The organism is Plantibacter elymi (nom. nud.), assembly GCF_900177795.1.
Lineage (GTDB): Bacteria > Actinomycetota > Actinomycetes > Actinomycetales > Microbacteriaceae > Plantibacter > Plantibacter elymi.
Map to the genome: position 1 here is coordinate 167,092 of NZ_FXWJ01000006.1, position 97,804 is coordinate 264,895.

96 protein-coding genes and 3 tRNA genes (1 of these 99 cut by a window edge) are annotated in these 97,804 nt (G+C 70.1%); 49 read left to right on the forward strand and 50 right to left on the reverse strand.

Annotated elements, in window-relative coordinates; genetic code table 11:
* The 3 genes from CCK91_RS18410 to CCK91_RS18420 form a co-directional block, all read right to left on the reverse strand.
* A protein-coding gene (locus CCK91_RS18410; RefSeq protein ID WP_086475267.1) for a GH1 family beta-glucosidase crosses the window boundary here: on the reverse strand, positions 1 to 311 show its beginning. It extends 1,138 nt beyond the left edge of the window; 311 of the gene's 1,449 nt are visible here — the first part of the coding sequence; its start codon is at positions 309 to 311; its stop codon lies off the left edge, out of view.
* A 304-nt stretch (positions 312 to 615) separates the two neighbouring features.
* Positions 616 to 2,409: an MDR family MFS transporter gene (locus tag CCK91_RS18415; RefSeq protein ID WP_086475268.1), complete on the reverse strand. Its 1,794-nt coding sequence runs from the start codon at positions 2,407 to 2,409 to the stop codon at positions 616 to 618.
* 109 nt (positions 2,410 to 2,518) lie between these two features.
* Positions 2,519 to 3,613 carry an alpha/beta hydrolase gene (locus CCK91_RS18420; RefSeq protein ID WP_086475269.1) on the reverse strand — a complete coding sequence of 365 codons (1,095 nt, stop codon included), beginning with the start codon at positions 3,611 to 3,613 and terminating at the stop codon, positions 2,519 to 2,521.
* A gap of 81 nt (positions 3,614 to 3,694) precedes the next feature.
* Between CCK91_RS18420 and CCK91_RS18425 the strand changes: the two genes are divergently transcribed.
* Positions 3,695 to 4,546 (forward strand): M15 family metallopeptidase, encoded by an 852-nt coding sequence (locus CCK91_RS18425; protein ID WP_242664615.1) that lies wholly within the window; start codon positions 3,695 to 3,697, stop codon positions 4,544 to 4,546.
* A gap of 203 nt (positions 4,547 to 4,749) precedes the next feature.
* On the opposite strand, the gene CCK91_RS18430 is transcribed toward CCK91_RS18425, so the two are convergent.
* The 6 genes from CCK91_RS18430 to CCK91_RS18455 all read right to left on the reverse strand — a co-directional run bounded on the left by CCK91_RS18430 (position 4,750) and on the right by CCK91_RS18455 (position 10,611).
* The gene (locus CCK91_RS18430) at positions 4,750 to 5,580 is read right to left on the reverse strand and encodes a hypothetical protein (RefSeq protein WP_133060045.1); all 831 of its coding nucleotides are present in this window, start codon (positions 5,578 to 5,580) and stop codon (positions 4,750 to 4,752) included.
* Positions 5,555 to 6,517 carry a HipA domain-containing protein gene (locus tag CCK91_RS19760; protein WP_165767093.1) on the reverse strand — a complete coding sequence of 321 codons (963 nt, stop codon included), beginning with the start codon at positions 6,515 to 6,517 and terminating at the stop codon, positions 5,555 to 5,557. The genes CCK91_RS18430 and CCK91_RS19760 overlap by 26 nt, the downstream gene beginning before the upstream one ends.
* A gap of 63 nt (positions 6,518 to 6,580) precedes the next feature.
* Complete coding sequence (gene pgm, locus CCK91_RS18440; RefSeq protein WP_086475272.1) at positions 6,581 to 8,200, reverse strand: phosphoglucomutase (alpha-D-glucose-1,6-bisphosphate-dependent); 1,620 nt, start codon at positions 8,198 to 8,200, stop codon at positions 6,581 to 6,583.
* Between the two features lie 28 nt (positions 8,201 to 8,228).
* Positions 8,229 to 8,675 carry a TA system VapC family ribonuclease toxin gene (locus CCK91_RS18445; protein WP_086475273.1) on the reverse strand — a complete coding sequence of 149 codons (447 nt, stop codon included), beginning with the start codon at positions 8,673 to 8,675 and terminating at the stop codon, positions 8,229 to 8,231.
* On the reverse strand, positions 8,672 to 8,917 hold the full coding sequence (locus CCK91_RS18450) for a ribbon-helix-helix protein, CopG family (protein WP_086475274.1): 246 nt from the start codon (positions 8,915 to 8,917) through the stop codon (positions 8,672 to 8,674). Before CCK91_RS18450 ends, CCK91_RS18445 begins: the two co-directional genes overlap by 4 nt.
* Before the next feature lie 125 nt (positions 8,918 to 9,042).
* The gene (locus CCK91_RS18455; protein ID WP_086475275.1) at positions 9,043 to 10,611 is read right to left on the reverse strand and encodes an alpha/beta hydrolase; all 1,569 of its coding nucleotides are present in this window, start codon (positions 10,609 to 10,611) and stop codon (positions 9,043 to 9,045) included.
* 289 nt (positions 10,612 to 10,900) lie between these two features.
* Here CCK91_RS18455 and pheA point away from each other — a divergent pair, with 289 nt between their 5' ends.
* Positions 10,901 to 11,863, forward strand: a complete 963-nt coding sequence (pheA, locus tag CCK91_RS18460; protein WP_086475276.1) for a prephenate dehydratase — start codon at positions 10,901 to 10,903, stop codon at positions 11,861 to 11,863.
* A 119-nt stretch (positions 11,864 to 11,982) separates the two neighbouring features.
* Here the strand turns inward: pheA and CCK91_RS18465 are convergent, their stop codons facing one another.
* Positions 11,983 to 12,651, reverse strand: coding sequence for a GntR family transcriptional regulator (locus tag CCK91_RS18465; protein WP_086475277.1), 669 nt, complete (start codon positions 12,649 to 12,651; stop codon positions 11,983 to 11,985).
* A 93-nt stretch (positions 12,652 to 12,744) separates the two neighbouring features.
* Here CCK91_RS18465 and CCK91_RS18470 point away from each other — a divergent pair, with 93 nt between their 5' ends.
* From CCK91_RS18470 to CCK91_RS18490, 5 genes are all read left to right on the forward strand, one after another.
* Positions 12,745 to 14,034, forward strand: a complete 1,290-nt coding sequence (locus CCK91_RS18470; protein ID WP_369821918.1) for an MFS transporter — start codon at positions 12,745 to 12,747, stop codon at positions 14,032 to 14,034.
* Positions 14,035 to 14,237: 203 nt separating this feature from the next.
* Positions 14,238 to 15,578 (forward strand): NADP-specific glutamate dehydrogenase, encoded by a 1,341-nt coding sequence (gdhA, locus tag CCK91_RS18475; protein WP_086475359.1) that lies wholly within the window; start codon positions 14,238 to 14,240, stop codon positions 15,576 to 15,578.
* A gap of 172 nt (positions 15,579 to 15,750) precedes the next feature.
* Entirely contained in the window at positions 15,751 to 17,043 is a 1,293-nt protein-coding gene (locus CCK91_RS18480; RefSeq protein WP_086475278.1) for an NAD(P)/FAD-dependent oxidoreductase, read from the forward strand.
* Positions 17,040 to 18,266, forward strand: coding sequence for an FAD-dependent oxidoreductase (locus CCK91_RS18485; RefSeq protein WP_086475279.1), 1,227 nt, complete (start codon positions 17,040 to 17,042; stop codon positions 18,264 to 18,266). The genes CCK91_RS18480 and CCK91_RS18485 overlap by 4 nt, the downstream gene beginning before the upstream one ends.
* Positions 18,263 to 19,837, forward strand: a complete 1,575-nt coding sequence (locus CCK91_RS18490) for an ABC transporter substrate-binding protein (RefSeq protein ID WP_086475280.1) — start codon at positions 18,263 to 18,265, stop codon at positions 19,835 to 19,837. The genes CCK91_RS18485 and CCK91_RS18490 overlap by 4 nt, the downstream gene beginning before the upstream one ends.
* 301 nt (positions 19,838 to 20,138) lie before the next feature.
* Here the strand turns inward: CCK91_RS18490 and CCK91_RS18495 are convergent, their stop codons facing one another.
* The 10 genes from CCK91_RS18495 to CCK91_RS18540 all read right to left on the reverse strand — a co-directional run bounded on the left by CCK91_RS18495 (position 20,139) and on the right by CCK91_RS18540 (position 30,593).
* Positions 20,139 to 20,765, reverse strand: a complete 627-nt coding sequence (locus CCK91_RS18495; protein ID WP_086475281.1) for a HutD/Ves family protein — start codon at positions 20,763 to 20,765, stop codon at positions 20,139 to 20,141.
* On the reverse strand, positions 20,762 to 21,958 hold the full coding sequence (hutI, locus tag CCK91_RS18500) for an imidazolonepropionase (protein ID WP_086475282.1): 1,197 nt from the start codon (positions 21,956 to 21,958) through the stop codon (positions 20,762 to 20,764). The genes CCK91_RS18495 and hutI overlap by 4 nt, the downstream gene beginning before the upstream one ends.
* Positions 21,955 to 23,424 carry a formimidoylglutamate deiminase gene (locus CCK91_RS18505; protein ID WP_242664616.1) on the reverse strand — a complete coding sequence of 490 codons (1,470 nt, stop codon included), beginning with the start codon at positions 23,422 to 23,424 and terminating at the stop codon, positions 21,955 to 21,957. Before CCK91_RS18505 ends, hutI begins: the two co-directional genes overlap by 4 nt.
* The gene (locus CCK91_RS18510) at positions 23,421 to 24,638 is read right to left on the reverse strand and encodes an allantoate amidohydrolase (RefSeq protein ID WP_086475283.1); all 1,218 of its coding nucleotides are present in this window, start codon (positions 24,636 to 24,638) and stop codon (positions 23,421 to 23,423) included. The genes CCK91_RS18505 and CCK91_RS18510 overlap by 4 nt, the downstream gene beginning before the upstream one ends.
* Positions 24,635 to 26,296, reverse strand: coding sequence for a urocanate hydratase (gene hutU / locus CCK91_RS18515; protein ID WP_086475284.1), 1,662 nt, complete (start codon positions 26,294 to 26,296; stop codon positions 24,635 to 24,637). Before hutU ends, CCK91_RS18510 begins: the two co-directional genes overlap by 4 nt.
* Positions 26,297 to 26,429: 133 nt before the next feature.
* Complete coding sequence (locus tag CCK91_RS18520) at positions 26,430 to 27,356, reverse strand: ABC transporter substrate-binding protein (protein WP_086475285.1); 927 nt, start codon at positions 27,354 to 27,356, stop codon at positions 26,430 to 26,432.
* 75 nt (positions 27,357 to 27,431) lie between these two features.
* Positions 27,432 to 28,166 (reverse strand): ABC transporter permease, encoded by a 735-nt coding sequence (locus tag CCK91_RS18525; RefSeq protein ID WP_242664617.1) that lies wholly within the window; start codon positions 28,164 to 28,166, stop codon positions 27,432 to 27,434.
* A complete protein-coding gene (locus tag CCK91_RS18530; protein WP_162852302.1) occupies positions 28,163 to 28,813 on the reverse strand; it encodes an ABC transporter permease in 651 nt (216 codons plus the stop codon). The genes CCK91_RS18525 and CCK91_RS18530 overlap by 4 nt, the downstream gene beginning before the upstream one ends.
* On the reverse strand, positions 28,810 to 29,901 hold the full coding sequence (locus CCK91_RS18535) for an ABC transporter ATP-binding protein (protein WP_086475286.1): 1,092 nt from the start codon (positions 29,899 to 29,901) through the stop codon (positions 28,810 to 28,812). Before CCK91_RS18535 ends, CCK91_RS18530 begins: the two co-directional genes overlap by 4 nt.
* A complete protein-coding gene (locus CCK91_RS18540) occupies positions 29,898 to 30,593 on the reverse strand; it encodes an IclR family transcriptional regulator (RefSeq protein ID WP_242664618.1) in 696 nt (231 codons plus the stop codon). The genes CCK91_RS18535 and CCK91_RS18540 overlap by 4 nt, the downstream gene beginning before the upstream one ends.
* Before the next feature lie 184 nt (positions 30,594 to 30,777).
* Here CCK91_RS18540 and CCK91_RS18545 point away from each other — a divergent pair, with 184 nt between their 5' ends.
* Complete coding sequence (locus CCK91_RS18545; protein WP_086475288.1) at positions 30,778 to 32,226, forward strand: aromatic amino acid lyase; 1,449 nt, start codon at positions 30,778 to 30,780, stop codon at positions 32,224 to 32,226.
* Between the two features lie 22 nt (positions 32,227 to 32,248).
* Here CCK91_RS18545 and CCK91_RS18550 read toward each other — a convergent pair whose 3' ends face one another.
* A complete protein-coding gene (locus tag CCK91_RS18550; RefSeq protein WP_086475289.1) occupies positions 32,249 to 33,217 on the reverse strand; it encodes a diacylglycerol/lipid kinase family protein in 969 nt (322 codons plus the stop codon).
* Between the two features lie 57 nt (positions 33,218 to 33,274).
* Between CCK91_RS18550 and serS the strand changes: the two genes are divergently transcribed.
* The 7 genes from serS (at position 33,275) to CCK91_RS18585 (ending at position 39,886) form a co-directional block, all read left to right on the forward strand.
* A complete protein-coding gene (gene serS / locus CCK91_RS18555; protein ID WP_086475290.1) occupies positions 33,275 to 34,540 on the forward strand; it encodes a serine--tRNA ligase in 1,266 nt (421 codons plus the stop codon).
* Complete coding sequence (locus CCK91_RS18560; RefSeq protein ID WP_086475291.1) at positions 34,537 to 35,361, forward strand: HAD family hydrolase; 825 nt, start codon at positions 34,537 to 34,539, stop codon at positions 35,359 to 35,361. Before serS ends, CCK91_RS18560 begins: the two co-directional genes overlap by 4 nt.
* A gap of 146 nt (positions 35,362 to 35,507) precedes the next feature.
* Positions 35,508 to 36,755, forward strand: coding sequence for an LCP family protein (locus CCK91_RS18565; RefSeq protein WP_086475292.1), 1,248 nt, complete (start codon positions 35,508 to 35,510; stop codon positions 36,753 to 36,755).
* Positions 36,756 to 36,851: 96 nt separating this feature from the next.
* Positions 36,852 to 36,936, forward strand: a tRNA-Ser gene (locus CCK91_RS18570).
* Between the two features lie 184 nt (positions 36,937 to 37,120).
* On the forward strand, positions 37,121 to 38,248 hold the full coding sequence (locus CCK91_RS18575) for a hypothetical protein (protein WP_086475293.1): 1,128 nt from the start codon (positions 37,121 to 37,123) through the stop codon (positions 38,246 to 38,248).
* A 60-nt stretch (positions 38,249 to 38,308) separates the two neighbouring features.
* Positions 38,309 to 39,661, forward strand: a complete 1,353-nt coding sequence (locus CCK91_RS18580) for an LCP family protein (RefSeq protein WP_086475294.1) — start codon at positions 38,309 to 38,311, stop codon at positions 39,659 to 39,661.
* Between the two features lie 136 nt (positions 39,662 to 39,797).
* A tRNA-Ser gene (locus tag CCK91_RS18585) sits at positions 39,798 to 39,886 on the forward strand.
* Positions 39,887 to 40,089: 203 nt separating this feature from the next.
* On the opposite strand, the gene CCK91_RS19510 is transcribed toward CCK91_RS18585, so the two are convergent.
* Positions 40,090 to 40,338: a DUF2795 domain-containing protein gene (locus CCK91_RS19510; protein ID WP_133060046.1), complete on the reverse strand. Its 249-nt coding sequence runs from the start codon at positions 40,336 to 40,338 to the stop codon at positions 40,090 to 40,092.
* Positions 40,339 to 40,440: 102 nt separating this feature from the next.
* Here CCK91_RS19510 and CCK91_RS18590 point away from each other — a divergent pair, with 102 nt between their 5' ends.
* The 3 genes from CCK91_RS18590 (at position 40,441) to CCK91_RS18600 (ending at position 43,253) form a co-directional block, all read left to right on the forward strand.
* The gene (locus CCK91_RS18590; protein WP_207568261.1) at positions 40,441 to 41,343 is read left to right on the forward strand and encodes a hypothetical protein; all 903 of its coding nucleotides are present in this window, start codon (positions 40,441 to 40,443) and stop codon (positions 41,341 to 41,343) included.
* 106 nt (positions 41,344 to 41,449) lie between these two features.
* Entirely contained in the window at positions 41,450 to 42,418 is a 969-nt protein-coding gene (locus CCK91_RS18595) for a putative RNA methyltransferase (RefSeq protein ID WP_133060047.1), read from the forward strand.
* A 91-nt stretch (positions 42,419 to 42,509) separates the two neighbouring features.
* Positions 42,510 to 43,253: an RNase H family protein gene (locus tag CCK91_RS18600; RefSeq protein WP_086475297.1), complete on the forward strand. Its 744-nt coding sequence runs from the start codon at positions 42,510 to 42,512 to the stop codon at positions 43,251 to 43,253.
* 207 nt (positions 43,254 to 43,460) lie between these two features.
* On the opposite strand, the gene CCK91_RS18605 is transcribed toward CCK91_RS18600, so the two are convergent.
* A complete protein-coding gene (locus CCK91_RS18605; protein WP_086475298.1) occupies positions 43,461 to 44,171 on the reverse strand; it encodes an endonuclease/exonuclease/phosphatase family protein in 711 nt (236 codons plus the stop codon).
* A gap of 102 nt (positions 44,172 to 44,273) precedes the next feature.
* The gene (locus tag CCK91_RS18610) at positions 44,274 to 46,511 is read right to left on the reverse strand and encodes a HelD family protein (RefSeq protein ID WP_086475299.1); all 2,238 of its coding nucleotides are present in this window, start codon (positions 46,509 to 46,511) and stop codon (positions 44,274 to 44,276) included.
* Between the two features lie 180 nt (positions 46,512 to 46,691).
* Between CCK91_RS18610 and CCK91_RS18615 the strand changes: the two genes are divergently transcribed.
* Positions 46,692 to 47,201: a DUF4190 domain-containing protein gene (locus tag CCK91_RS18615; protein ID WP_086475300.1), complete on the forward strand. Its 510-nt coding sequence runs from the start codon at positions 46,692 to 46,694 to the stop codon at positions 47,199 to 47,201.
* Between the two features lie 45 nt (positions 47,202 to 47,246).
* Here the strand turns inward: CCK91_RS18615 and CCK91_RS18620 are convergent, their stop codons facing one another.
* Entirely contained in the window at positions 47,247 to 48,137 is an 891-nt protein-coding gene (locus CCK91_RS18620) for a metal-dependent hydrolase (protein ID WP_086475301.1), read from the reverse strand.
* Between the two features lie 126 nt (positions 48,138 to 48,263).
* Between CCK91_RS18620 and CCK91_RS18625 the strand changes: the two genes are divergently transcribed.
* On the forward strand, positions 48,264 to 48,638 hold the full coding sequence (locus tag CCK91_RS18625) for a hypothetical protein (RefSeq protein WP_133060048.1): 375 nt from the start codon (positions 48,264 to 48,266) through the stop codon (positions 48,636 to 48,638).
* A 94-nt stretch (positions 48,639 to 48,732) separates the two neighbouring features.
* On the opposite strand, the gene CCK91_RS18630 is transcribed toward CCK91_RS18625, so the two are convergent.
* From CCK91_RS18630 to CCK91_RS18655, 7 genes are all read right to left on the reverse strand, one after another.
* Entirely contained in the window at positions 48,733 to 49,761 is a 1,029-nt protein-coding gene (locus CCK91_RS18630) for a YdcF family protein (RefSeq protein ID WP_086475303.1), read from the reverse strand.
* A 73-nt stretch (positions 49,762 to 49,834) separates the two neighbouring features.
* A complete protein-coding gene (locus CCK91_RS18635; RefSeq protein WP_064296856.1) occupies positions 49,835 to 51,415 on the reverse strand; it encodes a cation:proton antiporter in 1,581 nt (526 codons plus the stop codon).
* 145 nt (positions 51,416 to 51,560) lie between these two features.
* Positions 51,561 to 51,731, reverse strand: coding sequence for a hypothetical protein (locus CCK91_RS19765; protein ID WP_153303529.1), 171 nt, complete (start codon positions 51,729 to 51,731; stop codon positions 51,561 to 51,563).
* A 571-nt stretch (positions 51,732 to 52,302) separates the two neighbouring features.
* Positions 52,303 to 53,142 (reverse strand): class II fructose-bisphosphate aldolase, encoded by an 840-nt coding sequence (locus CCK91_RS18640; RefSeq protein ID WP_086475304.1) that lies wholly within the window; start codon positions 53,140 to 53,142, stop codon positions 52,303 to 52,305.
* Complete coding sequence (locus CCK91_RS18645; RefSeq protein WP_086475305.1) at positions 53,139 to 54,086, reverse strand: 1-phosphofructokinase family hexose kinase; 948 nt, start codon at positions 54,084 to 54,086, stop codon at positions 53,139 to 53,141. Before CCK91_RS18645 ends, CCK91_RS18640 begins: the two co-directional genes overlap by 4 nt.
* Positions 54,083 to 54,961 (reverse strand): ROK family protein, encoded by an 879-nt coding sequence (locus CCK91_RS18650; protein ID WP_086475306.1) that lies wholly within the window; start codon positions 54,959 to 54,961, stop codon positions 54,083 to 54,085. Before CCK91_RS18650 ends, CCK91_RS18645 begins: the two co-directional genes overlap by 4 nt.
* Positions 54,958 to 55,842 (reverse strand): SIS domain-containing protein, encoded by an 885-nt coding sequence (locus tag CCK91_RS18655; protein ID WP_086475307.1) that lies wholly within the window; start codon positions 55,840 to 55,842, stop codon positions 54,958 to 54,960. Before CCK91_RS18655 ends, CCK91_RS18650 begins: the two co-directional genes overlap by 4 nt.
* Before the next feature lie 175 nt (positions 55,843 to 56,017).
* On the opposite strand from CCK91_RS18655, the gene CCK91_RS18660 reads away from it, so the two are divergent.
* The 5 genes from CCK91_RS18660 to CCK91_RS18680 all read left to right on the forward strand — a co-directional run bounded on the left by CCK91_RS18660 (position 56,018) and on the right by CCK91_RS18680 (position 61,618).
* A complete protein-coding gene (locus tag CCK91_RS18660) occupies positions 56,018 to 56,806 on the forward strand; it encodes a DeoR/GlpR family DNA-binding transcription regulator (RefSeq protein ID WP_079706484.1) in 789 nt (262 codons plus the stop codon).
* A 358-nt stretch (positions 56,807 to 57,164) separates the two neighbouring features.
* On the forward strand, positions 57,165 to 58,397 hold the full coding sequence (locus CCK91_RS18665; protein WP_086475308.1) for a Gfo/Idh/MocA family protein: 1,233 nt from the start codon (positions 57,165 to 57,167) through the stop codon (positions 58,395 to 58,397).
* A gap of 23 nt (positions 58,398 to 58,420) precedes the next feature.
* Positions 58,421 to 59,755 carry an ABC transporter substrate-binding protein gene (locus tag CCK91_RS18670; RefSeq protein WP_242664619.1) on the forward strand — a complete coding sequence of 445 codons (1,335 nt, stop codon included), beginning with the start codon at positions 58,421 to 58,423 and terminating at the stop codon, positions 59,753 to 59,755.
* An 11-nt stretch (positions 59,756 to 59,766) separates the two neighbouring features.
* Positions 59,767 to 60,696, forward strand: a complete 930-nt coding sequence (locus tag CCK91_RS18675) for a carbohydrate ABC transporter permease (protein WP_242664620.1) — start codon at positions 59,767 to 59,769, stop codon at positions 60,694 to 60,696.
* Entirely contained in the window at positions 60,689 to 61,618 is a 930-nt protein-coding gene (locus CCK91_RS18680) for a carbohydrate ABC transporter permease (protein ID WP_079706486.1), read from the forward strand. The genes CCK91_RS18675 and CCK91_RS18680 overlap by 8 nt, the downstream gene beginning before the upstream one ends.
* 103 nt (positions 61,619 to 61,721) lie before the next feature.
* Here CCK91_RS18680 and CCK91_RS18685 read toward each other — a convergent pair whose 3' ends face one another.
* From CCK91_RS18685 to CCK91_RS18715, 7 genes are all read right to left on the reverse strand, one after another.
* Positions 61,722 to 62,921 (reverse strand): acyl-CoA dehydrogenase family protein, encoded by a 1,200-nt coding sequence (locus CCK91_RS18685; protein ID WP_086475310.1) that lies wholly within the window; start codon positions 62,919 to 62,921, stop codon positions 61,722 to 61,724.
* Positions 62,918 to 64,099, reverse strand: coding sequence for an acyl-CoA dehydrogenase family protein (locus CCK91_RS18690; RefSeq protein WP_086475311.1), 1,182 nt, complete (start codon positions 64,097 to 64,099; stop codon positions 62,918 to 62,920). The genes CCK91_RS18685 and CCK91_RS18690 overlap by 4 nt, the downstream gene beginning before the upstream one ends.
* Positions 64,096 to 64,761: a methionine ABC transporter permease gene (locus CCK91_RS18695; RefSeq protein WP_071260563.1), complete on the reverse strand. Its 666-nt coding sequence runs from the start codon at positions 64,759 to 64,761 to the stop codon at positions 64,096 to 64,098. The genes CCK91_RS18690 and CCK91_RS18695 overlap by 4 nt, the downstream gene beginning before the upstream one ends.
* Positions 64,754 to 65,974: a methionine ABC transporter ATP-binding protein gene (locus CCK91_RS18700; RefSeq protein WP_242664621.1), complete on the reverse strand. Its 1,221-nt coding sequence runs from the start codon at positions 65,972 to 65,974 to the stop codon at positions 64,754 to 64,756. The genes CCK91_RS18695 and CCK91_RS18700 overlap by 8 nt, the downstream gene beginning before the upstream one ends.
* Before the next feature lie 100 nt (positions 65,975 to 66,074).
* Positions 66,075 to 67,055, reverse strand: coding sequence for a MetQ/NlpA family ABC transporter substrate-binding protein (locus CCK91_RS18705; protein ID WP_086475312.1), 981 nt, complete (start codon positions 67,053 to 67,055; stop codon positions 66,075 to 66,077).
* A 340-nt stretch (positions 67,056 to 67,395) separates the two neighbouring features.
* On the reverse strand, positions 67,396 to 67,620 hold the full coding sequence (locus tag CCK91_RS18710; RefSeq protein WP_133060049.1) for a hypothetical protein: 225 nt from the start codon (positions 67,618 to 67,620) through the stop codon (positions 67,396 to 67,398).
* A 123-nt stretch (positions 67,621 to 67,743) separates the two neighbouring features.
* Complete coding sequence (locus CCK91_RS18715; RefSeq protein ID WP_086475314.1) at positions 67,744 to 69,015, reverse strand: hypothetical protein; 1,272 nt, start codon at positions 69,013 to 69,015, stop codon at positions 67,744 to 67,746.
* A 142-nt stretch (positions 69,016 to 69,157) separates the two neighbouring features.
* Between CCK91_RS18715 and CCK91_RS18720 the strand changes: the two genes are divergently transcribed.
* Positions 69,158 to 70,540 carry an MFS transporter gene (locus tag CCK91_RS18720; protein WP_086475315.1) on the forward strand — a complete coding sequence of 461 codons (1,383 nt, stop codon included), beginning with the start codon at positions 69,158 to 69,160 and terminating at the stop codon, positions 70,538 to 70,540.
* Positions 70,541 to 70,567: 27 nt separating this feature from the next.
* Here CCK91_RS18720 and CCK91_RS18725 read toward each other — a convergent pair whose 3' ends face one another.
* On the reverse strand, positions 70,568 to 71,059 hold the full coding sequence (locus CCK91_RS18725; RefSeq protein WP_086475316.1) for a MarR family winged helix-turn-helix transcriptional regulator: 492 nt from the start codon (positions 71,057 to 71,059) through the stop codon (positions 70,568 to 70,570).
* Between the two features lie 38 nt (positions 71,060 to 71,097).
* Here CCK91_RS18725 and CCK91_RS18730 point away from each other — a divergent pair, with 38 nt between their 5' ends.
* Positions 71,098 to 71,340, forward strand: a complete 243-nt coding sequence (locus tag CCK91_RS18730; RefSeq protein ID WP_086475317.1) for a hypothetical protein — start codon at positions 71,098 to 71,100, stop codon at positions 71,338 to 71,340.
* Between the two features lie 79 nt (positions 71,341 to 71,419).
* A complete protein-coding gene (locus CCK91_RS18735; RefSeq protein WP_086475318.1) occupies positions 71,420 to 72,457 on the forward strand; it encodes a DUF418 domain-containing protein in 1,038 nt (345 codons plus the stop codon).
* 58 nt (positions 72,458 to 72,515) lie between these two features.
* Here the strand turns inward: CCK91_RS18735 and CCK91_RS18740 are convergent, their stop codons facing one another.
* Positions 72,516 to 73,313 (reverse strand): NAD(P)H-binding protein, encoded by a 798-nt coding sequence (locus CCK91_RS18740; protein WP_086475319.1) that lies wholly within the window; start codon positions 73,311 to 73,313, stop codon positions 72,516 to 72,518.
* A gap of 79 nt (positions 73,314 to 73,392) precedes the next feature.
* Here CCK91_RS18740 and CCK91_RS18745 point away from each other — a divergent pair, with 79 nt between their 5' ends.
* From CCK91_RS18745 to CCK91_RS18765, 5 genes are all read left to right on the forward strand, one after another.
* A complete protein-coding gene (locus CCK91_RS18745) occupies positions 73,393 to 73,806 on the forward strand; it encodes a winged helix-turn-helix transcriptional regulator (RefSeq protein ID WP_086475320.1) in 414 nt (137 codons plus the stop codon).
* 117 nt (positions 73,807 to 73,923) lie between these two features.
* Entirely contained in the window at positions 73,924 to 74,325 is a 402-nt protein-coding gene (locus CCK91_RS18750) for an MmcQ/YjbR family DNA-binding protein (protein WP_086475321.1), read from the forward strand.
* Between the two features lie 95 nt (positions 74,326 to 74,420).
* The gene (locus CCK91_RS18755) at positions 74,421 to 75,947 is read left to right on the forward strand and encodes a hypothetical protein (protein ID WP_086475322.1); all 1,527 of its coding nucleotides are present in this window, start codon (positions 74,421 to 74,423) and stop codon (positions 75,945 to 75,947) included.
* A 23-nt stretch (positions 75,948 to 75,970) separates the two neighbouring features.
* Positions 75,971 to 77,353 carry an LLM class flavin-dependent oxidoreductase gene (locus CCK91_RS18760; RefSeq protein WP_086475323.1) on the forward strand — a complete coding sequence of 461 codons (1,383 nt, stop codon included), beginning with the start codon at positions 75,971 to 75,973 and terminating at the stop codon, positions 77,351 to 77,353.
* A 425-nt stretch (positions 77,354 to 77,778) separates the two neighbouring features.
* Complete coding sequence (locus tag CCK91_RS18765; protein ID WP_086475324.1) at positions 77,779 to 78,186, forward strand: hypothetical protein; 408 nt, start codon at positions 77,779 to 77,781, stop codon at positions 78,184 to 78,186.
* A gap of 16 nt (positions 78,187 to 78,202) precedes the next feature.
* On the opposite strand, the gene CCK91_RS18770 is transcribed toward CCK91_RS18765, so the two are convergent.
* From CCK91_RS18770 to CCK91_RS18780, 3 genes are all read right to left on the reverse strand, one after another.
* On the reverse strand, positions 78,203 to 79,444 hold the full coding sequence (locus CCK91_RS18770; protein WP_086475325.1) for an acyl-CoA dehydrogenase family protein: 1,242 nt from the start codon (positions 79,442 to 79,444) through the stop codon (positions 78,203 to 78,205).
* Positions 79,445 to 79,641: 197 nt separating this feature from the next.
* Positions 79,642 to 80,904 (reverse strand): acyl-CoA dehydrogenase family protein, encoded by a 1,263-nt coding sequence (locus CCK91_RS18775; RefSeq protein WP_086475326.1) that lies wholly within the window; start codon positions 80,902 to 80,904, stop codon positions 79,642 to 79,644.
* Entirely contained in the window at positions 80,901 to 82,361 is a 1,461-nt protein-coding gene (locus tag CCK91_RS18780; protein ID WP_086475327.1) for an LLM class flavin-dependent oxidoreductase, read from the reverse strand. Before CCK91_RS18780 ends, CCK91_RS18775 begins: the two co-directional genes overlap by 4 nt.
* A 191-nt stretch (positions 82,362 to 82,552) precedes the next feature.
* On the opposite strand from CCK91_RS18780, the gene CCK91_RS18785 reads away from it, so the two are divergent.
* The 6 genes from CCK91_RS18785 (at position 82,553) to CCK91_RS18810 (ending at position 85,755) form a co-directional block, all read left to right on the forward strand.
* Positions 82,553 to 83,089 (forward strand): TetR/AcrR family transcriptional regulator, encoded by a 537-nt coding sequence (locus CCK91_RS18785; RefSeq protein WP_086475328.1) that lies wholly within the window; start codon positions 82,553 to 82,555, stop codon positions 83,087 to 83,089.
* Positions 83,086 to 83,448 (forward strand): DMT family transporter, encoded by a 363-nt coding sequence (locus CCK91_RS18790; protein ID WP_086475329.1) that lies wholly within the window; start codon positions 83,086 to 83,088, stop codon positions 83,446 to 83,448. Before CCK91_RS18785 ends, CCK91_RS18790 begins: the two co-directional genes overlap by 4 nt.
* Positions 83,445 to 83,771: a DMT family transporter gene (locus tag CCK91_RS18795; RefSeq protein WP_086475330.1), complete on the forward strand. Its 327-nt coding sequence runs from the start codon at positions 83,445 to 83,447 to the stop codon at positions 83,769 to 83,771. The genes CCK91_RS18790 and CCK91_RS18795 overlap by 4 nt, the downstream gene beginning before the upstream one ends.
* A 49-nt stretch (positions 83,772 to 83,820) precedes the next feature.
* Positions 83,821 to 84,507 carry a GNAT family N-acetyltransferase gene (locus tag CCK91_RS18800; protein WP_086475331.1) on the forward strand — a complete coding sequence of 229 codons (687 nt, stop codon included), beginning with the start codon at positions 83,821 to 83,823 and terminating at the stop codon, positions 84,505 to 84,507.
* A gap of 108 nt (positions 84,508 to 84,615) precedes the next feature.
* Positions 84,616 to 85,119, forward strand: a complete 504-nt coding sequence (locus CCK91_RS18805; RefSeq protein ID WP_133060050.1) for a hypothetical protein — start codon at positions 84,616 to 84,618, stop codon at positions 85,117 to 85,119.
* Between the two features lie 96 nt (positions 85,120 to 85,215).
* Positions 85,216 to 85,755 carry an AAA family ATPase gene (locus tag CCK91_RS18810; protein WP_086475333.1) on the forward strand — a complete coding sequence of 180 codons (540 nt, stop codon included), beginning with the start codon at positions 85,216 to 85,218 and terminating at the stop codon, positions 85,753 to 85,755.
* A 109-nt stretch (positions 85,756 to 85,864) separates the two neighbouring features.
* Here the strand turns inward: CCK91_RS18810 and CCK91_RS18815 are convergent, their stop codons facing one another.
* Positions 85,865 to 87,544 carry a hypothetical protein gene (locus tag CCK91_RS18815; RefSeq protein ID WP_086475334.1) on the reverse strand — a complete coding sequence of 560 codons (1,680 nt, stop codon included), beginning with the start codon at positions 87,542 to 87,544 and terminating at the stop codon, positions 85,865 to 85,867.
* A gap of 314 nt (positions 87,545 to 87,858) precedes the next feature.
* On the opposite strand from CCK91_RS18815, the gene CCK91_RS18820 reads away from it, so the two are divergent.
* Positions 87,859 to 87,931 (forward strand) — tRNA-Arg (locus tag CCK91_RS18820).
* Between the two features lie 143 nt (positions 87,932 to 88,074).
* Here the strand turns inward: CCK91_RS18820 and CCK91_RS18825 are convergent.
* The 3 genes from CCK91_RS18825 to CCK91_RS18835 form a co-directional block, all read right to left on the reverse strand.
* Positions 88,075 to 88,851: an HNH endonuclease family protein gene (locus CCK91_RS18825; protein WP_086475335.1), complete on the reverse strand. Its 777-nt coding sequence runs from the start codon at positions 88,849 to 88,851 to the stop codon at positions 88,075 to 88,077.
* 68 nt (positions 88,852 to 88,919) lie between these two features.
* Positions 88,920 to 89,180, reverse strand: coding sequence for a type II toxin-antitoxin system RelE family toxin (locus CCK91_RS18830; protein WP_085513761.1), 261 nt, complete (start codon positions 89,178 to 89,180; stop codon positions 88,920 to 88,922).
* Positions 89,177 to 89,425 carry a type II toxin-antitoxin system Phd/YefM family antitoxin gene (locus CCK91_RS18835; RefSeq protein ID WP_064296825.1) on the reverse strand — a complete coding sequence of 83 codons (249 nt, stop codon included), beginning with the start codon at positions 89,423 to 89,425 and terminating at the stop codon, positions 89,177 to 89,179. The genes CCK91_RS18830 and CCK91_RS18835 overlap by 4 nt, the downstream gene beginning before the upstream one ends.
* Positions 89,426 to 89,736: 311 nt before the next feature.
* Here CCK91_RS18835 and fdhA point away from each other — a divergent pair, with 311 nt between their 5' ends.
* The 9 genes from fdhA to CCK91_RS18880 all read left to right on the forward strand — a co-directional run bounded on the left by fdhA (position 89,737) and on the right by CCK91_RS18880 (position 96,479).
* Positions 89,737 to 90,957: a formaldehyde dehydrogenase, glutathione-independent gene (fdhA, locus tag CCK91_RS18840; RefSeq protein WP_079706515.1), complete on the forward strand. Its 1,221-nt coding sequence runs from the start codon at positions 89,737 to 89,739 to the stop codon at positions 90,955 to 90,957.
* Between the two features lie 344 nt (positions 90,958 to 91,301).
* Complete coding sequence (locus tag CCK91_RS18845; protein ID WP_086475336.1) at positions 91,302 to 92,336, forward strand: AraC family transcriptional regulator; 1,035 nt, start codon at positions 91,302 to 91,304, stop codon at positions 92,334 to 92,336.
* A gap of 168 nt (positions 92,337 to 92,504) precedes the next feature.
* Complete coding sequence (locus tag CCK91_RS18850; RefSeq protein ID WP_079706516.1) at positions 92,505 to 92,924, forward strand: Asp23/Gls24 family envelope stress response protein; 420 nt, start codon at positions 92,505 to 92,507, stop codon at positions 92,922 to 92,924.
* Positions 92,921 to 93,109, forward strand: coding sequence for a DUF2273 domain-containing protein (locus CCK91_RS18855; protein WP_064296821.1), 189 nt, complete (start codon positions 92,921 to 92,923; stop codon positions 93,107 to 93,109). Before CCK91_RS18850 ends, CCK91_RS18855 begins: the two co-directional genes overlap by 4 nt.
* Positions 93,106 to 93,459 (forward strand): hypothetical protein, encoded by a 354-nt coding sequence (locus CCK91_RS18860; protein WP_064296820.1) that lies wholly within the window; start codon positions 93,106 to 93,108, stop codon positions 93,457 to 93,459. Before CCK91_RS18855 ends, CCK91_RS18860 begins: the two co-directional genes overlap by 4 nt.
* Complete coding sequence (locus tag CCK91_RS18865; protein WP_086475337.1) at positions 93,456 to 94,031, forward strand: DUF6286 domain-containing protein; 576 nt, start codon at positions 93,456 to 93,458, stop codon at positions 94,029 to 94,031. The genes CCK91_RS18860 and CCK91_RS18865 overlap by 4 nt, the downstream gene beginning before the upstream one ends.
* Positions 94,031 to 94,633: a hypothetical protein gene (locus tag CCK91_RS18870; protein ID WP_086475338.1), complete on the forward strand. Its 603-nt coding sequence runs from the start codon at positions 94,031 to 94,033 to the stop codon at positions 94,631 to 94,633. The genes CCK91_RS18865 and CCK91_RS18870 overlap by 1 nt, the downstream gene beginning before the upstream one ends.
* 84 nt (positions 94,634 to 94,717) lie before the next feature.
* Positions 94,718 to 96,064 carry an Asp23/Gls24 family envelope stress response protein gene (locus CCK91_RS18875; RefSeq protein WP_086475339.1) on the forward strand — a complete coding sequence of 449 codons (1,347 nt, stop codon included), beginning with the start codon at positions 94,718 to 94,720 and terminating at the stop codon, positions 96,062 to 96,064.
* Between the two features lies 1 nt (position 96,065).
* A complete protein-coding gene (locus CCK91_RS18880) occupies positions 96,066 to 96,479 on the forward strand; it encodes a hypothetical protein (protein ID WP_086475340.1) in 414 nt (137 codons plus the stop codon).
* Between the two features lie 71 nt (positions 96,480 to 96,550).
* On the opposite strand, the gene CCK91_RS18885 is transcribed toward CCK91_RS18880, so the two are convergent.
* Both CCK91_RS18885 and CCK91_RS18890 read right to left on the reverse strand, forming a co-directional pair.
* Positions 96,551 to 96,841 carry a DUF1905 domain-containing protein gene (locus CCK91_RS18885; protein ID WP_086475341.1) on the reverse strand — a complete coding sequence of 97 codons (291 nt, stop codon included), beginning with the start codon at positions 96,839 to 96,841 and terminating at the stop codon, positions 96,551 to 96,553.
* Positions 96,842 to 97,003: 162 nt separating this feature from the next.
* The coding region (locus tag CCK91_RS18890) for an aldehyde dehydrogenase family protein (protein WP_119863577.1) at positions 97,004 to 97,804 on the reverse strand (801 nt) is incomplete at its 5' end.

Here is a 97,804-nt window from a genome sequence, read left to right on the forward strand (position 1 = left end):
CCGGCGGGGTTGACGTCGCGGTCGTCCGGCTTGATGCGTGCCCAGCTCGTGGAGAAGCGGTAGGCGTCGAGGCCCAGCTCGGACATGATCGCGATGTCGCCGGCGGTGCGGTGGTAGTGGTCGACGGCGACCTCGAGGTCGTCACCGTTGGCGATCGCGCCGGGCACCCGGGCGAAGGCGTCCCAGATGGAGTCCTCTTTGCCGTCCTCGTGCGCTGCTCCCTCGACCTGGGCGGCCGCGGTGGCGGAACCCCAGAGGAACGGCGGCAGGATCAGGGCCGGACGGGTGGTGGGCTGGGGGGCGTGCGTCATCGAAGCTCCTCGTGGCTGGGTGCACGCCCATGCTATCGCCTGCTGAGAGCGCTCTCATGCTGCTCTGGTGTGTGGGTGGGGTGTGGCGCCAGCGCGGTGCGCTGACGCGAGCGCGGGTCAGCGGCGTGGGCGCGCCCCTCCGGAGGGGCGCGCCCACGCGCTGGGGCCGCGGTGACGCCGATTCGACAGCGCTCACGTCAGCGCACCGCGCTGGCACCCGGATGACCCCCTCAGCGCGGTGCGCCGGCGGCGGTCACCCCGCGCTCACGTCAGCGCGGTGCGCTGGCAAACCGACGGACGACGATCAGCGACGGGCGGACGGATCGACGACGCGGTTGCTCGCGGTGTCGGGTGACAGCTGCGACCCCGCCAGCTCCGCGGCACGCTGGGCGGCGAGCGACAACTCGTCCTCGGCGTCCTCCGCAGCCTGGGCGTCGGTGCGCTCCTGCAGCGCGGACTTCGCCCGCAGTGGCGGCGCCTTGAGGAACCAGCTCAGCACGAATGCGACGGCGACCACCGCGAAGCTCACCCAGAACACGGTCACGGTCGCATCCGCGAACCCCGTGAGGAACGGCGCGGCCAGGTCGTGGTTCGCACCGACGAGGAACGAGGTGTCGCCGTCGAGTGCGGAACCGGCCGAGCCGCCGGACTGCACCTTGGAGAGCACGTCCAGGATCCCCGTGTTGGCGGGATCGGAGAGCACGGCAGGGTCCTGCGCTGCAGCCTGGGCGTTCGCGAGCAGTGTCGGATCCTTGAACGCCGCACCGATCGTGTCGGGGAGTCGCGTGTAGAGCACGGAGAAGATGACGGCCGTGCCCAGCGTTCCACCGATCTGACGGAAGAAGGTCGACGAGCTCGTCGCCACCCCGATGTCGCGCGCCTCGACGGCGTTCTGGCTCGCGATCGTCAGGGTCTGCATCAGCTGGCCGAGTCCGAGGCCGACGAGCAGCATGCCGCCCATCATCCACCAGACGGGCTTGTCGGCCGTCGCGAAGCTGAAGTAGAAGAAGCCGCTCAGGAGCAGGAAGGTACCGACGATCGGGAACGCCTTGTACTTGCCCGTGCGCGCGATGATCTGGCCGCTCGCGATCGAGGAGATCATGAGGCCGAGGATCATCGGCAGCATCAGCAGGCCGGACTCGGTCGGCGTCGCGCCCTCGACGAGCTGCAGGAACAGCGGCACCGTCATCATGGCGCCGAACATGCCGAACCCGACGAGCACGCCGAGGATCGTGGCGACCCGGAAGGTCGAGTTCTTGAAGAGCTTCAACGGGATGAGCGCGTCGTCGCCCATGGCCCGCTCGACGAGGATGAACCCGATGATGCCGGCGACCCCGATGGCGTAGCAGGCGATGGACCCGGCCGAGGCCCAGCCCCAGATGCGGCCCTGCTCGGCGACGAGCAGCAGGGGCACGACGGCGAGGACGACCGTGGCGGCACCCCACCAGTCGATGCGGACGCTGTGGCGCGTGTGCGGGATGTGCAGGAAACGGAGGACGATCGCGAGCGCGATGACACCGATCGGCAGGTTGATGAGGAACACCCAGCGCCAGCCGGTGATGAACAGCAGCTCGGGGGCACCGGCGAACAGGCCGCCGATGAGCGGGCCGATGACGCTCGAGACGCCGAAGACCGCGAGGAAGTACCCCTGGTACTTGGCGCGCTCGCGCGGGGCGAGCATGTCACCCATGATCGTCAGCGGCAGGGCCATGAGGCCACCGGCACCGAGGCCCTGGATGGCACGGAAGATCGCCAGCTCGTACATCGAACCGGACATGCCGGCGAGCAGCGAGCCGATGAGGAAGATCGAGATCGCGATGATGAACAGCGGGCGGCGGCCGAAGATGTCGGACAGTTTGCCGTAGATCGGCGTCGAGACGGTCGAGGTGATCAGGTACGCGGTGGTGACCCACGCCTGGAGGGCCATGCCGTCGAGGTCGTCGGCGATCGTGCGCATCGAGGTGCCGACGATGGTCTGGTCGAGCGCGGAGAGGAACATCCCGGCCATGAGGCCGAAGATGATGAAGAGGATCTGCCGGTGACTGAGGACGGGGGCGGATCCCGACGGCTCGGTCGAGGCGGGGGAACTGGATGACATGCGGTCTCGTTCGACTCTGGGCGCGCCGGTTTGCAGGCGCACCGACGTTGGGGATTTTGCGTAGTGTGCAAACTTACACCCGGCGCAAGTTCCGCGGCAACCGCTTCGGTCAGGGCGTGGAGGTCGGCGCTGCGTCGAGGTTCGCGTCGAGCGCCGCGAGGTAGTCCAGGGTGGCCGTGAGCGCCACGTGGGCGTCGTCGAGGTCGAGGTGGAACTGGTACTCGTGAGGGAGTGCCGGCTCGTGGTCCGCGGCCCAGAACAGCTTCGTCACGTCGACGCCGGCATCCTCGAGGGCCCTGCTCATCGGGACCGACTGCAACCAGGTGAGCGCGTCGCCGTTCCCGCCGGTGATGAAGGTCGGCGGGAAGTCGGCGGTGACGAAGTCGATCGTCGACATGAGCGCCCCGGTCGACGTCTCCGACCAGTCCTTCGTGCCCGCGTAGGCCCAGAGGGCGGTCTGGAGGCCCCAGGCGCCGATGCCGTCGAGCTCGGCCATCGCCGGCAGGTCGTAGACCCCGCAGTTGAGGATCGTCCCGACGAGCTGATCCGCGGCGATACCCGGAGTCATGCCCGACAGCGTCGCGTAGTCGGGGTTGGTCGTGAGGACGGCGAGCTGGCTGGCGAGCTGCGACCCCGCTGAGTCACCCGCGAGCACCAGGCGGTCAGGATTCCCGTTCCACTCGGCGGCGTGCTCCGAGATGTACGCGAGGGCGTCGTTGAGTTGGTTCACGGCCGTCGGATAGACGGCCTCGGGAGCGATCGTGTAGTTGACCGCGATCGTCGTGTACCCCGCTGCTGCGAGGATGCGGAGGTAGGGCTCGACGTTGCCCTTCTCGCCGGAGATCCAGGCGCCGCCGTGGATCCAGACGATCGTGGTCAGCGGTTCGGTGCCGTCCGCTGGGGTGAAGACGTCGAGGGTGGTGTCCACCTGCGGTCGGCCGCCGCTCGGTGCCGCGTAGGCGATGTCGCGGAACTCCGTGAGCTCCGTGTCGGGGACGTACGGCTCCATCTCGGCGACCGTCGCAGCACCGCCGCGTTCGAACACCGAGCGGATGAGGAGGGCGGACGGCCACGGGGTGATGGCCGCGATGACCGCGACGACGAGGCCGAGACCGATCACGACGGCGGCCGCGGTCAGGAGCCGACGGAACCGTGGGCGCTTCCGGTGCGTCGGAGCGTGGTGTGCTGGCGTCCCTGCGGTCATGGTCGGGCCCCTCGTCCGGTGTGCAAGCCTGTCGACAGTGTGGCAGAGGCGCATGCGCCGTGTCGCGGTTAGGCTCGACGTGTGACCGCAGCCCACCAGCCCTCCCACCGACGCCCGGTTTCGCGGCGCGTCCGACGCAACCGCGTGATCGCGTTGAGCGTCCTGGCCGCCGCGCTCGCGATCCTGCTCGTGGTGCTCGTCGTGAACATCGCCGGCGGCGCCACACCCACCCCGGCCGCAGCCACGAAGACGCCGAGCGCGACCCCGTCCGTCACCCCGACGCCGACCCCCACGCCCACGCCGACGGAGACGGTTCCGGTCGCGCCCCCCGCCCCGCCCGCATTCGACAAGGCCGCCTACTCGATCGACGACCCGCTGAGCCCATGGGTGGTCGTCAACAAGACCCGGCCACTGAACCCGGTCGACTACACGCCACCGGACCTCGTGTCCGTCCCCGTCGCCCACACCTGGGATCCGCTGTTGCGTGCCGAGGCCGCCGCCTCGATCGTGCAGCTGTTCGACACCGCCTCAGCCGAAGCCGGCCTGTCGCTCGCGTCGAACAGTGCGTACCGCAGCTACTCGAGTCAGGTGTCGGTGTACGACAGTGAACCCGACGACTCGACGACCGCACGCCCCGGCTACAGCGAGCACCAGACCGGCTGGACGATGGACATCGGTGCCGAGAGCGGCAACTGCTCGCTCAACACCTGCTTCGGCGACACGGCGGAGGGTCAGTGGCTCGCCGCGAACGCCTACCGCTTCGGATTCCTCCTGCGGTACCCGGCCGACAAGGTCGACGTCACCGGCTTCTCGTTCGAACCGTGGCACTACCGCTACATCGGCGTGCCGCTCGCGACCGAGATGCACAACACGGGCGTCACGACGCTCGAGGAGTTCTTCGGGCTCCCGACGGCTCCCGGGTACCTGAACTAGCCCTTCGACAGGCTCAGGGAACGGGTGTCGGCGCAGGGACCGGCACCGCTCAGGGTCCGGGAAGTCGGTCACTGAGCCTGTCGAAGTGCGTCCTTCGACAGGCTCAGGCGGAGGCGACGGGCTCGACGAGTGGGGTTCGCTCCCCGAGCCGGTCGATTTGCCGTCGCGCCACCCGCGTGCGGTAGTTTCGAGGTACTCCAGCGCTATCGCTGTGACGCAAGTGTCCAATTGGATCCGTCGAAGAAACGGTAGCCAGCCGGCAAGGCGGCATCCATTTCCACAACTAGACGCATGTGCCAGCCTGCTTCGATCGGGTTGATCTTGCTAATGGAAAAGTCCAAGACGTCCTGGTTGGAGAACTCGAAGATCTCGGATGCGAGCCAGTCTGGAGCGTATCCCAGGGGTAGCTCCCCAGCGGTAAGCACGAGGAGTGCATGATCGGAGGAGGCATTAGCCTCCTCGTGATGCAGAGAGACCTCGTCTCCTGTCTTCAGTTTGGCCAAACGGTCCTCATAATCCTGCTCCGAGCAAACAGGAATGGGCTGCCCGTGCACGACAACCTCTTTGGACATCATGTACCGCATGCCGCTCACGAGGAAATGGCATCGCCATTGGCCGTCGATGAAGCGCGGTACCGGGAAGAGCTGCAGGGTGTCGCTCTCCTTGGTCCCGCCTGACCGAGCTATCTGTTCCCACGGCGTCGCGTCGTCGCCCAACCCTAGGTCGTCTACGTAGCGAGAGTAATCGGGTCGCCGCGGATCCATGGCTCGTTGCGCAAATAGTGGGAACAGCTCGATAGATGTGTAAACGCGCTCGAAGTCGGGGAAGCCCAATAAGGATCGGAAGCCGGGAACGGCGCTGGCGCGAGACAGGTACTCAAATCGGTAGCCAGACGGATCCTGAGTCAGGATTGCTACCGGCGAGACATCACGGGTATGAGGGTGCTGCCAGGTGACGACGAGCTTCTGTGTCGAGTCTCGTTCCGAGTTCGCCGTCGTGTCGTCACGTTCACGCGACAATGGTGCGGTACTCATTGCGGATCCTCTCCTGGTTGGTCATCACAACTTCTACTGCGAACCTACGGCTAACGTCCGACATCCCATCGAACCTTGAGAACAGGTCCGTCACCGTGTCCCGGTTCAGTGACTCTACGCGGTCCATCCAGAACTCCAGGACCGCTGGGGTCCGATCCATGCCCGCGAGCAGCGCTGCTGTGACAAGACTAACCTCGGGCGTACCCGGTGGGGTGCTGTAGCGCCAAGCTGTACCCTTCCCGACCCAGCCGATGACCCCTCCCGAACGTGCCCCCGAGAGCACCGCGGACCGGTAGGAGTCGTCAAGCTGGTAGCCGAGACTGCCTTCCTGGTCGTATGCCGGGCTGAGCCGCGCTGTGCCGTCACCCACCGACGGCACCAAGACAGCCCAGTTCTCTTCGTGCCGGTCGCGGTTGGCAATGAGAGCATCGAGCAGCATCATCCCTACGAAGACGTCCATGGCGTCCATGGAGGGCACGGTGAAAGCAGGGGGAGCGGCAACTTCCTCGAGGGCCCGGCGGATCGATTCAAGGGTATGTCCCTCGCTGGCGCCACCTCGCCGCTGAGACAGCCGGGCTCTTGAGTCTGCGTAGTTCACTTCGGGATTAGCATCGAGCCACAGACGGCCCGTATGCATGTCCCAGTCAGCCGTTCTGACATTCCTCGACATGCAACCCTCATTGCCGCCCCGTGAGGCCAATTCGACATCGGCAGCTGGAACACCGATGAGCTCGGCGATGGCGCTGGCTGCCTTTTCGGCCCAGTCTCCTCCTTGCCGCACCCCAGCTCCGTGAAAGGTAACCGGCTTAAACAACCAATGATTCGACGGCGTGTTATCGGCGTCTGGAGCCCTGATCCACAGCTTCTCACTTTGGCCAACTGTTTCCGCACGTACGACCGTCCAATTACTTACGTCGATGCGCGAAAAATAGGTCACGAGACCAATTTAGTCTTCTAGATCCAAACTAGTCGCTTTTTGAGCCCCGGACCGCCGGCGGAGCTAGGTGCCGAGGGCGGCGTCGACGATCTGCTTCGCCTCCGCCTGGACGAGCTTCAGGTGCTCCGCGCCCTTGAACGACTCGGCGTAGATCTTGTAGACGTCCTCGGTGCCGGACGGACGCGCGGCGAACCACGCGTGCTCGGTCACGACCTTGACGCCGCCGATGGCCGCGTCGTTGCCCGGCGCGTGACTGAGCTTCGCGACGATCGGGTCGCCGGCGAGCTCGGTCGCCGTGATGGCGTCGCCGTCGAGCTTGCCGAGCCGCGCCTTCTGTTCCTTCGAGGCCGCGGCGTCGACGCGCTCGTACACGGGGTCGCCGAAGCGCTCGGTCAGTTCGCGGTAGAGCACCGAGGGGGTCTTGCCCGTCACGGCGAGGATCTCGGCGGCGAGCAGGCAGAGGAGGATGCCGTCCTTGTCGGTGGTCCACACCGAGCCGTCGAAGCGGAGGAAGCTCGCGCCGGCGCTCTCCTCGCCGCCGAACCCGACCGAGCCGTCGACGAGACCCGGGACGAACCACTTGAAGCCGACCGGGACCTCCCAGAGGCGGCGTCCGAGGGACTCGGCCACGCGGTCGACGACCGACGACGACACGAGGGTCTTGCCCACGGCGGCGTCGTCGCGCCAACCCGGCCGGTTCGCGTACAGGTAGTCGATCGCGACGGCGAGGTAGTGGTTGGGGTTCATGAGCCCGGCGTCGGGCGTGACGATGCCGTGGCGGTCCGCGTCGGCGTCGTTGCCGGTGAGGAGGTCGAACTCGTCGCGTCGTGCGACGAGTGCCGCCATGGCGGAGGGCGACGACGGGTCCATGCGGATCTTGCCGTCCCAGTCGAGCGTCATGAACGCCCAGGCCGGGTCGACGTGCGGGTTCACGACGGTGAGGTCGATCTCGTAGCGGTCGGCGATCGCCTGCCAGTAGTGGACGCTCGCACCGCCGAGGGGATCGGCACCGATGCGGATCCCGCTGCGCTTGATGGCGTCGAGGTTGATGATGTGCTTCAGGTCGTCGACGTAGTTGCCACGGAAGTCGTACGTCTCGACCGCAGACGGTTCCGCCATCTTCACGTCGTGCAGCCCACCGGCGATGAGCTCGTTGGCGCGGTTCGCGATCCAGGAGGTCGCGTCGGAGTCGGCAGGTCCGCCGTGCGGGGGGTTGTACTTGAAGCCGCCGTCGGCCGGCGGGTTGTGGCTGGGCGTGACGACGATGCCGTCCGCCTGGTCGCCGTTGCCCTCGGCGTTGTACTTGAGGATCGCGTGGCTGAGCGCGGGGGTCGGAACGAAGTCGTCGAACTCGTCGACCAGGACGCGCACACCGTTGGCGACCAGGACCTCGAGGGCGGTCGTCTGCGCCGGCCCGCTGAGCGCGTGGGTGTCGGAGCCGATGAAGAGCGGCCCGGTGATCCCCTGGCTCGTGCGGTACTCGACGATCGCCTGCGTGGTGGCGGCGATGTGGTCCTGGTTGAACGCGGTGTTCAGCGAGGAGCCGCGGTGGCCGGAGGTGCCGAACACCACCCGCTGCTCGGGGATCGAGACGTCCGGCTTCAGCGTGTAGTACGCGTCGATGAGCGACGGGACGTCGATCAGATCTGCTTCGGTGGCGGGGGTACCTGCGCGATCGTTCATCGCACCAGTCTGGCAGGAACGACCGATGTCAGGAAGGCGCTTGACCCGTGGCGAGTGGCGATTCCCAGCGGAGGTCGGGGAAGCGTGCGAAGTCGCGATCGAGCGTGACGAAGGTCGCCCGGTGTTCGATCGCGAGTGCGGCGTGGGCCGCGTCGGCGACCTGAGGTCCGGCGACGCCGGACTCCTGGCACAACCGGACGAAGAGCCTCCAGAACGATGGGCCCGGATGGACCGGTCGTACGCCGTCTGCACGCCGGAGGTCGTCCGCGGATTCGAGCGCTTGCGGGAGCGGCGTCGGCGGATCGAAGATCCGACGATTCGTGACGATCCTGACGAATGCGGCCAGCACGCTGTCGCTGACGCCGAGCGGTTCGTCGGCGGCCACCGCGGATTCGAGCCAGCGGACGAGAGCGAGGTGGTTCGGATCGTCGTCCCGGAAGGCGCCCACGAGGACGTTGACGTCCGGAACCTTCACTCGAGTCCGTCCATGATGTCCTGCAGCTGCGCGTTGTTCGTCAGATCGATGCCCGGCCGTGGCCCGCGCCCGCCGCGGAACGGCACGACCTTGTAGGGCTCCCGCTCGGGCGGTGCGGCCGCTGCGGCCAGCTTCGCGCGCAGAGCTTCTTCGATGTAGGCGGTCACGGTCTTCCCCTCGTGCGAGGCGTGCTCGCGGACGGCCTCGTAGAACTCGTCGGCGAGTCGGATGGTCGTTCGCATGACCCGAGCCTACGAAGGCGTATGTCGGTATGTCAACGACGCTAGCTGGTCCCGTCGGCGCAGGGGTGAGCCGACGCGGATCTGTGGAGAGGTCGAAGCTCCGGGAGCCTGTGGAGGGCCGTCGACTAGCGAGTGGCGAGGAGCGCCGCGGCCGATGCGGAAGCGGAGGCGGTCGTGGAGGTGCTCGTCGTGGATGCGCCCGCCCCGGCGCCCGCGGCATCCGGTACGGAGGTGCGCTGGTGGGACGACCCGGGCGTCGTCAGGTCGGCGACCGCGTCGGCCTGACCCGTGACGATGCGCTGGATGGCGTAGAGGCTCTCGGTGGCCGGCCCGAGGTACTTGCCCCGGTCGTCGGCGTTGCTCGACCCGACCGCGTTGTGTCCGTCGACGGCACCGAGGTGGTCGCCGTCGCCGAGCGTCAGCCCGTCCGAGCCGAAGGTGGTCGCGCCCCAGGAGCTCGTCGCGGGGTCGGCTCGACCGGACAGGAGCTGCCCGAGACCGGCGAGGGTGTCGGCGCTCGCCTGGGAGGCGTACACGCGGCCGGCCGGGACGTGCAGATCGCCGATCCCGATCTCCGTCGGGATGCCGGCCGAACCGAGCATGACGAAGTCGTCGACGTGGTAGTTGCCGGACGCCAACGCGAGCGAGGCCGTCGCCGTGCCGTACGAATGCGCCACGACGCTCAACCGGGAGACGACGCCGTGCGCGGAACGGACGGCGTCGTATCCGGCGAGCACCCCGGCGAGCAGCGGCGCCCCCTCGACGGCCCGGTCGTTCGACGGCACCTCGAGCGCACTCGGGCTGTGTCCGCCGATCCAGAGGATCACCGCGCTGTCGGCTGCGGCGGTCTGGATGCGCTTCGCCCCGCGCAGGTAGTCGTCGAGCTCGAGGGCGCTGCTGTTCATTCCGGGAACGAACACCGTGACGTAGGCGGCGGTGTCCACGTCTCCGACGGCGACCGCGACCCGCGGGGGTCCGGAGCCACCCGCCTGCAAGGTGATGAGGTACTCCGGCTGCAGGCGAGCGGCGATCGCGTCCGGCGTGTACCGGTCGGCGAGCAGCTTGATCGCGTCCAGGCGCGACAGCGTCGTGGCGAGGACCGAGGAGTCCGCCTGCCCGTCGACCTGGTCGCTGCTCGCCGTCAGGGAGCGGTAGCTCGCCTCGGTGTCGGCGAGGAGGCCGGCGAGGCGGGAGACGTTGGCCGTGGCCCGGTCCGTGTAGGCGACGCCCTCGAGGTTGCCGATGACCGCCGGGTAACCGGTGATGAGCAGTGCGCGGTACCCGGGAGCGAGCTCGGTCCACAGCTGCGCGACCTGCGATGAGGACATCGTCGTGAGGGCCGTCGCCGCCGCGGCGAGGTCCCCGGCGTAGGCGGTGGTGAAGGCGGCGGCCGTCATCGTCGGGACGGAGGAGGCCGGCGGTGCGAAGTCGGCGGCGGAGATCGCGGTCGCACCGGCGGTCGAGGTCTGCGTCACCGTGACGACGCCGGCCAGGATCGCGGCGATCGCGACGGTCATGACGAGCGACTTGACGAGCGTCGCGCGAGCCGCCGAGATCGGCCGGTGCACCCACGTCGGCAGCGACAATGACGGGAGGCTCCAGGAGGAGCCGAGGCTGAACGCGGCCTCGCTGCCGCTCGCCAGATTCAGTCGGGGAGTGGACCGCGGGGCGGCGTCGGTGAAGACACTCGTCACGTCACTCCTGTTCCTGTCTCAGCCCGTCGGGTGGAGCCTCGCGCGACATGGATCACGCATCGAGATCGGGGAGACGAACGGCCGTGAACTCGTTTCCCGAGACGAGCGGCAGCGCTCAATACACCCTTGTATCCATTGTGGCGGGTAGTGGCGTGATTTGAATAGCTCAAAACGGGGGGTATCGGGGTCGAAATGACCCGATCTTCCTGGAAATCACCCGAATGTGACCTGGATGGGAGTCAACGGTCGTCCAAGGGCGTGTCGCGAACCACACGGTACGCTCGGAGGCATGCCAGCCGCACCCGCCGACGACGCCCTCCGGAGCTACAGTTTCCTCGGTCCGAGCGGGACCTTCACCGAGGTGGCGCTCGGCCAGGTCGAGGAGGCCAGGGGCCAGATCTGGAAGCCCGTGTCGAACGTCGGCGAGGCGCTCGGCGACGTCCTCGAGGGCCGCAGCACGGCCGCGGTCATCGCCATCGAGAACTCGGTCGACGGAGGTGTGTCCGTGGCGCAGGATGCACTCGCCACGATGCCCGGTCTCCGCATCGTCGGCGAGGTGCTCGTGCCGGTGAACTTCGTGCTCGTCGCCCGCCCCGGAACCCGCCTCGAGGACGTCTCGGTCGTGAACGCGCACCCCGTCGCCTACGGGCAGTGCCACCTCTGGCTCGACGCCAAGCTGCCCTCGCACGGACACATCCCCGCGTCGAGCAACGTCGCCGCCGCAGCTTCCTTGCTCGACGGCACCTCGACCGCCGACGCCGCGGTCGCCCCGCCCGGCATCGTGAACCACTACGACCTCGACGTCCTCGCGGAGAACATCGGCGACAACCCGAACGCCGTGACCCGCTTCGTCGTCGTCAGCCGCTCACGGGAGATCCCGGCCAGGACGGGTGCCGACAAGACGAGCCTCATCGTCGAGCTGCCGAACGACGAGTCCGGCTCGCTGCTCGGCATGCTCGAGCAGTTCTCCACGCGAGGCGTGAACCTGAGTCTCATCGAGTCCCGGCCCATCGGCGACGCGCTCGGCCGGTACCGCTTCGTGATCGACGCCCTCGGACACATCGAGGACGAGCGGATGGCCGACGCCCTGCTGGGGCTCCGACGCTTCAGCCCGAACGTGATCTTCCTGGGCTCCTACCCGAGCGCCGATCGCACCGCCGTCGACTACCACTCCCGCTACAACGACGAGGTGTTCATCGAGGCCCGCGACTGGTTGCGTGGGCTGCTGTCGGCGGAGCCGCTCGACGACTGAGTCGCCGCACTCGCGCGCAACTCCTGCTGTCGGTCCGCATCCCTGGTCGGGGACGGCGTGTCAGCAGGATTCTCGGCAGGGTGCAGGAGTCGTGAGCGCCGACGCGGTGTCGCCGCGGTTCAGCTGACGACGTCGACCCCGTGACCGCGGAGGCGACGCTGGTCGGCGGTGAGCGAGGCGATGAGCCGCTCGTTCGTCCCGCGGATGTGACGCGCGACGAGGTCCGCCGCGCGCTCGGGGTCGCGCGCCGCGACCGCGTCGAGGATGGCGCGGTGCTCCGTGGCGGCCTGCTCTCGGGCCTCGGGCGTCCGCACCTCGAGCCAGCGGGTGCGGGCGAGCCGGACCATCGCGCCGTGCACCCCCTCGGCGAGCAGGTGGTTCGCGGACAGTGCCGCGAGCTCCTCGTGGAAGTCGCCGCCGACGCGGAGCACCGTGTGCTCGTCGTCGGGGCGGGGTTCCTCGAGGAGGGTGCGGATCGCGGCGAGCTGCGCTTCGGTCGCGCGTTCGGCGGCGAGCCGGACGCCGGCGGTCTCGAGCGCCTCACGGACCTCGGCGATGAGGCCGATCTCCTCGAGGTCGATGGGTGCGACGATCCAGCCGCGGCCGTCGCGACGCGCCAGTCCCTCGGCCTCGAGCCGGGTGAGCGCGGCGCGCACGGGCGTCCGTGACGCCGCGAAGCGTTGCTCGAGCCCCCGCTCGGTGAGCGGCTGCCCGGGCGCGAGGTCGAGGGTCAGGATCGCCCCGCGGAGGCGCTCGTAGAGCTGCGTGGTCTGCGTCGGAGTGCTCATGCGTGGTCCCGATCCGGCCGGCGGTGATTGGTATACCAAAATGGTGTACCGTCATGCTAGCAGTGGGAGACGCCCAATGCAGGAAGCGGCACGATGACCGGATCGACACCAGCCCCCGTGGCCCCGGCGACCGCGCGCGGGACGCGTCCACCCATGCCGAACGCCGGTCGGGCCTGGACCGTCCTCGGGCTCGGCGTCGCCGCGCAGACCGCCGGGACGCTCTTCGTCAGCACCCCGGCGTTCCTCATCCCGCTCCTGCACGCCGAGCGGGGCATGTCGCTCGCCGAGGCCGGCGTCCTGGCCGCTGCCCCCACGCTCGGCATGGTGCTGACGCTCATCGCCTGGGGCTGGTTGGCCGACCGCGTCGGCGAGCGCATCGTCATCGCGGGCGGCCTCGCCCTCACCGCGCTGGCCGCTGCCGGGGCGATCGCCGCGGACGGCCTCATCCCCTCGCTCGGCTACGGTCCGCTCGGCATCCTGCTCCTCCTCGGTGGCGCCGCCTCCGCGAGCACGAACTCGGCGAGCGGCCGGATCGTCGTCGGCTGGTTCCCGAAGGACCGCCGCGGCCTCGCGATGGGGATCCGCCAGATGTCGCAGCCGCTCGGCGTCACGGCGGCCGCGGTGACGGTGCCGTCCGTGGCGGCGGCGTCGGGCATCTCCGCCGCGCTCCTGATCTCGCTCGTCGCGACGGGTGTCCTCGCCGTGGCCTGCACCATCGGACTGCGGAATCCGCCACGGACCGTCGCGCCGACGCCGGTCCCGACGGAGACGACGCCGAACCCCGTGGCCGCGCGACCACGCAACCCCTACCGAGGCGACGGCTTCCTCTGGCGCATCCACGCGGTGTCGATCCTGCTCGTCGTGCCGCAGTTCACGCTCACGACCTTCGCGCTCGTCTGGCTCGTCACCGATCAGGGCTGGAACGCGCTCGCCGCGGGGGTGCTCGTCGGTGTGGCGCAGTTCGTCGGAGCGATCGGTCGGATCGGCGTCGGGGTGTTGAGCGACCGGGTCGGCAGCCGGGTGCGACCGCTGCGCTGGGTGGCGGTGTCGGCGGTCGTCGTCATGCTGCTCCTCGCCGGTGTCGGGCTGCTGCAGTGGCCGGTGGCGGTCGCCGTCGCGCTCGTCGTCGCCAGTGCCGTGACGGTCGCCGACAACGGGCTCGCCTTCACCTCGGTCGCGGAGATGGCCGGTCCCGCCTGGGCCGGGCGGGCGCTGGGGGCGCAGAACACCGGCCAGTTCATCGCCGCGTCGGTCGTCGGCCCGGCGGTCGGTGCGCTCATCGGGCTGGTCGGCTATCCGCTCGCCTTCCTCGCGGTCGCCGTGCTCCCGGCCCTCGCGATCCCGATCATCCCGAGCGAGGTCGCGGAGCACGACCACCTCTAGGTCGTCGTCCCACCGGTCCGGTCGGCTCGCCTAGTCGACGTTTGACGGATATCTATCGTGGCTGCCAGGCTTGCCGAGGCCCCACGACGGCCCGTGTACCTCCCCGCCGGCGAGTCGCGCTCCACTGCCTCCGACCACCGTCGAGCGACAGCCGGAGACGCCTGGTCGGCCGATCAGAAAGCACCACAGTGACCGGCACCACCATGTCCACCGACCCCGTCCACGCCGTCGCGGAGGCCGCCCTGCGGCGCAACGCGGGCGAACCCGAGTTCCACCAGGCGCTTCTCGAAGTCCTCGAGTCGATCCGCCCGGCGCTCGACGAACACCCGGAGTACCTCGAGGCGGGCATCCTCGAACGTCTCGTCGAACCCGAGCGGCAGGTCGTCTTCCGCGTGCCGTGGACCGACGACCGCAACCGGGTGCAGGTGAACCGCGGCTTCCGCGTCCAGTTCAACTCGGCGCTCGGCCCGTACAAGGGCGGGCTGCGCTTCCACCCGAGCGTGAACCTGTCGATCGTGAAGTTCCTCGGGTTCGAGCAGATCTTCAAGAACGCCCTCACCGCGCAGGGCATCGGCGGTGCGAAGGGCGGCAGCGACTTCGACCCGCACGGGCGATCCGACGCCGAGATCATGCGCTTCTGCCAGAGCTTCATGAACGAGCTCTACCGCCACCTCGGCGAGCACACCGACGTCCCGGCCGGCGACATCGGCGTCGGCGCGCGCGAGATCGGCTTCCTCTTCGGCCAGTACCGGAAGATCACCAACCGTCACGAGTCGGGCATGTTCACCGGCAAAGGCGTCGGCTGGGGCGGCGCCGAGGTGCGCACCGAGGCGACCGGCTACGGGACGGTGTTCTTCGTGGATGAGATGCTCGCTGTCGACGGCCGCGGGGTCGAGGGCAAGCGCGTCATCGTGTCGGGCTCGGGGAACGTCGCGACGTACGCGATCGAGAAGGTCCACCAGCTCGGCGGGACCGCCGTCACCGCATCGGACTCCTCCGGGTACGTGGTCGACGACGCCGGCATCGACCTCGAGCTCCTCAAGCAGATCAAGGAGGTCGAGCGCGGCCGGATCTCCGAGTACGCCGCCCGCCGTCAGGGCGCCCACTTCGTCGCCGGCGGCAGCGTCTGGGACGTCCCGGGGGAGATCGCGCTGCCGAGCGCGACGCAGAACGAGCTGCACGAACGCGACGCGATCGCCCTCGTGAAGCACGGCGTCATCGCGGTCGCGGAGGGCGCGAACATGCCGTCGACGCCCGAGGCCGTGCGGGTGTTCCAGCAGGCCGGCGTCCTCTTCGGCCCGGGGAAGGCGGCGAACGCCGGTGGCGTGGCGACCTCGGCGCTCGAGATGAGCCAGAACGCGGCCCGGCAGCGGTGGTCCTTCGACGACAGCGAGGTGAAACTGCGCGGCATCATGCACGGTGTGCACCGCGCCGCCTTCGAGGCCGCCGAACGCTACGGCCGGCCGGGCGACTACGTGGTCGGGGCGAACACCGCCGCGTTCGTGAAGGTCGCGGACGCGATGCTCGCCCAGGGCGTCATCTAGTTCCGCCCCCGTCCCCGACTCAGGAGTGCTCCGGCGCGTCGACCGCTGACGGGCCCGGCGCGCCGCGCACCTCCTGAGTCGGGGACGCGGAATCCGCCGGCGAGGGATGCGGCGGGTGTCGGATTGCGACGGGGTGGTCGGCTCCTGGACGGTGAGTGACTAGCCTCGAAGGGTGACCGACCCACGCCCCGCAACCACCGTCATCGTCGGTGCCGGCCTGTTCGGCCTGGCGACCGCCGTCCACCTCGCCCGCGCCGGGCGCCGGGTGACGGTGCTCGAGTCGGGCACCGCCGCCGGAGCGACGACCGCCGCGGGAGCGGGCTTCGTCGGCCTCTGGGCGGCGGGCTACGCCTGGTACTGGGACGAGTCGGAACTCGCCCTCGAGCAGGCGGGCCTCGAGTTCTACCGCGGGCTCGACTCGTCCGGATACGACATCGGGCTGCGGAACACGGGCAACGTGTGGCTCGCCCTCACCGAACAGGCCGTGCTCGACCACCTGCTGCCGTTCGCCGAGCACCCGCTCCGTCCCGAGGACGCCCGGCTGCTGACCGCCGTCGAGACCGCCGAGCTCGTTCCGGGTCTCGACCCCGAGGTCATCGTCGGGGCGTTCATCCATCCCGACGGCATCCAGATCAGCGCGCCCGACGCCGGACTCGCGCTCGCGGCGCTCGCCCGGGCCGAGGGCGTCGAGATCCTCGAGCACACGCCCGTCGTCGACTTCCTCGCCGAGGGTGGCCGAGCCGTCGGCGTGCTGACCGCGGCCGGCGAGCGCGTCCTCGGCGACGAGGTCGTCCTCGCCGCCGGGTCCTGGACGAACGAACTCCTCGCCGCCACGGACCGCGTGCTGCCGTTCGCACGCGTGATCGCGAGCCGCCTGACCACCGCCCCGTTCGGCCTCGGCGAGGTGCCGACCCTCATGATCCCGGAACTCGACGGACTGTGGATCCGGGAACACCTCGGTGGTCTCACGTACGGCAACGGCGTCGGTTACGAGGCGCTCGCGGTGCACGACAGCCCGGCGGACCGTCGCCCGGACCGCCCCGACCTCATCGAGGCGATGCGGGAGCACCTGTCGCCGATCATCTCCGAGCTCATCCCGGCCGCCGCGCCCGTCGTCGACGACGCCGAAGCCGTGCAGGGGATCGTGTCGTACACCGCGGACCGCCGCTTCATCGCGGGGCCCGTCCCGGAGCTCGACGGGCTGCACGTCGTGGCCGGCGACAACGAGTCCGGCGTCACGCACGGCCCCGGACTCGGCCGGATGCTCGCCGAACTGATGGTCACGGGTGAGAGCCCCTTCGTCGACGCGTCGCGGTACGCGCCCGGTCGATTCCCGTCCCGGCCGTTCGCCGACGAGGCCGCCGTGGCCGCCGCGATGCCGGCTCGTCGGGCGGTCGACGCGCGCGCCACCGCAGCGACGCGCGTGACGACGGAGTCGGGCCTGCCTGCGGAGTCGGGCCGATGACCGCGCCGGGTCCGGCAGCGGACGCGACGCCGACCGTGCTGCCGGCGCGCGCCGAGGTCGTGGTCATCGGTGCCGGGATCGTCGGTGCGGCGGCTGCGCGCTCGCTGGCCGAGCAGGGCCGGGACGTGCTGCTCCTCGAGCGGTACCCGCGCGGTCACGAGCACGGCTCCTCACACGGCGCGACCCGCATCTTCCGTCAGGGGTACGACGCCGACGACTACGTCGCCCTGACCTCGGAGGCGCTCGCGGCCTGGCGGGCGCTCGAATCGGCGAGCGGGCGGACGCTGCTCGACCTCACCGGTGCGCTCGACCACGGCCGGCCCGAGATACTCGCGGCGATCGAGGCGGCGATGACCCGGGGTGGGATCGCGTCGGAGCGCCTCACCCCGGAGCAGGCGAGCGACCGCTGGCCCGGGCTGCGGTTCGACCGCGAGGTCCTCCACCACGCGACCGGCGGGCGACTGTTCTCCGCCGAGGCGATCGAGGCCATGCTCGACCTCGCCGAGGTGGCCGGAGCGACCCTGCGCTTCGGCCTGCGGGTGACGGGCGTCGAACCGGCCGAGTCGACCGATCCGACCGCGGGTGCCGCCGGCGCCGTCGTCCGCACCGAGCTGGGCGACGTCGTCGCCGACCACGTGGTCGTCGCGGCCGGGTCCTGGACACCCGACCTCGTCGGCGACCTCGCTCGCAGCGTCGGTCGCCCGCTGCCCGAGATCGTCGTGACGCAGGTCCAGCCCGCGCACTTCCCGAGCGAGCTGGCCGCCGGCGCCTGGCCGAGTTTCGTCCACTATCCCGCCGAGGGGTCGAGCGTGTACGGCCTGCTGACCCCGGGCGAGGGGGTCAAGGTCGGGCTGCACGGCGGTGCCGTCCACGTCCACCCCGACGAACGCGACGGCCTCGCCGAACCCGAGGAACTCGCGCGGCTCACCGCCTACGTCGCCGAATGGGTGCCCGGCGTCGACGCGTCCGCACCCCATACCATCAGCTGCCTCTACGATCTGAGCCCCAGCGAGGATTTCGTGATCGATCGGATCGACAGCATCATCGTCACGACGGGATTCTCCGGTCACGGGTTCAAGTTCGGCCCGGTACTGGGACGCCTCATCGCCGATCTCGTCGACGGAGCCGAACCGCACCCGAGGTTCGCGCTCGCCGCCCACGCGGTCCCCGTCGCGCCATCAGCATCAGCACCCCCGCAGTCACCCGAAGGAACCGCTCCATGAATCGATCCGCCAGATTCGCCACGGTCGTCATCGGCCTCGGTGTCGTCGCCGCCCTCACCGGTTGCACGGCCCAGGGCGGCACCACCACGACCACCGCGCTCGTCATCGGCACCACCGATCAGATCGTCTCGCTCGACCCGGCCGGTGCCTGGGATCGCGGCTCCTTCACGCCGCAGAACCAGATCTACCAGCACCTCCTCAGCTACGACGAGGGCGACGTCGTCCCCGCCCCCGACGCGGCGGAATCGTGCGACTTCACCGACGCGACCACCTACGTCTGCACGGTCAAGGAGGGGCTGACCTTCTCCAACGGCCACGCGCTCACGGCCGAGGACGTCGTCTACTCCTTCACCCGTGTCCGTGAGATCGCCGCCGACAACGGCCCGTCGCCGCTACTCGCGAACCTCGACAGCGTCGAGGAGGGAGAGGACAACCAGGTCGTCTTCCACCTCACGGTGCCGAACGACCAGACCTGGCCCTACGTGCTCACGAGCATGGCCGGGCCGATCGTCGACGAAGAGGTCTTCCCTGCGGACGAGCTGCTGAGCGACGACGACGTAATCGGCTCCGGTCCCTACGCGGTCGACAGCTACCAGGCGGGCGGGCTGCTCTCCCTCGAGGCGAACTCGCGCTACTCCGGGACCCGCGCGAAGACCCAGCACGTCGTGCTCAAGCCGTACACGACGGCGTCGAACCTGCGGCTCGACCTGGAGAAGGGCGACGTCGACATCGCCTACCGCTCGCTGACCGCGACGGACGTCGCCGACCTCCGGAGCGACTCCGACCTGCAGGTCGTCGAGGGGCCGGGCGGTTCGGTGCGGTTCCTCACGTTCAACCTGAACACCCAGCCGGGCGCGAACGACGCGCAGAAGCTCGCGATCCGGCAGGCGGTCGCGTCGCTCGTCGATCGTGAGGAGATCGCCGACCAGGTCTACAAGGGCACCTACGCGCCGGCGTACTCGGTCGTGCTCGACGGCCAGACGGGTGCGACGCCCGCATTCCAGACCGCGTACGGTGATGCGCCGGACCCGGCGAAGGCCGCGGCGATCCTCGCGGCCGCGGGCGTCAGCACCCCGGTCGCCCTGCCGATCCAGTACACGAGCGACCACTACGGCCCCGACTCCGACCAGGAGTACGCGCTCATCAAGTCGCAGCTGGAGGAGTCCGGCCTGTTCACCGTCGACCTGCAGTCGACGGAGTGGACGAGCTACGTGAAGGAGCTGAATCCGGAGTCGGGTTACCCGGCGTACCAGCTCGGGTTCTTCCCGGACTACCCGGATCCCGACAACTTCCTGCGTTCGGCGTACTCGACGACCGGGGCGTCCGTCGCCAACGGGTACTCGGACCCGGCCGTCGACGCGCTCATCGACACCGAGGCGACGGCGACCGACCCGGCGGCGCGCATCGCGGCGATCGAGCAGATCCAAGCGCTGACCGCGACCGCCGCCCCGATCATCCCTCTGCTCCAGGGCACCGAGACGGTCCTCGCCCAGAAGAACGTGACGGGCCTCGAGGACACGCTCGACGCCACGTACACCTTCCGCTTCGCGGTGCTCGACCGCACGAAGTAGCCGTCGCCGCTGGGGTGTGCGCCAGCGCGGTGCGCTGACGTGAGCGCGGGTCTGTGACGTGAGCGCGCCCCTCCGGAGACCCGCGCTCGCGTGCGCGGGGAGCGCTCACGCCGGGTGTGCGTCATTCACGCGGGCGCACCGCGCCGGCACCCGGTGGGGAGGCCTCAGGTCAGCGCGGTGCGCTGGCGCGAGACCTGCCGAATCGGCGTGGGCGCGGGTCTAGGAGGTGAGCGCACCCCTCCGGAGACCCGCGCTCGCGGCTGCGGGGCGCGCTCGCGTCAGCGCACCGCGCTGGCACCCATCACAAGTGGGGGAGGACCTGGGCGAGCGCGATCGTGGCGTCGCCGGTCAGGGACAGGGTGCCGGCCTCGAGTCGGAGGGCGTCGTGCCGCTGGAGCGCACCAGGGCTGAGACCTGGCCCCTCCGCCGACAGCAGCCCGTCGAGGAGCACGACGAACGTGGTGGCTCTCGGCGGCGTGGTGACCAGCATCGAGCCGTCGACGACGCCGACCTCGAGCGATCCACGGAACCGATCCCGCGACACCGTCAGGTTGAGATCGAGCGTCGGCCCGACCACGCCCCGCGACGACACCGCTGAGGCCCCGTCGAAGGCGGCGACCCGCCACCGGTCCAACTCGACCCGCTCACCGTCGATCACGAGTCCGAGTCCGCCCGCCGACAATGCCATCAGCTGACGGTCGACGCCGGGGAACGACGAGAAGGCGACGTCCGACTCGACCGTCGCGATGCTCAGCGTCCACCCCGGGGCGGCCGGCGCGTCGCCGTCGCCGCGCCCACCATCGGTCCGAAGCCCGACGGGTTCGACGGCGATCTCCGTCGCGGTCCCCAGCCCGTTCCGCCAGCGGTAGCTCCGGTGCCCGGCGGCCGGCAGCAGCACGAGTGCAGGACCCTCCGTCGCATCGCTCACCGCTGCGTCGTCCCAGCCGTGACGCGCTCGCCGCGCTGCCGGACGCCGACCGTCAACGGCACACCGGGCCGGTAGGCGAGGTGCGAGACCGAGGGCGCGTCGAGCACCTGCAGGTCCGCGAGACCACCCACGCGGAGCGATCCGACGGCGTCGGCCCCGTGCTCGCGACCGACCGCCACCGCGGCCCCCCGCGTCGCCGCCCACACCGCTTCGGCGATCGTCAGCCGCATCTGCAGCACGGCGGTCGCGACGCAGTACGCCATCGACGTCGTGTACGAGGTGCCCGGGTTGCAGTTGGTGGCGAGGGCGATCGAAGCACCGGCGTCGATGAGCGCACGCGCCGGCGGGAACGGCTCGCGCGTCGACAGGTCGCAGGCCGGGAGCAGGGTCGCGACCGTGGACGAACCCGCCAGGAGGTCGACGTCGGCGTCCGAGAGGTGGTTGCAGTGGTCGACGCTCGCGGCCTCCAACTCGACCGCGAGGCGCACCCCGCCGCTCTCGCCGAGCTGGTTGCCGTGCACCCGGACGCCCAAGCCCGCGGCGCGACCGGCGAGCAGCACCTCGCGCGACTCCTCGACGTCGAAGGCGCCGACCTCGCAGAACGCGTCGATGTACGACGCGAACGGAGCCACCGCCGCGAGCATCGGCCCGGTGACGAGGTCGAGGTAGTCGCGGCGGTCGACACCGGCCGGCACGAGATGGGCCCCGAGGAAGGTGACGACGTCGGCGACCTCGGCCGCCGCCCGAGCGGATCGCGCCTCGCCCCCCACGTCGAGCGCGTACCCCGTCTTCGCCTCGAGGAAGGTCGTCCCCTGCGCGAGCGCCTCCGCCCGCAACCGCCGCGCACCCGCGACGAGCTGCTCCTCGGAGGCCGCGCGGGTGGCAGCCACGGTCGTCGCGATCCCGCCCGCCGCGTACCGGCCGCCGGCCATGCGCGCCTCGAACTCCGCCGAGCGGTCGCCCGCGAACACGAGATGGGTGTGTGTGTCGACCCAGCCGGGGAGCACGGCGCGCCCGCCCACGTCGGTCCGGGTGTCGGCGTCGGGCGCGTCGACCGCTGCGCCGAGCCACGCGATCCGGCCGTCTTCGATGACGAGCGCCGCATCGGCGATCCGGTTGCCGTCGACGTCGCCCGGCCCGGAGCCCGCGTTGGTCGTGAGCTCGGCGATGCCGGTGATGAGTTCGCTGGTCATGGCTGCGTCTCCTGCGAGAGGTGATCAGGTGTCGGGGACGAGGTGGCCGCCCGGGGCGTCTCCGTCGATGCTGCCAGTTCGGCGAGCGCCACCGCGAGAAGCTGTTCCGGCGTCGACTCCTGCGATGTCGCGATCAGCCGACCTCGCTCGGCCACGAGCCGCCCGCCGACGACGACTCGCTCGACGTCGGACGCGGTCGCGACGAGGGCGAGTTGTGCCGGGTCCATGCCGGTCGTGCGGAGGCTCGACATCGACACCTCGACGAGGTCGAGCGGGTCGCCGACATCCAGCGTGTGACGCCCGAGTCCGAGCGAACGGTATCCGTTGTCGGTGCCCGCCTCGAGGAGCTCGGCGGGCGAGAACCGGCCGCGTCTGCCGGAGGCGAGCCGTTCCCCGGCTTCGAGGCCACGCAGTTCGAGCAGCGGATCGACCACCGCGTTCTGGTCGGAGCCGACGGCGATCCGGGCACCCGCGTCCGCGAGGCGGCGGGCCGGTCCGATGCCGTCGCCGAGGTCCGCCTCGGTCGTCGGGCACATCACGACGGTCGCACCGGACCGCCCGATCGCCGTGATGTCCGCGTCGGTCAGGTGCGTCGCGTGGACGAGGCTGATGCGCGGGGCGAGCGCACCGAGCGCAGCGAGCACGCCCGTCGGCGTCCTGCCCGTCTTCGCGAGTGTGTCGACGTTCTCCTGCGGCTGCTCCGACAGGTGGACGTGCAGCGGGACGTCGTCGGGCAGTCCGGCGAGGATCGTGCGCATGGCGTCGACGGGCACGGCGCGCACCGAGTGCAGCGCGGCACCGAGCGTGACGAGCCCGGTGGCGCCGACGGAGCCGGACAGTGCGGCACGCAGCCGATGCCAGCGGGCGAGCCAGCCGGACGCGTCGCCGTCGCCGAACGCGAGCTGTTCGGTTAGCAGCGGAGCGGCGGGACCCCCGGCGGACCCGAGGCCACTCGCGAGGTAGGCCGTGTCGAGGAGGGTGAGCCGGATGCCGACGTCGGCGGCGGCTTCGGCGACCGCCAGTTCCATCGCGTGGGCGGTCGGGTACGGGGTGCCGTCGGCCTGGTGGTGCACGTAGTGGAACTCGCCGACCGCCGTCCAGCCGCAGACGAGCATCTCGCCGAACACGGCACGGGCGACCCGGCCGTAGTGGTCCGGGTCGAGGCTGGCGGCAGCCGCGTACATCGCCTCGCGCCACTGCCAGAAGTCGCCGCCGTCGGCGTGGGTGCGTCCGCGGAGCAGACGGTGGAACGCGTGGGAGTGGGCGTTCCCCATGCCGGGGATGACCGTTCCGAGGCGTCGGTCGCCCGTCTGCGGCTCGACGCCGCGCTCGACGGCGGTGATCCGTCCGGAGTCGTCGGCCGTGAAGCGCACGCGGCCGGTCGGGCGACCGTCGATGATCGCCGTCGCGGCCCAGATGGGAGCCCGCACGTTCGCCGCGCCGGGGTCGACGCTCGTGATCGTCACAGCACGCTCCGCAGCAGGGCCTCGAGCGCTTCGACGCCGGCGACGCAGTCGGCTGTCTCGGCGAACTCCTCCGGCGAGTGCGAGACACCGGTCGGGTTCCGGACGAAGACCATCGCGGTCGGCACCGCGCCGCTGAGGACCCCGGCGTCGTGGCCTGCGCCCGTCGGTAGCAGCGGGACCCCGCCGAGCGTGCCGGCGAGCCGCGCGGCGAGCTCGGGGTCGAACTCGACGACGCCCGACCACGACTCCTCGATCAGCTCCACCGCGCACCCGGAATCGGCGACGGCCTCCTGCACCCGGCTCTCGATGTCCGAGACGAGCGCGCGCGTGCCGGCGTCGGTGGCCGCGCGGGCGTCCACCCAGGCGTCGACCTCGGAGGCGATGACGTTGGTGCCGCCTGGCACGATGCGCAGGCGGCCGACGGTGGCGCGGGCGTCGTCCGTCGCGAGGGCGGCCTGTTCGACCGCGAGGACGGCGCGTGCTGCGGCGACCACGGGATCACGGCGCTCGCGCATGCCGGTCGCGCCGGCGTGGTTCCCCTGACCGCTCACCCGGAGGCGCCAGCGGCCGTGGGCGAGGATCGACGAGGCGACGGCGGTGGGCGAGCCGAGGTCGATGAGGCCGCGACCCTGTTCCACATGCAACTCGATGAAGATGCCGATGCGGCCCAGCGCCTCGTCGTCGCGGCCGAGGTGCTCGGGAGCGAGCCCGGCGGCCGCCGCGGCCTCCGCCACAGTGACCCCGTCCGCGTCCGTCAGCGCTCGGGCGGCGTCCGCGGTGATCGCACCGGACAGGAGCCGGGATCCGAGGCAGGCGACCCCGAACCGGGACCCCTCCTCCTCGGCGAACACCACGACGGCGACGGGACGCGACGGCTGGAACCCGGTGGCCTGCAGACGCGCGACGGCGTCCAGCGCTGAGACGACGCCGAGCGGCCCGTCGAAGGCGCCGCCGCCCGGGACGGAGTCGAGGTGGCTCCCGGTGACGACCGCGTCAGGCCCAGGTGTGCCCCACCACGCCCACAGGTTGCCGTTCCGGTCCGTCTCGACGTCGAGCCCGAGTCGGCTGGCGCGAGCGGTGAACCACTCGCGCAGTTCGAACTCGGCCGGCGTCCAGACGTGCCGGGAGTACCCGCCGCGCGCCGGATCGACCCCGACGCCGGTGATCTCGTCGAGCCCGGCGAGCCGACCGTGGGCGATCAGGCCGTCGGTCACTCGCCCTCCCACATCGGCACCCGCAGGCCGCGTTCGCGGGCGACCTCGGCCGCCCGCTCGTATCCGGCGTCGACGTGACGCATGACGCCGGTCCCCGGGTCGTTGACGAGCACGCGCGCGATCTTCTCGGCGGCGAGCGGCGTCCCGTCGGCGACGATCACCTGACCGGCGTGGATGGAGCGGCCGATGCCGACCCCACCGCCGTGGTGGATCGACACCCAGGTCGCGCCGGACGCCGTGTTGAGCAGGGCGTTGAGCAGCGGCCAGTCGGCGATCGCGTCGGAGCCGTCGGCCATCGCCTCGGTCTCGCGGTACGGGGAGGCGACGGAACCGGAGTCGAGGTGGTCGCGGCCGATGACGACGGGTGCGCTCAGTTCACCCGAGGCGACCATCTCGTTGAACTTCAGGCCGGCGAGGTGGCGCTCCTGGTAGCCGAGCCAGCAGATGCGCGCTGGCAGCCCCTCGAAGGCGATCTTCTCGCCGGCCGAGGTGATCCAACGGCGCAGCTTCTCATCCTCGGGGAAGAGTTCGAGGATGGCGCGGTCGGTCGCGGCGATGTCCGCCGGATCGCCGGAGAGGGCCGCCCAGCGGAACGGACCCTTGCCCTCGGCGAAGAGCGGCCGGATGTAGGCGGGCACGAAGCCGGGGAAGTCGAAGGCTCGCTCGCAACCGCCGAGTTTCGCCTCGGCGCGGATGGAGTTGCCGTAGTCGAAGACCTCGGCGCCGGCGTCCTGGAAGTCGACCATCGCCTGCACCTGCTTCGCCATGGCGAGTCGCGAGCGGCGCGTGAAGTCGACCGGGTCGGCCGCCGCCTCGGTCTGCCAGTCGGCGAGCGCCGTGTCCTCGGGCAGGTAGGCGAGCGGGTCGTGCGCGCTCGTCTGGTCGGTGACGATGTCGATGGCGACCCCGCGCCGCAGCAGTTCGGGGAAGACGGTCGCGGCGTTGCCGACGAGACCGACCGACAGCGGGCGTCGTTCGGACTTGGCGGCGAGCACGCGTTCGACGGCGTCGTCGAGGTCGTCCGTCATCTCGTCGAGGTAGCGGTGCTCGACGCGTCGCTCCAGGCGGCTCGGGTCGACGTCGACGATGAGCACGACGCCCTCGTTGAGGGTCACGGCGAGCGGCTGTGCCCCGCCCATGCCGCCGGCGCCGCCGGTGAGGGTCAGCGTCCCGGCGAGGGTTCCACCGAACCGCTTGTCGGCGATGGCGGCGAAGGTCTCGTAGGTGCCTTGGAGGATGCCCTGCGTGCCGATGTAGATCCACGAGCCGGCGGTCATCTGCCCGTACATGGTGAGACCCTCGGCCTCGAGCTTGCGGAACTCGGGCCACGTCGCCCAGTCGCCGACGAGGTTGGAGTTCGCGATGAGCACGCGCGGTGCCCACTCGTGCGTGCGGAAGACGCCGACGGGCTTGCCGGACTGTACGAGCAGGGTCTCGTCGGCCTCCAGCCCTTCGAGCGTGCGGACGATCGCGTCGTACGCCTCCCAGTTGCGCGCCGCCTTCCCGGTGCCGCCGTAGACGACGAGGTCCTCGGGGTGCTCGGCGACCTCGGGGTCGAGGTTGTTCATGAGCATCCGGAGCGGGCCCTCGGTCTGCCAGCTCTTGGCGGTGAGGGTGGTGCCGCGAGCGGCACGGATGGTCCGGGTGGTGGTCGGCATGCGCTGGTCCTTTACGTCTGCGGTGCGGTGGTGGTGGTGCTGTTCCGACGGGCTCAGGGGCGGGTCGCCGGCCGTGAGCCGGTTCTCGGTCCCTGGATTGCTTCTCGACCCCTGAGCCCGTCGAAGGGTGCTGCTAGCCGAGGTCGGCGTCCTGCAGCCACGCCTCGGCGATGCTCTTCAGGCTCGTGCCGTCGGACGCCTTGCCGTTCATCTCGATGAGGTCCTCGGTGGTGAGGGCCGCGGAGACCTTGTCGAGCGTCTTCGAGATCGTGTCGTCGAGCTTGCTCGTGCTGATGACGGGGACGATGTTCTCGGCCGCGAAGAGCGACTTGTCGTCTTCGAGCGCGACGAGCTTGTTCGCGGTGAGCCCGGGGTCGGTGCTGAAGATGTCGCCGACCTGCACCTGGCCGCTCGTGAGCGCGGTCATCGTGAGCGGCCCGCCGGCGTCGAGGCTGACGAACTCCTTGAAGGTGAGACCGTAGACCTGCTCGAGGCCGACGACGCCGTTGACGCGCGTCTTCCACTCCGGCGGGCCGCCGAGGCTGAGCTCGGACATGTACGGCACGAGGTCGGAGATCGTCTTGAGGTCGTACTTGTCGGCCGTCTCCTGGGTGACGGCGAGCACGTCCTTGTCCTCCGCGGGCGAGATGTCGAGCATGCTGACGCCCTTCGGGAGCTTGTCGCCGAGTTCCGCGACGACGTCCTCGCTCGTGCTGGCCTTCGATTCGGAGTCGAGGTACTTGAGCAGCGCGCCCGAGTATTCGGGGAGGAGGTCGATGGAGCCGTCCTGCAGCGCGGCCATGTAGACCTCGCGGCTGCCGATGTTGAACTGCTCCTTCACCTTCACGCCCTCGGCTTGCAGCGCCTGGGAGTAGATGGTGGCGATGAGCTGGCTCTCGGTGAAGTCGGCTGAGCCGATGATGACGGCGTCGCCGGAGGAGCCGGACGCGCCGTCGCTGCTGAGGGCGTCCTGGCCGCCGCAGCCGGTGAGGACGAGAGCGGCGGCCGCGGTGGTCGCAGCGATGGCCGCGAGACGACGGGGGAAGGTGGGGAAGGGCATGAGGACCTCGATTCGGTGAGATGGACGGATCGGTGGTGCGGTCGTGCGGAGGTGGTCGTGCGGTGCGGGTGCGGCTCAGGCCGGCCGGGGGATCGCCCCGGTGACGGTGGTCGGGGCCGCCGTCCGCCGTCTGCGGCTGGTGCGCCGCAGACCGGGGGAGACGATGAGGGTGCCGAGGAGGGTGAAGGCGATCTCCAGTGCGAAGGCGAGGGCGGCGACGAGGATCGCCCCGCCGGCCATCTGGAAGAAGTCGGCCTGGGCGCGGCCGTCGATGATGTACCGGCCGAGCCCCTGGAGGCCGAGGTAGGCGGCGACCGTCGCGGTCGAGACGACCTGGAGGGTGGACGAGCGGATGCCGGACAGCAGCAGGGGGAGGGCGCAGGGGAGCTGGACGTGCCAGAGGATCTGCAGCTTCGTGTAGCCCATGCCACGGGCGGCGCCCACCGCGTCGGGATCGGCGCTCTGGATGCCCGTGTACGTCCCGGTCAGGATCGGCGGGACGGCGAGGAGTACGAGGACGACGATCGTCGGGATGACGTAGACGAGCTGCCCGGGGACCACCGGCGAGATGAGGAGGAACAGCAGGATGAGGAGGCCGAGTGTCGGCAGGGCGCGGAGTGCGTTGGCCGACCCGGCGACGAGGCGCTCGCCCTTGCCGGTGTACCCGACGAGGACGCCGAGCGGCACGGCGATCGCCGCGGCGATGACGAGCGCGATGCCGGTGTACAGCAGGTGGTAGCCCATCTGCGAGGGGATGCCGTCGGGGCCGCTCCAGTTGGCGGGGTCGGTCAGCCAGTCGATGACGCTCACGCTGCCACCGTCCGATCACGCCAGGGCGTCGCGAGCGAGCCGAGCCGGACGATGATCAGGTCGAGGATCACGGCGAGCACGACGCAGAGCAGGATGCCGGTGACGAGCGGCACGAACAGCCGGAGCTGGAACCCCTGCGTGAACAGCGTCCCGAGTTGTGGGATGCCGAGCAGGGCGGCCATCGTCACGATGCTGACGTTGGAGACGACCGCGACGCGCAGGCCGGCGGCGATCACCGGGACGGCGACGGGCAGTTCGACCAGCACGAGCCGCTGCCAGGACCGGTAGCCCATGGCCTCGGCCGCCTGCACCGCGTCCACCGGCACCGAGGACAGCCCGTCGGAGACGACGCGGACGAGGAGCGACACCGTGTAGACGGTCAGGGCGATGACGATGTTGATCGGGTCGAGGATCTTCGTGCCGAGGATCGTCGGCAGGATGATGAACAGCGCGAGCGACGGGATCGTGTACAGCAGCCCGGCGGTACCGACGATGAACGGTCGGCCGCGACGCGAGCGGTGCGCCCACCAGCCGAACGGGAGGGCGACCAGGAGGCCGAGCACCGTCGGGGTGAGCGTCAACCAGAGGTGGTTGAGCGTGAGGTCGCCGATGAGCGGGAGGTTCTCCCAGATCCAGTCGATCGTCATCGGAGGCTCCGCTCGGGGGCGGGACGCTCGAGGAGTTCGCTGGCGGCGATGGTGCCGGCGAGTCGGCCGTCGTCGTCGAGGAGCCCGACGCGTCGACTCGGGTGCGCGAGCGCTGCGTTGAGGGCGATGCGGAGCGACGCCGTGCGCGGGACGAACAGGCCGTGGCCGCTGATGGTGTCGGTCGAGACGGAGCCGTGACCGGCTGCGGTGTCGAACCAGCCGAGGGGACGGCGTTCGTCGTCCGTCACCACCACCCAGCCGCTCGCATGCACGCCGCTCACGACGGTCTCGCCGAGCCGGGCGACGGGCTCACGGTGGAGGGCGTCGTCGTGGTCGAGCCCGAGGAAGCCGAGTGCCCGGTAGCCGCGGGCCTCACCCACGAAGTCGGCGACGAACGCGTCGTGGGGGCGGGTCAGGAGGTCGACCGGCGGCGCGATCTGTGCGAGGAGACCGCCCTCGCGGAGGACCGCGACCTGGTCGCCGAGCTTGAGCGCCTCGTCGATGTCGTGGGTGACCATCACGATCGTCTTCGAGATGTCGGCCTGCAGGCGCAGGAACTCGTCCTGGAGCTGCGTCCGGACGATCGGGTCGACCGCGCTGAAGGGCTCGTCCATGAGGAGGAACGGCGGGTTCGTCGCGAGGGCGCGGGCGACGCCGACGCGCTGCTGCTGACCGCCGGAGAGCTGCCACGGGTACTTCTTCGCGAACTTCCCGTCGAGACCGACGCGCTCCAGCAGCTCGAGGGCCGCCGAGCGCGTCTCCCGACGCGAGCCGCCGAGCAGGCGGGGGAGGGCTGCGACATTGTCGACGACGGTGCGGTGCGGGAAGAGACCGGCGTTCTGGATGACGTAGCCGATCCGGCGACGGAGGGTGACGCGGTCGAGCGACTGGGTCTCGACGTCGTCGAGCAGGATCGACCCCGAGGTCGGATCGATGAGGCGGTTGATCATCCGGAGCGAGGTGGTCTTGCCGCAGCCGGACGGGCCGACGAGCACCGTGAGGGATCCGGTCGGCACCTCGAAGGAGAGGTCGTGGACGGCGACCGTGCCGTCCGGGTAGGCCTTCTTGACGTTCGTGAAGCGGATCATGCGCGTCCCTCCAGGAGGTCCGCGGCGTCGTCGGGGACGGTCGCGGGTGTGGTGTCGGTGGGTCCGGTGTACGAGGCGAGCCCGCTGGAGAGCCGGTCCGTGGCGGAGACGAGGAGCTCACCGTAGGAGGCGATGAGGTCGTCGGTCATCCGGTAGCTCGGGATGACGAGGCTCAGCGCCGCGACGATCCGCGCTCCCGAGCGGACGGGAGCGGCGATCGCGGTGACGTCCGACTCGACGCCCCGTTCGACCGTGACGTAGCCGGCGGCAGGGGTCCGCCCGGTGAGTGCGGCACCCGCGGCCGAACCGTCGAGGGGGATCGTGCGACCGACCCAGCTCGCGTGACGGACGGAGTGGGTGCCCTCGGTGATCGCGAGGTAGAGCGCCGTGGACGCGTGACCCTCGACGCTCAGGTAGGCGGACTCGCCGGTGCGTTCGACGAGGTCGAGCATCTCCGTGTGGCAGAAGCCGACGAGCGACTCGTTGCTGAGTGCCTGCGTGCCGAGCTGGACGACGCGGCTGCCGGGTCGGTAGCTGCCGTCGGCGTCCTTCCGGACGAAGCCCGTGGACTCCAGGGTGCGGAGGAGCCGGAGGGCGGTGCTCGGCGAGAGGTCGACGAGTCGCGCGCTCTCGGCGAGGGTCGTGCGGCCGCGGTCGCACACCACGGCGAGGAGCGAGAGTGCACGCTCCACGGTTCGAGTCGATGATTCAGCCATCAGATCCCTCTCTGTCGAGCCACCACGCTATGGCTCCGCCGTTTCGACGAACCGCCTCGAATGTTTCCGTCAGGTAAAACTCGAATTTCATCTGGTGGGACGTTCACCGTGTGAGCAAGGATGGTGCACACGACGGCGGAGCGCAAGAGAGGGTGTCGGGATGATCGAGATCACGGGAGCACTGGGCATCGACGAGCTGCGGCGGATCGCGGACCTCGAGGAGGAGGCCTTCATGCCTCCCGCCGTGCTCGACCGGCTGGCGACCTCACACGACGCAGCACGGGACCTCGCCGAGCACGCGGCCGTCTACGGCAGGAGCACGGGCGTGGGGGCGAACAAGGACACCGCGGTGGCCGACGACGGCGATGCCCACGCGCGCCGCCTGCTCCGCAGCCACGCGGTCGACGCGGGCGAGGTCGTCCCCGACCGGGTCGTGCGGGCGATGCTCGCGGTCCGGCTCAACCAGCTCGCCGTCGGCGGATCGGGTGTCGAGCCCGCGGTCGTCGCGGCGCTCGCCGAGATGCTGCGCCGCGACGCACTGCCGACCGTCCGGACCCTCGGGTCGATCGGGACCGGCGACCTCACCGCGCTCGCCGGTGCGGCGCTGACCCTCCTCGGCGAACGGCCGGCGTCGAGTCCGCTGGAGCCGCTGGACGCGTGGGGGTCGGAGAGTGCCCTGTCGTTCATCAGCAGCAGTGCCCTGACCATCGCGCGCGCGGCGCTCGCGGTCGAGGAGCTGCGGAGGCTCGACCGTGCCTGGTCGGCGGTCTGCGCACTCAGCTTCCACGCGCTGGACGGCAACGCGCAGGCGTACGTCGAAGCGGCAGCGGGTGCGTCCGCCGCACCCGGTGTCGAAGCTGCTGCTGCGGCGTTGCGCGCGCTCATCGGACCCGCGCCGGAACCGGCTCGGATCCAGGACCCGTTCGCGCTCCGCATCGCCGCGATCACGCAGGGTGTCGTGGCGACGGCGACGGACCGGCTCGCGGACCAGGTGGAAGCGCTCATGGGCGTTGCGCAGGAGAACCCGCTGTACGTCCTCGGCGCCGATGACGGATCACGGGCGGTCCTCCACCACGGTGCCTTCTTCCAGGCGCAGCTGGCCGCGGAACTGGACGCGACCGCGCTCGCGCTCGCACAGACGTCGACCATCACGTTCTCGCGCCTGCGGCTGTTGAACGAACCCGCGTTCACGGGCCTGCCGCCGTTCCTCGGTGACGGGGAACCGGGTGCCTCCGGCCTGATGATGGTCGAGTACGTCGCGGCGGGCGCGGTCGCCGACATCCGGCACGCGGCACAACCGGCGGCGCTCGGCACGGTCGTCCTGTCGCGCGGCGCCGAGGAGGACGCACCGTTCGCCGCGCAGGCCGTCGCCCAGCTGGAGGACGCGGTCGTCGCCACGAGGACGCTCATCGCCTGCGAACTCCTCGGAGCGGTGCGGGTCGTGCGGCGCCGCGGTGTCGCCGACCGGCTGACCGGGACGCTGGCCGAGGTGTTCGTCCGCGCATCGGCGTCGCTCGGCTCGGACGACGCCGACCGCGACCTCCGCCCCGACCTCGAGCGGGCGACGGCGCTCGTCACCGAGGTCGCGGACCTCGTCGCCGGACGGTAGCCGGGCTCAGCGGTGTCGCCGGCTACGGGAGCGTGACGAGCAACCCGCCGCGGTGCGCGTCGAACGCGACCATCGTCGCCATGCCGAACGCATCGCCGTCGAGCTCGAGGTCCTGCGCCTCGTCGACCCGTACGGTCAGCGCCTCCGCACGCAGGTTCGTCACGGTGTTCCCACCCCGGCCCTCGGTGAACCGGATCATCCGTCGCCCGACGGCCGTCCGCCGCAGGACCCGGTTCTCCCACGTCACCTTCCGCCACACGAGCAGCCAGCCGAAGGCACCCTTCGGCTGCAGCACCGCGACGTCGAGGAAGCCGTCGTCGAGCTCGGCGTCCGGCATGAGCTGCACCCCGCCCTGCAGCGTGCCGCAGTTCCCGACGAGCACCGAGCTCACGGTCGCCGCATGCTGACGGTGCCCGCGCAACTGGTACTGGATGCGGAACGGAGCGGCCGTGGCGATCGAGCGGAGGCCGGACTCGACGTAGGCGAGCCAGCCGAGCGACTTCTTGAGGTCGGGGTTCGCGGTGGCGATCATCATCGCGTCGATGCCCATGCCGGCCATCACGACGAACGCGTGCTCCTCCTCCGACCCGTCGGCACGGGTGATCATGGCGACGCCGATGTCGATCGCCCGGGTGTCGCCGGTGAACGCCGTCCCGATCGCCGCCGCCTGGTCGCCGAGCGGCAGCTTCAGGTTCCTCGCGAGCAGGTTGCCGGTCCCCGACGGGATGAGGGTCAGCGGCACACCGCTCCCGCGCAGCCCTTCGGCGACGGCCCGAACGGTCCCGTCGCCGCCGGCCACGAGCACCACCTGAGCGCCGTCGAGGACCGCGCGCCTCGCCTGACCGACGCCGGGGTCGTCGACGCTCGTCTCATACAGGTGCGGAGCCGCCCATCCAGCCTCCTGCGACCGGGCCTCCAACGCGCTCCGCAGCCGGGTGGCGTCGACCTTCACCGGGTTGTACACGAGCGCGGCGTGCGGGGGAGTCGGCATGGCCCAACGGTACTGTCCCGGGGCCTCGTCACCGACCTCGATCGCTAGACTTGCCGGGTGATCGATCCCGTACTCCTCCGCGAACAGCCAGAAGTCCTCCGAGCGTCGCAGCAGAAGCGAGGGTCCTCCGTCGACCTCGTCGACCAGGCGATCGACGCCGACACCGCACGTCGCGCCGCGATCACCGGGTTCGAAGAGCTCCGTGCCGAGCAGAACGCGTTCGGCAAGCAGGTCGCCAAGGCCCCCAAGGAGGAGAAGGCCGCACTCGTCGCCCAGGCGCAGCAGCTCGCCGCCCGCGTCAAGGAGGCCCAGCAGGTCGCGACGGAGGCCGAGGCCTACTTCGCCGACGTCGCCGGTCGCATCCAGAACCCGGTGCTCGACGGCGTGCCCGCCGGTGGCGAGGCCGACTTCATCACGCTCCGCGAGGTCGGCGAACGCCCCTCGTTCGACTTCACCCCTCGCGACCACCTCGAGCTCGGCGAACTCCTCGGCGCGATCGACATGCAGCGCGGCACCAAGGTCAGCGGCTCGCGCTTCTACTTCCTCCGCGGCATCGGTGCCCGCCTCGAGATCGCCCTCATGAACCTCGCACTCGACCGCGCGATCGAGGCCGGCTTCGTCCCGCTCATCACCCCGACGCTCGTACGCCCCGAGATCATGAAGGGCACCGGCTTCCTCGGTGAGCACGCCGACGAGGTCTACCAGATCGCCGGTGAGGACCTCTTCCTCACGGGTACGAGTGAGGTGGCGCTCGCCGGGTACCACTCCGACGAGATCCTCGACCTCGAGCAGAGTGCGCTCCGGTACGCCGGCTGGTCGACCTGCTACCGCAAGGAGGCCGGGTCCTACGGGCGCGACACCCGCGGCATCATCCGGGTGCACCAGTTCAACAAGCTCGAGATGTTCGTCTACACCAAGCCGGAGGACGCCGCCGCCGAGCACGAGCGCCTGCTGTCGTACCAGGAGGCGATGCTGCAGTCGCTCGGCCTCAGCTACCGGGTCATCGACACGGCCGCCGGCGACCTCGGGTCGAGCGCGGCACGCAAGTTCGACGTCGAGGCCTGGGTGCCGACGCAGGACGCCTACCGCGAGCTCACCAGCACCTCGAACTGCACCACCTACCAGGCGCGTCGCCTCGACACCCGGTACCGCACGGAGTCGGGCAAGACCACGCCGGTCGCGACGCTCAACGGAACGCTCGCGACCACCCGCTGGATCGTCGCGATCCTCGAGACGCACCAGCAGGAGGACGGCAGTGTCGTCATCCCCGAGGTGCTGCGTCCCTACCTGGGCGGCATCGAGGTCGCGAGGCCGATCCGATGACGGACGAGACGACCACCACCGCGACCCCGTTGCTCATCGCCCTCGACATCGACGGCACCGTGCTGCACGAGGACGGTTCGCTCAGCCTGTCGGTCGCCGATGAGGTGCGTCGCGTGGTCTCGCTCGGCCACATCGTCACGTTGGCCACCGGTCGCAGCTGGGAGAGCACGCGCCCGGTGCTCGAGGAGCTCGAGCTGACGCCGCAATACGTCGTCTGCGCGAACGGTGCGCTCATCATGAAGCGCGACGAGTCGAAGCCCGATTCCTACGAGCGCTTCTTCATGGAGACCTTCGACCCCACGGAGGTGCTCGGGCTCATCCAGCCGCACCTCTCCGAGGGCAGCTACATGGTCGAGTACCCCGACGGCTTCCGCAAGTACACGGTCGGCATGGAGGACTGGAACCTCGAGAACGCGATCGAGGTGCCGTTCGAGGAACTCGTCACGAGCCCGGTGACGCGCGTCGTCGTCGTCTCACCGAGCCACGACGAGGAGGAGTTCCTCCGCATCGTCGACAAGATCGGGCTCAGCCAGGTGAGCTATGCGATCGGGTGGACGGCCTGGCTCGACATCGCGCCGAAGGGCGTCAACAAGGCGACCGCGCTGGAGCGTGTCCGGGAGTGGCTGGGGCTCGAGCGCTCGCAGATGGTCGCCGTCGGCGACGGCCGGAACGACGTCGACATGCTCGGCTGGGCGGCGGCCGGAGGACGCGGTGTCGCCATGGGCCAGGCGCCCGAGGAGGTCCTCGCGGTCGCGTCGGAGGTCACCGGCACGGTCACCGACGACGGTCTCTCTCAGCTCCTGAGGAGCATTTCGGGTTAGCATCGTCCAAAGCTCCGTGCCGATACGCCGTTTCCGGTGGGCACGGGGCGTCGGTGCGCGCCTGCTCCAGGTGTCGCCGCACGACTCGCCGCAGCCCGCTCTCCAGGGTTCCGGCAATCCCTGTTCCTGAGACGAGAGCGAGATCCATGACCCGCAACGCCGACGCGTCCAAACCGCGCGCCGCCGTCCGTCACGGCAGACTCCGCAAGTCGAACCCGTTCGTCACCGTCGCGAAGGTGATCGCCGCGACGGCCGCCGTCGTCGGCGTCAGCGGTATCGCGGTCGCCGGTGTGGCCGCGCTCGACCTGGCCAACAGCGTCAAGCCCGTCGCCCACCTCGACAACGAGACGCCGGGTGCTCCGCCGCCCAACATCGGCGCGATCGAGGGCGGCGTCAACCTGCTCCTCGTCGGCAGCGACTCCGGCGACGGCAATGCGGCATACGGCGACCGCGGGGAGAACCTCAACGACGTCACGATCCTCATGCACATCTCGGCAGACCACACGAGCGCGACGGTCGTCAGCTTCCCGCGCGACATGTACGTCCAGATCGGCGACTGCGCCGACGGCGGTAATGGTCGCGACAAGATGAACACCGCCCTCATGTATGGCGGTACCGACGGTGGTCTCGCGTGCGCCGTGTCCACGGTCGAGGGCATCACCGGTCTCTCGATCCCGTTCGCCGCGCAGATCGGGTTCGACGGCGTCATCTCGATGTCGAACGCGGTCGGCGGTGTGCCGGTGTGCATCACCGAGCCGCTGAACGACGCATGGAGTGGCATCAACCTCGACGTCGGCACGCACGACCTCTCGGGTGCCTCCGCGCTCGCCTTCCTCCGCTCGCGTCACGGCGTCGGCGACGGCAGCGACCTGTCTCGCATCTCGAACCAGCAGGTGTTCCTCTCCTCGCTCGTCCGTACGTTGAAGAGCAGTGAGACGCTCTCCGACCCGATCAAGCTCTATTCGATCGCCCGCGCCGCGCTGAAGAACGTGACCCTGTCGAGCAGCCTCAACAACATCGACACGATGGTGTCGATCGCCGCAGCGCTCAAGGACATCCCGCTCGACCGTGTCGCGTTCGTGCAGACGCCGACGGCCACGGTCGAGGGCGGGGTCGAGGCGACCTCCGACGCCGACGTCCTGTGGACGGCGCTGCAGAGCGACCAGGCTGTGGCCCTGTCCGCGACGGGCAAGTACGTCGTGACCGATCCGAACGTACCCGTCACGGCCGACCCGACGACGACCGATGCAGCTGCCGATCCCGCCGCCACGGCGGACCCCGCGGCGCCCGCGGATCCGTCCGCCGCCGGCCCCGTCGCCCTGCCCGACACGATCACCGGCCAGAGCGCGGCACAGAACACCTGCACGGCCGGTCGTCCGGAGGAAGACCAGTAGTCACCGCGTGATCGGATGGGGCCGCTTCACCGCTGGCCCCATCCGATACACTCGATCCTGGTCGTCAGCTGCGTCATCGCTGGCGATCGACCATCAGGAGGGCTGTCCGAGCGGCCGATGGAGCCAGTCTTGAAAACTGGTGGGCAGAAATGTCTCGTGGGTTCGAATCCCACGCCCTCCGCACCTCCTCGAGATGGCTGGCTGGGCCTGGCGGCGCGTCGCCCGCTTCCCAGATGCCACTCGCTCCGCGTCAGGGTTTTCCTTCCGCATTCGTTGTTCTGAAATATCTCCGTTAAGATGGACGTCTCAGTTGGCCGTGTGTTCCCTCCGGCCGACGTCAGACCCCTCCGAAGGCAGGACGACTCATGAGCGACGCTCCGACTCCCAAGTCCAACGTGAATCCCGGGCCGCCGCCCTCGACGACCCCATCCGGGCAGGCCGGCGGCGGCCCGCAGTACCCGTCGCAGCCCTTCGCCCCGAATCCGTACGCGTCGAAGCCTCGACGCGGGCTGTCCCGCGGCGCGCTCATCGGGATCATCGCGGGTGCGGTCGTCCTGCTCATCGTCATCGTGACCGTCGCGGGCATCGGGATCAGCAGCGCCATCCGCGGTTCGCAGGCGGACCCGGAGAGCGCCGTGACGGAGTACCTCACCGCGCTGCAGAACGGCGACGCGAAGCAGGCGCTGGCGCTCCTCGAGGACCCCGATGACACCGCGTTCCTGAACGACGACGTCCTGAAGGCGTCGAACGAGCTCGCGAAGATCGGCAAGGTCTCGACGACGTCCAAGCCGTTCGGTGCGCCGTTCACCAAGGTCATGGCGAAGTTCTCCATCGGTTCCGAGCGCGTCACCCAGGAGTTCGTGGTGGAGGATCAGGGCGACGGCACGTACACCATCTTCCAGGGCGGCACCGTCGAGGTCTCGCCGTACGGCTTCGACGACGTCCCGCTCGCGCTCAACGGCCAGGACGTCGCCGACGCCGCAGGCGACGTGTGGTCCTTGTTCCCCGGGGCGTACTCGCTCGGGCTCGACCTCGACGCGTTCACGGTCGACGGTGGTGACGAGATCATCGTCGCCGGGAGCGGCACTGGGGTGTTCGACGACGTCAAGGTGGTGCTCAACGACACCGGCGTCCAGCAGTTCCGGGACGCCGTGACAGACGCGGTGAACACCTGTATCGCCTCCACGAACCTTGCCGCAGGGTGCGGGATCGACCTCCCCGGAACGCTGTCGGACGGCACGGTCGTCCAGGACGGCACCATCACCCGCAGCCTCTCCGCAGATGCGCAGGCGAACCTCGCGAACCTCGAACCGCAGGAGACCTTCAGCGACCCGCTGGAGGTGCCCGGTGAGTACATCGGCCTGGTCAAGGTGACATCGTCGAGTTGCACCCAGGGCGGTGCGACCGGTTCCTGCACCATCGAGTTCGGTCCGTCCCTCGGGACACCACAGGTGGACTTCACCTCCGGTACCCCAGTGGTGCGCTGGGACTGATGCGTCGCGAAAACCCGGTCGGGCACCCCCGTTCACAGCCGGACCTGCTTTACTGTTCCGATGCCCCCGATCACGTCTGACGCCGTCGAGCCCGCGCGAAACCGCGCCGGCCGTGGTGCAGCCGGTCGCGAGGGACGATCCCGCAAGCTCAGCACCATCGCCCGTCACGGGCGGCTGCAGCGTCCGAGTGCCGTCCGGACCGGCTTGAAGATCGTCGCGTCGACCCTGGCTGTCGCGCTCGTGAGCGGCGGCATCGTCGCGGGGATCGCCCTCTGGGACGTCGCCGCCTCGGTCAAGCCGGGTGTCGCACTCGTCGACTCGCAGGGTGAAGCGGTCACGGACCTGCCCGCGATCGGTGCGTATCCGGGTGGCGTCAACCTCCTCATCGTCGGCAGCGACTCCCGCGACGGCCAGGATCAGCGGTTCATCGATCCGGAGGTCGACGCCAGCGGCAACCTCAACGACGTCACGATGCTCGTGCACATCTCCGAGGACCACAGCAACGCGACGGTCGTCAGTTTCCCGCGCGACATGTTCGTCCCGATCCCGTCCTGCCCCGATCCGGAGGGCGGTTCGTTCGACTCGATGAGTCGGCAGAAGCTCAACACCTCCCTCAGCTACGGCGGGCTCGCCTGCACGGCGTTGACGGTGTCGCAGCTGACGGGGCTCGAGATCCCGTTCGCCGCAGAGGTGCAGTTCAGTGGCGTCATGGCGATGTCGACCGCGCTCGGAGGGGTGACGGTGTGCGTCGCCGACCCGATCGAGGACGAGTACACGAACACCTTCCTCTCGGCGGGCGAGCACACGCTCGAGGGGTACGAGGCGCTGCAGTTCCTCCGCACCAGGCACGGCGTCGGCGACGGCAGCGACCTCAGTCGCATCAGCAATCAGCAGGTGTTCCTGTCGGCGATGATGCAGCAGGTCAAGAGTGCTGAGACGCTGACGAATCCTGGAATCCTCTACTCCTTGGCCAAGGCGGCGGCGAAGAACATGCAGCTGTCCGACAGCCTGACGAGCCTCGACACGATGATCGCGATCGCCATGACGCTCCGCGACGTCGATCTGTCGAACATCGCGTTCGTGCAGTATCCGAACGCGGCCGTCGAGGGTGGCGTCGAGCCGATCGACGATGCGGCCGCCGCGCTCTTCGAGGCGCTCGGTAACGATCAGCCCATCCAGCTCACCGGCGCGACCGGTTCTGGGGCGGTGGCGAACCCGACCGACCCGACCGCGGTCGACCCGGCTGAGGGTGCAGATGCGGGCGCCGACCCGGCCGACCCGGCCGCCACGGCTCCGCCTGCCGATGCGACCGACCCAGCCGCCGGTGGTGCAGTGGTCCTCCCGTCGTCCGTGACGGGCCAGACCGCCGACCAGCGCACCTGCTCCCGCGGTCGCACCCTCGACGACCAGTAGGCGTCCCGGCCTCGTGCCCTGAGCTGCGCCGCACTGAGCTTGTCGACGTGTCGAAGGGCGTCTCGGGCCCCGGGATTCGTCACCACGCCCATCTCCGGTTATGCTGGTCGTCGTGCGTCCGCTTGCGAGCGCACATGGAGACGTCGCATAGTTCGGCCTAGTGCACCACCCTGCTAAGGTGGAGTCCCCGTAAGGGGACCGCGGGTTCAAATCCCGCCGTCTCCGCACTGGATCTCAGCTCGAAACCCTCGCCTCGGCGGGGGTTTCTGCGTTGCGCGATGTCTGTCGGAATCGCCAGCGCGGTGCGCTGGCGTCACCGCGTCCCGCACGCGTGAGCGCGCCCCTCCGGAAACCCGCGCCCGCGTTCGTGACCCGCGCTCACGTCAGCGCACCGCGCTGGGAAGACCGCCAGGTGCCGGGCGGGGTGGTCAGGCGGAGCGACGGAGCTCGCCGTGGTGCCGGAGTTCGCGGAGGATGCCGAACGAGCCGGCGTAGTGCTCTTCGGTGAGCGTGTTGAGCGCGGCGAGCGTCCCACGGTCGAGTCCGGAACGGACGGCGATCGACTGCAGTTCGCGGCGCGAGATCGGGAAGTCCACGGTCCTGAGGAGGGACTTCAAATCGGTGCAGGCCGCTGTTTCAGGCGGCTCCACCGTGTCGGGGTAAGGTCTGGCATCCATGTCCACATTGTCGGTATCGACCCCCGAAAAGGCGACAGTCGGACTCCGTTCTGGCGCAAGAGGGCGCTAGCCTGACGTGAAATGATGCGAGGGAGCGGCACCGTGCCCGACGACCGCGACACCGGAACGCCGGCCCCGACGGGCCTCGCGTCCGCCGCCATCGAGCTGTTCCGTGTCCCGCTGAGCGGATTCGTGACCGAGCGCAAACGCCTGGCCGTCGCAGCGCGCGACGACGGGGACGACGACCTGGCGACGGCGATCCTCGCGCTCCGCAAACCGTCGGTCGCCGCCTGGGCGCTCAACGTGTTGACGGCGCATCGCCCTGATCTGCTCGGCGAACTGGAACAGCTCGGCTCCGCGCTCGGCGACGCTCAGCGCTCGGGGGACGCCGCCGCGCTCCGCACGCTGGGTGCCGAACGTCGCTCGCTAATCGCGACGCTCGTCACCGCCACCGTCGAGGCCGCCGCAGCAGAGGGGGCGTCCCTCTCCGGAGCGGTGATCGAGACCGTCCGCCAGAGTCTGCAGGCGGCGAGTGCCGACGCCGAGCTCGCCGCGCAGGTGTCGTCCGGGCGGCTGACCGACGCCCCGACCTCGAGCGGAGCGGGGTGGGGTGGGGTCGTCGGCGGGCCAGGTTCCCCCGGTGGGCGCTCCACCAGCGACGGGTCCGCGGCGACGCAGGTCGACGGAGACGGCGACCATTCCGACGATGACGACGACCGACGCCGACGCCTTCGGGCCCGGCTGGAAGCGGCCGAGCGCGACGAGGAGGCGGCGTCCAGCGCGAGTGAGGAGGCGACCGCCTTCCTGGACGAGTCGGCGGTCCGGCGATCGGGACTGCAGCGTGACCGCGAGGACCTCGCACGGCGGCTCGAGGAGCTCGACGCGGACATCGCCGGCGCCGATCGCGAGTGGGCCCGACGCCAGCGGGAAGCTGACCGCGCACAGCGTGCGAGCGACGCAGCACACGAGGACGTCGAGCGTCTTCGGAGCGCGCTCGAGGACTGAGTCGCCGAGCTGATCGAGTCACCGCGGTGCCGAAGACCCGCCGCGACCGATCGTCGCTCGAACGTTCCGGCGCACGCACCATGCGGCGCGCGCCTAGACTCACCGTGTGGGTGAAGTGCGACAACCGGAAGCATCGCGACGGCGACGGACACAGCAGCTGGAAGCGGAGCGTTTCGAAGGCATGCCGATCCTCGCCGACGTCCCGCAGCACGATCGGCTGAGCCTCGTCGCCCCCGATCTCGCGTGCACGATCTGCACCGCGACCCTCGAGCTCGGCGACCGCGTACTCCGCTGCCCCGCCGGTCACAGCTTCGACATCGCCCGGCAGGGGTACGCCTCGCTCGTCGTCGGTGGTCGGACGCCGAAGACCGGCGACACGCAGGAGATGGTCGCTGCCCGCGCTGCGTTCCTCGAGGCCGAGCACTACGAGCCGATCGCGGACCACGTCGCCACGACCCTGCCGCTCGCGCGCTTCCTCCCGGACGGCTCGGTCGACGACGACAGCGCCCCACTCGTCGTGGACATCGCCGGCGGGACCGGCTATTACCTCGGCCGGATCCTCGACGCTCGGCCGGCCTGGCGCGGGTTCGGGTTCGACCTGTCGCCGCTCGCAGCACGTCGCGCAGCGCGTGCGCACGGACGAGCGGCAGCCGCCACGGCCGACGCCTGGGCACCCTTCCCGCTCCGGACCGCCTCGGTCGACCACCTGCTGAGCATCTTCGGCCCACGCAACGGTCCCGAGATGCGTCGGGTGCTCCGCCCGGACGGCCTGCTCACCGTCGTGACACCGCAACCCGGTCACCTGGCCGAGCTGCGCGACCGGCTCGGCATGATCGGGATCGCCGAGCGCAAGGACGCCCGACTCGACGCACAGCTCGACGGGTTCGAGCTCCGCTCCCGCGACACGCTCGACTACGCCGTCCAGTTGATGCCGGAAGAGGTGCGCGACGAGGTCCGCATGGGGCCGAGCTCCCACCACCTCGACGACGACGTCTTCGAGCAGGCGATCGCCGACCTGCCCGGATACACGACGGTCACGGTCGCCGTCACCCTCAGCGTCTTCACGCCCGCCTGACGTCGGCCGGCCCGACACCGGCACCGCGGGACCGGCGTCAGGGCGTCGGTGGTGCGTCGATACGATGGAGGGCACTCATCGAAAGGCGCTCATGACGATCACCGCTGCCGCAGACGGCTCCGCCCTCGGCAACCCCGGACCCGCCGGCTGGGCCTGGTATGTCGACGACGATTGCTGGGCAGCCGGGGGATGGCCGCACGGCACGAACAACATGGGCGAGCTGCGCGCCGTCCTCGAACTGTTCCGCGCCACCGAGCACCTCGACGAGGACCTCCACATCCTCTGCGACAGCAAGTACGTCATCGACTCGATCACGAAGTGGATGCCGGGCTGGAAGAAGAAGGGCTGGAAGAAGGGCGACGGCAAGCCCGTCATGAACCTCGAGCTCATGCAGGAGATCGACGCCGCCATCGCCGGTCGACGGTATCGGTTCGAGTGGGTGAAGGGGCACGTCGGTCATCGACTCAACGAGGCCGCCGACATCCGTGCCCGCACCGCCGCCGAGGCCTACCAGCGCAAGACGCCGGTGCCGGAGGGACCCGGTTGGACCGGCGCCGGAGCTGCGGAGAACCCGTCGACCCCCGAGGCTGATGCCGACGCTGAAGACGCTCCCGAGACGACCGAGCCGGAGCTGTTCGCGAACCTCGAGGTGGAGGAGGAACGCACCGCCCCCGTGTTCGACGCGGAGGACGACGGCGCGCTGTTCTCGCTCGACGTCGAGCCGACGTGGCACCAGCTCACGCTCGACCTCACGACCGACGAGCACGAACGCCTGGTCCGCCGCGCCCGCGAGGCCGGGACGAGTGTCCAGGAGTTCCTCCGCGGCCTCATCTGACCCAGCCCGCGGGTCCGCGTCGGGCCCACGGCTCGGTCCCTTACTCAGGAATGCCTCGGCGTGTCGGAGCGATATACGGCGACGACCCCGGGACACGCCGATGTGGTCCTGAGTTAGGGAAAGAAGAAGCAGGTTGAGGACACGGTTGGAGCCGCGGGCAGGGTGCGGCGGAGACCGACCGGCTCAGGTGCGGGGCATGCGACCGGGTCAGCGGGCGGCGGACTCCGGTGCGTCGTCGTCGACCGGCACGGCCGCACCGTAGCTCGCGTCCACGAGGATCGGCAGGTGGTCCGAGATGCCTCGGCGGAGCGTCTGCACGCGATCGATCTTGAGACCCACGGACGTCGCGAAGTCGAAGTGCCCCCGGAACATCTTGTAGCGGGTGTAGGTGCTGCGGTCGCTGAGGCTCAGGTCGTAGCCGCTCTCCTGCATCTTGGTGCCGAGGCCCTTCTGGAAGAGCGGGTAGTTGTAGTCGCCGACCATGAGCGTCGGGACGTCGCCCATCGCGTGTAGCTGCTCGTGCGCGGCCTTGATCTGGTGCCGACGCAGTGAGTTGAGCGCCGTGAGTGGGGCCGCGTGGAACGAGGCGACGATGAGTTCGCGCCCGGCCGCGACGTCGGTGAGGCGGGTGCCGATGAGGCGCTCGTGCGCCGGCGCGAGCACCATGTCGTGCAGCGACTTCTTCAGCGCGAACGTCTGCGTCGACTCGGCGGTGAACCGGTCGCGGCGGTAGTAGATCGCGAGGCCGAGCCGGTTGCGGTGGGTGCTGTCGGCGAGGTGCAGGCCGCCGAGTTCGGCGGGCAGCTGCAGAGTGTCGGCCTCCTGCAACGCGAGGACGTCGGGGCCGAACTCTTCGGTGAGTGCGACGAGCTCGCCGCTGGCCTTGTTCTTGCGGAGGTTGTAGCTGATGACCTTCATCCCAGCCTCACATTCTGTTGGCAGAGCCCAAGCCTACGGTCCTTCCCGTCGCCCGGTGCTCTGGAGGGGTCCGGACGACGGTGCGTCGCCGGATGCCGACGGTCAGCTCGACGAGTCGACGACCGTGAGCCGTTGGGTGGCGCGGGTGAGCGCGACGTACCGGAGCGACAGGGCCGCGTGGCCTGTCCCGCCCAGCGCGTCGGGCTGCACGAGGACGACGCTGTCGAACTCGAGGCCCTTGCTCTCACGCGCGGTGCCGGTCCACACCCGCGCGCGATCGGCTCCGGCGTCGGCGAGGAGGGCGTCGATCTCCGCCAGGAGCGAGCGGGGTGCGATGACGCCCGCGATACCGGCGTGTGCGGTGATCGCGTCGACGGCGGCGCGGACCGCCGTCGGGGCCAGCGCGGCGGGTTCGACCGTGAGCTGCACGGGCTCCTCCTCGCCGCGACGGATCGACACGGGCGCCGGGGAGTCCGGGTCGAGTTCGAGCCGGACGGGATCGGCGAGCGCCATGATCTGCTCGGGCGTCCGGTAGTTGACGGTGAGCAGCTCCTCCGTCCAGCGCGGGAGCTGGGGGCCGAGCAGCTCCTGCCAGCTGGAGCGGGTGGCGGAGGTGCTCTGCTGGTTGATGTCGCCGACGAGCGTCATCGAGCGGTTGGGGCCGCGTCGCAGGACGGCCCGCAGCAGCATGGGGGTGAGCTCCTGCGCCTCGTCGATGATGACGTGCCCGTAGACCCAGGTGCGGTCGCTCGCGGCGCGTTCCGCGGGGCTGCGGTCGTCTTCCACGGTCTGGCGGTCGGCGAGGTCCTGGGCGGAACGGAGGTAATCGTCGTCCTGGGCCTCGTCGTCGATGCTGATGTCACCGATCATCTCGAGCACACTGCGCGCGTACTCGACGTCGTGACGGCGCTCGTAGGCGGCGCGGCGCTGCCGTTCCAGCTCGGGGCGCTGGTCCTCGCCGATGAGCTCGGCGGCCTCGTCGACGAGGGCGATGTCGCCGGGCGTGAGCCGGGCGGCCCAGTCGATCTCGCCGGAGCCGTCCGCCTCGACGACAGGTTGGCGGAGCAGCAGGCGACGCTCCTCTTCGGTGTGGTCGGGCGCGACGCGAGCCAGCAGCTCGGGGTCGGTGAAGAGGCGGTCGATGATCTCGGCCGGCTCGAGGATCGGCCACATCGTGTCGAGCAGCTCCTCGACCTCGGGCTCCTCGCTCAGCTCCTGTCGGCGCTCGTCGGCGTCCTCGCCCGTGCGGGGCTCGAAGCCGTCGCGCTTCGCCTCGAGCCCGATGAGGTGCGTCAGCACGGCGCGGTCGAACCGCAGCTTCGCCTCGTTGTGCGGCGTGCCCGAGCGCTCGATGCCGGCTTTGATCCGGCGCAGGACGCCCGGCGTGACGCGGAGCGGGCCGTCACCGGCGATGCGGATCGTGACCGGCTCGTCGATCGGCACCTGGCGCTCGCGGACGGCCCGGGCGACGACGTCGGCCATCCGCAGCCGACCCTTGAGTTCGGCGGCCTCGAGCGAGTCCTCCGCGTGTGCGTCGAGTCCGGGCACGAGGGTCGCCGGTGTGACGAGGACGACGGCGGTCTCGCCGAGCGACGGCAGCACGCGGCTGATGTAGTCGAGGAAGGTCGAGTTCGGCCCGACGATGAGCACGACACTGCGCATGAGCCGCTCGCGGTGCTCGTACAGGAGGTACGCGGCGCGGTGGAGCGCGACGGCGGTCTTCCCGGTGCCCGGACCGCCCTGGACGAGGAGCGTGCCGGGAAGGGGTGCCCGGATGATCGCGTCCTGCTCGGCCTGGATGGTGTCGACGATGTCCGCCATGTGCTTGGTCCGGGCGCGACCGAGGGCCGCCAGCAGCGCACCGGACTCGCCGATGCCGCTCGGCTCGTCGTCGCTGAGCATGGTCGTGTCGAGGACCTCGTCGTGCACTTCCGTGACGCGGCGACCGGCCGTGCCGATGCGGCGGCGGAGGCGGAGGCCTTCGGGGCGGAGTGGCGTCGCGGTGTAGAACGGGCGCGAGGCCGGTGCGCGCCAGTCCAACAGGAGCTGGTCGCCGCTCTCCGGGTCGCGCAGACCGATGCGTCCGATGTGGTGCCGTTCGTCGGTCTCGCGTTCCAAGAGACCGAAGAGCAGACCGTAGCTGGACGAACGCAGCTCGACCATCCGCTGGCGGTGGTGGGCGACGAGGGCGTCGCGTTCCGAGAAGCTCGAGTCGTCGTCGCCGTCGAAGGCGCGGAGGGCGAGTTCGGAGCGTCGTTCCTCGAGGTCCGACTGCGAGCGGATCACGTCGTGCAGCCGATCGAGATGGTCCTGTTCCTCGGCGATCGCGTCGTTCTGCACGGTGCTCCTTCTGGGTGTGGCGCGGTCCGTGTTCCGGGTTCCCTGCGAGGACCGCACGAATACGGTAGTCGCTTTCCGAGCCCCTCATCGCCCTTGCACCTGAGCTCCCAGAGAGCTGGAGGGTGCTGTCGGGGTGCCGGGTCGGGCATCGAGCGCGAGTGGATCGATAGGCTGGCGGACATGAGCACACCGGACGGATCGAAGCCGCAGCCCCTTGCGCCGCAGCAGGCGCACCCGCAGCAGCCGGTTCCGCCGCAGCCGTACCCGCAGCAGCAGCTCCAACCGCAGCAGTACGGGGTGCAGCCGTACTCCCAGCAGGCGCCGTACCCGCAGCAGCCCTACCCGCCGCAGTACGGCATGCAGCCGTACGCTCAGCCGTATGCGCCCGTGTACCCGGCGCCCTACCCGTACCCGGCCTCGCCGCCGAAGGGGCTCAGCATCTCCAGCATGGTCATCGGCCTGGTGTCACTGTTCTTCGGGTTCACCTTCGTGCTCCCGGTCGTCGGATTCGTCCTCGGCCTCATGGGGCTCCGCCGCGAGCCCGCCGGTCGCGCGATGGCCATTACGGGCGTCGTGCTCAACGGGCTGTTCCTGCTCGTCTGGGCGGCACTCGTGCTGCTGTGGGTGTTCGTCATCGGTGGCCTACTCGCCGGCGTCGGCGGCGCTGCCTCCACCGGCATCGCCGCTTAGCCGCCGGTCTGTCGCCGAGCCGCCGGCCTGCCGCTGAGCCGCCGGTCAGCCGGCCGGGACGACCGTGCTGACCATCGACAGCACCACGGCGCCGTCGACGTCTTCGCGTTCCAGCCAGACGGCGATGCTCGAGAACTCGCTCAGCGACACCACGTGGGTGCCGCCGCAGGGGATGACCGCCGGGCCGCCCGGCAGCTCGCAGTGCCAGCTGCGCCGATCGGTGAGCAGATCACCCTCGCGATCGATCCGGACGGACGCGCCGCTGTCCGACCAGCCGTCGAGGGTGTTCCGTATCCGCGCCCCGAGCGCGTCGAGGTCGTCGAGGGCGGCCGGGTCGAACCCCTTCCGCCGGAGCGACTTGCCGATGCGGTAGCGGTCGGTCGACGCGTTCGGAGCGATCCGCGACGACTCGCAGGCGAGCGCGTCGAAATCCGGGGCCTCGAGGGCATCGGGGACGACCTCCTTGCGCCAGGCGTCGGCGAGCGCGGCGTTCAAGGCGAGGGACGCGAGGTGGCACCCGGTGTGTCCGGCGGAGAGCGCGTGTCGGGTGGAGGCCTCCACCTCGATGCGTGCCGTCGCGCCCTCGACAGCGCTCGAGGCCGCTCCGGTGGAGACCAGGTGGGCGACGAGGAAGGCCCACCCCTCGGTGCCCTTCTTCACGGGGATGTCGGCACCGAGGTACAGCCGGGTGCCGTCGCTCGCGGCGACGACGCAGTCGGTCACGGCGACCTCCACGGCGCTCGTGCCCGCACCGAAGGTGATGGTCGCCGTGTCGGCTGGCTGGTCGGGCCACGCGGCGTCGACCGGGTGGCAGGCCGTCTCGTCGAGCACCACGGCGAGGTGGTCGCCGACGGGTTCGACGTGCAGCACCGTGCCCGTCGAGACGAGGGCTCCGGTGGGATAGGTGACGCGCGTGTCCGTGACGGGGAGGCTCATGTCCCCACGCTATCGCGACCGGACCGGAGGCCCGTCGGTGGCTGTCAACCCCGGGAAACGGTGGAGGATCACGACGTAGAGTCCGAGGACACGGAGCGCGACGCGTTCCGCGGAGAGGAGTGCATCATGACGGATCAGCAGGACCAGCGTTCAAGCGACGACCTCGCTACCGGTGCGGCCGGAGCGGACCAGGAAGCCTGGGAGGGTGCCGACATCGACACCGCAGAGCTCGTGAGCTCCGAGCAGACGACCGCCGGACCGGGCTCGGACGGGTCGAGTCAGACCGTCGACGGCACCGGCTCGGAGGACGCGGCTCCCGACGAGGAGCAGGCGACCGAGGAGGCCGTCGAGACCCCGGAGCCCTCGACCGAACTCGACGCACCGCTGGCCGAGGGCGAGGGCGGCGACGCAGACGGTTCGGCCGACCACCAGCCCGACTCCGGGCCGGCCTCCGAGGCCACCGACGACGCCCGCGAGGTCTACGACACCGCACCCGACTGAGTCGGACACCACACGACCGACGGGCCGTCCTCCGATCCATTCGGACGACGGCCCGTCGCGCGTCGCGGTCGCCGTGCTCGAGCGAGACGGCGGCTCAGATCGGTAGGAGCGACCAGACCACGGCGAGGGCGATCAGGCCTGCGACGCCCGCGATCGCCAGTGCATTGAGCAGGCGGTGCTCGACCATGATGGCGACGTACTCGCGGAGGAACGCGCTCGGCACGTAGTAGGCGGCTGTCGGTGAGCCGATGACCTGGGCGTCGCTCCCGATCGAACGTGCCAGGAGGGCCGCTCGGAGGACGTGGTAGTTGTTCGTCACCACGATCGTCTCGCCGTCCCGCCCGGCCGACTGCTGGAGGTCCCGGGAGAGCAACAGGTTCTCACGCGTGTTCGTGGACGCGGTCTCCGGGAGCACGTCCGTCGCGGCCGCACCGTTCGCGATGAGGTACTCGGCCATCGCCGTCCCCTCCGGGCGCGGTTCGTCGTCCCCCTGACCGCCGGACGGGATCAGGAGCGGCCGCGTCGTCCCCGGTGACGTGGCCCGGTAGATGCGGAGCGCCAGGTCCAGGCGACTGCGCAGCAACGGCGGGACCTCGCCGTGGATCAGCCCGGAACCGAGGACGATGAGGGCGTCGGGCGTCCGCGTGTGGCGGTAGCGGCTGTAGACGAGTGAGTACACGCCGAATGCCGTGAAGGTCGCCGCCGCGTAGAAGCACGCGAACCCGAGCAGGAGACCCAGCGCGACGAGGACGATCGTCAGCCAGGAGGGCAAGGACTGCGGGTGCGACCCGAGGACCAACAGGACGGCGAGCACGGGCAGCACCAGGATCGCGACCCCGGCGAACAGCGAGAGCAGGTTGCCCAGGCTGCGTCCTTCGAGCCGGAGCATCGTGATGCCGTTGCCGATGAGGAGGACTCCGAGCACGCCCACCAGCAGGACCGTGCCGAACGCGGCGAGGAGCACGGTGAACGGCGTCGTGCGGGACGCCTCCGAGAGGAGCGCCACCAGCGCACAGGCGATCGCGGAGACCAGGAAGACCCCGTTGCGCAGGCGGCGGGCGTCGCGGCGTCGACTCGCGACGTAGAGCACCGCGAAGACGGCGGCCGGGAACAACATGATCATGCCCTCATCCTGCCCGACCGTTCGTCCCGCACCGGTCGTTCGGATGGGGCGTGCGGGCAGAGCATCCGGAGTGCTATGACCGCGGCGGCTTCGGCGTCATCGCCTTGAGGGTCGCCTCCTCGGCGTCGATCGCTGCCAGGACCGCGGCGACCGCCGGCTCCTGGTAGCGACCCTCGGCACGGGCAGAGAGGAGCGCCTCGCGTTCCGCCGCGATCATCTGGCGGCGGAGTCGGGCGAACGCGACCGTGCGGAGCTCCGAGCCGTCACCCGTGTACTGCTCGAGGGCGTTGGCCACGAAGCTCGCATTGGTCCGCAGGCGGTTGAGCACCTGCTCCTCGTCCGCCTCGGTCGTCAGCTCGTCGAGGCGGTCCAGGCCGGCCGTCTGGACCTCCGCCATGAGCATCAGTTGCTCGACGCGCTCCTGGCTGTGGTTCGGCGGCGGGAGGTGCAGCGCACGGATGATCCGGGGGAGCGCGAGCCCCGAGAGGAGTGTGCCGACCACGACGACGAACGCCAGGAACTGCAGGAACTCGCGGGACGGGGTGTCCTCGGGCAGCAGGAACACCGCCGCCAGGGTCACCACGCCGCGGACGCCGGCCGCGGAGACGGCGATCCCGTTGCCCCACGACCAGCTCCGCTCCCGGAGTCGTCTCGGCCCGAGCCGGTAGATCGCCGTGACCGTCATCTCCCAGACGAAGCGCGAGACGATCAGCGCCGCGAGGACCCCGATGCTGATGAACACGGTCGGCCAGAGCCCAGGACCGGTCTGGATCGCGCCCTCGAGAATGCCCGCCAGGTTGAGCCCGATGAACAGGAAGACGGCGTTCTCGAGGAGGAACTGGATGGTGCGCCAGTTGAGCGACTCGGCGATGCGTGCCTCGGCCGACTGCACGATGGGCGCCCGGTAGCCGAGCAGCAGCCCGGCGGTGACGACCGCGAGCACACCCGAACCGTGGATCGCCTGCGCCAGGAGGAACGCCAGGAACGGGGTGATGAGGGAGAGGCAGGTGTCGAGGACTGGGGCACGCAGGCGTCGGCGGACCTCGGACAGCACCCAGCCGACCGCGAGACCGACGCCGACACCGGCGACGACCTCGATGACGAACTCTCCGGCGATCATGACCGGGTTGACGACGCTCGTGATGGCGAGGATCGAGGCGTTGAGTGCCACGAGTGCGGTGGCGTCGTTGAGCAGGCTCTCACCCTCGAGGATCGTCAGCACGCGGCGGGGGAGCCCGAGTCGTCCGGCGATCGCGCTCACGGCGACGGCGTCGGTCGGCGCGATGACCGCTGCGAACGCGAACGCCGCCGCGAGGGTGATCGACGGGATGAGGAGCCAGCTGGCGAACCCGACCGACACGACGGTGAACGCGACCGCACCGACCGAGAGCAGGATGATGCCGTCGTTACGGGCACGGATGTCGATGAGGGAGATCCGGATCGCGGACGCGAAGAGCAGCGGCGGCAACAGTCCGTAGAGGATCAGGTCGGGTTCGATCTCGACGGTCGGAACGGCGGGGATGAACGACGCGACGCCGCCGACGAGTACCAGCGCCACCGGGGCGGAGACGCCCGCTCGGCCGGACAGGCCCGACACGATGACGGTGACGACGACGAACACGACGATCCACGAGATGAGCGCGACGGGATCCATGTGGGGATTCTCCCACCTGGGAGGCCGTGGTCGTCCGTACGATCGTCCGAACTCCGGACCGGCCGTGATCGGCACCGGTTCCGGACGCACGGCGCCCCCGCACGATCAAGCCGTGCGGGAGCGTCGGTTGGAACGGTGAGGCGGCTCAGCCGCGGCGGTTGGCCGCGCTGCTGGAGCCGCGCTGCTCCGCACCGGTCTCGCGGGTGCGGAGACCGAAGCGGTAGGTGAGCTTCTCGGTGGAGTGACCGCGGCCGTGGACGGCGGTGCCCGCGGAACGGTTGGAGGACGCTGGGGTCCGAGTCTGGGTGATGGACATGGTGATTCTCGATTCTGGTGTTGCGGATGATGGATGGGCCGGTTCCAGAGGGGGAATGCGATGACGATCGGTGTTGGTCGCATGGATGGAGCGACGAGACCGTCCGGAGTGCAGCTGCGCCGAGATTCGGCTGCGCTGGTCGGCTGGGGCCGTCCGGAGGATCGTTGTTCGCCGTTCTGGATGACGGCTGGTGGTGTCGTGTCGGGAGCATCGGCGTATCCGTGGAGGTGTGGACTCTGCACACGGAAGCCGGTTGTGACATCGGCACTCGAGGAACGAACATACGCGACCAAGCTGAGAACGACCTGGGAAAGCCTGGCGTCCGTGCTTGCGCGGTTCGATGCCCGAGATTGGACCCGGGCATCGACCGGCGGTGTCGCAGAGCTTCGGGCCACCGCACCTAGGGGAGGGGTGGCCGTATCTCCCGCGCACCCGAAGGGATATCGGGCTCGGGAGGCCGGAGGGTGATCGCGGGGGACGATCGGTTACCGGTGGAGGCATTGGAAGAACTCCAACACAATATATATTAACAGCTCAGAGTTGCGTGTTGCTGTGGGATTGCTGGGAGTGCTCAGTCGGTCGCAAGGAGGCGCAGGATCCGCGCGGTCTCGGCCGCGACCGCACTGCGACCGGCCCGCACGTAGGTGCGGGGGTCGACGAGCTTCGGCTGCTCGTCGAGGACGTCGCGCACCGCCCGGGTGAACAAACCGTTGAGGTGCGTCGAGAGGTTGATCTTCGTCATCCCGGAACGGACCGCCGCGCGGAGTTCGTCGTCGGGGAGCCCGGAGGAGCCGTGCAGCACGAGCGGGACGGGCACGTCGCGGCGGAGCTGCGCGATCAGCGCGTGGTCGGCCGCGGCCTCTCGGCTCGTCATCGCGTGCGAGGTGCCGACGGCCACGGCCAGGGCGTCGACGCCGGTCGCGCCGACGAACGCGACGGCCTCCGACGGCACCGTGCGCGCACCCGGAGCGTGCACGCCGTCCTTCCCGCCGACCTCGCCGAGTTCGGCTTCGACGGCCACACCGCGCGCATGGCAGAAGTCCACGATCTCCTTCGTCGCGCGGACGTTCTCGTCGTACGGCAGGGTCGAGGCGTCGAACATCACGCTGTCCACACCGAGCTCGACGCCCTCGCGCACGAGCTCGGCCGACTCCACGTGGTCGAGGTGGACGAGGACCGGGACCGTCGCGGCACGGGCGATGGCCAGCGAGGCGAGCGTGATGGGGGCGAGTGACCCGTGGTACCGCACGCAGTTCTCGCTGATCTGCAGGATGACCGGCAGCCCGGCCTCCTCGGCGCCGGCGACGATCGCCTCCGCGTGCTCGAGGAGGACCACGTTGCACGCCGCGATGCCGGCGTTCGAGGCCGAGGCGTTGGCGAGGAGCGCGGTGAAGTCGAGGGCGGTGGTCATTCGGTTGCTCCAATGGGGTCGGATGCGGCGGGTGCGTCGAGGAATCGGTGGAAGGCGGCGAGGTCGATCGCGCCGGCGATCGGTTCGAGCACGGCCGCCGCACCTGCGGCCGCCGCCGCGCGGAGTGCCTCGGGAAGTGTGGCTCCCGCGCGGAGTGCTGCGACCAGGCCGGCCGTGGCGGCATCGCCGGCGCCGGTCGGGTTGCCGCTCACGCCGGGGACGGCCGGGACCTCGTGGGCGCCATCGGCGTCGCCGGCGGTGAGGCCGTCGGCACCGCGGGAGATGACGACCGCGCGGGCGCCGAGTGCGAGGAGTGCCGCGCGAGCCGATGCGAGGTCGGCCGCGCCCGTCGCCTCGAGGGCTTCGTCGAGGTTGGGTTTGAGGATCGTCGCACCGGCGCGGGCCGCGGCGAGGAGCGCCGTGCCGCTGACGTCGACGATCACGGGGACGCCGGCGTCGTGGCCGGTTCGGACGAGGGCTTCGACGACGGCGTCGGGCGTGGCCGGCGGGAGCGAGCCCGAGATGACGAGTGCGCTCGCGTCGTGGAGGGCGCGTCGGAGCTCGGTCGTGAGGGTGGTCCACTCCTCGGGCGTCACGACCGGGCCGGCTTCGGCGAAGAGGGTCGGATGGTGGATCCCGTCGACGACCGCGACCGTCGAGCGTGTCTCGGCGCGGAGCTCCACGACCCGGGTGGGGAGGTCGTCGGCCGCAAGGGCGTCTCCGAGCCAGGTGCCGGAGGCGCCACCGAGGGGGAGCACCTGCAGGGTCGGGACACTGAGCGACTCGAGGACGCGGGCGACGTTCACGCCCTTCCCGCCGGCACGCCGGACGACGGACTGGACGCGTTGCGTGACCCCGAGCTGCTGCTCGGCGACCGTGTAGGTGATGTCCACAGCCGGGTTCGGCGTCACGACCACGACGCGACGCGCACCAGGGGTGGTCATCGGTCCGTCACCAGTCGGCGAGCGAGGATCCCCGCACCGACCGTGGCCGCCTCGTCGCCGTGACGAGCGGGCAGGAGCTGCGGGACACGGACGACGTCAAGCCGCTCGCGGAGTCCGTGCTCGAGCGGTTCGAAGAGGGCGGCTCCGGCGAGGGCGAGCCCACCGCCGATCACGATGGCCGTAGGTGCGGCGACGACGGTGATGCCGGCGAGGGCCTCGGCGAGTGCATCGACGGCGTCGTTCCAGATGGCGATGGCGGCGGCGTCACCGCTGGCGACGGCGTCGGCGACGGTCTTCGCGTCGCGGGCGCCCGCGCGTCGTGCGATGCCGCCCGCTGAAGCGAGTTCCTCGACCCGGAGCCCGCGATGCGGGCCGTCCTGGATCACGCGCTGGCCGATCTCGCCGGCCCAGCCGCCGCCGGCGAAGGGGACGCCGTCGATGACGAGTGCCGAGGCCAGACCGGTCCCGACCGGTACGAACGCGATCGTGCCGGTGACGTCGGCTGCAGCGCCCGAGACCGCTTCCGCCAGCGCCCCGGCGCGGACGTCCTGCCCGAAGGCCAGTGGCACCTCGAGCGCGGGACGGAGGAGCTCGGGGAAGGCGAGGTCGCGCCAACCGAGGTTGACCGCGTGGATGCAGACGCCGTGCTCCTCGTCGACGACGCCGGGCACGACCACCCCGACGGCCGCTGGGGCTGCGACGCGGCTCGCGGCGGCGACGAGTCCGAGGACGATGTCGCGAGTCAGGACACCCGAGGTGTCGCCCGAAGGCGTCGCCTCGCGCCAGCGCCCGAGGACCGTGCCGTCGGCATCCGTCAGTGCGGCTTTGATCCCGGTCCCGCCGACATCGATGCCGAGGACCGCCCGCTCGGTCACGGCGTCAGGATGACGGAGCGCGTGAGCGAACGGGGGTGGTCGGCGTCGAGGCCGCGGGCCTCAGCCAACGCGACCGCGAAGCGCTGGGCGACGACGAGCCCGGCGATGGGGTCGAGGTCGTGCTGCACGAAGGTCGCTCCGGTGGCCGCGACGTCTTCCGGCAGGCCGGCGGGCGTCGGTCCGAGGGACCAGACGAGTCGGCCGGGCTGCGCGATCGCGATAGGACCGTGGCGGTAGTCCATGGCGGGGTAGGACTCCGCCCAGAACTGTGCCGCCTCCCGCGTCTTGAGCGCGGCCTCGAAGGTGAGGCCCACGGCGTGCCCGAGTCCGATGAAGGAGACCTGGTCGGCGGCGAGGTACTCGTCGATCGGGATCTGCAGCGCCCGTTCGGCTTCAACGGCGAGTGCCTCGACGTCGTGGCCGAGCGAGCCGCGGAGGAGCGCGAGTGTCGTGGTGGCGAAGCGGGTCTGGACCACGGAACGCTCGTCGGCGAAGGGGAGGGCGATGACGTGTGCCGCCGGAATGGTCGCGGGGGAGTCGTCGACCGCGGTGATGAGGACGGTGGTGACCGAGTCGCCCACCGCCTCCAGCAGGTGCACGATCTCCGTGGTCGTGCCGGAGCGCGAGATGGCGACGATGCGGTCGTAGTCGCGGACGCCGGGGAACTCCGAGCCGGCGAACGCGTCCGTGATGCCGAGCCCCGCCTGCTCGCGCAACACGGCATAGCTCATCGCGATGAACCAGCTGGTGCCGCACCCGACCACCGCGACGCGCTCGCCCGGCTGCGGCAGCACGGCGACGGCCTCCGGCGCGAGGGCGGCGGCGGTGCGCCAGGATTCGGGCTGCGACGCCAGTTCGGCGGCGACGAAGGTCTCGGGCATGACGTGCCTTTCACGTGAGGGGACGCGATCGCAGCGTGGCGATGCGTTGCCGCAACCATACCGGATCGAATCTGATCGATACCAGTGCAAATCGTCAGAATCAATCAGACAGGCGCTAGCTGGGCGCCCATATGATGGTCACAGTACGCCCGACCCGACCGGAAAAGCAGGACAGATGACGCAGCAACAGCGACTCAACGCCCTGCTCGAGCTCGTGAGCGAACGCGGCAACGTGACGATCGCGGAGATCGGCGAAGCGCTCGGCATCTCCGCGGCCACCGCTCGTCGCGACCTGACGGCGCTCGCCGAGCAGCGACTCGTCACGCGGACCCACGGCGGTGCCGCCGCCCTCGGCACCGGCTACGAGCTGCCGCTGCAGTACAAGATCGCCCGCCAGGCCGACGCCAAGATGGCCATCGCGAAGGCCACGGCCGCCCTGATCAACGTCGGCGACGCCGTCGGACTCAACGGCGGCACCACCACGAGTGAGGTCGCGCGCGTGATCGGGCGGAGCGAGCACCTCGTCCGCTCGGACGGCGACGCCTCGGTCACGATCGTGACGAACGCGCTCAACATCGCCTTCGAACTGTCCGTGCGCTCCCACGTGAAGATCGTCGTGACGGGTGGCGTCGCGCGGCGCCAGTCCTACGAACTCGTGGGTTCTCTTGTGGCGGGGGCGCTCGCCGAGATCGCCTTGGACGTCGCGATCCTGGGCGTCGACGGCCTGAGCGCGCAGTTCGGCGCCACCACCCTCCACGAGGGCGAGGCCTCGGTGAGCCAGGAGTTCGTCAAGGTCGCGAAGCGGGTCATCGTGGTCGCCGACAGCACCAAGATGACGAAGGCGACCTTCGCCCGCATCTGCCCGCTCGATCGCATCGACGTGCTCGTCACCGACCAGCCGGTGGACCCGACGCTCGCCGACGCCCTGGCCGCGGCCGGCGTCGAGCTCATCATCGCCGCCTGAGTCGTCCGCGGTCGCCGACCGGCGAGTCGCCCCTGCTGGTCGCTGAGTCGCCCCCTCCGGTCACTGAGTCGCCCTCCCGGTCATTGAGCCGCCCTCCCGGTCACTGAGCCGCCCTCTCCGGTCACTGAGCCTGTCGAAGTGCCGCACCCTCGCTGAGCCGTCCTCCCGGTCACTGAGGCGCCCTCTCCGGTCACTGAGCCTGTCGAAGTGCGACACCGCTCCCCATGTTTCCGTGCGGTAAAACCTCTCCACATCGGCCGCCCCGCACTTGCGTCAGCGCTGTGATCGCCTATTGTCATTTCATGATCGTTTTGGCATCATATGAATCAACTTCACGCAAGGAAGCGGATGTGATCGAGTGAGCACTGCACCAGCCACCACCCCCGAAGCCCTCCGGGTCGCCGTCATCGGCACCGGTCAGCGGGCATACATCGCCGAACACGTCGCCACGAGCCCCACGTCCGCATCGGTCGTCGCGGCGGTCGACACCACCGAGATCGGTCGCGGTCGGGCACTGCAGCTGTTCGGCGACGACATCGAGATCTTCGACTCCCATGAGGCGCTCATCGCGCAGGGCGGTGTCGACGCGGCGATCGTGACGACGCCCGACTGGACCCACAAGGAGATCGCGGTCGACCTGCTGCGCGCCGGCATTGCCGTCTACCTCGAGAAGCCGCTCGCGATCACGCTCGACGACGCCGACGCGGTCCTCCAGGCCGCCTACGAGTCGCGGACACCGCTCTACGTCGGGCACAACTTCCGCCATGCGGCCGTCGTCCGGCTCATGCACGAGGTCATCGAGCGCGGCGAGATCGGCGCGGTCAAGTCCGTCTGGGTGCGTCACTTCGTCGGCAACGGCGGCGACTACTACTTCAAGGACTGGCACGCCGACCGCTCGCGCGTGAACACCCTGCTCCTGCAGAAGGCGAGCCACGACATCGACGTCGTCCACTTCCTCGCCGGCGCGTACACGCAGCGCGTCGTCGCGATGGGCGACCTCGCGGTGTACGGCGACATCGACGACCACGAGGACCGCAGCGGCCAGACCATGGCCGACTGGTTCTCGTACGACAACTGGCCGCCCGAGGCGCAGCGCGGACTCAACCCTGTGGTCGACGTCGAGGACGTCTCGATGATGCTCATGACCCTCGAGCACGGGATCACCGCCAGTTACGAGCAGTGCCACTTCACGCCCGACTACTGGCGGAACTACACCGTCATCGGGACGCACGGCCGGCTCGAGAACGTCGGCGACACCGCGGGCGGCACCGTCAAGGTCTGGAACCGTCGTCGCACCTGGAGCACCGAGGGCGACGTCGAGTACCCGATCGCGGGCGTCGAGGAGGGCCACGCCGACGCCGACCTCGACACGATGAACGAGTTCCTCGCCTTCGTCGCCGACGGCACCCCCACCACCTTGTCGCCGGTCGCCGCGCGCCAGGCCGTCGCCGCCGGAGCGCTTGCCGCGCACTCCCTCCGCAACGGTTCGATCCCGCTCGACGTCCCGCCACTCGACCCCGCACTCGTCGAGTACTTCTCCTCCCTCACCGCCAGTACCGCACCGCACTCCCTCGACGCCGCCGCCCGGTAGCGCACCTCGAAAGGACTCCAGTCATGCCTTCGCCGTTCATGAACCGCAACACCGCACCCGGTGGTCGCAGCCGCCGCCGTGCCATTCTCAGCGGCATCGGCCTCCTCGCCGCCGCCGCGCTCACCGCTGGCTGCAGCACCGGGGGCGGGGGCGCCACCGGTGGCGAGTACGCCGCCGCCCCGAAGGACCTCAAGGCCGAGATCACCTACGGCGTCTGGGATCAGGCCCAGGTCGAGGCGATCGACGCCAACATCGAGGCCTTCAACAAGGTCTACCCCGACATCACCGTCAACGTGAACGTCACGCCCTGGGCCTCGTACTGGTCGAAGCTCCAGACGCAGGCCTCGAGCGACACCCTGCCCGACCTCTTCTGGTTGAACGGGCCGAACTTCCAGGTCTACGCGGCGAACGGCAAGATCGAGCCGATCACCGGCGCCGTGAAGGCGGGCGACATCGACCCGAAGAACTACCCCGAGGCGCTGAACGAGCTGTACTCGCTCGACGACACCCAGTACGGCGTGCCGAAGGACTTCGACACCGTCGGCGTCTGGGTCAACACGGCGCTCTTCGAGCAGGCCGGCGTCGCCCTGCCCGCCGACGACTGGACCTGGGACGACTTCGACACCGCCGCGCAGGCGATCTCGACGAACCTCAAGGACCAGGGCGTCTACGGCGCGGCCGGCGGTATGGACGGCCAGACCACCTACTACAACACGATCCTGCAGGCCGGCGGCGAGGTCATCAACGCCGACCAGACCGAGTCGGAGTACGACAGCCCCGAGGCCCAGGAAGGGCTCCAGTTCTGGACCGACCTCATCGCGAACGGCTCCTCGCCCAGCATGCAACAGCTGACGGACACGCCGGCCGACCAGTGGTTCACCTCGGGCAAGGTCGCGATGTACTGGGGCGGCAGCTGGCTGCGACCCCTCATCGGTGAGTCCGACGTCGCCGCCACCACGCAGGCCTTCCCACTGCCCACCGGCAAGGAGCAGGCGACGGTCATCCACGGTGTCTCGAACGTCGTCGCTGCGGCGAGCAAGAACAAGCAGGCCGCACAGGCGCTGCAGGTCTTCCTGGCGAGCGAGGAGGCCCAGCAGCAGCAGGGCGACCTCGGCGCCGTCATCCCCGCCTTCACCGGCACGCAGCAGTCCTTCGTCGACTCCTACCCGACGATGAACCTGCAGGTCTTCCTCGACGCGCTCGACTACGCCAAGCCGCTGCCGGTGTCGGAGAACACCGCCGCGTGGAACGCGCTCGAGGTCGAGCTCCTGCCCGACGCGTTCAGCGGCGACAAGCCCGTCGCCGACGTGGCGAAGGACATCGCCGAGCAGATGAACGCAGCGCTGGCCAAGAAGTGACCGGTCAGACCGTGCTGCGCACCCCGTCGGCGCCGCTCTCCTCACCGAGAGCGGCCCGGCGGGGTGCCGCCCGCGGCGAGGGTGCCTGGCCGTGGGTCTTCGTCCTCCCGCTCCTCACCGGCATCGGCGTCTTCTTCATCTGGCCGATGATCCAGACCGCCTACTACTCGTTCACCGAGTGGGGCGTCTTCGGCGGAACCACCTTCACGGGCGTCGAGAACTACGTCCGGTTGTTCGCCGACCCGCGGCTCTACGCCTCCCTCGGCAACACGCTGATCTACACGGCGGTGGTGCTCCTCGGCATCCCGATCGCCGTCTACCTCGCGAGCCTGTTGAACCTCCCCGGCCTGCGGTTCGCGAGCTTCTACCGGGTGCTCTTCTTCCTGCCGTACGTCGCGATGCCGACCGCTGTGGCCATCGTCTGGCGCATCATCTTCAACGGCGACTTCGGCATCCTCAACTACACGCTGTCGCTCGTCGGCATCGACGGCCCCTACTGGATCAGCACGCCGGGCACCGCGATGTTCGCCGTGGCGATCGTCGGTCTCTGGTCGTCGCTCGGCTTCTCGATGATCATCCTGGCGTCCGGACTCAAGAACATCGCGCCGGAGCTGTACGAGGCGGCGGAGCTCGACGGCGCCACCCGGTGGCGGCAGTTCCGCTCGATCACCGTGCCGCTGCTCACCCCGAGCATCTTCTTCGTCACGATCATCACGGTCATCTCGAGCTTCCAGCTCTTCGACCTGCTGTACGCGATCCTCGGCAGCACCAACCCGGTGCTCCCGAAGAGCATGTCGCTCGTCTACTTCTTCTACGACCAGGGCTTCGTCCAGAACGACAAGGGGTACGCGGCGGCGATCGCGATCGTGATCTTCCTGATCATCGGACTCGTGACGCTCCTCCAGTTCCGGCTCCAGAAACGATGGGTGAACAATGACTGAGCAACTCACGGCCACAGCACCGCTCACCACCCGTGCCGTCACCGTTCCGGGTTCGGGTCGCCCCTCCGCCGCGTCCGCGCGACGCCGCGAGGCCGGTCGGCCCGGCCAGCGGCGCGGGTCGCACGTCGTCGCCCACATCGTGCTGGGCGTCGGTGGCCTCATCATGGCGTTCCCGTTCATCTGGCAGATCATCATGTCGCTGTCGACGAACGCGGAGGTGCAGAGCGTGGTCCCCACGTTCTGGCCGGCCGAACTGCAGTGGCAGAACTACGCCGCGGTGTTCGAGCGCCTCCCCTTCCTCGATCAGCTGCGCACGTCGATCGTCATCACCGTGATCAGGACGCTCGCGCAGATCGTCCTCTGCACCATGGCGGGGTACGCGTTCGCGCGGATGCGGTTCCGCGGGCGCGCGGTGCTGCTCGCCGTGACGCTGTCGATCCTCATGGTGCCGTCGCAGGCGTACCTCATCTCGCAGTACCAGATCGTGCAGGGCTTCGGCTGGCTGAACACCACGCTCGGCATCGTCGCACCCGGCCTGTTCAGCGCGTTCGGCACCTTCCTCATGCGGACGGCGTTCCTGAACCTGCCGACCGAGCTCGAGGAGGCGGCGCGGATCGACGGCGCCGGGCCGTTCCAGATCTTCTGGAAGATCATGCTGCCGCTCGCGAGGCCCAGCATCAGCGTCCTCGCGATCACGACCGTGCTGTGGTCGTGGAACGAACTGCTCTGGCCGCTCGTGGTGTCCACATACGCCAACTCGATGCCGCTCGCCGCCGGTCTCGCGACGCTCTCGAGCGACAAGACGACCGACTACCCGGTGATGATGGCCGCGTCGATCCTCGCGATGGCACCGGTACTCATCCTGTTCATCGTGCTCCAGCGCAGGGTGATCGACGGGCTGGCGTTCTCCGGGCTGAAGTAGGTTGCCCCGGTCCCTGAGCTTGTCGAAGGGTGGTTCCTGAGCCTGTCGAAGGGCGGGACCGGGTTGCCCTTCGACAAGCTCAGGGACCGAGGGGAGCGGGGCGTCAGGCCTCGCCGGTGCTCCACCAGGAGGCGATCGGTGTCCCGTTCACGACGTGGTCGCCGATCGCCCTGGCCTTGAAGCGGGACGGGTTGTGCGAAGCGATCGTGCGGGCGTTCCGCCAGTGCCGGTCGAGCGCCCGGTGCGTCTCGACAGCGCTCGCGCCGCCCACGTCGAACAGGGCGGTCGCGGCGTCGAGCACGGCGGGCAGGATCACCAGCTGGGCGCGCGCCGTCGCGAGCTCGACGGCGGCGATCCGTTCCTGGACGAGGTCCGGGTCGGCACCGTGGATCGCCGCGCTCGAACGCCCCAGCGCGGTCGTCGCGGCGGCCAGGGCGGCGTCGGCGGCGAACGACTTCGCCGACAGCTCGCCGACGACCTCCTGCACGATCGGGTCGGCCTGGGCGGTCGACGCCGCACCGTGGCTGTACGTCCTGGTCCGCGCGCGGACGAACGCGCCGGCGTCGTCGACGATGGCGCGGCCGATGCCCGTCACCGCCGCCAGCAGGACCAACTGGACGAACGCGCCGCCGTGCGAGGGGCGTTCCGGCTCGCGCCGGGTCACCGCCGACGCGTCGACGGCGACCTCCGTGAAGACGGTGGTGCCACTGCCCGTCAGTCGTTGTCCGAACCCGGTCCAGTCGTCGATGCGATCGACACCCGCGGCGTCCGTCTCCACGAGCACCGAGACGAACTCGCCGTCCTGTTCGGCGGCGACCCCGACGAGGTCGGCGAACAGGGTGCCCGTGCTGTAGAACTTGGTCCCGTTCAGTCGGAGACCGCCCGGCGTCTCGGTGAGCCGGGTGGCGAGGGAGCCCACCTTCGCGGTCGACCGCTCGTGGCTCGCGTTGCCGACGATGGCTCCGTCGGCAAGCCGGGCCAGGCGCGCCTCGCGGTCTGCTGACGCCGGCGCGTGCAGGGTGCGGTCGATGTAGGAGAAGTGGGAGCGGAACAGCTGCGCGAGGTTCGGGTCGCGTCTGGCCAGCTCGGCGAGCAGCTCGAACAGCTCGCCGTGCGTGGCGTCCTCGCCGCCGTATCGTCGCGGCAGCGTCACGCGGGTGAAGCCCGCTTCACGCAGCGATTCCACCTCGGCATACGGCAGCCGGCGCTCGCGCTCCCGTTCGACGGCGTCCCGCCCGAGCTCGTCGAAGAGCGGTGCGAAGCGCTGCGCCAGGTCCCGGTCGATCGTCGCCGTCTCGCTCATGCCTGCTCTCCATCCGCCGGAACGGGCTCGGTCTCGGGCCGCGCGCCCGGAGCCTGCCACTCGGGCAGGGTGCCGTTGAGTTCGAACTGTCCGAGTGCCGCCGAACGCTGCACGGCGGGATTGTGGGAGGCGATCGTCCGGACGTTCCGCCAGTGCCGGTCCAGTGCGGTCGACCGGCCGACGGCGGAGGCGCCACCGACCTCGAACAGCCGACTGAGTGCGTCGAGGACGAGCGGGAGGACGACCTGCTGGACGCGGAAGACCTCCAGGAGGGCCGAACGCGCGCCGTCGGGATCGGTGGTCGGCTCCTCCAAGGTTCGAGCGGACGCGAGGACGAGCGCGCGGGCCGTGTGCACGACGCTGCTCAGCTGGCCCACGATCGACTGCACGAGCGGATCCTCGCGTGGCAGGTGCTCGCCCGCGTGGCCGACGGTCCGTCGCCTGGCCCGCACGTAGTCGACGGTGTCCTCGAGGGCACGTTGCGCGATGCCCGCCACCACACCGAGCAGGATGAGCTGTTGGAGAGCGCCCGTCCGGTGCCACCCCGCCGCGTCGCCGCTGTGGACGACGAGGTCGCGCGGGTCCACCGGTACGCGGTCGAACGTGGTCGTCCCGCTTCCGGTCAACGGTTGTCCGAAGCCGTCCCAATCGTCCACCGAGCGGGTGCCTGGATCGTGCGCGGAGACGGTCACCGCGACGCGGTCGGTCCCGTCGAGCGCGGACAGGTAGATCCAGTCGGCGTAGATGCTGCCGGTCGTGTAGTACTTCGTGCCGGTCACCGTGAGGAGCTCGCCGTCGCGGTCGAGGACGGTCTCGAGGTGCGCGGTCGCGTGCCGCTCCGACTGCGCGTTCCCGACGAGGTCGCCGGCGCTCAGGCGGGCGAACCAGTGCTCCCGATAGGCGGCGTCGGGCGAAGCGAGCAGCGCCTCGACGAACAGGATGTGTCCGCGCCAGACGTGCCCGAGGCTCGAGTCCGCCGCCGAGAGCGCGATGAGTCGCGCGAACAGCTGCTCGAGCGTGAGCCCGCCGCCGCCGGACGCGACCGGGACTCTGGCTGCGGCGAAGCCCAGGTGCTTGAGCTCGGCGACCTCGTCGAACAGGAGGCGCCGGTCGGTCTCGCGCGACACGGCGCCGCCGCGGATGGAGGAGAGGAACGAGTCGAAGTCGTCGGCGCTCATCGGTGCAGCACCCGCTTCGCCAGCACGTTGCCGAGCAACTGGGCGAGCTGCACGAGCAGGACGAGCGTGACGACCACGAGTCCGACGACGATCCAGTCGAACCGCTGGTAGCCGTAGGTCATGGCGAGGTCGCCGAGACCGCCGCCACCGAGCACACCGGCCACGGCCGTCGCATCGACGAGGGCGACGAGGATGTACGTCAGTCCGAGGATGAGTGGGCCGAGCGCCTCGGGCACGACGATCGTGAACAGCACTCGCACGGGGCTCGCCCCCATGGCCGCGCCGGCCTCGATGGCACCCGGTGAGACGGCGACGAGGTTCGACTCGGAGACGCGCCCGATGGCGACGCTCGCGACGAGGATGAGCGGGATCGTCGCCGGGAGCGGTCCGAGGCCGGTGCCGAACACGAGCCGAGTGAGCGGGATGAGCGCGATCGCGACGATGAGGAACGGCACCGGCCGGATGACGTTGATGATGAAGTTCAGGACGCCGAACACGACGCGGTTCTGCAGGAGGTTGCCGGGCCGGCTCGCGTAGAGCAGGAGGCCCAGCAGGATCCCGATGACCGTCGCGACGGCGAAGGAGACGGAGACCATGAGGCCGGTCTCCCCGATGGCCTTGAGGAGACGCGGGAAGAACGCGTCGGGATCGAAGTCACGCATGGGTGTGCTCTTTCAGGGAGTCGGGGTCTGCGGCGAGCGGTTCATGCCCTTCGACAGGCTCAGGGACCGGCGTGGGCTCAGGGACCGGCGCAGGCTCAGGGACCGGCGCAGGCTCAGGGACCGGCGTGGGCTCAGGGATCGGCGCAGGCTCAGGGGCCGGCGCGAGTTCAGGGGCCCGCGAGGTCGGGGCAGGGTCGATCGCGGTGACGGTCGCCGTGGCGCGGAGCCCCGCGATGGCGGCGTCGACGCGGTCGTCCGGGCCGAGCAGCTCGACCGTGAGACTGCCGAACAGTCGCCCCTGGAGTTCGTCGACGCCGCCGAACACCACGTTGAAGTCGATGTCGTTGTCTCGGGCGACCCGCGAGAGGAACGGGTGGTTGGTGTCGCGGTCCTCGACGTGCAGCTGGACCAGACGGCCGTGGTGCACGGCCCGGATCTTCGCGAGCACCTCGTCGGAGGGGATGTGGTGGAGCACCGACGAGACGAAGCGTCGCGCGGTCGCGGTGCGTGGAGCCGAGAACACCTCGTACACACTGCCCTGCTCCACCACCTCGCCGTCCTCCATGACGGCGACCCGGTCGGCGAGTTCGCGGATGACGTCGATCTCGTGGGTGACGAGCAGGATCGTGACGCCGTACTCCTCGTTCACCCGTCGGAGGAGCTCGAGGACCTCGCCGGTCGTCTGCGGGTCGAGGGCGCTGGTCGCCTCGTCGGAGATGAGGATCTCGGGGCGCGTGGCGAGGGCGCGGGCGATGCCGACCCGCTGCTTCTGCCCGCCGGAGAGTTGCGACGGGTAGGCGAGCGCCTTGTCGCTCAGTCCGACGAACGCGAGCAGTTCTTCGACGCGGTCGAGGATCTCGGCGTCCGGCACCTTCGCGAGTTTGAGCGGGTAGGCGATGTTCTTGTAGACGGTCCGGGACTCCAGGAGGTTGAACTGCTGGAAGATCATGCCGATCCGCTGACGGGCGGCGTAGAGCGCCTGCCCGGCGAGCGCGGAGACCTCGAGGCCCTCGACGACCACCCGCCCGCTCGTCGGCCGCTCGAGGGCGTTGACGGTGCGCAGGAGTGTCGACTTCCCGGCGCCGGAGTATCCGACGATGCCGAAGATCTCACCCCGCTCGACCGTCAGGTCGACGCGGCGCAGCGCCTCGAAGGCACGGCCCTTCACCTCGAACGTCTTACTGACGTCCTCGAAGACGATTGCTGTGTTCATCACCTGCTCCTCTCGCGGGAGTGCCGCCCGGGAGACCCCGGACGGCCACTGCGTGGTGGCGGCCGATCATCGCGGGAGGCGATGACCGGCCGCCGTCGTCCTACTCGGCTTCGGCTTGGAGCTCGGCGAGCTTGTCGCGGAGGTCCTTCACCGGCACCTTCACGAGGATCGAGTTCCCGGCGAACTCGTCGTCGAGCGCCTCGGCGACGCGCGGGTCGGCGTAGGTGTCCTCGAGGATCTTCCAGGCCGGGTTGTCCTTGTCCTCCTCGCGGGTGGCGATGACGTTGACGTAGGGCAGGTTCTTCTCGGAGAGCGAGTCGTCGAGGAAGAGTGCGTCATCCTTCGTGATGCCCTGGCTCGGGTCGAAGTAGGAGGTCCCGACGACGACGGCCGCGAGCGACGGGTCGTCGAACTGCTGCGGGATGCTCGTCGCGGGCAGTGGCACGAACTGGAGGTTCTTGTCGTTCGCGGTGACGTCCTCGACGGTCGGGAAGTTCCCCGCGTCCGCTGCGATCTCGATGAGTCCGGCCGCAGCCAGGATGTTCAGGGCACGGCCGCCGTTGGACGGGTCATCGGGGATCGCGATGCGCGCGCCGTCGGCGAGGTCCTTGACGTCGGTGAGCGTCTTCGAGAAGACGCCCCACTGCGTGATGACGGTCGAGAACACCGGCGTCAGGTCGGCGTCGTTCTCCGCGTTGAAGGCCGAGAGGTAGAGGATGTGCTGGAAGGCGTTCGCGTCGACGGTGCCGGCGACGAGTTCGGTGTTCGGGAGGACCCAGTCCTTCACGTTCACCCACTCGACGTCGAGGCCCTTCTCGGCGGCGACCTCCTTCACGGCGTCCTGGAACTGCGTGTCCTCCGACACCGCGATCTTCACGCTGAGGCGCTCAGCGGGTGCGTCGGAACCGGTCGCCGCGTCGGCGGCACCGTTCTGGCCACCGACGACGACCGAGACGACGACGGCGATCGCGGCGACGGCGACGACCGCGACACCGCCGATCAACAGGTTCCGGCGCTTCCGCTTCCCGGAGGCGATCGACGCCCGCAATTCGCTCGGTTCTGGTCCCGTGTGCTCACTCATGATGGTCCTCGGCTCTGTCTGTGGGTGCACTGGTGCGTGCACGGAGCCAGTTTCCCGAGGCTCGCGGAGGGACGCGCGTTGGGTTACCGAGGACCGTCACCGTTCGAGATGAAACGTAACCGCGCTGCGCGGACGGGCGATCGTCCTTACACTGCGGCGCGTCGACCGGCGCTCCGCACCTACCGGTGGCACTTCGACAGGCTCAGTGACCGGGGCTGGGGCTCAATGATCGGGGCTGGGGCTCAGTGACCGAATCCGGCGCTCAGTGACCGGGTGCCCCGCGCACCTCTTCCGGTCCCTGAGCTCCCACTCCGGTCCCTGAGCTTGTCGAAGGGCGGGCTCAGGCGGGGTGGACGAAGTTGCTCCGGCGGCGGGCGAGGCGTCGGCCCGCGAGCTGATCGAAGATCGGGCAGTCGGGTGAGGCGATCGGCGACCCGTGCTGGGGCGTTGCCCCGGTCAGCCGGGTCTGCTCCGGAGCAGACGCCGCCTGTGCGTCGTACCCCTGGGTGAGCGTCGTGAAGATCGGGGACGCGGAGCGCGGCTGGCGCGCGGACGAGCTGGGCACGGGGTCCTCTTTGTGGTCGACGGCGAGGGCTGCGCGAAGCACGGTCCGTACCACGCGACAGCGAGGCTCATATTCTAGAACATGAATGCTGAGTGTCGGCCTCGCGTCGTCGGAGGTCGAGGGTCACCCGACGTCGTATCGCGCCAATGCATCGGCGTCCTGGGCGATCCGCGACGCCCGCCTCGCCGCGTCAAGTGCCTCGACCGGATCGTCGACCGCTGCCGCCTCTGCGAGCGCAAGCTGACGCTGTGCTTCGGCAAGGCGCGTCCTCGCGTCGGCACCCACCCTGCCCCGGTGTGCGGAGATGACGTCGACGGCGACGCGGATGTTGCTGTCCGCGGTGAACAGTGCCCCGCGCATCGCCTCGCGTGCGTTGTCGAGGCGCTGCTGCGTGCTCCGGGCGGTCGCGAGGGCTGCGTCGAGATCGATGTCGGCGGCGCGAACCGCCTCCAGACGTCGCACCGGATCGGGCAGGACGCGGTCGCCGTCGGTGGACGTGGTCGACTCCGCCTGGAGGAGCGCACGGTTCGCCCGCTCGACGGCAGCCGCGATGACGGCGGACGTCTCCGCGCGTTCCACCGCCGCGCCCAGGGCGTCCGCTTCCGCGATCACCGTGCGGAGCTCCCGCCCCGCTGCGGCGAGTTCGGTCTCCGCTGCAGCGATGCCCGCGAGCGAACGCTCGACGGCGTCCAGCCGGTCTTCCGCCTGCTGCAGCTCGCGCCCCAGGGCGTGCAGGGCCGCAGCGGCCGGCTGGCCGGTGTCGATCCGATCCTTCGTCCTCGCCGCATCGTCCGTCGCCTGGTCGACCGTGTCCTGCGCGGTCCGGCGGAGCACCCGGGCATCCTCGACGGCGGTCGCCGCATAGCGATCGGCGGCCGAGGCGATCGCCAGGCCGGTGGTGGTGAGTCGCTCGCGCGCGCGGTCGATGCGCCGCTCGAGCTGGTCGAGGAGGTCGGGGGCCGAGCGCTCCGCTCCACGGCGTTCGTCGAAACCGCGCAATCGGGCGCTCAGGGTGCGCTCGACGTCCTCGCAGACGCTGATGATCCGCTCGTTCCAGGCGCGGCGCTGCGCCTCCGTGTCGGCGATCTCGTCCTCGAGCGACTGGCGGAGCCGGAACGCCTCCCCGAGCGCCGAGCGCGCCGAGGCGACGTCGGCCGCATACCCTCGGGCGGCTTCGCGTCCGAACTCCGCTTCGGCGAATCCGACCTCGTCCTCGGCCTCGCGGACCGCGTCGTCGGTGCGGACGAGGGCGATGCCCGCGCGGCGGTGGAGGTCGTCGATGGAGGCGACGGGGGTCTTCGGATTGCGCCGCCGCAGCAGGGTGACGAGCAACCAGACGATGATGCCGACGCCCCCGAACACGATGAGCGAGGGGAGCCACCACAGGTCGTCCATGGGCTCCAGTCTACGAACGCGGAGCGGGGATCGGCTGGGAAGGACGTGGCGTCGGGCGTCGGTCGTCGACGGCGTTTCGACGCCTGTCGAGCTTCCTCCGGATCGCGCTCGGCACGTCGGTCCGCGGGGCTACCCTGAACCCATGACCCGCCAGCAGCGCCTCGTGCTCACGATCGCGATCCTCTCCTCGTTCGTGGCCTTCCTCGACGGCTCGGTCGTGAACGTCGCGCTCCCCGCGATGACGAAGGAACTCGGCGGCGGCCTCATCGTGCAGCAGTGGGTGGTCGACGCCTACCTGATCACCCTCGGTTCGCTCATCCTGCTCGCGGGCTCGCTCTCCGACGCGTTCGGGCGCATCCGCATCCTCCGCATCGGCCTCATCGGCTTCGGGGTCACCTCGATCCTGTGCGCCGTCGCGCCGACCGCCGAGGTCCTCATCGTCGCCCGGCTGCTCCAGGGTGGCGCGGCTGCGCTCCTAGTGCCGAGTTCGCTCGCCATCATCATCTCGACGTTCAGCGGCGTCGCGCAGGGCAAGGCGATCGGCACCTGGACGGCATGGACGGGGGCCGCGGGCATCACCGGCCCGCTGCTCGGCGGCGTGCTCGTCGACACGCTGTCCTGGCGCCTGATCTTCGCGATCAACATCATCCCGATCCTCGTCACCCTGTGGCTCATGATGCGCACCGACCGCGTACCCGAGCCCGAACATCGCCCGCGTATCGACGTCGTCGGTGCGGTGCTCGGCGCCGTCGGGCTCGGCGGCCCCGTCTTCGCGCTCATCGAGCAGGAGCGCTACAGCTGGTCGAGCCCGATGCTGCTCGTGCCGCTCATCGGCGGTGTCGCGTCCTTCGTCGCATTCCTCTGGTGGGAGCGCCGCCACCCCGATCCGATGCTGCCACTGTCGCTCTTCCGCGTGCGGAACTTCGGCTACGGCAACATCGCGACGGTCTTCATCTACGGCGCCCTCTCGCTCGGCTTCTTCGCCATCGCGGTGTTCATCCAGCAGACGGCGGGCTTCAGCGCCACCCTGGCCGGGATTGCGACGCTGCCGCCGACGCTCGTCATGCTCGCGTTGTCGTCGTGGTTCGGCAAGTTGGCAGGCAAGCACGGACCGCGGCTGTTCATGACGGTCGGGCCGATCGTCGCCGGCGTCGGCTTCCTCCTGATGATGGGTGCGCAGCAAGATCTGAACTACTGGGTGCAGCTGTTCCCGGGCATCCTGCTCGTCGGTCTCGGCCTCGCGATCACGGTCGCGCCGCTCACCGCGGGCATCCTCGGATCGATCGATCCGGCCCATGCCGGCATCGGATCGGCGGTCAACAACGCGGTGTCGCGCGTGGCCGGCCTCGTGTCGATCGCCCTGGTCGGCATCATCGCCGGCGGTGCGCTCGGCGTCGACGGGTTCCCACGGGTGGTCCTGGCGACCGCCGTGTTCATGTTCGTCGGCGGCGTGGTGTCGTTCGTCGGCATCCGGAATCCGCGGACCGCGACCGCGCCGGAGACGACGACCTCGTCGCCGGCCTGACGACGTCGCCGGGCGGCGAGCCCTCGGTCAGCGCGGGTCGGCACCCGTGACGGCGGGCGCGGTGGTGGCCGCCCCGATCACCGCATGGAGCATCTCGCGGAGCTGGGTGAGATGCTCGGCGTCCATCCGGAGTTCGTTCATGACCCGGTGCGGGATGGCCTCCGCCTGGGCGCGGAGCTCACGGCCGGCGGTGGTGAGTGAGACGTCGAGGACGCGCTCGTCGAGTCGGCTGCGGGCGCGTCGGACGAGCCCGGCGGTCTCGAGGCGCTTGAGGAGTGGGGACAACGTCGCCGGCTCGAGCTGCAGCGCTCCGCCGAGGTCCTTGACCGAGCGCGGGCTGTGCTGCCAGAGCGCGAGCATCACGAGGTACTGCGGATGGGTGAGACCGAGCGGTTCGAGGATCGGGCGGTAGAGCGAGATGACGCTGCGCGACGCGACGGCGAGCGCGAAGCAGACCTGGTTCTCGAGCTGGAGCAGGTCGTCAGTCGTGGCGACGGTGGTGGATTCGTTGGCGGTCACGGTCCCATCGTACCCAAATGATTAGTACACTCATCAATATGAGCGAGAAACGATCCTTTCGGGAGTCCGTGCGCGAGGCCGGTGGGCTGTACGGCTGGGTGAACGGCCGCATGTGGAAGGTGCTCGGTCCGCCGCCGCTCGGTCCGTACAACGAGGAGCCGCTGCCTCCGGCTGCGCAATCGGGGTGCCCGATCTGCGGCCACGCCATGTCGGAGCACATCGTCGACCGCACGACCGGCCCGCGCACGCAGCTGCACTGCCCGAAGGAGCCGGCTGCCTGAGGGCGATCTCCATCCGAGGTGGCAGGACGTCATCCTCCAGGTGCATGCGGGGTTCCGCCACGTCTGCTGAACTGGTGATATGTCTCAGGTCAACATTTCTCCAACGTCGCCGGTCCCGTCCACCGGCGACGCCACCTCGCGTCGCTGGCACCTCATCGACGCCCTCCGAGGGTTCGCACTCGTCGGCATCCTCTTCGTCAACGTCCCCGACATCACCCGGCTCGGCAGCGACATCCCGTTCGACCGACGACAGTCCACGCTCATGGACACCGTGCTCGAGTTCGCGGTGCAGACGCGGTTCGTCCCCATCTTCGCCTTCCTCTTCGGGCTGAGCGCGATGCTCGTGATCCAGGGCGCCCGCCGTCGCGGCACCGGCGCGCTCGTCCCGATGCTGCTGCGTCTCGGGGCGCTGCTCCTGATCGGTGTCGCGCACGGGTTCCTCTACCCGGGGGAGATCCTCCGCGAGTACGCGATCTGCGGGATCCTCATGCTCCCCCTCATGTTGTGGTTGCCGCGCTGGGCACTGCTCGGGTCCGGCGTCCTGCTCACGATCGCCGCCTACGCGCTCACGGGCGGTGGGCTCGCGACCCTGCCCGGACTGTTCCTCGCCGGTGCGGGGGCGGCGGCGTACGGCTTGCCGAAGGTGCTCGACGCCGGCGGGCGGCCCGTGTGGATCACGTTCCTCGTGGCGACGGCCCTCGCCGTCCCTGCCATCGTCTGGCAGACCACCGAGCCCGGCGACCCGCGGTTCACGACCGCCGGCGGGATCGCGGGCGGGATCCTCGCCGTCGTGTACGTCACCGGATTCGCGCTGCTCTGGCAGACGCCGGTGCGTCGAGTCCTCGCAGCCGTCTTCGAACCCCTCGGCCGCATGGCGCTCACCAACTACCTCGCCGCGAGCGCCGTGTTCGCGGTCGTCGGGCTGCTCGTCCCCTTCCGGGAGATCGACGACCTGGCCGCGGTGAGCGTCGGGGCGCTCGCGCTCATCGCGGTGCAGTCGGTGCTCAGCCGGGTCTGGCTGCGGCACTTCCGCTACGGGCCGGTCGAGTGGGTCTGGCGGATGGCCACCTGGCGTCGCGTCGTCCCACTGCGGGGCGCTGCGCTGCCGGCCGCCTGAGCACTGAGTCGCCCGGAACTGCACGGTTTCGGCTCGGATTCGTGCAGATCCGGGCGACTCAGCGGGGCGGAAGAGAGGCGGCGGCGACCGCGACCGTGTCCGCTGGTTCGCGTCCGATCAGGGTGCGGAGGTCGTCGCCCGTGCCGTCGAGGAATCCGTGCCGGACGCCGGTGAAGATCGACATGAGCATGGCGGGCTGGAACGGCTTGATCGCGGCCCCGGCCAGCGCCGCCCGCTGCTCGGCGAGGGAGACGGTTTGGAGTGGGACGGCCAGGCGATCGGCCACCTGCGCGGCCGTGATCGGTTCGCCGACGAGGTCGTAGCTGCGACCGACGTGGTCCGGCGGTGACATCGCGACGACGGCTGCGGCCTCGGCGAGGTCGGCTCGTGCGACGGCGGCGAGCGCGCCGTCGCCGAACGCCGAACCGAGCGAGTCGCCCGACCACGCCAGGAGCGACCCGAACAGCTCGGCGTACAGGCCGTTCCGCAGGATCGTCCAGGACAGGCTGCTGTGCTGCAGTCGACGCTCGGTCCACCGGTGCGCGAGCGCGAACGCGAGGTGGTCTCCGGCCGAGGTGAGGCTCGTGTACACGACGTGCTGCACCCCGTCCCGCTCGGCCGCGGTGATCGCCGTCTCGTGTCGGGCGATCACGACGTCGTCCTCGGCTTCACCCGCCGACACGAGGACGAGCGTGTCGACCCCGACGAAGGAGACGGTGTCGGGGTCGTCGAAGTCGATCCGTCGCGCGCCGTCCTGACCGCTGCGATTGCTCGCGAGCGGTGCGGCCCCACGGGTGGTGAGCGCATCGAGGATCGCGCTGCCGAGTTGGCCGGTGGTTCCGGTGACGAGGATCATTTCAGGGCCTTTCGGTGTTCGGACTGATGACTCGGACGAGTCTGCGTCCCCCGTTCCGGCCCCACAAGAAGGCACTTCCATGTCACTCACGCACACCGCGGTAACCGCCGACCTCGAACCCTGCGGCAAGGAGGACCACCCGGACTGCGGCATCCGGGACGTGCTCGACCGCATCGGCGACACGTGGTCGGTCCTCGTCGTCGTCGAACTCGCGTCGGGCGACCGCCGGTTCCGCGAGCTCCAGCGGGCGATCGACGGGATCTCCCAACGCATGCTGACGCTGACCCTGCGCCGACTCGAACGCGACGGCCTCGTCGACCGGACCGTGTACCCGACGGTGCCCGCGCAGGTGTCCTACGCCCTCACCTCGTCCGGTGCGGGGCTCTCCCACCTGATCAAGACGCTCGCCGACTGGTCGCTCGAGCAACGGCCCGCGATCGCGGCGTCGCGTTCGGCGTACGACGCCGCCCACCCGGGGCACCGCATCCGGTGATCGCCGTCTGGCCTCGCATCGAGAGTGCTCGTTCTGCTGTGTGAAGCGCCCGGCAAGCGCAGAACGGGCACTCTCGATGGGCTGTCGCGCGACGCCTGCGCGGAGTAGCGTCGGCGCATGGAGCATCCGATCGTGCACGATCCCGACGACCCGTTCGTGGAACGCATCAGGCGGTTGTGCCTCGCCTATCCGGAGGCCGTCGAGACGTTCGGCCACGGACGCCCGCGGTTCAAGGCGGGCAAGCGCGTGTTCGTGACCGTCGGGTCGGAGATGCGCATCCCGCACAGCATCACCTTCACGCCGGCCGAGGAGGAGCGCGGCGTCTGGCTCGAGGACGCACGGTTCTGGTCGCCGAAGTACGACGGCCCGTCGGGCAAGCTCGCGTTCGACGCCGGACTCGACGGCGATGACGGCCGCACGCTCGACGACGTCGACTGGGCGCTCATCGCCGAACTGATCGACACCTCGTACCGGCAGGTCGCCCTCCAGCGTCAGCTCCGCGCGCTCGACGCACGCTGACCGGGCGCGTACCCGGCCGCGGCGGCATCTCGACGGGCTCGTGTCAGACTGACGGCCGGGGGAGCGTCATCGAGACGCATCGGAAGTGGGGAGCCATGAGCGACGGGGGCGCAGCCGGGACATCACCTGAGCGGGATGACGCCGAGGCGAGCGAGCTCGGAGCCGTCGTCGCGACCTCGACCGTGGCGACCTCGTCGGACCCCGAGGATGCGTCCAAGGATCCGCGGCATCCTGCCCGTCGATCGCCCCGGCTCGCGTTCCTGATCGCGTACCTCACCCGATCCCTCGACCTCGCCGTCTCGGCCGTCCTGATCGTCGCCGTCGCGGGCGTCATCACCACGCTCTTCAACATCGTCGGTACCGGCATGCGCGTCGATCAATCGACCGGGTCGTACGGCCCGGACGCGCCGATCGTGCTCGGCGGGCCATCGGCGGCGGAGCTCTGGTACCAGATGCTCGGCTCGCTCGGCGGGTGGATCCTCGTCGCCGTGGGCGTCATGCTCGTGATCGTCCAACCGATGATGGAGGTCATCCGTCGGGCGACCCCCTCGCGTGGGCTCGCCTACTTGGGTGGCCTCGCGGCGGTCGTGGTCGCCGGGATCGGCTTCGGTGTCCTCGTGATCTTCGGGCTACCACCAGTGGGTCTGATCGCAAGTGGGCTGGTGAGCAATCTCGGAGCAGGTCTCATGTACCTCGTCTTCGGACTCATCGCCTACGGCATCCCCGTGCTGATCGTCGCCGCGCTCATCATGCTCCTCACGTTCGTCATCGGCCGACGACGGGTGCGGGTCGTCACTGCGGTGCTCGCCGGTCTCATCGTCGTCGCCGTCATCGTGGCGTCCACCGGAGCGTTCCGCCCGCCGCCCGCGCAAGACGTGGCCGCAGCGCAACGCTCCGAAGCCGTAGACGGATTCACCCGCGCGCTCGCCGACATCGACGGGATCGCCGACATCGAGGTCGTCGGTCACGGCGCGACGGTGACGATGTCGCTCGATGCCGGCGTCGGGCAGGTGCTCGGCGCGGCCGACGCGGCGAAGCGAGCCGGAGAGGACCTCGAAGGCATCGCGATCGTCGTCATCCAGCGGGAGGCCGACCCGACTTCGCTTGCCCAGCAACAGGATCCACCACGGGGGCCGTGGCGGGTGCAGCTCGTGCCGAGCGATCAGAGCATCGACGAGATCGCCGACGAACTGCAGCGGCTGATGCTGACGGAACGGCTGCAGGTGTCGATCGCCGTCACGGAGGGTGCACCGCTCATCACCGTCTTCTCCATGGACGCTCTCCCCGCGGCGGTCCGGGAACTCCGCGGGATCTACCCGGGCGGCGCGCATTACCGTGTGCCGGAACGCTTCTCCATGGCGGACGACCCGGCCGAGCTGAGCGTGCCGATGGTCGACGCCATCCTCGCCGTCGTCGAGGCCTACCCCGGCGTCGAGATCGAGGTCAACGCCCAACCGAAGCTCTACGTGAACGACGTGACCCCGGAGGAGGCCGCAGCGATCGTCGCCATCCTGCAGGACCCGGCGCTCGCCGGAACGAGTCCGTCGGGGTACCCCGCCGACTACCAGATCCACACCTCCGGCCCCGAGGGGGACGTCTACCTGGAGGGCACCTTCGGTTGAGCCCCTGCCGGTAGCGTGAGGGGATGACCGCCGCTCAGCCCTCCCGCCTCCAGTTCGGTGCCTTCGTGATGAACACCGGCTCCCACATGCAGCACGGCCTCTGGCGCCACCCGGAGGCGAAGCAGCACACCTTCGACGACGTGAACCTGTGGGTCGACCTCGCGAAGACGCTCGAGCGGGGTCGGTTCGACACGATCTTCTTCGCCGACGTCGTCGGGGTCTACGGCGGTGCCGGGGCGTCCTTCGACGTGAACGCCCGCGAGGGCATGCAGCTGCCGAGCAACGACCCGTCGATGCTGCTGTCGGCGCTCGCGATCAGCACCGAGCACCTCGGCCTCGCGTTCACCTCGTCGATCCTGCAGGAGCACCCGTTCACCTTCGCCCGGAAGATCTCGACGATCGACCACGCGTCCGGTGGGCGGGTCGGCTGGAACATCGTCACGAGCTTCCTCGAGAACGCGGCGCGCAACTACGGGCTCGACCGCCTCGTCGAGCACGACGAGCGGTATGCGTGGGCAGAGGAGTACGTGGCGGTCGTCGGCAAGCTCTGGGAGGGGTCGTGGGACGACGGCGCGCTCCTCGCCGACAAGGCCAGCGGCGTCTTCGCCGACCCCACCAAGGTGCACCGGATCGACCACGTCGGCGAACGGTACCGCGTGGAAGGCCCGCACCTGTCCTCGCCGTCGCCACAGCGTTCACCGCTCCTGTTCCAGGCCGGGTCGTCCGGCGCGGGGAAGGCGTTCGCCGCCGACTACGCCGAGGTGCAGTTCATGATGGCGCCCAGCATCGAAGCCGCGCGGGCGTCCGCGGAGTCGACGCGCGCGCTCGTCGCCGAGACCGGCCGCGATCCACGCGACGTCAAGTTCTGGCAGGCGATGTCGTTCATCGTGGGCAGCACCGAGGAGGAGGCGAAGCGCATCGAGGCCGAGTACGACGAACTCCTGTCGGCCGACGCGTTCCTCGCACACTCGAACCTCGGCACCGACCAGGCGACCGGGAAGCCGATCGACCCGGACACCCCGCTGAAGGACGTCGAGACCCAGGGTGGCCACAGCATGCTCGAGGCATTGAAGGCCCTCTCGCCGGACCGGGAGCCGACCGTGCGCGACCTCGCGAAGCTCACCGCGAAGCTGCGTGGCCGCGTGGTCGGGACACCGGAGCAGATCGCCGACCACCTGGCCGAGTGGCGCGCGGCCGGGATCGACGGGATCAACGTCGCCAACTGGATGATCCCGCGCTCCTACGAGGTCTTCGTCGATGAGGTCATGCCGGTGCTGCAGGACCGCGGACTCGCCCAGCGCGAGTACGCGCCGGGCACGCTCCGCGAGAAGCTCTTCGGTGCGGAGCCCACCCTCCCGGAGACGCACCCGCTGCGCGCCTACCGGGGCGCCTTCGCCGGTCGCTGACCCACCAACCGCACAGCAGCAGGACATTCGCCCGAGAACCGGACGTTTCCCGTCGAAACGTCCTGCTCTCGGGCGGATGTCCTGCTGCTGTGCCGCGGGCTGCCGGCAGGTGGTCTCCGGTGTGACGTCCCGGTCCCGACCATCGAGTGACCTCCTCCGGTCCCTGAGCTTGTCGAAGGGCTCGTCCGGTGGGGCTGCCCTTCGACAAGCTCAGGGACCGGAGAGGCTGCGGTTCAGGGACCGCGTATGGCTCAGGGACCGGCTGTGTTCTGGGGTTGCATGCCGTCCGGCTCCTGCGGCCTCACCGCGCTACCCACGGCGGTCGGTGGCATGCGCCTGGGTCCCCAGGTATGGTGGCCCGCACGGAACCGAGGGAGGCTCAGATGACCACAGCTACCACGATCGCTGCTCCGCATAGGGGGCCGATGCCCGCTGGTGAGGCTCGACGCATCGTCGCCTCGGCGGCCATCTCGGTCTTCGGGTCGCTGCCCTCACTGGCGTCGACACACCTGCTCGACGCCCCGGCGCTCCTCGTCATCGGGCCCCTCGGGCTCATCATCGCCGCGGGTATCGTCGCCACGAGCGCGCGGCAGGCGCGCGTGCCGGCTGACTGGCTCGACGGTGGAGTCGTCGCCCTGCGGATCCTCGGCGCGGTCGCGCTCGTCGCCGGGGTGGTGATGTTCCTCGTCGGGCTCTTCACGTCCCCTGAGTGGGCTCTGGCGTACTGGCTGTTCGTGCCGGTGTCGGCGGGCATCGGTGTCTGGTTGTCCATGGCCGGAGCGTCACGGCTCCGACCGGACGTCGTGTCCTCTGCCGACGGGTCCGCTCGCTGACACGCGCCGCGGCGGGCTACTCCGGCTTGGCCGTGCCGACGGCCCAGACGAAGGGCGGCGGGGTGCCGTTGATGGACCAGTCGCCGACGATGCGCGTCTTGTAGATCACGGGGTTGTGCGACGCGACCGTGCGGGCGTTGCGCCAGTGGCGATCGAGCGCGCTCGTGCGGCTGACGGCCGAGGCGCCGAGCGTGTTGAAGAGCAGGGTCGCGGACCGCGGGACGAGCTCCGAGAGCACCACCTGCGCCTGGGCTGAACGGATCTCGGCCTCGATGTTCGCCTGCAGGTCGTCCGCGGAATCGCGGTCGCCGGCGGTCTCCGATGCCCGCTCGATCGCCGCGGCGACCCCGAGGACGGTCTGCTTCGCGACGAACGCGATCGACGAGATCTCGCCGACGACCGCCTGGATCTGCCCGTCGTCCTTCACGAGCGGCGCGAGACCGTGCGTGTAGACGCGGGTACGGGCGCGGATCTGCTCCCCGGCGTCGCGCTCGACCGCCGCCGCGATCCCCGCGTGCACGGCGATGAGCACGTGCTGGTAGAGCGCGGTCTGGTAGCGGAACCGATCGGTGAAGGGGTGCAGCTGGTCGGCGTCGACGACGGCGTCCTCGAAGACGATCGTCCCCGTGCCGGTGAGCTGCTGCCCGAAGCCGTCCCAGTCGTCGGCGATCGTCACGCCCAGCTGGTTCGTGCGCACGAGCACGGTGACCTCGGTGTCGGGTTGGCCCTCGACGACGAGGCGCGCGGTGGCGTCCGTCCAGTCGGCGTAGATGCTGCCCGTCGTGTAGAACTTGCGGCCGTTCACGACGTAGCGGCCGTCGCGCTCGGTGACGACCGTTCCGGAGACGCCGAGCGCGCCCGAGCCGACCTCGCTCCAGGCGTTGCCGACGATCTCACCGGCGACGAACCGCTCGAGCCAGGCGGTGCGACGGTCGCTGGGGGCCGCGACCAGCTGGTCCTCGACGAGGGCGATGTGGCCACGGAAGATCTGCGGGAGGTTCGAGTCCGCCGCCGCGAGCTCGATCAGGAGCTCGGTGAACTCCGGGAAGGTGAGTCCCGAACCGCCGAACTCGGCGGGGACCCGGAGTGCGCCGAAGCCGGCGGCAGCGAGCTTCCGCACCTCCTCGCGCGGGAGTCGGTGCTCGAGTTCGCGCTCCACGGCGCCGGCCCGGATTTCGGCGAACAGGGGCAGGAGCAGCTCGCGGGCGGCCGCGAAGCCGACCGGGCGGGCGGTGGTGGAGGTTGGTGCGGAGGTCATCGAGTTCCGTTCCGGAGGCGGCGGTGGGCTGGTTGTGCGGTGGGCCCTTCGACAGGCTCAGGGACCGGTGGATGTGCTCGGGGACCGGTGGTGGTGCTCGGCGACTGGGAGCCGCTTGGGTTCGGTCCCTGAGCCTGTCGAAGGGTGGTTCCTGCCTGTCGACGGGTGGTCCCTGAGCCTGTCGAAGGACGGGCGGCCTAGGTGTACAGCGAGATCGGCTGCAGCTCGCCGTTCAGGTGGTTCGCACCGACCTCGAGCTTCTTGTAGTCGACCGGGTCGTGGAGGGAGTGCGTGCGCACGTTCCGCCAGAACAGGTCGAGCCCCACGGAGGCCTTCGCCGAGCTGGAGCCGGTGACCTCGAAGATGCGGTTCGCGACCTCGATGCCGAGCTCCGTGGAGACGACCTTGAGCTTGGCGATCTCGATGGCGATGGCGCCGCGGTCCTCCGCGGTCACGTCCGCTCCCCGCTCGATGATGCGGTCGAAGCGGGCGTTCGTGCGGTCGGCGAGCGCCTCGACGGCGGCGATCGATGACACGAACTCGCCCACGACGCGCTGCACGAACGGGTCGTCGCGGTAGGTCTCGGCGTGGCTGAGGAACCAGGCGTTCTTCCGTGCCCGGACGAGCTCCGTGCCCTGCGCGAGCGCGCCCTCCGCGATGCCGAGGTAGAGGTTGCCGAACGCGAGCTGGATACCGGGCGTCACGAGGGAGGAGAACGGTTCGTCGCCGACCGTGCCGAGGATGTCCGCCTGCTCGACGAGGACGTCCTCGAACCGCACGGAACCCGACGCGGAGAGCCGCTGGCCGAGCGCGTCCCAGTCGCCGAGGTAGGCGATGCCCGCGCGGTCGTGGTCGAGGACGAACTGGAAGATCGTGCCGTCGTGGTCGCCACCGCGGACGACCGCGTTGACGAGGATGACGTCGCCGGCCGAGGCGCCCGTCGAGAACCGCTTGAGTCCGTTGAGGCGGAACGCGTCGCCGTCCTGGGTGAGCGAGAGGTCGGGGTCCGTCGGGTTCACGGAGTCGCCCCAGATCCATCGGCCCTCCACCGTCTTGCGGTGCCAGTCGGCCTGCGTGGCCGGGTCGGCGGTGAAGCCGATGTTGCCCGCGTTGATGTAGTGGTAGGCGAGCAGCTGGCCGATGGAGGCGTCGACGCGCGACAGGATGCGGACGACCCGGAAGGCGCTCTCCCAGTGCCCACCGCCGCCACCGAACTCGGCGGGGTCGAGCAGGTTGACGAGGCCCGATTCGCGGAGGAGGTCGAGCTCGGTGGTCGGGTCGAGGTTCGCGCGGTCGCGTTCGAGGACGTCGACCGCGAGCTTGGTGGCGACCTCGGAGGCGACGGCGTCCCAGTGCGCGAGCTCGGCGTCGTCGGCGGTGCCGGACCAGTGCGTACGCCCTTCGGGGACCGGCTTCTCGGTCACTGAGCCTGTCGAAGTGCTGATCGTGTCGATGCTCATGCTGAGGCTCCTTCTGGGGCGTAGGCGTTGGTGTCGTCGGTGTCGAAGAGGGAAGGGGCGGTGTCGTCGGCGGCGGACGGCTGCCCGACGTACGCGCCGCGGTAGCGGTGGGCCGGGTGCCACTCGGGTACGACGGGGGAGCCGGTTCCGTTCAGGCGGCCGCGGAGGGTCCCCTCCGGGTACTCGTCCCAGACCCGGCCACGGCGACGCAGCTCGGGCACGAGCAGGTCGACGACGGCCTCGAACGTGCCGGGCGTGATGACGTAGGCGAGGTTGAAGCCGTCGGTCCCGGCGACGTCGATCCAGCGCTCGATCTCGTCGGCGACCGTCGCGGCACTGCCGACGAACACGGGCCCGATGCCGCCGATGCCGATGTAGTGGGCGATGTCGCGCGGCGTCCACTCGCGTTCCGGGTCGGCGAGCGTGAAGATCGCGAGTGCCGAGCGGGCCGCGTCGGTGTCGACGTACTTGAGCGGCTTGTCGGGGTCGAAGGACGAGAGGTCGAGGCCCGACCAGCCGCCGTAGAGGGTGAGGGCGCCGTCGAGCGAGATGTACTGCTGGTACTCCTCGTACTTCGCCTGCGCCTCCTCGTCGGTGTCGGCGACGATCGCCGTGGCGAGGGTGAGGATCTTCACGCTGTCGCGCGGGCGTCCGAGGGCCTCGGCGCGGTCGCGGATGTCGTCGGTCGTCTTGCGCGTCAGCTCCGGGACGAGGCCGTTGATGAACACCGCCTCGCCGTGGGTGGCCGCGAACTGGCGACCGCGGGCCGAGGCGCCGGCCTGGAAGATGACGGGGGTGCGCTGCGGCGACGGTTCCGAGAGGTGGATGCCGGGGACCTGGAAGTGCTCGCCCCGGTGGTTGATGGGGTGCACCTTGGTGGGGTCGGTGTAGACGCCGTTCTCCCGGTCGATGACGACCGCATCGTCCTCCCAGGAGCCCTCCCACAGTTTGTAGGTGACGTCGAGGAACTCCTCGCCGATGCCGTACCGGTCGTCGTGCTTGATCTGGGTGGTGAGGCCGAGGTTGCGGGCGGCGGAGTCGAGGTAGGAGGTGACGACGTTCCAGCCGACCCGACCCTTCGTGAAGTGGTCGAGCGTCGAGAAGCGGCGGGCGAGGGCGTACGGCAGCTCGTAGGTGGACGCGACGGTGACGCCGAAGCCGAGGTGCTCGGTCGCCTTCGCCATGGCCGACACCTGGATGATCGGGTCGCCGACGGGCAGTTGCGCGGAGTCGATGAGCGCGGGCGCGGAGGAGTGGCGGTAGACGTCGTAGATGCCGACGACGTCCGCGATGAACAGGGCGTCGAAGGTGCCGCGCTCGAGGAGTCTGGCGAGGTCGATCCAGTAGTCGATGTCGTTGTAGCGGTGCGCCTGGTTGTCGGGGTGCTTCCACAGGCCGGGCGCCTGATGGGTCACGCAGCTCATGTCGAACGCGTTGAGGATGATGCGCTTGCTCACAGGGATACCACCGGGTCGTCTCGTCGAGGCTGGGTCCGACGGCGATCACGGCGCCGTCCAGCACGACGGTACTCGGGGGCTCGGGTGCTCGCGAGGGGCCCGAAACAGAGCGTCACATGGGCCGCTGGGCGTCCGTTCCTCACGGTTCCTTCCCAGAGTTACTTTACCTTACGTAAGGTACAGTAACTCGCATGAGACCCAGTGCGCGGAATGAGATCCTCGATGCGGCCGTCCGCGTCGTCGACGCCTCCGGAGAGGCCGACATCACCTACGAAGCGGTGGCACAGGAGGTCGGCCTGACGAAGGCCGGACTGCGCTATCACTTCCCCTCGCGGGACGCGATGATGATCGCGGTGATCGAGCACGTCGTCGCTCGCTGGCAGCGCGAGCTCGTCGAGGAGCTGGGGGCGCCGCTCGAGACGTCGACGCTCGAGGAGCGGGTGCGGGCCTTCGTCGCCTTCGCGGGGGAGGGCGGGGCGAGCCAGGGCGAGTTCGTCGTCTTCGCCGAGGCGGTCAGGCGTCCCGAACTCGCCGCTCCCTGGCTCGAGTACCTCCGCACCTGGTTCGGGTTCGGTGAGGACACCGATTCGACCTCCCTCCTGCTCGTCTGGTTGGCGGCGAACGGCCTCTGGATCGCCGAGGCGACCGGCATCCTCGACGTCGGCCGCGACCAGCGCGCCGACCTCGTCTCGCGACTCCTGGCCCTCGCTGGAGGTGAAGCTCGATGAAGAAGTGGCTGATCCTCTCCGCCGCCATCCTGCTGGAGGTCACGGCGACCCTCTCGCTCCGTGGCGCCATCGAGAACCCCTGGTGGTCGATCCTCGCGGTGGCCGGATACGCGGGCGCGTTCGTCGCGCTGTCGCTCCTGCTCCGCATGGGGGTGCCGATCGGGGTGGTCTACGGCATCTGGGCGGCCGCTGGCGTCGCGCTCACCGCGGTGCTCGCGTCGCTCGTGTTCGGCGAGCAGTTCACCTTCACGATCGGGCTCGGCATCGCGATCGTGATCGCCGGCGTCGTGCTCGTGGAGACGGGCCACGCCCCGGAATCGCCGACGCCCGCCGCGACGAACGAGGAGGTCGGCGCATGACCTGGTTGCTTCTGGCCGGTGCCATCGTCACCGAGGTCGCCGCGACGCTCTCCCTGCGCGCCTCGGAAGGCCTGCGGAAGAAGCGATGGATCGCTCCCGTCGCCGTGTTCTACGTGACCGCCTTCGGGCTGCTGACCATCGCACTCGCGAACGGGATGCCCGTCGGGATCGCCTACGGGATCTGGGCCGCCTGCGGGGTCGCGCTCACGGCCATCGGAGCGCGCGTGCTGTTCAAGGAGAAGCTGACGCCGAAGATGATCGTCGGCATCGCCCTCATCGCGGTCGGTGTCCTCGTCATCGAGCTCGGTTCCCAGGCGCACTGACCCGCGCAGGTCGTCGCCCCACACTCACTCTCCGCCCGAAAGGAAACGCGTGTTCACCATCGCTCCCGCTTCGCCCGCCGACCTCGAGGAGGCCGCGGCCGTGCTCGCGACCGCCTTCCGACAGGACACGGTCACCTCGACGCTCGTCTCCGGTTCCGATCGTGAGCGCCGGCTCGCCCTCCTCTTCGAGGCGATGCTGCGCTCGGGTGCGGCATCGAGTGGCCGCGTCGACCTCGCTCGCCGCGACACCGACGGGGTCGTCCTCGGGGTTGCCGTCTGGGAGACGCCGGACGCCCGCCACTCCGTGCTCGACCAGGTGCGGCAGCTGCCGAGGTTCGCCCGTGCGTTGGGGCTGCGCGGCCTTCCCCGAGCCGTGCGCCTGCAGCGGACTCTCGCGCTGCACCGTCCGGTCGAACCGCACTGGTACCTCGCACAGATCGGCGTCGGCGACGGCGCTCGCGGGGCCGGTGTCGGGGGTGCGCTCCTCGAGTCGCGTCTGCGCGCCATCGACGCAGACGGCCTCCCCGTGTACCTGGAGTCGTCGAACGAGCGCAACCGCGCACTGTATCGGCGAAGCGGATTCCGGAGTGTCGCCTCGATCACGGGGATCCCGGGCGTGACGCCGGCTGCGATGTGGCGGGAGGTCGCACGGTCCGCTCCTGCGTCGACCGTCTCGGCGTCGACGGACAGGCGTGGATCGGTGGCCGTTGACGCTGGACTCCCGTCGCCGACCTGACGGGGTGGGGACCGGTACCCATTGAACGGCTGTCGGGTCTGCGGCATCCTCGTCCTGAGTGTTACCGCTCGTGACCGACAGCCTTGGGGGGCTCCTGTGGACAGCAACGTGCTCGCAATCATCGCCATTCTCGTCCTGCTCGCCATCGTCGGGCTGGGGGTGTTGAAGGGACTCGGCCGGCGGAAGATCCGGGAGGCCGGCGAGAGCAAGCAGGCCAGGATCCCCGCGACCCTGCAGGAGTTCGGCCGCTCCGTCATCCTCGGGACCGACACCGCCGGTGCCGTCGCCCTCATCGAGGGCCTGCCGAAGAGCCGGTTGAAGTCCCTGCGCCCGGGCGTCTGGGGCCTCAACCAGATCTCGAAGGAGGACGCGGTGATCGAGGTGTGGCCCGCGGGTTCCGGCGCTGAGGTGCTGGTCACCTCGCTGGAGGAGAACTTCGGGTTCCCGCAGGGGCTCGACGGCTGGCAGCGTTTCACCGGTCAGCTGGAGGCCGCCGCGACGGCGCAGGGTGTCACCGTCCAGCGTGGCGCGCGGGCCTTCCAGTACCAGCCCGCACCCGCGAACTCCCTCGACCGCGCGCACTGGGTGCTCGCGAAGGTCGTCGCTCGCTGAGTCACCTCTCCCGAATCGCGGCGGCGCTCACTCACCCCTCTGGACGAGCTGCGGAGGCGCCAGCACCGTCGTGGCCGCGACCGATACCATCGGGCAATGTCCATCGCGAGGTTCGACACCGTCCTGATCAATGGCAGCGTGGGCACCGGCAAGACCTCCGCTGCCGAGGCAGTCGGTGAGGCGTTGCAGCGATGCGGCGTTTCAGGCGCGGTCATCGACGTCGACTGGTTGAGCCGGTTCTGGCCTGCATCCGAGGACGATCCGTTCCGGACCGCTCTCGCTCTCGAGAATCTGCAGGCGATCACCGCGAACTTCCGGCGCGCCGGCGCAGCGGTCGTCGTCGTCGCCACGGTGATGGAGACGATCGACCAGCTGCAACGCACCACCGTCGCCCTCGGCTCCCCGAGGTCGCTGCACGTCCGCCTGACCCTGGATCCGGACGTCGCGCGCTCGAGGTTGGCCGGACGCCACGGTGACGACGCGGCAGCGCTCAGCTGGCACACGCGGCGTCACCCCGAACTGGCGGGCATTCTTGAGCGGGCCGCATTCACCGACGACATGCGCATCGACACGACTCATAAACGGCCCAGGGAGGCCGCTCGAGAGATCCTCTCGGCAATCGTCGCCGGTCCCTGAGCTTGTCGAAGGGCTGGGAGCCCTCGTCTGGTCCCTGAGCCTCCCTCCGGTCCCTGAGCCTCCCTCCGGTCCCTGAGCCTGTCGAAGGGTCCGCCGACCGCCCGCTCGCCTACAGGTTCCCGAGGTACGCCAGGCGCTCGCCGCCGAGCTCGATCGCGAGTGCCCGCTGCCGCTTGATTCGCCGCCAGCGCACGATGAACAGCACCGTCCCGACAGCCGTGAGCACGAGGCTGACGCCGAGCATGATCGGCCCGGTCGCGCCGAGCTCCTCCGGGTCGACGGACAGGAGGGCGCCCGCGAGGATGCCGACGCCGCCGAGGCAGGTGCCGGCGTAGGCTCCGGCGGCGAACAAGCGCGACGCGGGGATCGGGCCGAGGAAGTGCTGCAGGAGCACGGGCGGGAGTCCGCGGCGGCGTTGTTCCGGGCCTCGTCGGTCGAGCCACTCGAGCGAGAACCGCTGGGCGATGCGGATCTCGCGTGCCCGGGCGATGCCACCGACGATCCACGCGACGAACGCCAGTAGCGCGGATCCGACCACGGCGACCGCGACGAGCGCGTTCGCGTCGGACGGCAGGAGGCGGTCGATGACCCCTTCCGCGATGGCCGCCCCGAAGATCGCGAGCAGGCCGATGCCGGCGAGCCCGATGAGGATCCGGTCGCAGACCTTCCGGAGGGTGTGTGCGCCGACCGTCTCCGGAATCGGTTGCAGGTGGACGACGTCGTCGTCGTCCGCGAGCCAGGACCGCACCCGAGCCTGGTCCTGTGGCGGAATCCACGACGGCAACTCGCGTCCGTCGCCCGGGTCGCCGCGCTCTGCATCCCGATTGCCGAGCGCCCCATTCCGGTCACCGAGCTTGTCGAGGTGCACTCGGTCGACGATCTGCTCGGCGGCCAGCCGGGCCGGGTCGTCCGGTCGACGGAACCGGTCATCGTCCGTGTCGTCGTCGACCGCCGTCGCCTCGTCCTCGTCCGCGACGACCGACCCGTACTGCGGTGCAGGCGGCACGAGGGGAGTGGGGTTCGGAGCGTCGGGCGCCGCTGGAGCCACGTCCTGGTGCGCGCGCACGATCTCCTCCACCGTGCCCTGTGCGGCCCGCATCGCTTCGTCCCGGATGCTTCGGCCGAGCGGCCCCGCGGCCTGGATCACCGCTTCGAGCAGCTTCACGTCGCCGGTGGATTCCGCCACGGTGATGCAGTCGCCGATGAACCCGCGTCGACCGATCGTGACGTCAGAGCCCTTCCCGGCGAGTGAACGCGAGATGCGTTCCCGGCCGACGTCGAGCGGATCCTGGCCGGTGTCGTCGGGGATGCCGCTGCCGGCGATGAGCGCGACGAGTGGCACGAGGTCGGACGTGGGGAGGCTCCGGAGCCACCCGCCGTTCATGATGATGCGGGCGCGTGCGCCGGTGTCGGTTGTGAGTCGCAGACTGAGGGCCGGCGTGGTCGCGGCGGGATTGCGGGTGAGGAGCTCGCCGCTCACGATCGAGCGCATCGGGATCGTCTCGCCGCCGAGGAGCGCGGTGCCGCGGATGGTGTCGACCCCGACCGGGCGGAAGGCGGTCCGGAGATAGGACAGGCAGATGCCGGCGGTGAGGAGGAAGCAGAACGGAATGGTGATGATCGGGGCGAGCGTGACGTCGAAGACGGAATCGATGATGCTCCCGAGGCCCCACCCGACGATCGTGGCGAGGATGCCCGACAGGATGACGATGAGGACGAGGTTCGCCCGGACGGGAGGGCGGCCGATCATGGTGAATCCGTCGTTCGTCGGTCCTGGTGCTGCGCTCACGTCGTCCTCTCGGCAGGTGGTCGCATCGACTGTTCCATGTCGGCGCCCGTCGTGTCGATGGGGAGCCCTCCCATGGTCCCCGAGCGGCCGGCCCCCGACATCCGTCCCCGGTCCCTGAGCTTGTCGAAGCGTCGCCCCTTCCCGGTCCCTGAGCCTGTCGAAGGGCGGCACCCCTTCCCGGTCCCTGAGCTTGTCGAAGGGCGTCACCTTCCCCGGCCCCGAACCCCTCGCAGCACGATTCGCGTCTTCGGCTTCCGTGTTGTAGGCTCTACTTCGGCCTGCCGAGCCGAAGTTCTCTTCTCTCAGCAAGCAATGCGCCCGTAGCTCAACGGATAGAGCATCTGACTACGGATCAGAAGGTTGGGGGTTCGAATCCCTTCGGGCGCACGTTCTGAAAAGCGGTCCACCTCGGTGGGCCGCTTTTTTCGTCCAGCCTGACAGCAGGATATCGGCGCGAGAACCGGATGGAATCGCGGGAAATGTCCGGTTCTCGGGCGTTTGTCCTGTTCTCGTGCGGCGGCCACGCGCCGCTACGCCCGGCAGCTGTCCAGCGTGCCCGTGAGCGCCTGGCGGTCGGCGTCGTCGACTGTGAGGTCGTACGCCATCAGCACGAGCACGAACCTGGCCGCGTACTCGCAGTGGGAGGCGGCCGCCGGCGGCATCCAATCGCCGGGGCCCGAGTCGGACTTCGACGAGTTCGTCGCGCCGTCGACGGCCTGCAGGTTGATCGGGTCGTTCGCGAACTGCTCCCGCTGCTGCTCCGTCCACGTGTTCCCGCCGTGACGCCAACCCCACGCGAGCGGCACGACGTGGTCGATCTGCACGAGCTGACTCGACCGCTCACCGCGCTGGAAGTCGATCGTCGACCCCGTGTAGAGGTCGTGCAGCACTCCGGTGAGGACGACGCAGTCGCGGGTCCCCGGCTTGAAGGTGACGTCGACGAGGTCGCGCGCCAGCACATCGTTGCGGGTGTCGCAGCCGTTGCGGTCGATGTCGGCCCAACGCTGACCGAACCGGTCCCGGTCGTAACCGGTGGCGACCCGGGTGGCGGTGTCGACGTCGGCCAGCGCGTCTTCGACTGCGGTGGCCGAGACGACCAACTGCCCGGACGCGTCAACGACAGCGAAGCCGGCGGCCTCGAGCGATGCCCGTACGCTCGGGCTGACCGCCGCGGGCGTCGGTGCGAGCGATGTCGGCGCTGGTGACCCCGGCTCGCCGAACACGATCCCGCCGTCGAACTGCGTTGCGACGAGCACCACGACGGCTGCAAGGAGCGCGACGAGCAACGCCAAGGGAGTCTTCTTCATGCTGGGTGCTCTCCTCGGGGTCTGCTCCACCAGCGTAGAGGCGGGCGCCGACACGAGGTCGCCGCACGTCAGCCCCGGTAGACGTCGCTCCGATGGCCGAGCGTGATGACGACCACGAGGAGCACACCGTCATCGATCGTGTACACGATCCGATACCTGCCAACCCTGACTCGGAAGCCGGGGCGCCCCTGCAACGCCGTGGCGCTCGGCGGGCGTGGGTTCTCCCCGAGCAGAGCGATCGCGGCCCGGATGCGTCGCTGGTCCTGATGGTCGATCCTGCGGAGCGCCTTGATCGCGGCCGGCCGCAGCTCGATGTCGTATCGACTCATTCCCAGCCGAGGTCGGCCTTCGCCTGCGCCCACGGGATGCTGTCGCCCTCCTCGGCCATCGCCGCGTCGAAGGCACGGGCGTCCTCGGCGTCTTCGAGCGCCTCCATCATCCGGTCGTACTGTTCGGGACTGATGATGACGGCCTCTGCGCGCCCGCGACGCTCCACGAACACTGCTTCGGTGTGGGATCGCGCGATGAGCTCGGAGAACTTCGCGCGAGCTTCGGTGACGTTGATCCGGGACATGTCGCAAGTGTACGTTTTGGGCCTCCGTCTGTACATGTGGGGGATGACCGTGGCATCGGCCGGCGGTCTCAGGGAAGCCTAGAGAAGGTGTGCGGACGACCGAGGGCGTTCTCCACAGGGGGCCCTTCGACAGGCTCAGGGACCGGTGGAGGTGTTCTCGGGGACGGAGGTGCTCAGCGACAGGGGACTCGGGGACCGCGGCCCTTCGACAAGCTCAGGGACCGGGGGACTGCCGCTCGCGGCAGGGGCGGGATAGGGTCGAGCAGACACAGGGTGCCCCACAACGGGCGCCCGCGATCAAGGAGGATCACGTGTCAGGTAACAGAGCTGTCGCCTACAAAGCAGCGGGTGTCGTCGAGGTCATCGACATCGACTACCCCACCTTCGAACTCAAGGACGGACCGGGGGTGAACCCGGCCAACGTCGGCCGGAAAGTCCCCCACGGCGCCATCCTCAAGACCGTCGCGACCAACATCTGCGGCTCCGACCAGCACATGGTCCGCGGCCGCACCACGGCACCGCCGAACCTCGTCCTCGGACACGAGATCACCGGAGAAGTCGTCGAGGTCGGACCGGATGTCGAGTTCATCAAGGTCGGCGACATCGTCTCGGTGCCCTTCAACATCGCCTGCGGTCGCTGTCGCAACTGCAAGGAGCGCAAGACCGGCATCTGCCTCAACGTGAACCCCGACCGCCCGGGCAGTGCCTACGGCTACGTCGACATGGGCGGCTGGGTCGGCGGTCAGGCCGAGTACGTGCTCGTGCCCTACGCGGACTGGAACCTCCTGAAGTTCCCGGACCGCGACCAGGCGCTCGAGAAGATCATGGACCTCACGATGCTCTCCGACATCTTCCCGACCGGCTTCCACGGTGCGGTGACGGCGGGTGTCGGCGTTGGATCGACCGTCTACGTGGCGGGCGCGGGACCAGTCGGACTCGCCGCAGCGACCGGGGCCATGCTCCTCGGTGCCGCTGCGGTCATCGTCGGCGACATGAACGCCGACCGGCTGGCGCAGGCGCGGAGCTTCGGTTGCGAGACCGTCGACCTCACCAAGGGCGAGCCGGCGGAGCAGATCGAACAGATCCTCGGTGTCCCGGAGGTCGACTGCGCGGTCGACGCCGTCGGCTTCGAGGCTCGCGGTCACGGCGGCGACGCGGGTCACGAAGCCCCGGCGACCGTGCTCAACTCGCTCATGGACATCACCGCGGCCGGCGGTGCGCTCGGCATCCCCGGGCTCTACGTGACGGGTGACCCGGGCGGCATCGACGAGGCCGCGAAGAAGGGTGCGCTCTCGCTGAGCCTTGGTACCGGCTGGGCGAAGTCGCTGTCGTTCACCACCGGTCAGTGCCCGGTCATGAAGTACAACCACGGCCTCATGATGGCGATCCTGCACGACAAGGTGCACATCGCGAAGAACGTCAATGCCACCGCGATCACCCTCGAGGACGCCCCGCGCGGGTACGCCGAGTTCGATGCGGGGGCTGCGCAGAAGTTCGTCCTCAACCCGAACGGGTATCTCGACGCCGCGTAGGCGGCACGGAGACATCACCGAGAGCGCCCGTTGCGTCGTCTGCAGAGCATCAGGACGACGGAACGGGCGCTTTCGGCTGCCCTTCGACAGGCTCAGGGACCGAGAACAGCCAGCTCAGGGACCGGGTGCCGGGGACGGATTCACGTCGTCACCGGGAGGTCTCGACTACTGAGTTTTCACCGAAACGCGTGCTGCGGGGCATCCGGTACGGCGTTGTCTGACGAACTGCTGAGTGAACCGTGAGATTCCCTCCTCTCGGTCCGTCTCTCCAATGACGCGGGAAACCGACGGGGCCCTGGGGCCCGTCCCGCGACGAAGAGACCCCCACTCGCACAAGGACGACCATGCAACACTCCTTCCTCGCATCCGAACCAGATCCGGAGAGCGACTCCGACACCGGCCCGCTGCTCGGCAGCACGAGCAGCTTGGTGTCGACGGTTCCGATCCGCAAGGTCACGGTCAGCGGCGACGACCCGGCGGTCGCCCGGCAGAACTACGAGCGCGCCTACGACGGCAGCCGCTTCACCGTCACCCGCGGCACCGAGCCGTTCTCGTTCCAGTGGGTGTCGATCGGCGACGACCGCGTCTCCCTCCGCACCGCGACGATGACCGGGCACGTCACCGGCGAGACCCCCGGCCTCACCGATTACGTGGTCTCGTGGGTCCAGACCGGCGGCGGCTGGATCGTGCGTCGCGACGGCCAACGGATGGAGATCCCGCGCTCGCCGTTCGTCCTCCCGTTCCACAGGCCGTACACGGTGCACCTCACCCCGCACCGGCAGAACTCCGTGCTGTTCTCCGCACCGTACCTCGAGGACATCGCGACCGAGATCCACGCCGGCCCGAGTCAGCAGGTGTCCTTCGACCTCGAGGCGACACCGACAGCTGAGGCGATCGAGCGCTGGCGTGTGGCGTTGAACGCCTCCACCCCGGTGCTCACCGACGAGTCGGCGCCTCCGCTGCTCCGCATGAACGCCCAGCGACCGCTCGCCCTCGCGCTGCTGCAGCTCGCACCGTGGGCGGTGGTCGACCTGCCGGAGCCGCTCCGCGAGCCCTCGATGGCGCGCACGCGCCTCGCGGTCGAGTACCTGCACCACCACGCGGCGGAGCCCATCACGCCCGCCGACGCGGCGAAAGCGGCCGGGCTGCACACGAGGACGCTGCAGCTCCACTGCCGTCGCGAGCTCGGCATGTCGCCCACCGCCTACCTGCGCGACATCCGACTCGACCGCACCCGACGCGAGCTCGCCGACAGGTCACCGCAGGAGACCACGGTCGGTGAGGTTGCGAAGCGGTGGGGGTTCGTCCACCTCGGACGTTTCGCCTCCGCCTATCGGGCCCGGTTCGGCGAGGGCCCGAGCCAGACCCTCCGCGGTTGATCGACGAATCGCGAATATCCAGAAAATGAGTGCTTCGCGATGAAAACGAGATCGACCGTGAGGTTCGAGCGTGACAAGCAGTCTCATAGATGTCGCCCGGAACACGGGCACCGCGACCGGACACCCGGAACGTGAAACCGCAGTACCAGCCACCGAAGGAGCAACACCATGTCGAACACCACCGACACCGCGAACCACGCCGCCACCACCTCCACGGGCAAGAACGTCATCGCCGATGGCGTCGTCCAGAAGGTCGCCGGCATCGCAGCCCGCGAGGTCCCCGGCGTGCACGACCTCGGCGGCGGAGCAGCTCGCGCCATCGGCGCCATCCGCAACGCCATCAACGCTCAGGACCGCGGTCAGGGCGTCTCGGTCGAGGTCGGCGAGAAGCAGGTCGCCGCTGACATCGTGATCGTCGCCGAGTACCCCGTCGACCTCCAGCGCGTCGCGGACGACGTCCGTCGCAGCGTCACCGACGCGATCTCGAACGTCGTCGGCATGGACGTCACCGAGGTCAACGTCACCGTCTCCGACGTCCACATCCCGTCGGACGACGACAACGACGCTGACGAGAGCCGCGTCCAGTGACCACGACCGATCGCGGCATCCTCGTCGGTGCCGTCCTGGCACTGGCGGCCGTCGCATTCGGGTTCTGGAGCATGATCCTCGTCGCGCTGTTCATGCTGATCGGATTCGGCATCGGACGCGTGCTCGAGGGCAAGCTCGACCTGCGCGGTGTCGCCGACGCGCTCCGCGGGCGGCGGTCGTCGTGACCGCGGCGGTGACGGCCGAACAGGCCGTGCATGGTCGCAACACGATCAGCTCCCGCGCCGTGCGTCGCGTCGTGTCTGCCGTCACCGCGGAGGAACTCGGTGTGCGGGCGTCGGAGGTCTCGGTCGAGCTCTCCGACGCCCAGGGGGCCCTCACGGTCACCGCGAGCACGCCCATCCACGTGTCGCCGCTCGGCGCCGGATCCCGGACCTCGGGAACCGTCCTCGAACGCCTGGCACGCGCACAGACCAGCATCCGTGAACGGTGCCTGGACCTGACCGGGTCGACGATCGGACGCGTCGACCTCCACATCACGGGCGCGAAGCTCGAAGAACGAAGGAGGGTGTTGTGAGCACCCCAGCCCTGTACCGCCGCGCGGTGCGTCGCGAGACCCACTCGCCGCGGTCGACGCTCGCGATCACGATCGCGATCATCCTCGCGCTCGTGCTCGCCTGGCTCGGCACCGAATCGGTCCTGGCCGCGATCGGGCAGCCGGCGCTCCTCGTCGCACCGAAGGACATCGTCACCGCGGTGCTGACCGCGGCGACCGCTCCGGCCCCGCTGCTCGTCACCATCGGCGCGGTCGCGGCGATCATCGGCCTCGTGCTGATCATCCTGTCGCTTGCCCCCGCCCGCCAAGGGCGTCGCGGGTCGATCGCCGACCGCACCGCGGCCGTCGTGGACGACCGCGTGATCGCGCAGTCGCTCGCCCGCGTCGCCTCGTACGCCGGTGACATCGACCCCTCGCAGGTGAGTGTCAGCGTCGGCGCCAGGAGCGCCCGCGTCGACGTCACGCCGACGAGCGGCCGACGCGTCGACCAGCGCGAGATTCAGCAGGCCGTGGACGCGGAGGTCGCGTCCTACGACTACCGGCCGGCGCTCCGCGCCAAGGTCCGCGTGAGCAGCAAGGGAACGGTGGCCTGATGAACTCCACGAATCGATTCCTCAACCGGTTCTTCATCTTCGTCGTGGGACTCGTCGTCCTCGCGGCTGGCGCGGCCTTGTCCGTGGGCGCGCTCCTGCCGGACGTGCAGCGCACGATCAGCGAGAACGCCGAGCGGGCCGTCGGACCGACGAACGACACCATCGACGCCCAGCCGTGGATCCTGTGGGTCGCGGCGGTCGTCGCCCTGCTGCTCATCCTCGTCATCCTCTGGTTCGTGTTCCGGCAGGGCCGCGGCCACACCGGCACGCTGCTGCAGGTCGACGAGCAGCGGACGAAGGACACCCCGACCGGTGGTCGCGTCGTGCTCGACGTGAAGGTCGCCGAGCAGGTCCTCGAGGAGGCGATCGGGCGCAACCCCGACGTGGTCGCCGTCGACGTCACCGGCTTCCGGATCCGCAAGCAGTCCACGCTGCGCCTCACCGCACACGCTCGTCGCGGCGCCTCGCCCGTCCAGCTGCGGCGCGACATCGAGGCGGCCATCCACGAGTGGGACGGCGTCCTCGGGACGTCCACCCCGGTGGTCATCCAGATCGTCAGCGGACTGCGCACGCGGCTCGCCAGCACGAACCGGGTCGTCTGACCCGACACCCCGCGGTGCCGCCGCGGCACCCGAACCCACAGCAGTAGGACCGATGCACCGCCGACGCGGTGCGAGGAGGATCGCATGAGCGACGACACGAAGCACCCGGACCAGCAGCACATCCCCACCCCGGCCGAGGTCCGGGCGGAGCACCCGACGGTGCTCGTGCCCGCGCATCCCGATGACGAGGTCCGTCGCATCGAGTCGCACGACGGCGAGCACGCGGGTGGGACTGCGCCCGCTCCTGTGGTCGCGCCGGCGAACGGGGCTGTCGCTGGTCCGGAGGCCGCTGAACCGGCCGTGGCCGACTCGGTCTCCGCCGAGACGCCGGCGGTGTCGGTGTCGGAGCCGGTGGCTTCGCCGGAACCCGAGGACGCACCGGTGGTCGAGCTCGACTCCGGCCGACGGCGTGAGCAGGAGGCCGACGAACTCGCCCAGGTCATCGCCACGACGGCCGAGACGGTCCCCGGCGTGCACGCCCTCGGTTCCCCGACGGCCCGTGCCATCGACAGCGCCCGCACCCGCCTCCTCGGCCGCACCGCTGTCCCCGGCGTCAACGTGCTGGCCGACGACGACGTGCTGAACGTCGAGGTCTCACTGGTTGCCGAGTACCCGGCCAGCATCGACGAGGTCGCGGACACCGTCCGGGCCGACGTCGCGGCCGTGCTGGAGGCACGCCACCCGGGACCGGTCGACATCGACATCACGGTCACCGACATCCACGGGCCGTTCGATCCGATCGAGCCCGATCCGGGCGAGGCGATCGACGACGCGAAGGTCGCCGTCGGCGACGCGACCGCCGCCGCGGGAGCCGCTCTCGGAGACGCGACCGACGCCGCCGGCGAAGCCTTGGACAACGTCAAGGCTGCTGCATCGGACGCGGTGGACTCGGCGCGAGCCGGAGCGGCCGACCTGGCCGACGCCGCTGGTGACGCGGTCGAGCAGCGGACCGGCCGGTCCGAGGGCGACGACGGCCGGTCGCTGGAGGACGACCAGCCGGGCGCGGCCGCCGACGCAGACGGCGAGCTCGTGGCCGACGGCGACGTCGGCGGCGAACCGATCGATGCGGTGGTGTCGGATTCCTCCGACGATGTGTCGGAGGAACTCGCCGAGGCCGCCCGCCAGCTGGCCACCGCGGCCGACTCGCTCGCGACCGTCGCCGACGAGGTGACGCACGCCGCCGACTCGGACCTCGCTGGCGCTGAGCCCGTCGGGGCGGCTGACGCAGGCCCGACTGCCGACCTGGCTTCGGATGCCGAGCAGAACGGCGGCGCCGCAGAGACCGTCGACGGAGCCCCGAGCGCGCTCGATTCCGCCGACGAGGACACACACGACCAGCCTGCCCCGAAGGTCGCTGACGTCGACGAGGTGGCGGACGCTCCCGCCGAGGCCACGGCCGTCCAAGCTACTGCGCCGACGAAGGAGCAGTGACATGCCGCTCTTCAGCCGGACCACGTCGTACGGCTCCCGTCCGCGTCCGCGTGCCGTGTGGGCCGCTGCGATCACGGGAGTCGTCCTCCTCGTCCTGATCGTCGTCGGGGTGCTGATCCCGATCCTCGGGCTCATCGGTGCGGCCGACGGCGCGACGGTCGGTGCGCTCAGGGTCCCCGTCGGCGGCATCGTGGTCGCGCTGCTCATCGGGTACGTGCTCGCGCTGCTGTTCCTGCTCGGATGCGTCCGCAGTCGCAACGGCGCACTCTCCTGGGTGCTCGCCGTCGCCGCGGTGATCTCGGCGCTCCTCGTGTCGCTGTGGCCGCTGCTGGCGGTCGCCTTCGCGGGCGTCGACCAGGCGTCGGACGTGGTGCCGTTCATCCAGGACCTCATCCGCCGGGTCACGGGCGGCTGAGCGCAGGAGATCCGCGCGGCAGCAGGAGGTTCTCCCTCAGGATCTCCTGCTGCCGCGCGGATCTCCTGCGCTCAGCTCAAGCGGCGACTGAGGTGCACGTCGACGGTGTCGCCGATGTCCTTGCCGAGACGCTTCCGCAGCTTCGCGCTGATGGACAGCATGTGACCACCGGAGCCGGTCGGCATGAGCCCGACGTTCGGGAGCTCGACACCGTCGACGGTCGCATCGACCCGGACGGACTTGCCGGTCCCGAAGAACTCGGCCGAGCCGGGCATCTCGACGCAGGACCAGACGTCGCCCTTCACGTCGACGCCGATCGGCGCGGTGAAGCGGTGATCGAGCTCGGTCGGTTCGATGGCCATCAGTGGCGCCCCTCGTCGGTCGTGGTCGGCGGGGCCATTGTCGCGGCTGCGGCCGACCCGTGGCAAGGGCGGGACCAGGGACCGCCCTTCGACAGGCTCAGGGACCAACACCACCCGCCGGTCCCTGAGCTCGTCGAAGGGCCAGCCCCCGCCGCGCGAACCTCAGTTCTGGGGGAAGCCGAGGTTGATGCCGCCGTGGGAGGGGTCGAGCCAGCGGGAGGTGATGGCCTTCTGCTGGGTGAAGAAGCGGACGCCCTCGGCGCCGTGGGCCTTGGTGTCGCCGAAGAGGGAGTCCTTCCACCCGCCGAAGGAGAACGTCGCGACCGGGACGGGGATGGGCACGTTGATGCCGATCATGCCGACCTGGATCTCGTTCTGGAACCGCCGTGCCGCACCGCCGTCGTTGGTGAAGATCGCTGTCCCGTTCCCGAACGCACCGCCGTTGATCAGCGCGACGCCTTCTTCGTAGGACTGCACGCGGACGACGGCGAGGACGGGTCCGAAGATCTCCTCCGTGTACACCTTCGACGTCGTCGGGACGTTGTCGATCAGGGTCGGGCCGAGCCAGAACCCGTTCGGGTCGCCGTCGATGGGCGTGTTGCGGCCGTCGACGACGATCGTCGCGCCGTCGGCTTCGGCGATGTCGAGGTAGGAGGCGACCTTGTCGCGGTGCACCTTCGTCACGAGCGGTCCCATGTCGCAGTTCCGGCGGCCGTCACCGATCCGCAGGGTCGCTGCGCGTTCGGCGATCTTCCCGATGAGCTCGTCCGCGACGGGCTCGACCGCGACGACGACCGAGATCGCCATGCACCGTTCCCCGGCGGAGCCGAAGCCGGCGTTGATGGCGGAGTCGGCGACGAGGTCGAGATCGGCGTCGGGCAGCACGAGCATGTGGTTCTTCGCCCCGCCGAGCGCCTGCACGCGCTTGCCGTGCGCGGTGCCGGTCTCGTACACGTACTTCGC

Bases quoted from the DNA above. Each gene is read 5' to 3' on its own strand.
- CCK91_RS18420 (WP_086475269.1), bottom strand. From the start codon at position 3,613: ATGACCGCAGGGACGCCAGCACACCACGCTCCGACGCACCGGAAGCGC.
- CCK91_RS18640 (WP_086475304.1), bottom strand. From the start codon at position 53,142: ATGACCACCGCCCTCGACTTCACCGCGCTCCTCGCCAACGCCTCGGCC.
- CCK91_RS18845 (WP_086475336.1), top strand. From the start codon at position 91,302: ATGCAACACTCCTTCCTCGCATCCGAACCAGATCCGGAGAGCGACTCC.
- CCK91_RS18760 (WP_086475323.1), top strand. From the start codon at position 75,971: ATGACCGCCGCTCAGCCCTCCCGCCTCCAGTTCGGTGCCTTCGTGATG.
- CCK91_RS18655 (WP_086475307.1), bottom strand. From the start codon at position 55,842: ATGCCCGAGACCTTCGTCGCCGCCGAACTGGCGTCGCAGCCCGAATCC.
- CCK91_RS18415 (WP_086475268.1), bottom strand. From the start codon at position 2,409: ATGTCATCCAGTTCCCCCGCCTCGACCGAGCCGTCGGGATCCGCCCCC.
- CCK91_RS18560 (WP_086475291.1), top strand. From the start codon at position 34,537: ATGACGGACGAGACGACCACCACCGCGACCCCGTTGCTCATCGCCCTC.
- CCK91_RS18695 (WP_071260563.1), bottom strand. From the start codon at position 64,761: ATGCGTGACTTCGATCCCGACGCGTTCTTCCCGCGTCTCCTCAAGGCC.
- CCK91_RS18565 (WP_086475292.1), top strand. From the start codon at position 35,508: ATGACCCGCAACGCCGACGCGTCCAAACCGCGCGCCGCCGTCCGTCAC.
- CCK91_RS18550 (WP_086475289.1), bottom strand. From the start codon at position 33,217: ATGCCGACTCCCCCGCACGCCGCGCTCGTGTACAACCCGGTGAAGGTC.
- CCK91_RS18835 (WP_064296825.1), bottom strand. From the start codon at position 89,425: ATGTCCCGGATCAACGTCACCGAAGCTCGCGCGAAGTTCTCCGAGCTC.
- CCK91_RS18530 (WP_162852302.1), bottom strand. From the start codon at position 28,813: ATGACGATCGACTGGATCTGGGAGAACCTCCCGCTCATCGGCGACCTC.
- CCK91_RS18615 (WP_086475300.1), top strand. From the start codon at position 46,692: ATGAGCACACCGGACGGATCGAAGCCGCAGCCCCTTGCGCCGCAGCAG.
- CCK91_RS18685 (WP_086475310.1), bottom strand. From the start codon at position 62,921: ATGAGCGAGACGGCGACGATCGACCGGGACCTGGCGCAGCGCTTCGCA.
- CCK91_RS18705 (WP_086475312.1), bottom strand. From the start codon at position 67,055: ATGAGTGAGCACACGGGACCAGAACCGAGCGAATTGCGGGCGTCGATC.
- CCK91_RS18645 (WP_086475305.1), bottom strand. From the start codon at position 54,086: ATGACCACCCCTGGTGCGCGTCGCGTCGTGGTCGTGACGCCGAACCCG.
- CCK91_RS18630 (WP_086475303.1), bottom strand. From the start codon at position 49,761: ATGATCATGTTGTTCCCGGCCGCCGTCTTCGCGGTGCTCTACGTCGCG.
- CCK91_RS18680 (WP_079706486.1), top strand. From the start codon at position 60,689: ATGACTGAGCAACTCACGGCCACAGCACCGCTCACCACCCGTGCCGTC.
- CCK91_RS18745 (WP_086475320.1), top strand. From the start codon at position 73,393: ATGTCACTCACGCACACCGCGGTAACCGCCGACCTCGAACCCTGCGGC.
- CCK91_RS18545 (WP_086475288.1), top strand. From the start codon at position 30,778: ATGATCGAGATCACGGGAGCACTGGGCATCGACGAGCTGCGGCGGATC.
- CCK91_RS18830 (WP_085513761.1), bottom strand. From the start codon at position 89,180: ATGAGTCGATACGACATCGAGCTGCGGCCGGCCGCGATCAAGGCGCTC.
- CCK91_RS18870 (WP_086475338.1), top strand. From the start codon at position 94,031: ATGAACTCCACGAATCGATTCCTCAACCGGTTCTTCATCTTCGTCGTG.
- pgm (WP_086475272.1), bottom strand. From the start codon at position 8,200: ATGAACGATCGCGCAGGTACCCCCGCCACCGAAGCAGATCTGATCGAC.
- CCK91_RS19510 (WP_133060046.1), bottom strand. From the start codon at position 40,338: ATGGATGCCAGACCTTACCCCGACACGGTGGAGCCGCCTGAAACAGCG.
- CCK91_RS18580 (WP_086475294.1), top strand. From the start codon at position 38,309: ATGCCCCCGATCACGTCTGACGCCGTCGAGCCCGCGCGAAACCGCGCC.
- CCK91_RS18765 (WP_086475324.1), top strand. From the start codon at position 77,779: ATGCCCGCTGGTGAGGCTCGACGCATCGTCGCCTCGGCGGCCATCTCG.
- CCK91_RS18775 (WP_086475326.1), bottom strand. From the start codon at position 80,904: ATGAGCATCGACACGATCAGCACTTCGACAGGCTCAGTGACCGAGAAG.
- CCK91_RS18795 (WP_086475330.1), top strand. From the start codon at position 83,445: ATGACCTGGTTGCTTCTGGCCGGTGCCATCGTCACCGAGGTCGCCGCG.
- CCK91_RS18635 (WP_064296856.1), bottom strand. From the start codon at position 51,415: ATGGATCCCGTCGCGCTCATCTCGTGGATCGTCGTGTTCGTCGTCGTC.
- CCK91_RS18700 (WP_242664621.1), bottom strand. From the start codon at position 65,974: ATGAACACAGCAATCGTCTTCGAGGACGTCAGTAAGACGTTCGAGGTG.
- CCK91_RS18790 (WP_086475329.1), top strand. From the start codon at position 83,086: ATGAAGAAGTGGCTGATCCTCTCCGCCGCCATCCTGCTGGAGGTCACG.
- CCK91_RS18735 (WP_086475318.1), top strand. From the start codon at position 71,420: ATGTCTCAGGTCAACATTTCTCCAACGTCGCCGGTCCCGTCCACCGGC.
- CCK91_RS18750 (WP_086475321.1), top strand. From the start codon at position 73,924: ATGGAGCATCCGATCGTGCACGATCCCGACGACCCGTTCGTGGAACGC.
- CCK91_RS18885 (WP_086475341.1), bottom strand. From the start codon at position 96,841: ATGGCCATCGAACCGACCGAGCTCGATCACCGCTTCACCGCGCCGATC.
- CCK91_RS18755 (WP_086475322.1), top strand. From the start codon at position 74,421: ATGAGCGACGGGGGCGCAGCCGGGACATCACCTGAGCGGGATGACGCC.
- CCK91_RS18490 (WP_086475280.1), top strand. From the start codon at position 18,263: ATGAATCGATCCGCCAGATTCGCCACGGTCGTCATCGGCCTCGGTGTC.
- CCK91_RS18715 (WP_086475314.1), bottom strand. From the start codon at position 69,015: ATGGACGACCTGTGGTGGCTCCCCTCGCTCATCGTGTTCGGGGGCGTC.
- CCK91_RS19765 (WP_153303529.1), bottom strand. From the start codon at position 51,731: ATGTCCATCACCCAGACTCGGACCCCAGCGTCCTCCAACCGTTCCGCG.
- CCK91_RS18825 (WP_086475335.1), bottom strand. From the start codon at position 88,851: ATGAAGAAGACTCCCTTGGCGTTGCTCGTCGCGCTCCTTGCAGCCGTC.
- CCK91_RS18670 (WP_242664619.1), top strand. From the start codon at position 58,421: ATGCCTTCGCCGTTCATGAACCGCAACACCGCACCCGGTGGTCGCAGC.
- CCK91_RS18740 (WP_086475319.1), bottom strand. From the start codon at position 73,313: ATGATCCTCGTCACCGGAACCACCGGCCAACTCGGCAGCGCGATCCTC.
- CCK91_RS18690 (WP_086475311.1), bottom strand. From the start codon at position 64,099: ATGAGCGCCGACGACTTCGACTCGTTCCTCTCCTCCATCCGCGGCGGC.
- CCK91_RS18465 (WP_086475277.1), bottom strand. From the start codon at position 12,651: ATGAGCACTCCGACGCAGACCACGCAGCTCTACGAGCGCCTCCGCGGG.
- gdhA (WP_086475359.1), top strand. From the start codon at position 14,238: ATGTCCACCGACCCCGTCCACGCCGTCGCGGAGGCCGCCCTGCGGCGC.
- CCK91_RS18575 (WP_086475293.1), top strand. From the start codon at position 37,121: ATGAGCGACGCTCCGACTCCCAAGTCCAACGTGAATCCCGGGCCGCCG.
- CCK91_RS18770 (WP_086475325.1), bottom strand. From the start codon at position 79,444: ATGACCTCCGCACCAACCTCCACCACCGCCCGCCCGGTCGGCTTCGCG.
- CCK91_RS18660 (WP_079706484.1), top strand. From the start codon at position 56,018: ATGACGCAGCAACAGCGACTCAACGCCCTGCTCGAGCTCGTGAGCGAA.
- CCK91_RS18720 (WP_086475315.1), top strand. From the start codon at position 69,158: ATGACCCGCCAGCAGCGCCTCGTGCTCACGATCGCGATCCTCTCCTCG.
- CCK91_RS18880 (WP_086475340.1), top strand. From the start codon at position 96,066: ATGCCGCTCTTCAGCCGGACCACGTCGTACGGCTCCCGTCCGCGTCCG.
- CCK91_RS18850 (WP_079706516.1), top strand. From the start codon at position 92,505: ATGTCGAACACCACCGACACCGCGAACCACGCCGCCACCACCTCCACG.
- CCK91_RS18810 (WP_086475333.1), top strand. From the start codon at position 85,216: ATGTCCATCGCGAGGTTCGACACCGTCCTGATCAATGGCAGCGTGGGC.
- CCK91_RS18600 (WP_086475297.1), top strand. From the start codon at position 42,510: ATGACGATCACCGCTGCCGCAGACGGCTCCGCCCTCGGCAACCCCGGA.
- CCK91_RS18625 (WP_133060048.1), top strand. From the start codon at position 48,264: ATGACGGATCAGCAGGACCAGCGTTCAAGCGACGACCTCGCTACCGGT.
- CCK91_RS18520 (WP_086475285.1), bottom strand. From the start codon at position 27,356: ATGCCCTTCCCCACCTTCCCCCGTCGTCTCGCGGCCATCGCTGCGACC.
- CCK91_RS18535 (WP_086475286.1), bottom strand. From the start codon at position 29,901: ATGATCCGCTTCACGAACGTCAAGAAGGCCTACCCGGACGGCACGGTC.
- hutI (WP_086475282.1), bottom strand. From the start codon at position 21,958: ATGACCAGCGAACTCATCACCGGCATCGCCGAGCTCACGACCAACGCG.
- hutU (WP_086475284.1), bottom strand. From the start codon at position 26,296: ATGCCGACCACCACCCGGACCATCCGTGCCGCTCGCGGCACCACCCTC.
- CCK91_RS18605 (WP_086475298.1), bottom strand. From the start codon at position 44,171: ATGAAGGTCATCAGCTACAACCTCCGCAAGAACAAGGCCAGCGGCGAG.
- CCK91_RS18875 (WP_086475339.1), top strand. From the start codon at position 94,718: ATGAGCGACGACACGAAGCACCCGGACCAGCAGCACATCCCCACCCCG.
- CCK91_RS18620 (WP_086475301.1), bottom strand. From the start codon at position 48,137: ATGAGCCTCCCCGTCACGGACACGCGCGTCACCTATCCCACCGGAGCC.
- CCK91_RS18485 (WP_086475279.1), top strand. From the start codon at position 17,040: ATGACCGCGCCGGGTCCGGCAGCGGACGCGACGCCGACCGTGCTGCCG.
- CCK91_RS18730 (WP_086475317.1), top strand. From the start codon at position 71,098: ATGAGCGAGAAACGATCCTTTCGGGAGTCCGTGCGCGAGGCCGGTGGG.
- pheA (WP_086475276.1), top strand. From the start codon at position 10,901: ATGCCAGCCGCACCCGCCGACGACGCCCTCCGGAGCTACAGTTTCCTC.
- CCK91_RS18450 (WP_086475274.1), bottom strand. From the start codon at position 8,917: ATGCGAACGACCATCCGACTCGCCGACGAGTTCTACGAGGCCGTCCGC.
- CCK91_RS18785 (WP_086475328.1), top strand. From the start codon at position 82,553: ATGAGACCCAGTGCGCGGAATGAGATCCTCGATGCGGCCGTCCGCGTC.
- CCK91_RS18470 (WP_369821918.1), top strand. From the start codon at position 12,745: ATGACCGGATCGACACCAGCCCCCGTGGCCCCGGCGACCGCGCGCGGG.
- CCK91_RS18430 (WP_133060045.1), bottom strand. From the start codon at position 5,580: ATGAGTACCGCACCATTGTCGCGTGAACGTGACGACACGACGGCGAAC.